Here is a 113,552-nt window from a genome sequence, read left to right as displayed (position 1 = left end):
CATCGACGTGCTCGTGAACAACGCCGGAGCGTGGCTCGCCTCACCGCTCGACGACGACGCGAACTGGACCCGCGGCTGGGAGCAGAACCTGCAACTGAACCTGCAAGCGCCCGCCGACCTCTGCCGCTCCGCCATCCGCCACTACCAGGAACGCGGCGGCGGCATCATCATCAACCTCGCGAGCCGGTCCTCACACCGCGGCGACGACGCCGAGCACCTCGCCTACGGCGCCGCCAAGGGCGGCCTGCTCGCCCTCACCAAGGGCATCGCGCGCGGCTACGCGAAGGACGGCGTCCTCGCCTACGCGATCGCGCCCGGCTGGGTCGCCACCGACATCGCCGCCTCCGACCCCGCGAACGCCGGCATCGCCGCGACCCTGCCGCTCGGCGAGATCACCCCGGCATCGGATGTTGCGGAGATGATCGCGTTCCTCGCCTCGGGCCGATCGCGCCACACCACGGGCGCGACGATCGACATCACCGGCGCCGACTACGTGCGCTGAACGAGGACGCTTCATGCTGAGACGGGCCACCACCGTGTTCGGTGCGATCGCGCACCCCGTCCGGCGCGACCTGCTCGAGGCGATGCGCGAGGCGGCCCGCCCACTGTCGATCACCGAACTCGGCGCGAGGTGCGAGGTGTCGCGTTCGACCGCGTCCAGGCATCTCGACATCCTGCGTGGTGCCGGAATGGTCGTGGCGCGATCAGCGCAGCCGGCCGTTCTGCACGAACTCGATCCGACCGCATTCGCGGCCATAGAAAGTTGGCTCTGGCCGTTCGTCGAGTCACCGGTAGGAGCGGGTACCTAGTCGACGACCGCGGCGCCCTAAGCGACGGCGTCGAAGGGGCGGCTCGAAGAATTGCATGGGGATCGAGGCGATCGGTCATGCTCGGTCTGGCATGGGTCATGCTCCGCTGACGACGCGGAAGAACACGACGTCGGTCTCGCCGGGATTGACGTAGGAATACGGCTGGTCGCTGAAGATCACCGTTGTATCGCCGGCGACGAGCGTTCTCGATGCCTCCCGTGTGACGAGCGCGAGTTCGCCCGCGATGACGTGGTGGATCTCCTGGGCACCGGCTTTGTCGGGCTGTGCGTCATAGCGTGCGCCTGGGGCCAGCGTCCACCGCCACAGCTCGGTGTCTGCCGGCGTCGTCGCCGCGAGCAGTAGCGCCTCGCTGCTCCCCTCACCGCGCCATACCTGTACGGATGCCGGTGCATCTCCGGGAGACTCCGGTAGGGCGAGCCCGGCGAAGTCCGTTCCGAGCGCTGCGGCGATCCGGTCGATCGTCACGAGGCTCGGATTGGCCTGCCCGAGTTCGATCTGGGTGAGCATCCGCCGACTCAGGTCAGCCTGATCAGCCAACTGCTGGACAGTCCAGTTGCGTTGCCGACGCAACGATCGCACCCGCTGCCCCACGCGCAGAATGAACTCCGGGGTAGTACGGCCCGACCCGCCGCCAGATTGCACTTTCATCAATGAGCAGTATAGTGCACATCATGTTGCAGATCGAGACTCCTCGCGTCGAAGCTCGCCAGGTCGTCGCCGCCGTGCGTCAGGCGTTCGCCGGCGTCGCCTCGGGCTCGTCCATCGCGCCCGGGCAGTTCGTCGTCGATATCGCCGGTGGGGGCGACGTCATCCACTATCCAGGGATTCTTGGAGAGGCCGACGTGTACGCGGTGAAAGTGTCGCCGTATCTCCCGCAGCCATCGGGCAAGGCGATCGTCACGGCTTGGACGATGCTGATCAGCACCCGGACGGGAGATCCTCTTGCGCTGATCAACGCCGAGAACCTCACCACGGAGCGCACGGCGGCGACGAGTGTACTGGCGGCGGACCTGCTGCTCGCTCCGGATGCCACGTCCGCGGCCGTGATCGGGTGGGGAAAGCTCGGTCAAGCGCACGCGCGCTACCTGCGAGCGATCCGACCCGAGATGTCGATCCGCGTCTACGCTCGAACCGCCCATGAAGCGACACCCGACGGCATCCGATTCGACGCGACGGTGGCCGAGGCCGTCGAGGACGTCGACTTGGTCATGCTCTGCACGTCGGCTGCCGAGGACGTCGTCGACCCACGCGAGTTGCCGCCCCGAACGGTCGTGACCTCGATCTCCACGAACGCCCGTGGGGCTCGTGAGATCCCCGTCGCCGCCGTCGCGGAGCTCGAGGTGTACGTCGACGCGCGGACCACGGTGGATGTCGCGAGCGAGTTGCGCGATGCGGCATCGGGCGGCTGGGACCCGAAGACCGTGCACGGCACGCTCGCCGAGCTCGTCGCCGGTACTGCGACCATGCCCCGCGACGATCGAGTCGTCTACTTCCGATCGGTCGGTCTCGGGATCGAGGATGCCGCCGTGGCATGGGCCGCCTTTCAAGCGCATCAGGAGGTGCACCCATGAAGATCGACGAGTTCCAGGTCGAGATCTGGATGAACGCGTATGAGAACGATTGCGGATACAACCTCGCCGAGACATGCGTCCGCTCACTGACGACTGGTGAGCTCCTCGAGTTGTCAGGCCGACGTGACGAGATCCTGGCGGAAATGGAGGCGACGCCGCTGACCTACGGGCCCATCCCCGGCAGCGATCGCCTACGTGCTCTGATCGCCGGCTTGTACGAGCACCAGTCGCCCGAGAACGTCACGGTAACGCATGGCGCGATCGGCGCGAATGCGCTCATTCACCAAACGCTCATCGAGCCTGGCGACCACGTGATCAGCGTGCTGCCCACGTACCAGCAGCACTACGCCATCCCCGCGAGTTTCGGGGCGGACGTCGACGTGCTGCTCCTCCGCGAGCGTGACGGGTGGCTCCCGGACCTCGACGAACTCAGGGCGATGCTGCGGCCGACGACGAAGCTGATCGCGGTCAACAACCCGAACAATCCCACTGGCAGCCTCATGAGCGAGTCGATGCTGGAGGAGATCGCGGCGATGGCCGGTTCGGTGGGGGCATGGGTGCTCTCGGACGAGGTGTACCGCGGGATAGACCAGGAAGGCGATGGCTTCACCGCCTCCATGGCCGACCTCTACGACCGCGGCATCTCCACGGGCAGCATGTCGAAACCGTTCTCGCTCGCTGGTCTGCGTCTCGGATGGATCGTCGGACCGCGCGAGATCATCGACGCGGTCAGTATTCATCGCGACTACAACACCATCAGTGTCGGCCGGATCGACGACCTGCTGGCAAGCGTCGCTCTCGAGCAGCGTGACGCGATCCTCGCCCGAGCTCGCGATATCACACGCCGCAACCTCGCCCTCGTCGATGGCTGGGTGAACGGGCGGAACGACGTCTCCTACATCAGGCCGGCGAGCGGCACGACCGCCCTCATCCGCTACACCGCCCCCATACCGTCGTACGAATTCTGTATCCGGCTGCTCGAGCAAACCGGCGTCATGCTCACCCCCGGCGCGGCGTTCGACATCGAAGGCACCTTCCGGATCGGCTTCGCCGACGACACCGAGGCGCTTCGCGAGGGACTGTCGCTCGTCGGGGAATTCCTGGATGCGCTGCGGGGCGGTACCCACCGACAACGGCTCGCATAGGCATCAAGCGATGAGGGCCGTCTCTTCGCTCATGATCGTCGACGTCGTTCGGTCGATGCGTTCGAGCGCGTCGTTCCGGCACGCGGCCCGACGACATTCGAGGGACGAAACAAGGACGCCGATTCACCCGGCTAGCCTGCCTCGTTGAACCGGCGCCGTATCAGTGCGCACAGCTTCCCCGTGGCAAGCGAGTGGTCCGCCGCCCGGCTCGCCAAGGATTCCAGTCGGACGAGGCCGAATGGCTCCGTGATTCGATGCGCGTGGACCCCGGCTCTGCTGCTCACCGCGCTGGAGGGCACCAGGGCCACGCCGAGCCCAGCTGCCACGAGATCGAGGATCAGGTCGTAGTTGTCGACGCGGGCGACGATCTCGGGGGTGAAACCCGACCGAGCTGCAGCCAGTTCGGTGATGGCTTGGAAGCCCTGCTCGGGGCGGCCGCTGATCCACTGCGCCTTCGCGAATTCCCGAAGAGAAGCTGTTTGCGAGCGCGTGGCAAGTCGCGTCGGGGCGACGAGGACGAACGGATCTTCTCCCAGGTCGACGACCTCGATCCCGTTGACGCGGGGCACCTTCATCCCCAGGTAGCTGCTGACGAGCGCCACGTCCGCGGTTCCTTCCGCCACGGCTGTCATTCCGTCCTCGGGCTCCAACTCTTCGAAGCTCACGCGGACGCGCGGGTGCTCGCGAGCGAAAGAGGCGATCGCGGGTATCACGAATCGTGCGGCCGCTGTCTGGTACGCGGCGACGCGCACCCGCCCGGCTGTGACGCCCGCGACGTCCTTCGCCGCCCGCTCAGCCAGCTCGGCTTGGGCGAGGAGGGCGCGGCCGTGCTCGGCGAGTTCCGATCCTGCGTGGGTCAGCCGGACGCTGCGCGGACTTCGTTCCAGGAGGGCCAATCCGAGCTCGGACTCGAGCTTCGAAAGCTGTTCGGATGCGGATGACGGCGTGCATCCAGCGTCCGCGGCGGCTGCGGCGATGGATCCGAAGCGCTGAACGGCGACAAGGAGGGAAATACGACGAAGATCGAGCATCGGAGAATCCGGCGTGAAGAATCGGTTCCAGACAGTGGTTCCGATCCTACCCGGATGGTTCGATGAAGTCCTCGGGCTCAGGGCCGCGCGCCCAGATGCTCAACGCGCGGTGCGCACGGTGTGCGCATGTCGAACGGAAGGGTGACTCATGGAGGACCTCGGCAACGTGGGGCAGCGAGACGAGAGCGATCTTCCCCGCTTCGGCGGCATCGCCACGTTCGCGCTGCTACCGCGAGCCGACCAGGTCGAGCGCGCTGACGTGGCGGTGGTGGGCATCCCCTTCGACTCCGGGACGAGCTTCCGCCCCGGTGCACGATTCGGGCCCACCCACGTACGAGAGCATTCGCGGCAACTGCATCCGTACCACGCGATCCACGACACGTTCCCCTTCAGGAACCAGCAGGTCGTCGACGCGGGCGACTTCGGCGTCGGCCCGTATGACATCGGGGCAGCCGTCGACGCGATCCACGCCCAAGCCCGTCGGCTGACGTTGGAGGGAACCAGGATCCTGGCGCTCGGCGGCGATCACACGATCGCCCTGCCCCTGCTCCGCGCTGCCGCGGAGGTGCACGGGCCACTCGCGGTACTGCATTTCGACGCTCACCTGGACACGTGGGACGTGTTGCATGGTGCCTCGATCTGGCATGGGTCGCCGTTCCGTCGCGCTGCCGACGAGGGCCTGCTCGACCTCGAGCACTGTCAGCACGTCGGCATCCGGGGTGGCATCTACGATCCGAGCGAGCTCGAGGACGACCGTCGCGCCGGATTCCGTATCATCCGGGCCGAAGCGTTCCAGGACCACTCCATGCAGGACCTCGCCGACCGGATCCTCCAGCGCCTCGGAAGCGGCCCGGTCTACGTCTCGATCGACATCGATGTGCTCGACCCTGCGCAGGCCCCTGGAACCGGAACGCCGGAGGTCGGAGGCATCACCACCCGCGAGTTCTTCGCCGTCCTGCGAAAGCTCGCGGGGCTGAACATCGTCGGTGGCGACGTGGTCGAGGTCGCACCCGCGTACGACCACGCAGGTGTGACGGGTCTCGCGGCTGCGCACACGGCGTGGGAACTCCTCACGCTCATGGGCCTCACCCCGGCGAACCGTTCCTCCACGTCCGAGTCCGCGGTAGGTCCATGAGTGCCTGTGGCCAGATGCTGAACCCCGACTCCCGGGGCTCGATTCACCGGTTCTGATCTCCGTGGTCGATGACTCGAGCCACGGCCCCCGCGATGTCGAAGGAGTCGGACTGCTCGTCGTCGAGCGCGCGATGGAGCGTCAGGCCCTCGACCAGCGCATCCAGGAGCCGAGCGGTCTCCGGATCGAAGTACCGCTCCAGCGCGGCACGACTGCGTGCCATCCACTCCGCGGTGAGGCGACGGTAGCCGCGCTCGCGGGCCGCGAGCGTGTACAGCTCGTGGGTGAGAACGAGTTCCCGACTGCTTCCGAACACGTCGTCACGGACGATCGCGACCACGGCGTCGAGTGCGGACGCGGGATCGTGGGCGGACGCCATCCGCTGCTCGAAGCGTTCGCTGATCGTGGCGGTGAATCGCGCGAACGCCTGACGGAGGAGGTCGTCGATCCCATCGAAGTAATAGGTCATCGATCCCAGTGGGACGCCCGCGTGTTCCGCGACCTTGCGGTGGGATGCAGCGGCGACTCCCGATTCGGCGATGACGTCGAGGCATGCGTCGATGATCCGGTCGCGCCGGTCGGGGTCGTTGCGGCGGCCGCGGCGGCTCCCGGCGTTCGCTTCAGTTCCTTGCATCCTGGGCGCCGATCGCGCGGATGACCCGCGCGGGGTTGCCGACCGCGATCACGCCGTCGGGGATGTCCTTGGTGACCACCGAGCCCGCGCCGATGACCGAGTCGTCGCCGATGGTGACCCCGGGGCAGACGATGACGCCGCCTCCGAGCCAGACGTTGTCGCCGATGGTGATCGGCTGGGCTGCCTCGAGCTTGTCGCGGCGCGGCTCGGGGTCGATCGGGTGCGTCGGAGTGAGCAACTGGACATTCGGGCCGATCTGGCAGTCCTTGCCGATCGTGATCGCTGCGACATCGAGCGCGGTGAGGTTGTAGTTCACGAACGTGCGCTCGCCGATCGAGATGTTCTCGCCGTAGTCCACGAACAGCGGCGGCTTGACGAACGCGCCCTCGCCGAGGTGCCCGACGAGCGCCTCGAGCAGAGGACGAGCCGCGGATTCGTCCGCCACGGCGGCGCGGTGGTAGGCGTCGGCGAGCTGGACGGCGCGCTGCGCGATGCGGCCGCTCTCTGGGTCGTCGGCGATGTAGAGGTCTCCGGCGAGCATGCGCTCCCGATTCGTGCGTGGGTCGCCCGCGAAGTAGTCGGTCATGGCTTCACCGTAGCACGAGTGTGTACATGTGTACGCATATCACCCCTGGGCGGCGGCCTGACCGAGTGCCGACCTCGATGTTCGTTGGGGAAGCGTCTGGATCCGGAGGCTCCGTGTTTGCGCCATGCGCCAGAGCGGGCAACTGAGCGGTCTCGTCCAGTGATCGCAAGGATCAAACCTCGGACCGCGGTCAATCCGATCCACTAACTTGGATTGGGCGCAAGTTACCCGATTGGACCTGATCGCCGATGAGTCGACCTGAACGCCGCCGGAGGGATGGCGCCCCGATCGGTCGGGCTTGCATCGCCGCGAGCCGCGGGGAGGTGCAGCCATGAACGGGCGGACCCGCCGTCGTGGCGCAGCGCTCGATGATGCGATCCTCGAGGCCGCCGCCGCCGAACTCGAGGAACGTGGCTGGGCCGGATTCGGCATCGACGGCGTCAGTCGACGATGCGGCACGGCCAAGGCGGTCGTCTACCGGCGGTGGGCGAACCGCGTCGAGCTCGCCCAGGCGGTGTTGGCGCGCATGACGGCTGAGTCCCACGTCGAGAACGAGCCGAGCGGCGACCTTCGGACGGACCTGGTCGCGTTCCTCGAAGGCACGGCGCATTTCCTCGGCGGACCGTTCGGCGAGGCGGTTCGAGGGACCCTGTACGAGGCGAGTCCCGCGCATCGAGCCAGCATGCTGGGGGATCGCGTGATCGTCTCGGATGTCGCGCGGATCATCGACGACGCCGTCGCTCGGGGGGAGTTGGAGCATCCGCCCTCGCCGGCCGCGATGAATCTCGGGCACGCCGTCGCCATGTCGGAGTTCCTCCACACCGGGCTCCCGCCGATCGGGACGGCGATCGCCGTCCTCGTCGATGAGCTTTGGGTGCCGGCGTTGACGCGCACCGGCCCTCGCATGGTCGACCCGATCGGCGGAGACCGGACGGTGTCCGCGGAATGACGAGTGGCCCGCGCTCGAACTCGAGCGCGGGCCACTCGGCCGCTGCGTCCGCTACCGACCGGCCTTCTTCGGGAGCACGACGTCGCGGTAGGGCGTGAGTACGATCGGGCCGCGGAGGCCGGCGTGCTGCCAGTCCACCAGCTGGTAGTTGCTGTCGCCCGTCGCGCGCACCGCGTTGAACATCGTGGTGGCGACTTGAACCGTCAGCGTGTTCTCGCCGGCCTGAAGCGCGGTGCCCAGGTCGATACGACTGCGATCGGACTGGTTGACCGTCACCTGCACGCCGTTCACCGTGACCTGAGCCGTGTCCAGCACATCGCCGAGGTCGAGGTAGGCGCCATCCGGTTCCGTCCAGGCGCTCGGGAGGTCGAACGTGGTCGTGTACGTCCCGATGCCGGAGGCCCGACTGAGATCGACCGGAGCGGTGATCGACCGCCACGAGGCGAGCCGGCCGTCGCCGTCGGTGGTCAGGTCGAACGCCGCCTGGTCGACCTTGGCGGTCGTGTACGCATTCGCGCCGGGTCCCCAGGTCTGCGCCAGGAGGTTCCAGTCATCGAGTCGCACGGCGTCGGTCAGTCCCTCCACGACGGTGACGCGGCGCGTCCCGTCGCTGAGTTCGGTCTCGAACTCGCCGTTCTGCGACGCTCGAAGCACCAGTCGCTTTCCGGCGCCGGTCGCCGACACGTCGCCGTCGCTCCGCACCGCGTGCAGTGCCGGCGCCTGGACGGGGTCGCCGCCCTTCCCGGAGATGGCGCCCGTCGTCGAGAGCGCGACGATCACCTTGTCGTACGGTGCGATCCGCACGGGCACCGTGACGATGCCGTCGCCCGCGGAGTACTCGGCGATCGGGGAGATCGCGCCGGTCCACGTGTCGAGGAGGAACGGTCGCCCGTTGCCCGCCAGGGTGAGGTTCTCCACGATCTCCTCGCCGGAGCGGTTGTAGGCGAAGTCGTAGGTGATCCCTCTGGCCTCGCGACGCACCAGTCCCAATGCGGATGTCGCGTGCTCCGGCGTCGCGGTCGGGCGGATGCCTGCCGCATCCAGCGCGTCCGGAAGCGAGGCCTCGTCGGCGACCTCGACCACGGTCGGCTCGGCGAGCAGTGCCGCGACCACGTCGGCGAGGCGGTCCGCCTCCGGCTCTGCGCCTGTCGTCGCGGTCGGCTGGTCACCCACGACGAAGATCCGCAGCCCCTGCTCGGCCAGGGTAAGGAGCCGCTCCGCGCTGCCGAGCCCGATCGTCGCCTGGTCGTTGAGCACGATCGCTTCGAAGTCGGATCGATCGCCGAACAGTCCGCCATCCCCGTCGGCTTCGAGCGTCGGGTCCTCGAGCAGATCCGGTGCCACGTACTCGTACGTGTAGCCCGCGCTCGAGGTCGCCGAATCGGTGCCGAGCATGTGCTGGCGGGGCTGCTGGTCGCTGACCGACGAGCCGATCAGCCCGAGATCCTCGTAATAGACGCCGAGGTCGACGGTGGCGCGGCCCTGACGGAGCACGAGCTGGGTACGGGCGAGGCTGTCGTTGATCTCGGCATAGTCGGCCCAGCTCGCCTGGCGCTGGCCGAACACGTCGTTGACGCTGATGACGCCGAAGATGTCCCACGGCTGGTATCCGGGCCAGGTGCCGCCGTCGCGCCCGCTCGTGCCGACGCCCTTCGGAGCGTCACGGTACGCATACCCGTGCCAGACGACCTGGTTCACCCCGCCGGCGTAGGCCTTGTTGATGCTGTCGAGCAGGCCCTGCGAGTACCGACCGCCGACCTGGGTGCCATCGCCGCCCTCGCCGAACTGGCCGCCCACGTTCGGGCCCGCCGCGCTGGAGCGGTAGCCGCCCTGGAAGACCGCGCAGCACTCCGTCGAGACGAGGTCCTTGCCGGACAGGTGCGCGCCGCCGCTCAGGACCCGGTAGTCCTGCTCGGCGCCGAGCGCGTTGGGGCTGCCGAAGTTCAGCGACTCGCCCTCAGCGATGCCGGCCGCGGCCGCGGCCGCGGCCGAAGAGATCGGGATGCCGTAGGGCTGGACCCGGAAGTCGAGGCCGTGCCCGGCCGCCCACTCCTGCATCGGCGTGACGTACTCGTCGACGAAGAGATCGCTCATGGTCTGGCGGTAGTCCTCACGCACCTGCTCGCCGATCTCCGCGAACTCGAATGCCGGAGCCCCTGTGCCCTGGATGCCGGCGCCGGCGAGCGCCGGCAGCACGAGGGTGGGGTCGTACCCACGGCGTTCCTCGAACTCGTCGAGGAAGTCCCAGGTCCACTTCTGCGCCGTCCCGAGCTCGAGCGAGTCCTCGAACACCGCACCCCGGCCGATCCGAGCGAGGTTCGCGCGGACCGCGTCGGTGAGGATGTGCTCGTCCCAGAAGTCCGCCTGGATCTCCACGCCGCCGCGGCTCAGGTGATCCACGACGTAGTTCGGCTGAGTCGGGGTGTAGCCGCCGCGCTGGGCGATCAGGGCCGATGGCGCCTGGACGAAATCGATCAGCACCCAGGGGTTGCCGTTACCCGCGGCGAACGCATACGCGAGTTCACCGTCGACCACGTCATCGGTGACATCGACCACCGAGCCCGGGTCGAGGAGGACCGAGCCGGCGCCGCCGGTCGCGCATGCGTCGGCGCACTGGGCGACGAGCGTGCGCAGGCGCGTTGTGTGCGCCACGTTGCGCACCGTCTCGTCGATCGCGTGCGCGCTCGAGAGCTCGGAGACGCCGAGGTCGGCGCACTCGGCGAGGCGGTCGCCGATCGACGAGACCGTGACCTGCTCGGCCGTTGCACCCGCTCCGACCGTGATGACGTCGCCGGTCGCGAATCCGCCGACAGTGCGGACGCGGAGGAGTTGGTCGCCCGCGGTGGCGGGCCCGCACAGCTGGGTCGACACCGAGGGAATCGTCGTGGTCGGAGCAGGCAGGGCGCCCGACCGGGAGTCGCCCGGCTCGTGGAATTCGCGTCCGAAGACGAGCTGCTGCTCGACCTCGGGCTGGTTGAAGCTGTTCAGCGACGGAACGGTCGGCGGGTACTGCGGGCCGAGGCTCTGGTCGACCGAGAGGCCGAGCTTCGCGGCCTCGTCGGTGATGACCTCGATCTTGTGCGCCCATGCAGGGGTACCCCAGCCGTACTCGGCGAGGAAGGCGTTGGTCTGGTTGCCTGCGCCGGGTACCACGAACGGCGCGATCTCGACACCACCGGCGCCGGCCGCGGCCATGTCGCGCAACTCCTCTCGGAGCACTTCGTCCTCGGTGTATGCGAGCGGCATCCAGTAGCGGTACATGGGGCGCACGGCGGTCGGGGGGTCGGCGAACGTCGCGGGTGTGAGGAGCGGCGCCGGGGGAGTCGCGGAGCCACCAGCGTCTCCGGGGCTCGCCGTGGCGGGCGCGGTGAGCGCCGGGATCAGGCTCAGTGAGAGTGCGAAGACGGCAGCTGTCGCGAGTGCGGCTGGGCGCCGGCGGAATGCACGGGGTGCGTGGGGCATGGGTATTCCTCTCGGCTTTGAAAGGTTTCACACGCACGCTAGCCCGCTGCGCACGATGCGTCAATAAGAAACTCGACGTGTCGTAACCGATCCGGCAAAGCGGAACACCGTGAGCCGGGAGCGTCGCCCTGCGGCGTCGCGCCGGGGCGCATGAACGTCTCGAGCAAGAGGAGCGTCACGTCGATTCTGGCTGGGAGTTGTCCTCGGCATCCTGCGCAGGCAGTTCACCGACGGTGCGTCCGCGTTTCAGCAGCGGGCTTCCGTCGGGACACCGACCGAATTCCGTCGATTCCGGGGGGGGGTCAGGCGGAGGGCGGCGCGATGGGCGTGTCGTGACGGTCGTCGTCGGTGGTGATGAGCCGCACGAGCGTCTCGAGCAGGGGGAGCGTGTCACGCGACGGGTCCATCAGGGCCTGGATGCGCAATCCGTCGATCATCGCCATCAGCATGGTGACCTTGTCGTCCGCGGTGAGCTCTTCGCTGTCGTGTGCGGTCGTGAGGCGGCCGCTCGAGAAGTGCACGCGCATACGTTCGCGGCGGGCGATGAAGAAGTCGTGTGCAGGATGCTCCGGGTTGGTCGCCGCGACCGTGATGGCGAGCCAATTGCGCTGGTGGTCCGGGTGGGCGAACTCCTCCGCGAGGACGCTCGAGAGCACCCGGTCGGCTGGCACCTCCGCCTGCATGATGCGGCGCGCCATTTCCTCGTCGTCGTCGTCTCGTTGGGCGAGCGCGGCGAGCAGCAGGTCGTCCTTGCTCGCGAAGTGTCGGAGGAGGGCGGCGTGCGTCAGGTTGGCCCGGGCGGCGATGTCGCGGAGTGATGCGCGCTCGTAGCCGTGCTCGGCGAAGCTCGCCAGCGCTGCGCGGACGATCTCGGCGCGGCGGGCGGGGGTGCTCGCGTACGGGCCCCGTCGGCCCCGACTCGTCGCCTCCGGGGCGACGGGAGCGTCGGAGTCCGGCGTCTGCGCCGCGATCAGCGTGGTCGAACGGTTCATGTCTTCTCCCTGTCGGACCATTCCCCGAGTCTGGCAGACCAGGTTTTCACCGCCGACTTGCCAATAGTAACCGCAGTGGTTACTCTTGGCCAGCAAGGTAACCAATCTGGTTACTTTTGGGTGTTCTCCCGTCCGACCCGCGTAGGATCGCGTGGCCGGCTTCACCGATGAAGGAGTCAATGGTGACCAAGCACGAGCCGAGCGCAGAACTCGCCGTCGGCCTCGCCGTGTCCGAGGCGAATGTCCCGCCGATGGTGGACAGCTCGGCGGCCGAGCCGCAGCAGCCGATGAGCCGGAGCTACATCTTCTGGCTGATGCTCGCGAGCTTCGGGGTCTCGATGGCCATGATGGTGCCGCTGGCCTACGGCATCGCCGTCCGCATCAGTGAGCTGGCGCCCGGGCATGAGGAGGTGCTCGGATACATCACGGGCACGGCGCAGGCGGTGTACCTGATCATCAGCCCGATGATCGGCATCTGGAGCGACCGGACACGGTCGCGATTCGGTCGACGAACGCCCTTCATCTACCTCGGGATCGTGATCGGCCTCCTCGGCCTGATCGTGATCTCCCTGGCGCCGAACCTGCTGGTCGTCGGCGCAGGTTGGGTGCTCGGAATGTCCGGGTGGTCGATCGCCGGGGCGCCGTTGCAGCTGCTCATGGCCGACAAGCTCCCCGAATCGCAGCGCGGCAAGGTGTCGGCGCTGACCGGCCTGATGACCCAGATCGCCCCGGTGCTCGGCATCGGCGTCGCCTACGCGGTCTCCTCCAACACGACGCTCGTGTTCCTCGTCCCCGGCGTCATCGGCGCCGTGATGCTCGGCATCTTCCCGCTCATCAAGCCCGAGGGCAGCTCGAAGGACCTGCCGCGCACCGGTCACGTCACCGTCCGGTCGGTCGTGACGAGCTACGGCTTCAACGTGCGCAAGTACCCCGACTTCGCATGGAACTGGCTCGGACGGTTCGTCTTCTTCGTCGGCCTCTACTTCAACACCACGTTCGGCACGTTCTTCTACGCCCAGCGCCTCGACCTGCCCGTCCGCGAGGTCGCCGGCATCGTCGCCACCGTCGGGATGATCGGCGTGCTCGCTGCGGCTGCGGGCGCACTGATCGGAGGGTTCCTCTCCGACAAGCTCCAGCGTCGTCGCCTCTTCGTGATGATCGCCGCCGTGCTGTTCGTGGGCGGAGCTGTCGCAGAGGCGACCGCCTGGAACCTTCCGCAGATCATCTTCGGCGCCGTGCTCATGCAGCTCGCGATCGCCGTGTTCGCCACCGTCGACCAGGCGATCGTCTTCGCGATCATCCCGGAACGGGACCAGGTCGGCCGGTACATGGCGGTCGTCCAGTTCGCGCAGAAGATCCCGAGCGCGCTCGCGCCGCTCATCGCCGGCGTCGTCATCACGATCGGCGCGGTCGGCGACGTGAAGAACTACACGCTGCTGTACCTCACCGGTGCGGTCTTCGCCCTCGTCGGCGGCCTCATCATCCTGCTCAAGGTCAAGTCGATCCGCTGAGCGGAGCGACCCGCCCGACCTGAACCGCGTTCCAACGGAAGCGAACCACCATGCGCACTGCACCCTACGACCTCGTCGTGGACGGCGGCGGTGACGGATTCCCCGTCACCGGCGCCGCCCCCCGGCTCTCGTGGAAGGACCCGGTCGACCGTGGGCCTCGCACGGCCTACCTCGTGGAAGCGGTGATCGACGGGGCGTCGCCCGTCGTCGCCGCCGTCACCTCGCGCCGCCTGGCGACGTGGCCCTTCGCGGCGCTCCGCAGCGGGCAGCGGGCGCGGTGGCGCGTGACCGCAGACCCCCAGGAGACCGGGGCGGATGCCGCGTGGTCGGACTGGGCCGAGTTCGAAGCGGGTCTCCTCGACGGGGACTGGACCGCGCACTGGATCTCACCGGTCGAACCCGCCGTCGGTTCCGACGGCGACCCCGGATACGGGAAGCGCGCGGCCCACGTGCTCGCGGGCAGGTTCACCCTCGCCGGCGCGATGGTGTCGGCGCGGCTCTACACGACTGCGCTCGGCGTCTACACGGCGACCGTGAACGGCGAGCGCGTCGGCACGATCGAGCTCGCACCGGGTTCGACGTCGTACGACCGCACGCTCTACGCGCAGGCGGCGGATGTCACGGCCCTCCTCCGCGACGGCGACAACGCGATCGAGCTCGAACTCTCCGACGGCTGGTTCCGCGGCCAGGTCGGCGCCTTCCGGCTCCCCGCCGGGTGGGGTACGACGCTCGGCGCCCGAGCGGAACTGCACCAGGAACTCGCCGACGGCACCCGCCGGGTCGTCCGTAGCGACGAGACCTGGACGAGCCGCCCGTCGGCGATCACCCGCGCCGACCTCATGGACGGGCAGACGCTCGACCTCTCGGCGGACGCCCAGCCCGAGACATCCGTGCTCCTCGACGTCGTCGACGCGCCGCCCGCGATCGACTGGTCGCCCGCGCCTCCGGTCCGCGTCGTCGAGACCCGGGCCCCCGTCGAGCTGCGCCGCCTCGCCGACGGCGCGGTGATCGCCGACTTCGGCCAGAACGCGTCCGGATGGATCCGGCTCACCGACCTCGGCGAGCCGGGCACCCGCACGGTCGTCGACTACGGCGAGGCGCTCGGCCGCGACGGCGACCTCGACACCTCCCACCTCGACTCCGAGCGGCCGGAGGGGCGCAAGGCCTTCGTGCAGCGCGACGAGGTCGTCGCTGGGGAACAGGGCGGCCAGTTCGAGCCCCGCCATACCGTGCACGGCTTCCGCTACGCCCGGATCGCCCGGTCCGACGGCGGCGCACTCGCCCCGGCATCCCTGCAGATGCGCATCGTGCAGACCGACCTCGCCCGCACCGGCACGTTCGCGTGCAGCGACGAAGGCCTCAACCGCCTGCACGAGATCGCGGACTGGAGCTTCCGCGGAAACGCGGTCGACATTCCCACCGATTGCCCGACCCGCGAGCGCCTCGCGTGGACGGGCGACTACCAGGTCTTCGCCCCGACGGCCACGCGCCTGTACGACGTTCACGGCTTCAGCCGCAAGTGGCTTCGCTCGGTGCGCGACGACCAGCTCGACGACGGCCGGATCGCGAACTTCTCGCCAGATGGGCGCCGCATCAAGCACCACCTCGACGACCAGTTCGCCATGATGACCGGCTCGTCGGGCTGGGGCGATGCGATCGTCGCCGTCCCGTGGGAGCTCTATCTCTCCTACGGCGACGAGCAAGTGCTCGCCGAGAACGCCGACGCGATGGTTCGCTGGGTCGAGTGGGCGCTCGAGCAGGCGCGCACCACCCGGCACCACGCCCGCACGCAGGCATCGCCCGAGCCGGCGCCCTTCGAGCAGTACCTCTGGGACGGCACGTTCCACTGGGGCGAGTGGACGGAGCCCCGCGAGCGGGACGCCGACGGCAACCGCATCGACCCCATCAAGCACAACCCGATGGCCTGGTTCATGGCCGACAAGGGCGAGGTGGGCACCGCCTACCTGCACCGATCGACCGCGACCCTCGCCCGCATCGCGGGCACCTTGGGCCGCGATGAGGATGCCGCCCGCTACACGGCGACCGCCGAGCGCATCGCCGACGCCTGGCGGCAGGCCTACCTCCGCCCCGACGGCACCACCACGACCGACACCCAGGCCGCCTACGTGCGCGCCCTCGCGTTCGGCCTCGTCCCCGACGAGCTCCGCGAGCGCGCGGTCGACCGACTCGTCGAGCTGGTGCGGGCGGCCGGTACCCATGTCGGCACCGGCTTCCTCGCGACCGGCGACCTGCTCCCGGTGCTCGCCGACCATGGGCGGGCGGAGGTCGCGTACGAGCTCCTGCAGCAGCGCACCGCGCCGTCGTGGCGGTACATGCTCGACCGCGGCGCGACCACGATCTGGGAGGACTGGGAGGGCATCGACGAGCACGGCGACGCCCACGAATCCCTGAACCACTACAGCAAGGGGGCAGCCATGCGCTTCCTGCACACGCACACGCTCGGGCTCCGGCAGGACGCCGACTCGATCGCGTGGGAGCACGTCGTGATCGAGCCCGTTCCGGGCGGCGGGATCACCTGGGCGCGCGGCACCCACGAGAGCCCGCAGGGCACCATCTCGGTCGAGTGGCGCATCGAGGGCGAGCGGATGGCGCTGACCGCCGAGATCCCGTCCGGCACCGCCGCGCGTGTCGTCCTCCCCGACGGCAGCGAGCACCGGATCGGACCCGGCGCCTTCGAGGCATCCGCCCTGCTGCCCTCGGCCGAGCCCGTGCCGGCCGCCATCTGAACCGCCCGACCGTCCCCGACGCATCCGACCCAGACACAACCCGCTCAACGAACGAGAGGAACGAACCCATGACGACCTTCCCCGACGGATTCCTGTGGGGCGCCGCGACCGCGGGCCACCAGATCGAGGGCAACAACGTGAACAGCGACTGGTGGGCGCGCGAGCAGACGATGCCCGGCATGGAGCTCTCAGGCGACGCCGTCGACAGCTACCACCGCTACGCCGAGGACATCCGCCTGCTCGCCGAGTCCGGACTCACCTCCTACCGCTTCAGCCTCGAGTGGTCGCGCATCGAGCCCGTGCGCGGGCACTTCTCGAAGGCCGAGCTCGCGCACTACCGCCGCATGATCGACGCCTGCCTCGAGCACGGCGTGACCCCGGTCGTGACGCTCCAGCACTTCACCACGCCGCAGTGGTTCGCCGCGCTCGGCGGGTGGGACAGCCCCGACGCCGAGGCGCTGTTCTGCGCGTTCGTCGAGCAGGCGTGCACGATCCTCGACGGCGTCGAGTGGGTCGTGACCATGAACGAGCCGAACATGCAGGCCGCCATCATGACCGCGATGCGACACCTCGCGGCGTCCGGCGGCGATTGGACCAGCCCCACGGTCGAGGCCGAGGGCGACGACGAGAAAAAGCAGCAGCACGGCCAATTCCTGACCTACGCCGATCCCGAGATCGGCCGCATGTTCACCCGCATCCACCACGCCGCGCGCGCGATCGTGCGTGAGCGCACCAACGCGAAGGTCGGCTGGACCATCGCGGCCGGCGCCCTGACCGCCGCACCCGGCGGCGAGGAGAAGCTCCTGCAGATCCGGTACGGCAAGGAGGACGTCTACTGGGAGGGCAGCCGGGGCGACGACTTCGTCGGCGTGCAGGCCTACTCGAGCCAGCAGGTCGACGCGAACGGCCTCGTGCCGCACCCGCCGCACCCCGACAACACGCTCGTCGGCACCGCGTTCCGCCCCGACTCCCTCGCGATGGCCGTGCGCCACGCATGGGAGGTCAGCGAGCACACCCCGATCCTCATCACCGAGAACGGCATCGCGACCGCCGACGACGTCCAGCGCATCCGGTACACGACCGCGGCACTCGAGGGCCTCGCGGGCACCATCGCCGACGGCATCGACGTGCGCGGCTACCTGCACTGGTCGCTGCTCGACAACTTCGAGTGGGGCCACTGGGAGCCGACCTTCGGCCTGATCTCGGTCGACCGCGACACGTTCGCGCGCACCCCGAAGCCGAGCCTCGCGTGGCTCGGCAAGGTCGCCGCCCGCAACGGCTTCGAGGCGACGGAGTTCGCAGCATGAGCTTCCCGTTCGCCGACGTCTCGAGCCGCCCGCTGACCGACCTGCTCTCGCTTGCCGGTCGTCGCGCCGTGGTCACCGGCGCAGCCCAGGGCCTGGGCAAGGCCATCGCGGCCCGCTTGGCCGAGGCCGGTGCCGACCTCCTGCTGATCGACCTCAACGAGGAAGCTGCGCAGGCTGCCGCGTTGGACCTCGCCGACCGATACGGCGTGCGCGTCGCGAGCACGCGCGCCGACGTCTCCGATGCGGCTTCGGTCGCGGCCGCCGCCGACCTCGCGGTCGCCGAGCTCGGCGGCATCGACGTCTGGGTCAACAACGCCGGGATCTTCCCGAACGCGCCCGTCACGATGATGCCCGACGAGATGTGGGACGCGACGTTCGCGGTGAACGCGCGCGGCGTCTTCCTCGGCTCGCGCGAGGCAGCGCGCCGCATGTCGGCTGACGGCACCGGCGGCGTCATCGTCAACATCATCTCGACCGCCGGCGTGCAGGTGGCGTTCCCTGGCATGGCCGCCTACGTCGGCTCGAAGCACGCCGCGCTCGGCATGACCAAGTCGCTCGCGGTCGACCTCGCCCCGCTCGGCATCCGCGTGCTCGGCGTCGCGCCGAGCTTCGTGCCGACCGAAGGCAACCTCGCGGCCGCGAAGGCGGGCGCCGAGGCCGCGGCCGCAGCCGGCATCGAGATGCCGCCGCTGGACGTGATGAACACGAGCATGATCGGCCGCATGGGCACCCCCGACGACATCGCGCGCGTCGTGCTCTTCGCCGCAAGCGACCTCTCGATGATCATGACCGGCAGCACGCTGCTCGCCGACGCGGGCGAGACGGTCTGACGTTCATGTTCCGTCCCGGCCGCCGCCCGCTGCGAGCGATCCAGCAGATCCAGATCGGCCGGGTCACGTCGACGGAGGACCAGGCGCGCGACACGCTCGCGCGCCTGGTCGCCGCCGGGTTCGAGGCGATCGAACTCAACGGCTTCATGACCCGCCTCACGCCGCTCGTCGTGCGCGCCCTCACCCGGGTCGCAGGGATGCCGGTGGGCGGCGGCGGCCGACTCGACTGGCGGCGCCTCGTCGCAGAGTCCGGCCTGTCGGTCGCGGCACTGCACGAGGACCTCGGCACCATCGAATCCGACCCCGAGGCGGTGGCCGCGCGAGCCGCAGGCTTCGGCACCCGCAACGTCGTCGTCACCGGCATGCACCGGTTCGACTACGGCGACGACGTCGCGGTGCGACGGCTCGCGCAGCGTCTCGATGCCGCCGGCCGGAACCTCGCATCCGACGGCGTTCGCCTCCTGTACCACAACCACACCGCCGAGTTCCGACGTGTGGGCTCCGGCGGTACCGCGTTCGCCGCGCTCGTCGACCTGACCGACGCGGACGCCGTCGGCTTCGAACTCGACTGCTTCTGGGCCGCTACCGCCGGCGCCGACCCGCTCGCACTGCTCGATGCGCTCGGCGAGCGCGTGCGCCTGATCCACCTCACCGATCGCGGATCACGCACGACGGGGCCGACGATGACGCCCATCGCCAAGGTCGACAGCGTCGAGCTTGGCACCGGGAACCTCGCCATCGACGCGATCGTCGAGCGCGCGGCATCCCTGCGCGTGGAAGCCGTGATCCTCGAGACCCACAAGAACTGGATCGGCGGGTCGCCGCTCCGCAGCGCCGAGATGAGCGCCGAGGTACTCCGCCGGCTGCTGCCGGGCTGATCGGCGCGACCCGCACCATACCCCCGACTCTGAAGGACCCATCGTGAACTCCCGTATCGTCTGCAACCCCCTCGACCTCTCGTACCGCTATCAGGACATCCGGACGCCGTTCGTCGGTCGGAGCGTGCACCGGGAGGCGGCCGACCCGACGGTCGTCTTCTACCGGGGCCGCTACCTGATGTTCGCGTCGATGACGCGTGGGTTCTGGCATTCCGAGGACCTCGTCGAGTGGACGCTGCAGCCGAGCGAGAAGATCCCGGCGATCGACTACGCGCCCGACGTGCGCGAGGTCGACGGTGCACTGCTGTTCACGGCATCCCGCAAGACGAAGGGACGCTTCTTCCGCAGCGTCGACCCGTTCGCGGACGACTTCGAGGAGATCGCCCCGAGCGACGTCGCGTTCTGGGACCCGGACACGTTCCAGGACGACGATGGGCGCCTCTACCTGTACTGGGGGTGCTCGCACAACCGTCCCGTGAGCGGTGTCGAGCTGGACCGCTCGACGTTCCGGAGCCTCGGCGAGCCGGTGCCGCTGATCTCGGCGGACACGGCGAACCGGGGCTGGGAGCGTACGGGCGACGACTACGTGGCCGAGGTGCGTCGCGGGTTCGCGGGCAAGGTCATGGACGCCTACATCGGCGACGCGCCCTTCATCGAGGGCGCGTACATGAACCGGGTGGGCGACCGCTACTACCTGCAGTACGCCGGCCCCGGCACGCAGTTCAACACCTACGCCGACGGCGTCTACGTCGGCACCGGCCCGCTGGGCCCGTTCGAGTACGACCCGCACAGCCCGTTCTCGTCGAAGCCCGGTGGGTTCATCACGGGTGCCGGGCACGGCAGCACGTTCCAGGACAGGCACGGCAACTGGTGGCACGTCGCGACCATGCGCGTCTCGGTGAACGCGGACTTCGAGCGGCGGATCGGGTTGTTCCCGGCCGGGTTCGACGAGGACGGCGTGCTCTTCTGCAACCAGAACTTCGCCGACTACCCCATGCAGGTGCCCGACCGTGCGTTCGACCCGTGGACCGAGGCGTTCCCGGGCTGGATGCTCCTGTCGCACCGTGCCGCGGCGACCGCCTCGTCGTCGGCCGACGGGCACGATCCGGCGCTCGCGACGGACGAATCCGTGCGCACCTGGTGGGTCGCCGACTCCGACCGACCGGGGGAGTGGCTACAGCTCGACCTCGGCGCGGAGGTGACCATCAATGCGCTGCAGGTCAACCTCGCCGACCACGAGCTCGCGCAGCGCGCGCCCAAGCGTCGCGACCTCGCGAAGGCGACGTTCGGCAAGCGCGCGGTCTTCCCGGACTCGCAGCCCACCGAGATGCGCGTCGAGCTCTCGCACGACGGCGTGGAGTGGACGGTCGTGCACGACACGATCGGCACCCGCGAGGACGCCCCGCACGCGTTCGTCGCGTTGCCCGAGTCGCGGCGAGCCCGGTACGTCCGGGTCACCGCCGGCGCGATGCCGTTCGGCGGCGTCTTCGCCGTGAGCGGGTTGCGCGTCTTCGGTCTCGCCGACGTGCCGCTTCCCGACGCGGTCGGGGTCAGCGGCGAACGCCACGACCCGCGCACGGCGTCGCTGCGTTGGGATGCCGCACCCGGCGCCGTGGGCTACAACGTGCGCTACGGGCTCTCGCCCGACAAGCTCTACCACTCGTGGCTCGTCTACGACCGGACCGAACTCGAGGTCGGGTCGCTGAACGCCGGTCACGCGTACTGGTTCGCAGTCGACGCCTTCAACGGCGCCGGCATCACTCCGGGCGCCCCGGCCCGGATCGGCTGACCCCTTCCCTCGACATCCGCACGAACAGGACACCAACATGGACATCGCACACAAGGTCTTCGTCGTCACCGGCGCAGGCAACGGCATCGGACGCGAGACGACGCTCCGCCTCCTCGCCGACCGCGCTTCGGTCGCCGGGGTCGATCTCAACGCCGACGGGCTTGCGGAGACCGCACGGCTTGCCGGAGCAGGCGACCGCTTCTCGCAGCACGTCGTGAACATCACCGACCGAGAGGCCGTCGCCGACCTCCCGGCTGCCGTCGAGGCGGTGCACGGCCAGGTCGACGGCATCGTGAACATCGCTGGCGTGATCCAGCAGTTCGTCAAGGTGGTCGACCTGCCGTTCTCCGAGATCGACAAGGTCATGAACGTGAACTTCGGCGGCGTCATGAACATGTGCAAGGCATTCCTGCCCACCCTGCTCGCGCGCCCCGAGGCCGCGATCCTCAACGTGGCGAGCATGGGCTCGTACGCTCCAGTGCCGGGCCAGGCGGTGTACGGCGCGTCGAAGGCTGCGGTGAAGCTCCTGACCGAGGCGCTCTACGCGGAGCTCCTCGACACGAACGTGCAGGTGAGCGTCGTGTTCCCCGGTGCGATCGGAACTGACATCGCGGCGAACTCCGGCGTCAGCCTCGCGGGCGACGCCACAACCGAGACCGCCGCGTACAAGACGACCAGTCCGGTCCAAGCGGGCAAGGTCATCGTCGCGGCGATCGAGAAGGCTCGATTCCGCGCGACGATCGGGTCCGATGCTGCTGCGATGGACCGGCTGGCCCGCCTCAACCCACGGTTCGCGACGACGCTCATCGCGAAGCAGATGGGCGAGCTCCTCCAGGCGTGACGGGCGGGTTCCCGTCGATGAGGGCCGGAGTGCAGTCGTGCATTCCGGCCCTCGTCCGTCGCCGGGGCAGCGGCTCCACACTTGGCGCCGATTTCCTTCTACACCCGCTCGTCACCTTCTACTCGGCGGGTCTCCCCGCTTCCTACTGTTGCCTTCAGCTCATGAAGCGACCGTCGGAACGACCCGTCGGCCGGCCGAGCGGATTCTCGAAGGAGCGAACACGCAATGGCGCGTAACCCGAAGCAGACGGCCAGCGAGGCGGATGGCGTCACGTACCGTCGCGCGAAGACCTGGGAGATCGCCCTCTCCCAGATGAACAACGGCTCGGCGATGATCTTCTACGTCCTCGTCGGCCTCATGAGCTACCTGCAGAACGCCGGCTATGGCATCGCGGTCGCCGCGGCCGGACTCATCCTCACGTTCACCCGCGTGTTCGACGGCCTGATCGACCCGCTGCTGGCGCTCATCATCGAGAAGGTGAACTTCCGGTTCGGCAAGCTGCGGTTCTTCATGCTGGGCGGATGGCTCATCCGATCGCTCGCGATCCTCATGCTCTTCGTCTGGGCGGCCGACACCGGACTCGGCGCGGGCTTCTTCATCGCGATGTACGTCGTGTACATCATCGGCTCCTCGATGAACGACATCGCCGGGCAGATGACCGGGCCCGTACTCACCAACGACCCTCGGCAGCGCCCGACCGTGCAGGTGTGGTCGACGGTCTACGCGTACTTCGTGCCGGCGATCTTCACGATCCTGTCGACGGTGGTGTTCCTGCCCCGCCACGGCAACGAGTTCACGGTCGAGATGCTGAGTGAGACTGCGCTCACGTACGTCGCATGCTCGCTGGTCTTCCAGATCCTCGCCTGCATCGGCGTGTCGAGGATCGACAAGCCCGAGAACTTCGCCCACCTCTCGGTGGACCGGGCCAAGGCCGAGGTCTCGATGCGCGACATGTGGAACCTGCTCACGAAGAACGGGCCGTTCCAGCGGTACCTGATCAGCGGCGCGTCCGACAAGCTCGCCCAGGTGGTGAGATCGCAGGCTGTGATCGCCACGCTCATGTGGGGCATCCTGCTCGGCAACATGCAGCTCGGCTCGGTCCTCGGCCTCATCGCGATCCTCCCGGGCATCGTGTTCGCGATCTTCGGTGCCCGCTACACCGGCAAGCACGGCTCGAAGGCCGCGACCGTCACCTGGACATGGATCTGCCTGATCCTCGCCGCGCTGCTCACGGTCTTCTGCCTGGTGGTCGACATGGGCTCCATCCTTGGCAACCTGGCCCTCACGATCGGGTTCTTCCTCGTGTACCTGCTCCTGAACGGCGCCTCGATGGTCGTGACCGTCGCGTCGGGTGCCATGCGGGCCGATGTCATCGACTACGAGCTGGACCGCTCGGGCAAGTTCCTGCCCGCCACGGTCACCGCGACGTACAACATCGTGGACCAGATCATCTCGTCGCTCGGCGCGACGCTCGCGCTCGGCGCGGTCGCCCTGATCGGCTTCACCACCGTGATGCCCCAACCCACGGACAGCCCGTCCACGCCGATCCTGCTGATGAGCCTGCTGCTCTTCTTCGGCCTGCCGATCCTCGGCTGGGTGTGCACGCTCATCGCCATGCGCGGCTACAAGCTCGACCGCGCAGAGATGATCGAGGTGCAGAAGCGCGTCGGCGAGCGCAAGGCCGCGCTGGAGGCGGCCGAGCACGAGGCCGAGGGCGTCCTCGCCTGATCTCGCGCCGGCCCCGGGGGCCGCGGATCCGATGCGATCCGCGGCCCTCGCATACGTCAGGTCGTGTGGGCCTCGCGGTACGCGGTCGGCGTCATGCCGTGCGCCTCGCGGAAGACCTTCACGAAGTAGTTCGCGTCGTCGTAGCCCACGAACAGGGCGATGTCGCGAACGCTCTGCGAGGTGGTGGCGAGCAGTCGGGCCGCACGCTCGGCCCGCTGCCTGGCCGTGTAGGCCGCGATGGTCAGGCCGGTCGCGGCCTTGAACCTGCGTGCGAGCGTCGACGCCGAGACGCCGAGCCGCTCCGCCAGTTCCGTGGTCGAGACCTGGCTGCTGAGGTGCAGGTCGATCTCATCGGCGACCTGACGGACCAGCTGCGGGTAGCTGCGCTGCTGATGGCGGCGCACGTGGCGGCAGAAGTCCGTGACCATCTGCGCGGTGAACGAGACGGCGCGACGCTTGTCGGAGGTGTGTCCGATGCGGTGCAGTCGCTGCGCGTACTCCTGCGAGATCGCGTCGATCGTCACCGGAGGCAGCCCGCCGCGCTGGGCCGCGACCCGCGCCATGATCCGCAGGATCGTCGTGCCGAGGAACGGCGTGTTCAGGTAGCTGATCGTCTGCGGCATCCGCCCCATCCGGTGCAGGGCCGCCAGTGCCCGCTCGGAGGACCCGTCCGCGACCGCATCCATGAACTCCCGCTCGAGCCGGTATCGCTCCTCGATCACCGTGAAGGCCGCAGACTGCGGGGCCTCGCCGAATCCCGGCGTGATCGCGCCGCCCTCGGCGACGACCTCGCGAAGGCTCCCGAGGAGTTCCTCGCTCCCGGCCGCCTGCAGCATCGCCGCGGCGCCCCGGTAGACGTATTCGGCGTCCACGATCGGATAGCGGGTCCGGTACAGCTTGTAGACCGGCAGGTGAGCGCTGGGGATGCCGAGTCGGCTCAGGACCTCTTCGGCCACTCCGGGGTGCATCGGCTCGTGCGTGTAGGGGCCGATGACGAGCAGACGGTCGCCCCAACGTGCCAGAGCGATCGCCATGCCGAGGGGCTCAACGATCTCGTGCACGACCTGTGGTTCCATCTCCCGCACGAACCCGCGCAGCACGGCGGCGGTGAACGCGGGCTGGATGCGGGGATCGAGGCAGTGCGCGGCCTCGAACGCGTCGAGAGCCGCCGCGACGTCGGGCGCGAGCTCCACCGGGCAGCTCAGCACCTGGGCCACGGCGGCCACGACCGCTTCGAGCGTCGCGGAACTCGGTGCGGGTGACGTCGTCGCCATGAGGGCCTCGGTTCGTCGCTTCCGGAAATGGTGCCGAATCAGTGCTGATCGTGCATGACCAGTTCTATCATCTCGTCGCGTCGGCTTCGTACGGTGGGCGAAGCCGCACCGGCGCGCGCCGGTGCATCCACGTCGAAGGAGACACCCATGACGCCCGCTGCCACCCACACCCGACGAGTCGTGACGATCCACGACGGTTGGGCGTTCGCGCCCGTCGAGCTGTCGACGGCCTCGAGCTGGGAGGATGTCGCTACGGCGGGCGAGCAGGTCGTGCTGCCCCACACGTGGAACGCCTTCGACGGACAGGCGGGCGGCGAGTACCGTCGCGGCCGGTCGACGTACGCACGTGTCATCGAGCCCGACGCAGCCGACGACGAGACCTGGATCGAGTTCGCGGGCGTGAACTCATCGGCCGAGGTGCACTTCGGCGGAAGACTGCTCGCCCGCCACGACGGCGGCTATTCGACGTTCCGCGTCGACCTGACCGAGGGCCTCGCCGCCGGCGCGCGCACCCTGCTCGTCGTCGTCGACAACGCGGCGAACGAGCGCGTCTACCCGCAGCAGGCCGACTTCACCTTCTACGGCGGCATCTACCGCGAAGTTCGCCGCATCACGGTCGGCCGCGAGCACTTCGACCTCGGAGACCACGGCGGCCCCGGCCTCACGGTCACCCCGACGCTCGAGGGAGACCGCGCCGAGGTGGCACTGCTCGCCCGAGCGATGGTCCGGGATGCCGCGACCGGTGTGCGCTTCACCGTCGAGGGCGAAGCCGCCGCGACCGTGCCCCTCGTCGACGGCGAGGCCCACGCGACGCTGGCGATCGAGCGCGTGCGCCGTTGGCACGGCCTGCGCGACCCGCACCTCTACACCGCGCGCGCCGAGCTGCTCTCGGGCGACACGGTGCTCGACACCGTCGACCTGCGGTTCGGCTGCCGCGAGTTCGCCGTTGACCCCGAGCGCGGGTTCCTCCTGAACGGCGAGGAGTACCCCCTGCGGGGCGTCTCCCGCCACCAGGACCGCGAGGGCGTCGGTAACGCGATCACCGAGGAGATGAAGCTGCAGGACCTCGCCCTACTCCAGGAACTCGGCGTCACCACGGTGCGGCTCGCGCATTACCAGCACGACCAGCGCTTCTACGACCTCTGCGACGAGGCGGGCATCGTCGTGTGGGCGGAGATCCCGCAGATCACCGTCTTCCTGCCGGGCGCGACCGGGAACGCGGGCGACCAGCTCACCGAACTCATCGTGCAGAATCGCCACCACGCGAGCATCGTCTGCTGGGGCCTGTCGAACGAGATCACCCTCGCCGGCTCGGGCGACGAGGTGGTCGCGGCGCACCGCGAACTGAACGACCTCGCCCACGAGCTCGACCCCACCCGCCTGACCGCCATGGCGAACCTCTTCCTGCTCGAGACCGACCACCCGCTCGTCGGCCTGCCCGACGTCATGTCGTACAACCTCTACTTCGGCTGGTACGTGGGCGAGGCCGCCGACAACGACACCTGGCTCGACGACTTCCACGCCGCGTACCCCGAGATCGCGATCGGCCTCGCCGAATACGGCGCGGACGCAAACGCGCAGTTCCAGTCCGCCGCACCCGAGAAGGGCGACTACACCGAGGGCTACCAGGCCCTGTACCACGAGCACATGCTCGCCATGATCGAGCAGCGCCCGTGGCTGTGGGCGACCCACGTGTGGAACCTCGCCGACTTCGGATCGGCCGGGCGTGACGAGGGCGGCGCGGCCGGCCGCAACCAGAAGGGGCTCGTGTCGTTCGACCGCACCCTGAAGAAGGACGCGTTCTACCTCTACAAGGCGGCCTGGTCCAGCGAGCCGTTCGTGCATGTCGCCGGGCGTCGCCGCGCCGAGCGGGCGGAGGAGGTCACCGAGGTGATCGTCTACTCCAACCAGGACCACGTGGTGCTCACGGTCGACGGCGTCGAGATCGGCGCCGTCGAGAGCCGCCGGGCATTCCGGTTCCGCGTGCCGCTCACGGGCGAGCACGAGATCACCGCCCGCGCGGGCGCGCTCACCGACACCATCACGCTCCGCAAGGTCGACGAGGTGCCGGCCGCGAGCGTGATGCCCACCACGACCATCGCGAACTGGTTCGACGATGCCGAACTGCCGAGCCCCGACGGGTTCTACTCCGTGCGAGACTCGCTCGGCGACATCAAGCAGTCGGAAGACGGCGCCCGCGTCATCGCCTCGGTGATGGAGGCCGTCGCGACCAGCCGCGGCGAGGTCGGCCACGGCGTCGAGATCCCGCCCGCGATGCAGGCCATCGTCGACCGCATGAGTGTCGAGAAGCTCATCAAGCAGGCGGGCGGCGTATCCATCGAGACCGTCGCGGCGCTGAACGCCCGGCTCAACCTCATAGCCAAGTGACCATGCCGCCACGAGATCCCGCCCGCCTGCTACCGGCCGACCCGTCGACCAGGTCGGTCGCGCTCGACCTGTACGCACGCGTGGCCGGCAGCCCGATCATCTCGCCGCACGGCCACGTGCCCCCGTCCTTGCTGCTGCGCGACGAGCCGTACGCCGACCCCGTGTCGCTGTTGGTCACAGGCGATCACTACGTGACCCGGCTGCTGCACGCCGCGGGGGTCGACCTCGCCGACCTGGTCGTCGACGAGCGGGCCGGGCGCGACGCGCGCACGGTGTGGCGCACGCTCGCCGCGCACTGGCACCGGTTCGCCGGAACCGCCTCCGGCTACTGGATCGAGGAGGAGCTCGACGGGGTCTTCGGCATCACGACTCCGCTCGGCCCCGACACCGCGGATGCGATCTACGACGAGATCGCCGCCGCACTGGCCCGTCCGGAGTTCCGGCCGCGCGCGCTGTTCGAGCGGTTCGGGATCGAGTTCCTCGCCACCACCGACGACCCGCTCGACGATCTATCGGAGCATGCCGCGCTCGCGGCATCCGCTCTCGGCGGTCGAGTGGTGCCGACGTTCCGTCCCGACCGATACCTCGACCCCGACGCGGCCGGATTCACCGACCACGTCGATCGGCTGCTCGGCGCGACTGGACACACCGGCGACTTCGACGGCTACCTCGGTGCGTTGGAGGACCGGAGGGCGCACTTCATCCGGCACGGCGCGGTCTCGACCGACAACGGGGTCGAGGAGCTGTTCACGGTCGATCTCGATCCGGGCGAGGGCGAGCGGCTGTTCCAAGCGGTGCTCGCCGGCACTGCGAGCGCGGGGGACCGGCGCGCATTCCGCGGCCACATGCTCGTGCAGATGGCGCGGATGAGCGTCGACGACGGGCTCGTCATGACGATCCACCCGGGCGTGCTCCGCAACCACTCCACGGCCACGCACACCGCCTTCGGGCCCGACACCGGGCACGACATCCCCATCGCGACCGAGTTCACGCGCGGCATCCGCCCGCTGCTGGAGCGCTACGGCCTCGAACGCGACTTCCACCTCGTGCTGTTCGCGGTCGACGAGACGACGTACTCGCGCGAGCTCGCGCCGCTCGCCGGGTTCTACCCGAGCGTCTATGTCGGCGCGCCGTGGTGGTTCCTCGACGCACCCGACGCGATCGCCCGCCACCGGGCCGCGGTGACCGAGACCGCGGGCTTCTACCGCAGCAGCGGGTTCATCGACGACACACGTGCGTTCCTGTCGATCCCGGCACGTCACGACACCGCCCGACGGGTCGACGCCGGATTCCTCGCGCGCCTCGTCGTCGAAGGCCGGGTGCGGATGGACGCCGCGGAGCGCATCATCGACGACCTGGTCGACGCCATCCCCCGAGAGGTGTTCAAGCTGTGACCGCCGACACTGCGATCCGGCTCGCTCGTGCGACGACCGGTGTGCCGACCCCGCCGGAGCGGATCGTGCACCTCGGACTCGGCGCCTTCCACCGCGCCCATCAGGCCTGGTACACCGCACACGCATTGGACGCTGCTGAGTGGGGGATCGTCGCGTTCTCTGGCCGCAGCCGCGACCTCGTCGACCGGCTCACCCCGCAGGACGGCCTGTACACGCTCGTCGAGCGGGCCGCGGAGGGCGACCGGTTCGAGCTGATCCCGTCGATCGTGCGCGTCGAGGCCGGCGATGACGTGGCCGCGTTCGTCGCGGCCGTCGCCGACCCGAGGATCGCGATCCTCACGCTCACGATCACCGAGGCCGGCTACCGGCTCGACGCAGACGGTTCGCCGAACCTCGAGGATGCCGCAATGGCATCCGATGTCGAGCTGCTCGCCGCCGCGTTCGCGAACGCCGGCGAACTCCGGTCAGCGCAGCCCGCGACGGCGCTCGGCCGGGTGCTGCTCGCCCTCGACGCTCGCCGCCGCGCCGGATCCGGCGCGATCGCGATCGTGCCCTGCGACAACCTGCCCGACAACGGCGGGCTCCTGCGGCGCGCGCTGGCCGGTCTCGCACGCCGCACGTCGGCCGAACTGGCGGTCTGGTTGGGTATCTCGGTCTCGGTCGTTTCGACGTCGATCGACCGCATCACGCCTGCCATCGACCTCGACACCGAGCCACGCGCGGTGCGCGACGCGACCGGATGGCTCGACGCCGCGCCGGTCGTGACCGAGCCGTTCGCCGACTGGGTGCTCGAGGGCGACTTCCCCGCCGGTCGACCCGACTGGGAGTCCGCAGGCGCCCGGTTCGTCGACGAGATCGCGCCGTGGGAGAACCGCAAGCTCTGGATGCTGAACGGCGCCCACACCGTGCTCGCCGCGTTCGGACCGACCCGCGGCCACGCGGTCGTGTCGGACGCGATCGACGACCCCGTGTGCCTCCGCCTCGTCGAGGCGCTCTGGGACGACGACGCCCGCCAGCTCCCGACCTTCGACCTCGCCGACTACCGCGCGGCGCTCCTCGAACGCTTCCGCAACCCCCGCATCGAGCACCGGCTCGCCCAGATCGCGCAGGACTCGACCACCAAGGCGCGCCTGCGCATCGTGCCGGTCGCGCTCGGCGAGCTCGCCGTCGGCCGACCCGCGACCGGGTGCGCCGCCGCGATCGCCGCGTGGATGCTCGGCGTGCGGGCGGGCACAGCGCCCGCACCGCACGGCATCGATCCTGCGGCGATCGCCGAGCTCGACGCATCCGCCCGACACGCCCTGCTGACCGCGCTCGATGCGCGGCTCGCCGCCGACGCCGGCTTCGCGACCCGCGTCTCGGACGCGATCGCCGTGCTCGAGACATCCTGACCCCGAACCGCTCACCCACGATCCACGGAGCACCGAATGAGCACGAGCATCGACAAGGCTGAGGTCATCGTCACCAGCCCCGACCGCAACTTCGTCACCCTCAAGATCACGACCGCCGACGGCCTCACCGGCCTCGGCGACGCGACCCTGAACGGCCGCGAACTCGCCGTCGTCGCCTACCTGCAGGAGCATGTCGTGCCGCTGCTCATCGGCAGCGACGCGAGCCGCATCGAGGACACCTGGCAGTTCCTCTACCGTTCGGCGTACTGGCGCCGCGGCCCGGTCACGATGGCCTCGATCGCCGCCGTCGACATGGCCCTCTGGGACATCAAGGGCAAGGAGGCCGGGATGCCCGTCTACCAGCTCCTCGGCGGGGCGTCGCGCAACGGGCTCATGGCGTACGGGCACGCGTCGGGCAAGGAGCTGCCCGAACTCTTCGACTCGATCCGCGCCCACCAGGAGCAGGGCTACCGGGCGATCCGCGTGCAGACCGGCGTGCCGACGCTCAAGGCGATCTACGGCATCGCGGCGCAGGGCGCCGACGTCGGCGACGCATCCGTCCGGTACGACCACGAGCCCGCGCGCCGCGGCGCGAAGCCGGTCGAGGAGGACTGGGACACGCGCGCGTACCTGAACCACCTGCCCGGCGTGTTCGAGGCCGTGCGGAACGAGTTCGGCCCAGACGTGCCGCTGCTGCACGACGGGCACCACCGGATGACCCCGATCCAGGCCGCCCGCCTCGGCAAGGACCTCGAACCGTACGACCTGTTCTGGCTCGAGGACTGCACGCCCGCCGAGAACCAGGAGGCGCTGCGCCTCGTGCGCCAGCACACCACCACCCCGCTCGCGATCGGCGAGATCTTCAACACGATCTGGGACTTCAAGGACCTCATCCGCGACCAGCAGATCGACTACGTGCGCGGCGCGGTCACCCACATGGGCGGCATCAGCCCGCTGAAGAAGACGCTCGACTACGCGGCGATGTACCAGGTGAAGTCGGGCATGCACGGCCCGACCGACATCAGCCCGGTCGGCATGGCCGCCGCGATGCACCTCGGCCTGTCGATCCACAACTTCGGCATCCAGGAGTACATGCGCCACGGCGCGAAGACCGACCGGGTGTTCGAGCAGTCCTTCACCTGGACCGACGGCTACCTGCACCCGGGGGAGAAGCCCGGCCTGGGCGTCGAACTGAACGTCGACGAGGCCGGGAAGTACCCGTACGAGCAGGCCTACCTGCCCTACAACCGACTCCTCGACGGCACCGTCCACGATTGGTGACCGCGATGACCGAGCAGGCCGCGTCAGCCGGCGTGGGCGCGGATGCCTCTGCGACGGCCGCAGCGGTCGTTGTGATGGGGGTGGCAGGGGCCGGGAAATCGACCCTCGCCGCCGCCGTTGCGGACCGGCTCGGCGGGGTATTCGTGGAGGCCGACGATCTGCACTCGGCTGAGGCAAAGGTCCAGATGGCCGGCGGGATCCCGCTCACCGACGACGACCGGTGGCCGTGGCTCGCCCGGGTCGCCTCACGCGTCCGGGACGAACTCGCGGCGGGGCGTCCGGTCGTCGTCTCGTGCTCGGCGTTGCGCCGCGCGTACCGTGACGCGCTGATGCGGGACAGCGGCGCCGAGCTCGCATTCGTGCACGTGCACGGCAGCGCGGCGCAGCTCGCCGAGCGGATCGGGCAGCGCACCGGGCACTTCATGCCCGCGACGATGCTCCCGTCGCAGCTCGCAACCCTCGAACCGCTCGGTGACGACGAGCACGGAGTGGTGGTGCCGCTGGATCTTCCCGTCGAAACGGCCGCCGCGCAGGCGGTCGCGTTCCTCGACGCGGATGCCGCGTGCCGCGACCGGACTCCTGAACGCCCGGTCTCCTGAACAAGAAGGACGCCGATGTCTTTTCACCGATCCCGCAGGGATCCCAGCGGCGAACGACGAAGGGATGACTCCATGACCGCAGCTTCCGCACCATCGATCCGCTGGGCCATGCTCGGCACGGGGATGATCTCCCACCAGTTCGCGCCCGATCTGCAGGCCGTCTTCGGCGCGGGCAGCGTTACCGCGGCCTGGGGCCGTGACGAGCAGCGGACCGCCGCATTCGCCGAGAGGCACGGCATTCCGGCGTGGTCGAACGACGTCGCAGAGGTGCTCCGACGCGACGATGTCGACGCCGTGTACATCGCGACGCCGATTGCGACCCACCTGTCGATCGCGCTCGACGCGATCGCCGCCGGGAAGCACGTGCTCATCGAGAAGCCGATGGCCGCCAGCGCCGCAGAGGTCGCGCAGATCTTCGACGCCGCCGATGCCGCCGGGGTCTTCGCGATGGAGGCGATGTGGATGAAGTTCAACCCGCTCCACGTCGACCTCATCCAACGGCTCGAGGCCGGTCTCGCCGGCGAGCCTCGGAACGTCTCGGCGACGTTCGGCATGCCGTCGCAGGCGACGGGCCGCTCCTGGACGGCCGAGCGCGGCGACAGCGCGGTGCTCGACCGCGGCATCTACGGCGCCACGCTCGCGCAGTGGGTGCTCGGCGAGCCGGTCTCGGTCGAGGCATCCGGCGTCACGGTCGACGGTACCGACGTGGAGGCGCGGGCGACGTTGACCTTCGCGAACGGAGCCCGCGCCGACGTGGCGTGCTCCGCGATCGGTTTCCTCGACCAGGCCGCGACGATCAGCGGCACGCTCGGATGGATCACGATCGACCCGATGTTCTGGGCGGGCACCACGGCACGCGTCCACGCCGGATCGCGCGAGGCGATCCTCCACTCGCCCGAGCGGGTCGAGCACCCCCGCGACGGTTCGGGGTTCCGGCCGATGCTGCGTGCCGTCGCCGACGCACTCGCGGCAGGTGAGCAGCAGGTCTCCCGACACGACTGCGCGGCGACGCTCGCGGTCGCACAGACCCTCGACGAGATCCGAGCCCGGGTCTTCGCCTCTGATCGCACGCTCGCCGGCTGAGCCGTTCACCATCGCCAGGCCACCCACCTTCATTCCCGTCACCATGAGCACCCCGGCCGAGGAGATCGCATGACCCGCAATCCCACCGAACCCACAGGAGTCACCGGGCCCATCTGGACCCTCGGATTCGCTCCGTGGCAGGCCCACTCGCTCACCGGCCCGGCCGGCGCACGCGTCATCATCGACAATGACTTCGCCGGCGATCCCGACGACCTCGTGCAGCTCGTCCACCACCTGCTGTCGCCCGTGGTCGAGATCCCTCTCATCATCAGCTCCCATCTGCGGCCCGGCGACCGCTGGGATCCGACTGGCCGCTCGGCGGAGAACGGCGCCGGGATCGTCAGGGACGTCTTCACACGGATGGGCTTGACCTCGTCCGAGGTGATCGTGCAGGGCACCGAGCTGCAGCTGACCGATCTCGCCACGCCGCAACCCTCGCCCGCGGTCGACGCCATCATCCGCGAAGCGATGCGCGACGATGTGAGCACGCCACTCTTCTACGCCGCCGGCGGCGGCCTCACGGACCTGGCGTCGGCGCTGCTGACCGAGCCCCGGGTCGCCGAACGGATGACGCTGATCTGGATCGGCGGCGCCGAGCACGCCGACCTCGCGAGCCCGCCGCCTGGGGCGATGCCGATCGAGTACAACCTCCTCATCGATGTCGTCGCCGGCCAGGTCGTGTTCAACGAGTCGGCCATTCCGATCTGGCAGGTCCCCCGCGACGTCTACCGGCAGTGCCTGATGTCCGAGACCGAACTTCGGGTTCGTGTCGCGTCGACCGGTCCGATCGGCGGCTACCTGTTCGACAAGCTCCGGTTCGTGTTCGACGGCGTGGCCGGGCACGGTCGCGGCCGAGCTGGTGCATACGCGCTCGGCGACTCGCCGCTGGTGCTGCTGACCGCCCTCACCACGCTCTTCGAACCCGACAGCGCCTCGAGCCGACACATCGTGTGCCCGACGCCGGAGCTGCGCACCGACGGAGGGTATGAGCCCCGCCCTGATGCGCGTCCGATGCGGATCTACACCCAGGTCGACAACCGGCTCATGTTCGAGGACTTCATCCTCAAGCTCGAGGAGTTCGAGGGCTGGCGCGCGGCCGGGGAGTGAGGCTCGCGCGACCCAAGGGGGATCCCGACTTTCACGGAGCGGGTCCGATCTCTGTGGCCTTTTTGCGGCTCTTTTGGTCCCCAGACACCGGCGTGCGACGGCATCAATCGGCGATTCCCGCTCGGGCCGCTTGCTCCGCTCTTCCTTATACTTGCTGGCATCCACAACCAACACGTGCGCGCCCGCCAGGGTGCATCCCGTCAGGGGGTCAGGGGTTCGAGTCCCCTCAGATCCACCAAAAACCCCTGATGAATCGCAAGATTCTCAGGGGTTTTCTCGTTGCTGAGGGGCCTGTGAAGGGCCGTTGAGGCCTTTTTGGGGCTCTTCTCGTTTCGGTGGACGGATTCGATGGGCGTTCCTTGTATCCGGCGGCAGGCGGATCCGCCCGGTCGTCGTCGCGAACAGGCGACGAGCCGGATAGCCCCCGCCGCGGAGGCCACGCGTATCCCGAGGCTGTGCCAGAGTGTGGGAGTGTTCACGCGAGGGCCCGGCGAGTTCGAGATCTCGGACGCAGCGCGGGAGCTGCACTTCTCGACGCTGACGAGATACGAGCAGGGGTACATCACGGTCGCATGTCTGACGTGGCGTGGGCGACCGATCCCGTTCGAATATGTGCGGGACGAGCGCCGTCATGATGGCGCGGTCTTCTTCGAGGCAGTCATCCGCAACTTCGGCTACAGCGTCGTCGCCGAAGTCGTGTCGGCCATGGGGCGAGCGGACTTCGCGGATGCCGACGATGCAGATCAGGCATTCCGCTATGCCGTCGAGGCCGTTCTCGCGTACGAACCCGGTGGCGAGGGCCTGAACCGGCGCGATGGCTACAACCGGCTGTCGTACGACGGCCGGCTGTGGACCCTCGGCGACTTCGGTGACTACTTCACCGCGGCCGACATCGCCGGCGGAGACGCGGAGTGATCGTCCCGCCCGGGATTCGAGGCCGCACCGCGGTCGGGACGGCTGCCGACCGAGCCGCGATCACCGCCGCAGCAGTCGGTCGTTCCTTCGGCGAGGAGCGCCCTCGATCAGTTGGCCGTCACGGTCGGCGTCGTCGTCAGGCCTCCGGAATCGGGAACAGCATCCGCTCGCCGAACTCCCGGTCCGGGTCGGGCCCGCTGCCCTCGGCCGTGTCGAGCGCGTCGATGCGCGCCAGCTCGTCCGGCGAGAGTTCGAAGTCGAAGACGTCGAAGTTCTCCGCGATGCGTCCCGGGTTCGTCGATTTCGGGATCGCAGACCGGCCCTGCTGGAGGTGCCAGCGCAGCATGACCTGCGCAGGCGACTTGCCGTGCGCGGCGGCGATCGCTGCGATCGTCTCGTCCTGCATCACGTTGCGCCGCTCATCGCCCCACGGGCCCGGGTAGAAGGTGATGCCGCCGATCGGCGACCACGCCTGGGTCAGGATGCCCCGGGCCGCGTGGGCCTCCTGCAGTGCACCTTGCGAGTGGTACGGATGCAGCTCGACCTGGTTGACCGCGGGCACGACTTCGACTTCCGCCATGAGCCGGTCGATGGCGGAAGCGGTGAAGTTGCTCACGCCGATCGCACGCACGCGACCGTCGGCGAGGAGGGTCTCCAGGGCTCGGTAGGCAGCGATGGTGCGGTCGAACAGGTTGGCGGCCTGCTGGTGCAGGATCAGCAGGTCGAGCCGGTCCACGCCGAGCTTGCGGGTCGACTTCTCCCACGCGTGCAGCGTCTCGTCGTACCCGTAGTCGCTCGGCCACACCTTGGTCTCGATGATGACGTCGTCGCGGTCGAGGCCCGAGCGGCGGATGCCCTCGCCGACCTGTCGCTCGTTGCCGTAGGCGGCGGCGGTGTCGATGTGCCGGTAGCCGACGCGCAGCGCCGTCTCCACCGCGGCGGCGGTCTCGTCGGGCGGGCTCTGGAAAACGCCGAGGCCGATGGCCGGGATGCGGACGCCGTTGTTCAGGTTCAGGACTTCGCTCACCCGGCTCACCGTACGTGGCGCGAGGCCGGACAGGGAGGCCCTCTCGGTACCCCGCTTCAGGCGGCGTGCGTGGCGTGCGACCGCCGTGCGCGGATGATCGACTCGGGCGCCGCGGTGAAGCGGCCCTGTCGCCCGTCTTCGGTGAGGTACTGCACGCGGATGCCGCGGCCCACTCGCGCGACCTTGGTGATCTCGTACGAGCCGCCCGTCGCGCTGACGAGGATGTCGCCCACGGCGAGCTCCCTGGCCTGCATCAGTTCGACGATTCCCATGTCGAGAGGTTCTCACGACCCACCGACATTCCGCCGCGAGACGATCCGGCGCGCTTGCTTGACCCCCTCACCGGCCCGGCCCACAATTGGGGGACACGCCAACACTGGGGGATTGCGCGACATGAGCGACACGACCACGCGGCCCGTCGACCACACGGGCGGCGACGGCGCCTACGGCGACACGATCGTCTTCCAGCCCGAACCGGAGACCGCCGACACGCAGGCCGACGCCTCGGCGAAGCGGGGTTCGTGGAGCCGCGACCTCCGCTTCATGCTCGTCGTGCTCGTCGCGATCGCGGCGCTCTTCCTCGCGTTCGCGCTCGTCGTCGCGTTCAGCCCCGACGCCTCCGGCATCGCCGCACTGGCGATCGTCGCGGCCCCGATCGCGACGATGGTCGCCGCCTACTACGGCATCTCGCTGGCGCTGCGCCAGGTCGCGGAGGCGCGACGTTCCGCGGATGCGGCCGAGGCCCGCGCCCGGGCGGCCGAGACGAGCGCACGGGAGTCCGACGCCTGGGCCGCGCAGATGGAGTCAGGGCTCCGGGTCGCGGTGGCGAAGCTCGAGGCCGCCCGCATCGAGACCCGCGACGTCCAGCGCGCCGCCGGCACTCCCGACGACTTCTTCTAGACCGGCCGGAGCCCGGAAACGGCGAAGGCGCATCCGCCAGGATGCGCCTTCGCCATGTCCTCGCCTGCCTCGGCGTGCTCGGCCGGACCTAGAGGTCGGCGAGCAGCGAGATCGGGCGCTCGATGCAGCCGGCGACGAACGTGAGGAACGCGGCCGCTTCGGCACCGTCGCAGACGCGGTGGTCGAACGAGATCGTGAGCTCCGTGACCGTTCGCACGGCGATCGCGCCGTCGACCACCCACGGCCGTTCGACGAGTCGTCCGATGCCGAGCATCGCGGCCTCGGGGTGGTTGATGATCGCGGCCGAGCCGTCGACGCCGAGCGTGCCGTAGTTGTTCAGCGTGAAGGTTCCGCCGGTGAGCGCGTCGGGCGGGAACGCGCCGGTCGACGCCTGGTCGGTGCGGGCCTGGATGGCGTCGCGCAGGTCTCGGAGCGACATCCGCTCTACCCCATGCACGACGGGCACGAGCAGGCCCCGCGGGGTCTGCGCGGCGAGCCCGAGGTTGATCCCCGAGTGCAGCACGAGCTCGTTCCGGTCGGCGTCGAAGCTCGCGTTCAGCGACGGATGCCGCCGGAGCCCCGCGATCACGAACCGGGCGACGAGCGCCGTGATCCCGAACTTCTCGCCCGTGGCGGCGTTCAGCTGACGGCGGGCGGCCAGGAGCTCGGTCGCGTCGACGTCCATCCAGACCGTCGCCTCGGGGATCTCGCGGCGCGACCGCGTGAAGTGCGCTGCGGCGGCGCGCTGCATGCGGTCGAGGGGGACACGCTGCTCGCCCGCGCGCGGCGCGGCGGGCGCGGTCGGGGCGCTCGGCGCGACGGGCATCGCGGGCGGTGCGCCGCGGCCGGCGCGGGCCTCGTCGAGCTCGGCGATGAAGGCCTCGACGTCGGCCCGGACCACGAGGCCGTCCGGCCCGCTGCCGAGCAGCTCGCTCGCGTCGAAGCCGTGCTCGCGTGCGAGTCGTCGGACGATCGGCGAGATCACGGGGGAGTGGCGGCCGTGCTCGAGGGTGTGCGCGGCGTGCGCCTCGGCGAGTGCGCGCTCCTCATCGTCGTCCCGGAGGCCCTCGGCCTCCGCGGTGGGCTCCACGGGTCCGCCGGCGCCGGGGCCGGGATCGCCGGCCGGAGAGTCAGGACCTGCAGCGGTCTCGTTCGGATCGGCTCCTGCAGGCGCCTCGACGTCGTTGCGACGCCGACCGAACCGTGAGGGAGCCGAGGCCGACCGGGCGGTCGCCGCGCTCGTGCGGGTTCCGTAGCCGATGAGCACGGCGCCGGACTCCTCGGTGGCCGCCTCGGTCGGCACGGCGATGCCGGGTTCCGCGGCGACCGGTTCGGCGTGCGCGGGTGCGACGCCACCCTGGGCGGCCGGCGCAGCGGCATCCGTCGTCTCATCGGCCCTCGGCGCCTCGAGCTCGGTGCCGACCGGAGTGAGCCGCATCAGCACCTGGCCCGCGTGCAGCACCTGGCCGACCTCGCCGCCGAGCGACTCGACGACCCCGGCGAACGGCGTCGGCAGCTGCACGACGGACTTCGCCGATTCGAGCTCGACGACGGGCTGGTCGACCGCGACCTCGTCGCCGGGGGAGACGAGCCACGCGACGACCTCGGCCTCGGTCAGGCCCTCGCCGAGGTCGGGCAGGATGAACTCGCGCGCGCTCATGCGAGGTCCCATTCCCAGGAGGCGAGCGCGTCGAGCACCCGGTCGGGCGTGGGCAGGTAGTGCTCCTCGAGCTTCGGCGACGGGTACGGGATGTCGTAGCCCGTGATCCGGAGGATCGGCGCGGCGAGGTGGAAGAAGTTCCGCTCGGTCAGGCGCGCGGCGACCTCCGCCCCGTACCCGCCGAACTGCGCGGCCTCGTGGATGACGGCCGCACGAGTGGTCTTGCGGAGCGATGCGCCGACGGTCTCGTCGTCGAACGGGGAGATGCTCCGGAGGTCGACCACCTCGATCGAGAGGCCCTCCGCCTCGGCGGCGGCCGCGGCATCCAGCGCGGTGCGCACGGTCGGGCCGTAGCCGATGAGGGTCACGTCGGAGCCCTCGCGGACGACCTGGGCGCGATTCATCGGCGCGGTGCGCACCGGGAGGGTCAGCTCGGCCTTCGACCAGTAGCGGCTCTTCGGCTCCATGAACACGACCGGGTCGTCGCTGTCGATGGCCTCGCGGAGCATCGAGTACGCGTCGGCCGGGTTCGACGGCATGACGACCGTGAGGCCGGGCGTCGCGGCCCAGTAGGCCTCCGAGGAGTCGGAGTGGTGCTCGACGCCGCCGATCGCGCCCGCGCACGGGATGCGGATCACCATCGGCAGGCTCACTCGGCCCTTGGTGCGGTTCCGCATCTTCGCGACGTGCGAGACGATCTGCTCGAAGGCCGGGTAGCTGAACGCATCGAACTGCATCTCGACGACCGGTCGCAGGCCGTACATCGCCATGCCGACCGCGGTGCCGACGATGCCCGCCTCGGCGAGCGGGGAATCCCACACGCGATCCTCGCCGAAGGCCGCCTGGAGGCCGTCGGTCACGCGGAAGACGCCGCCGAGCGGGCCGACGTCCTCGCCGTAGACGACCACGCGGTCGTCCTCGGCCATCGCGTCGCGGAGGGCGGCGTTCAGTGCGCCCGCCATGGTCAGGGGCTGGGGGGCGGATGCCGCGGCATCCGTCGCGGGCTCGGTGACGGGCGTGCTCATCGGGCGGCCACCTCCTCGCGGGCCTGTCCGGCGTGGGCGGCGAGCTCGGCCTCGAGCGCGGCGCGCTGCTCGGCGAGCGCGGGTCGCGGGGTCGCGTAGACGTGGTCGAAGAGCTCGAGCGGGTCGAGCTCGGGGGTCTCGCTCATCGCGTCGCGGGTGCGGCCGGCGAGCGCCTCGCCGGCCTCGGTGATGTCGGCGCGGATGTCGTCGGTGAGCGCACCCTCGGAGACGAGGTACTTCTCGAGCCGCTCGATCGGGTCGCGCCGCTTCCAGTGCTCGACGTCGCGGGCCGCGCGGTAGCGCGTGGGGTCGTCGGAGTTCGTGTGGGACTCGATGCGGTAGGTCAGCCCCTCGATGAGGGTGGGGCCGCCGCCCGAGCGTGCACGGTCGACCGCGGCGGTCGCGACGGCGAACATCGCCGCGACGTCGTTGCCGTCGACGTGGTAGCCGGGCATGCCGTAGCCGACGGCCTTGTCGGCGAGCGTCGTGGCGTGCGTCTGGCGGGCGATCGGCGTGCTGATCGCGAACTGGTTGTTCTGCACGAGGAACACGGTCGGCGTCTGCCACACGGCGGCGAAGTTGAACGCCTCGTGCGAGTCGCCCTCGCTCGTGGCACCGTCGCCGAGGTAGGTGAGCGTCACGATCGGGTCGTTGCGCAGGCGCGCGGCGTGCGCGAGGCCGACGGCGTGCAGCGCCTGCGTCGCGAGCGGCGTCGCCATCGCGGCGGTGCGGTGCGCGTGCTGGTCCCAGCCGTTGTGCCAGTCGCCGCGGAAGGACTGGAGGATCTCGCCGGGCTCGAGTCCGCGCGTGAGCAGCGCGATGCTGTCGCGGTAGGTCGGGAACAGCCAGTCGTCGGCCGTGATCGCCGACACGACGCCGATCTCGCAGGCCTCCTGGCCGAACGCCGACGGATAGGTCGCGAGGCGTCCCTGCTTGGTGAGCGCGGTCACCTGCACGTCGAATCGGCGCGCGATCACCATGCGGCGGTAGAGGTCGAGCAGGCGCTCGACGGGCGGCAGTTCGAACCCGCCGGTCTCGCGACCGCGCAGTGCGTGGCCCGCGTTGTCGAGGAGTCGGATCGGCTTCTCGGAGGGGAGGACGCGTGGCTCGTGATGCTCGACGTTGAGGCTCATGTGGCCATGGTGCGACAGTCTGCATCGACCTCGCTCGGAGTGCGGGACAACCGTGAACGATCGGCACGCGAACGGCCGAAGTCGAACCGTTCGTCCCGTCGGAGGCCCGTCAGGGACGCCAGATGTCCAGCGACTGCGCGGGCGGTCGACCGTCGATCTCCTCCAGGATCAGGTGCGACCGCGTGGAGACCACTCCCGGCATGTCGTGGATGTCGCGCAGGATCGCCTGGCTGAGCTGCTCGTGGTCGGGCGCGCTCACCGTGAGGATGATGTCGATGTCGCCCGAGACCGCCTGCACCTTCTCGACGAACGGCAGGGTGGCGAGCTTCGCGGCGATCGACTCCCACGACACGTCGCCGATCCGGACGACGACGAGCGCCGAGATGTTCAGCCCGATCGACTTGCGGTCGATCTGCGCGCCGAAGCCGGTGATCACCCCGCGCTGCTGCAGTGCGAGCACCCGATTGTGGGCGGCGGTCCGGGAGATGTGCACGCGTTCCGCGAGGGTCCGCACCGACAGCCGGCCGTCACGGCTGAGCTCCGCGACGATCCGCCGGTCGATCGCGTCGAGCGGCTCGTCGTGGTGCGGTGCGTGCTGGGTCATCCTCGTCCTCGCAGGTCACCCACAGCGTACCGGCTGCGGCGTCGCAGCCGTCGGAGCGATGCCCGCGTCGGGATGGCCCTGACCTCCGCCGGCACGATGCGCCGGAGCACCGCGATGGCGGTGAGCCATCCGACTGCGGCGCGCTCGGTGCGCGGCGTCCAGTTGAGGCCGTACGCGGCGCGCAGCGTCGGGGGCAGGAGGCCCGCCGTGACCAACCGGACGGGCACCATCAGCGGGAGGAGCACCGGCGGCAGTCCGGTCCCAGCGAGCAGGTCGCGCGCCACCGAGCGCGCATCGTGCCCGACCCGGAGGTCCGCCAGGCGGACATCCCACCACGCCTCGAACTCGGCCCGCGTGACGGGCCAGCCGGCCGGAGCGCCCTGCAGGCGTGCGGCGATCGGCGCGTAGCCGCGCACGAGCGCGTCGGCGGTGTCGGTGTCGAGCCGCGAACCTCTCAGGCGCTCCTCGAGGTCGAGCGCGACGGCCAGGAGCGTCGCCGCCACCCAGCGCTGCGCGTCGGCGTCGCGTGCGTCGTACGCGGGGCGATGCGGGTGCTCGCCGTCGCCGCGGACGCTCGCGTGCCGGGCGTCGACGATCCGCGCGACGTGACGGATGTCGCGTTCGTCGCCGAACACGAGCGCCGTGAGGTACGCGTGGGTGCCGACGAGCCGGTCGAGGGGGCGGTCGCGGAACCGGCTGTGGCGCGCGACGCCGGCCGCGACACGGGGGTCCGCGAGCTGCAGCAGGATGGCCGCGGCGCCGCCCGCCATCAGGGTGGCATCCGCCGCATGTCGTCGGAGGACGGCCGAATCGGGATCGGGACCGCGCTCGTCGCTCATCCCACCAGTCTCCACCGGACGACGGCGGGATGCGCTCAGCCGTGCCGCGTAGACTCCCCGGGTGCGTCGGAGTGCTGGTTCGCTGTCGATCGCCGCGGTCGTGCTCGGCGCCGCGGTGCTCGCCGGCTGCGCGAGCCCGGGCGCTTCGGCCCCGCCGCCGACGAGCGAGGCCGCCCCCACCCCGTCGGCCACGCCGACGCCGACTCCGCCGACCCCCGCCGAGTGGGCGGCCGAGCGCGTCGCCGCGATGAGCGACCAGGAGCGTGCCGCCTCGCTGCTGATGCTGCACGCGCCCGGCACCGACCCGGCCGCGATGCGCGCGCTCATCGACCAGGGCATCGCGGGAGTCATCCTCATGGGTGACAACGTGCCGGGGTCGGAAGCCGAACTGGCCGCACTGACCGGCGACCTCCAGGGCGACCCCGAAGCGGCGACCCTCATCGGCATCGACCAGGAGGGCGGCATCGTCAGCCGCATCGCCTGGGATCCGGCGCCGGGTCCGTACGAACTCCGCGACCAGCCCGCCGCGGCGACGCGCGACGCGTTCGCCGCCCGGGCGGCGGTGCTCGAGGCATCCGGCGTGAACGTCAACTTCGGCATCGTGGCGGATGTCACGGACGATCCGGCCTCGTTCATCTACGACCGCATCCTCGGAACCTCTCCGCAGGCCTCCGCGGAGCACGTCGCCGCTGCCGTCGGCGGCGAGCGGGGGGTCGTCGCGAGCACCGTCAAGCACTTCCCGGGGCACGGCGCCGCACCGGGGGACTCGCACGTCTCGGTGCCGTCGGCGCCGCTGTCGCTCGAGGAGTGGCGGGCCGGACCCGCCGTGCCGTTCGAGGCGGCGATCGACGCCGACGTCGAACTCGTCATGACCGGGCACCTCAGCTACCCGGCCGTGGACGCCGCCCCGGCCTCGCTCTCGCCGGAGTGGCACCGGATCCTCCGGGACGAGCTCGGCTTCGACGGCGTGCTCGTGACGGACGACATGCTGATGCTGCAGCACAACGGGCTCGCCGAGTTCGCCGACCCGGGCGAGAACGCGATCCGGGCCGTCGCCGCGGGCAGCGACCTGCTGCTCTACGTGCTGCCCGCCGACCCGTCGGAGTTCGGAATCAGCGTCGACGGGCTGGCCGCGTCGATCGCCGGGGCGGTGGCCGACGGCCGCATCCCGTCGGATCGACTGGAGGAGGCGGCGATCCGCGTCTTGGAACTTCGTCGGGAACTCGCGTCGGGGAGCGGGGAATAGATCGCGACGGTCCATGCGTTTGCATTCACCGTGGCCATCCGGCCCGGAACGCAACGACTGGGAGAGAGACCCGAATGACGACGACCGCGACGACCCTCGAGATCCCCGGCTACCGCGCCGGCACCTGGAAGATCGACCCCACGCACAGCGAGGTGGGCTTCAGCATCCGCCACCTCATGATCAGCAAGGTCAAGGGCAAGTTCGAGCGCTTCGACGCCACGTTCATCACCGCCGAGGACCCGCTGGAGTCGCGCGTGACCGCGTCGGCCGAGGTCGCCTCGATCACCACCAACGAGCCCAACCGCGACGCGCACCTGCGCACCGGCGACTTCTTCGAGGCCGAGCAGCACCCGACCATCGACTTCGTCTCGACCGGCGTCCGCGTCGAGGGCGGCGAGTTCAAGGTCGACGGCGAGCTCACGATGCGCGGCGTCACCAAGCCCGTCACGTTCGACTTCGACTTCGGCGGCTTCGGCGGGGACCCCTACGGCAACTACAAGGGCGGCGCGACCGCGAAGGCCGTCGTGAACCGCGAGGACTTCGGCCTCACCTACAACGCGGCCCTCGAGACCGGCGGCGTGCTCCTCGGCGAGCAGGTCACCATCACGCTCGAGCTCCAGGCGGCGCTCGTCCAGGACTGAGCGCGTTCCCGTCCGGCCGCGTCGCTCGGTCGGACGGATGAGGTGCGAGGGGTCGTGCCGGCGGATGCCGGTGCGGCCCCTCGTGCTCCTCCGGCGCCCGAGTCAGGGAGCTGAGGATTCGATGCCCTGCAGCTCGAGGCCCTGGAACCTCGCCCAGGCCCCGACCGGTCGCTCGAAGCGGGATGCCGCCGCAGCGTGCTTCGCCTCGAACCACCGCAGCTCGACGCGCGGCTTCGCCGCGGTGCCCGAGCGCTTCCACGTGCCGACCACGCGTCCGTCGAGCACGAGCGTCGGCTGGAACACCCCGTTGCCGCCGGGGACCACGCGGTCGCCGAATCGCGGATCGCACACGGGGGAGCGGTCGGCGTAGCCGAGGTAGTACTCGTCGAACCCGGCGAGCGCGAGCGCGCCGCTCGGACGTGACGCCGCGGCATCCGTCGCGCCGGCCGCGACGTACCGGTCGGGCCCGTCGTCGGCAGGGCCATCGACGAACCGCTCGACCAGGTCGCCGGCTCCCTCGAGCGCGGTGCGGGTGTCGCGCATCGTCAGGCCGCTCCACCACGCGAAGTCGGCGAGCGTGACCGGGCCGTGCCCGCGAACGTAGGCCGTGAGGAGTTCAGCGAGCGTCGCCTCGGCGGAGGCGGGCTCATCGGCGCCCGCCGGCGCCCACTCGTCGAGCAGTGCGAAGTGCTGGAGGCGCCCGTCCACAGGACCGCCGCACAGCACGCCGTCGAGCGCGAGCCACCAGATCAGGTGGTAGGTGCGCGGCCGGTTCGCCTCGATCCCGGCCGCGCTCCAGAACGCTGCGAGCTCGTCGCGCGTGGCCGTGCCGCCGCCGGCCAGCTCACGCTCGACCGTGTCACGCGCGACGCGGTACTCGGCCTCGCCGAGCTCGAGCGCCTCGTGGCGACGCCGCGCGTTCGCGAGCACCCGCGGCGAGGTGAGCCGGAGCGTCGGCCGCAGCAGCCGCGCCGGGAGGATGTGCAGGGTGCCGCGCATCGGCCACGAGCGCACGACCCGACGCTCGGCCAGTGCCGCATCGATCGCGTCGGGCGTCGGCCGCGACATCCGCGACCCGATGACCCACTTCGCGGCGCCCAGGTCTTGCGCCTGGATCGCCCCGAGACGCTCGACGACGCCCACGGCGTCGTCGGCCGGCGAGCGGAACCCGTGCGAGTGCAGGCGCACCGCGCGCGCGAGTTGGGACGAACCGGTCGGCATACCGCCAGTCTGCCGCGCACCGCCGACACGCGGCATCCGTGGCCCGAGGCTAGACTGGAGGGCTGTGCCGCTCGGCACGCCCACCCACCCAGCTCCCGGCCCCGGAGGTCACCGTGCTCGCCGTCCACGATCTCGAGATCCGCGTCGGCGCGCGCCTGCTCATGGAGGACGTGAGCTTCCGCGTCTCCTCGGGCGACAAGATCGGCCTCGTCGGGCGCAACGGCGCCGGCAAGACGACGCTCACCAAGACGCTCGCGGGGGAGACCCTGCCCACCGGCGGCCGCATCGACCGCTCAGGTGAGATCGGGTACCTGCCGCAGGACCCGCGCTCGGGCGACCCGGAGATGCTGGCGCGCACGCGCATCCTCGACGCTCGGGGCCTCGGCTCGCTGGTCGTCGGCATGCGCGAGGCGTCCGAGAAGATGGGCTCGACCGACCCGGTCGTCGCCGAGAAGGCGATGAAGCGCTTCGGCACGCTCACCGACCGGTTCACGGCGCTCGGCGGGTACGCCGCGGAGGCCGAGGCCGCGTCGATCGCGTCGAACCTGAACCTGCCCGACCGGATCCTCGACCAGCCGCTGAAGACCCTCTCCGGCGGACAGCGACGACGCATCGAGCTCGCACGCATCCTGTTCTCCGACGCCGACACGATGATCCTCGACGAGCCGACGAACCACCTCGACGCCGACTCCGTCGTGTGGCTCCGCGAGTTCCTGAAGAACTACAGGGGCGGCGTCATCGTCATCAGCCACGACGTCGAGCTCGTCGGCGAGGTCGTGAACCGCGTGTTCTACCTCGATGCGAACCGGTCGATCATCGACGTCTACAACATGGGCTGGAAGCACTACCTCCGCCAGCGCGCCGCCGACGAGGAGCGCCGCAAGAAGGAACGCGCGAACGCCGAGAAGAAGGCATCCGCCCTGCAGCAGCAGGCCGCGCGCTTCGGCGCGAAGGCCTCGAAGGCCGCCGCCGCGCACCAGATGGTCGCCCGAGCCGAGAAGCTCCTCTCCGGGCTCGAGGAGGTGCGCACCGTCGACCGCGTCGCGAAGCTGCGGTTCCCGACCCCCGCGCCCTGCGGCCGCACTCCGCTGACCGCCGCCGACCTGTCGAAGAGCTACGGCTCGCTCGAGATCTTCACCGCCGTCGACCTCGCGATCGACCGCGGCTCGAAGGTCGTCATCATCGGCCTGAACGGCGCCGGCAAGACCACGCTGCTCCGCATCCTTGCGGGGGTCGACCGACCCGACACGGGCGTCGTCGACGCCGGCCACGGGCTGCGGATCGGCTACTACGCGCAGGAGCACGAGACGCTCGACGTCTCGCGGACCGTGCTGCAGAACATGGTCAGCGCCTCGCCGAACCTCACCGAGACCGAGGCGCGCAAGGTCCTCGGCTCGTTCCTGTTCACCGGCGACGACGTGCACAAGCCGGCGGGCGTGCTCTCCGGCGGCGAGAAGACCCGCCTCGCGCTCGCGACGATCGTGGTCTCGGGCGCGAACGTGCTGCTCCTCGACGAGCCCACGAACAACCTCGACCCAGCCAGCCGCGAGGAGATCCTCGACGCGCTCGCGCACTACGAGGGCGCCGTCGTGCTCGTCTCGCACGACCCCGGCGCGGTCGAATCGCTCAACCCCGAGCGCGTGCTCATCATGCCCGACGGCGTCGAGGACCACTGGAGCCGCGAGTACCAGGAGCTCATCGAGCTCGCGTAGCGCGAGGGCGCGGGCTCTGCTCGCTCCCCTCGGGTGATGCGTTTGCGGGGCGGTCAGTGCGATTGCCAGAGGGCGGGGCTGTTCCGACGGGCCCCGAGCGGATGCCGCGTCGCATGCGGCGCACCCACGTCGGTCGGTGGGCCACCGACTGTCGGGCGGCGGTCGTCATTCCGGGGTGTCGTCACGATTGGCGGGTGCGAAGCCCGTTTCACCTGCAGAAACCGACGACAACCGCCGCCGCCCATCCATCGTTCCTTGCTCCGCGACCCGTTCGCCGGGATCGGCAAGCCCGAGCCGCTCGAGCACATCCTCTCGGGCGCCTGGTCCCGCCGCATCGACGAGACGAACCGGCTCGTCTACTCCGTCACGGACGACCACATCGTCATCCTGCAAGCCCGCGACCACTACTGAGAGGTCGATTCCGCTCGCGGAGAGCCGGATCGACCAGACACGATCCCTCAGCGAGAACCCGAGCTTGTAGCAGCCGCCGTGCGCTTCAGGATCAAGCCACGCACCCAACCGAGCAGGAGAACCAGCAGCCCACAGGCGAGAGTCAACGCGCCGAGGGTGAGTAGCCAGCGTTCTCCCGAAGTCGCAGCGCTGAGCTCGACCATGAGGTCGTGATACTCGGTGCCGGCGAGGTGGTCCACTGCGAGTACGCGGCTCGAGTGCGAGAACAGCGCCGCGAAGATGAGGCCGAAGCCGACGAGCGCCAGACCGGCGCCCAGAATCAGCCGCACAACATGAGGCTTCAACGCGCGCCCTTCTCGGAAATGGAGTGAACTGAGCCTCCCACATGTCCGCCCACTGAGCCGAGCACTCACGATCGTCTTGCGGCAGCATCACGCGTCCGCGTTCGACTGCGCAGTTGCAGACATCAACGGAGTTGCGGAAGGTCCAGGTCGTCGTCCTCGTCGAGCTCTCGGTATCCGTTCTGCACCGCGAGTGCAAGCGTGGCCGCAGGCTGCGCCCAGGCGTCTTGGTCGGCGAGCGCCTGGTCGACGTTGTGACCGGCCTGGTAGTGCTCGAGGATGAGCGCGGCAGTCGACTCCAGCACGGCGAGTTGCGCGACGCCGAAGGCGCGCGAAACCGTCCGTCCGTGGCCGGGGACGATGATGTCGTCCTCGCCGATCTCGTCGAGAACGTCTGCGAGCGTTCGTGGCCACCGCATCGGGAAGCAGCCCGATCCGTACATCGGCGGCCCGGGCTCTTCGATCACGTCCCCGACGATCCAAGCGCCGGTCGAGTCGTCGATTGCAGGCACGTGGATGACGAGGTCGCTGTCGGTGTGGCCGCGGTCCAGCGGGATCAGTTCGACGCGGCGGTCCCCGAGATCGAGCCAGGAGCGTTCGTGGACGAGGCGTGTCGGCGGGGTGATGATGACGTCGTGCCAATCGCGAGGCGGTTCCGAACCGGTGCCCGCCCGCCACGCGGCCAATCGCGGACGCTCGTAGTCGTTCAGGTGCGCGGGCAGCAGGTGATGACCGTAGATCGGCACCGCTCTCGAGGCCGCCGCGAAATGCTGATTGCCGAATGTGTGGTCGTAGTGAGCGTGCGTGTTCACGACCCACTTGACCTCGCCGAGCTGCTTCACGTCAGCATCGATCAGAGCAGCGTCGGTCGGCGAGCTGCCGGTATCGACGAGTAGCAGCCCGCGCGTCCCGCGAACGACCGTGACCGTGATGTCGTCCTGCGGGTAGCGCCGTGAGAACACGTCCGGGACGATCTCGTTCCAGCTCACCCTGCCGATCCTCCCATGCGGGAACCATCGGGCTCGGTGAGGGACCGGGAATGGTGCGCCGATCAACGTCCGCGGTACTCTCGGGGCCGTGATCATCGCGATCTTTCGTCGCCGCCTGCGCGACGGCGCGACCTTCGACGACTTCATCAGCGCGTGGGAGGCCGACACAGGCTTCGGCGTCCCGGCTCGGGTGTTCAACGCCGTCTCCGTCGACGACTCCCGCGAGATCCTCTCGGTCGGTTTCGTCGACATCCCCGCGAACGACCTCGAGGCAGACGTCGCGCATGTCAGCCTCCAGGAGGCGGTTCGGCACTCTCGGATCGACGAGGTGATCGAGAGCACATTGCTGCACGCCTACTACGACCTCCACACCGAACACGACTTCACTGCGGATCCGCGTACCGTCGAGATCGGTTCGCTGACGAGCATGCTGTCCGCACTCGCGCCGAAATCATCGGCCAGCGACTGATCAGTGGACGGTCCCACTCCGGGGGAACCGAAGACGCTGTCAGCGGCAGCCGGACGCGCCGTTGGAGCGACCGGCTTGCGGGCGGATCTGAGACTGAAGGATCGGGACTGACTCATCAGGCGGGATCAGCTGGCACTGCATTCGCTGAGGGAGCGCAGGGTGATGCGAGCCTGGGCTGTGTCGCCTCGGGCGATGATGTCGACCACGAGCAGGTCGCGGCCGACGACGCGAATCTCGAGGTTCTCCCGAGTTTCAAGCGCCTTGGTGCGAACCGCCCACCCGTCCGACTCGGCGAACTCATCCGCCAGCGTCCGCGCCCAGGTCACTCGATCGAACTCAGGGTCGACGTCGAACACTCGCAGCATCCGTGCCTGTTCCCCTCGCCCCTGAAGCGGACACGCTTCTACTTTCACCGTCTCCGAACGGTCGAGCACGGATCCTTCGGGGAGGGTTCCTTCGATCCGGTCCAGCCGAGCCGCCACCTCTGCAACTGCCGCATCAACGGTCATCGGCTGAGGGCTCGGGGTGAGAAGCGTGGCAACCCAAACGCCGATCACGAGGAGCGCGACGCCCACCGCGAGCGCACTGGTGGTCTTGACAGAGCTCCATTCGGGGCGGGGCGCCATCTCGGCAGACTATGGCTTCCGGGCGCACTGATCTCGACGCCCCTCCAACGCACGCCGGCGAACGTCGCACGGAGGGGGGCGTCGTAGCGTCGCCCGCGCACGCCAGACGGATGCCGCGACGGCGTTGGCGGGGGTCGCCAGCTCGGCCGGCGCTCGGCCGGGTCATGACCGGCCTCACGAAGTCAACGACTTCTCGTAGCAGCGCACATCCGGGTCGTCCTTCCAGTAGCCGTAGCAGGGGATGGGTGAATAGCCCGATCGGCTGTACAGGGCCATCGCCTCAGGCTGAGCCAGTCCGGTCTCCAGTCGCAGGACGAACGCGCCGCGTGCCGCAGCGATCACTTCCGCTCGCTCGAGGAGCAACCGGCTGAGCCCGCGGCCGCGCGAAGCCGGAGCGACGTACATCCGCTTGATCTCCGCGAAGTCCCGATGGAACGACACCAGAACGCACCCCACTGGACGGTCGTCGGCCATGGCCACGACGGCGGGGCTGTCGGGCGACGCGCCCGGTCCGGGATCGGTCTCGTGGTAGCGGGCCATCACCTCGGCCTCCTGCTCGGCCACGAGACCACGCACGCGCGGATCAGACGCCACGGTCTCCTCGAGCACGATCTCGGATTCCATGTCGGAATCGTATCCAGCCATCGGGGCGGGGAATCGCGCGGGTGGGTGGAGACGCGTGAGTTCGCGCTGGATCGATCGATCGCCTGTGGCCATGCGGGCGATCCAGGTCGACGAACGCGATTCGCCGATGAAGACCGCCGCCACGAACCGTTCGGATCCGGCGGGTTCGTGCGAGGGTGGTGAGGTGCCGATCGAGAGCAGCCACCGGTCGTCCGACTCGCCGTACATCGCGCGGGTCTGGCAGGGGCGCACGTCGGGCGTCGAGCGGATGACGTCGATCGCGACGTCGAACTGGGAGCTCGTGTTCTGGGAGGACCGCGGAGTCGTCCACGCCGCGGTGCGCGGGCCCGAGACATCCGCCTCGATCGCCGAGGTCACGGACGACTCGCGCTCGTTGGGGATAACGTTCGCGCACGGCGCGTCGATGCCGCACCTGCCGATCGGGGAGCTCGTCGACGGCGGCGTGGAGAGTCCGCACGTCACCGGGCGAGCGTTCGTGCTGCGGGGCGAGGAATGGGAGATCCCGGACTTCGACAACGCGGAGCAGTTCGTGGAACGGCTCGTCCGATCCGGCGTGCTCGTGCGGGATCCGCTGGTCGACGAGGTCGTCTGGGGCGGGATCGCCAGGGTCGGGTCCCGCTCCGTGCAGCGCCGCGTGGCCGCGACGACGGGACTCACCCAGGGCGCCATCCGCCAGATCGAACGGGCGCGCGAGGCCGCCGTGCTGCTCGGCGAGGGGGTCGCGCCGCTCGACGTCGTGCACCGGCTCGGATACTACGACCAACCTCACCTGGCGCGAGCCCTGCAGCGGTTCATCGGGCGCACGGCCACGCAGCTCCGGCCGACGACCGCGACGACCGATCCACTGTCGCTTCTGTACAAGCCCGAGGCCCCGGGACGGACCTAGCGTGAAGCCATCGCGGTGATCACCCGCGAACCGACGAGAGAGGCTCACGACCTTGTCCGAGAACACGACCGTCACGTCCGCCGACGGAACCACCATCGCGTACTCCGCCTGGGGCGACGGCGACCCGATCATCATCATCGACGGCGCGACCGCGTACCGCGCCACGACCCCCGAGAACGCGGCGACCGCCGAACTGCTCGCCGATCGGTTCCGCGTCGTGAACTACGACCGGCGCGGGCGCGGCGACAGCGGCGACACGGCCCCCTATGCGGTCGAGCGCGAGTTCGACGACCTCGCCGCGATCATCGCGGAGGTCGCGGACGGACGTCCGGTGACCGTCTTCGGATGGTCCTCCGGGGCGCTCCTGGCCCTGAACGCCGCGCAGGCCGGCGTTCCGATCGCACGGCTCGCACTGTTCGAACCGCCCGTCGTCGCGAACGGCTCCCGCGCGCCGCTGCCGGCCGACTACGTCGAGCAGCTCGACGCCGCGGTCGTCGAGGGTCGCCCGGGCGATGCCGTCGCCCTCTTCATGACCGAGGCCGCCGGGATGCCGGGCGAGATGGTCGACGGAATGCGCGGGACCGAGTTCTGGCCGATGCTCGAGGCGATCGCCCCGACCATCGCCTACGACGGCCGTCAGGTCGGCGACACGATGTCCGGTCGGCCGCTGCGCGAGAACCTCTGGGATCGCATCGACATCCCGGTGCTGGTCATGCACGGCACCGAGACCTGGCCGCACCTGGCCGCCGGTGCACAGGCGGTCGCCGAGCACCTGCCGACCGCGACCCTGATGCCGGTCCCCGGTGAGAACCACAGCACGACCGCCGACGTGCTCGCGCCGGCGCTGCGCGGCTTCATCGAGGAGGACTGACATGGGACGCATCGTGCTCACCGAGTTCATCTCGCTCGACGGCGTCGTGGAGGCACCCGGCGGCGAGGACTTCAAGTACCCGAACTGGAGCTTCGAGTTCGACCGCGGCGACGACGGCGAGAAGTTCAAGGAGGACGAGGCACTCGGATCCTCGGCGCTGCTGCTCGGGCGCACGACCTACGAAGGGTTCGCGTCCGCGTGGCCGCACTACGACGGCGAGCTCGCCGAGAAGTACAACGGCATGCCCAAGTTCGTCGTGTCGAGCACGCTCAGCGAGCCGGAGTGGAACAACACGACGGTGCTCTCCGGCGACCTCGTCGACGAGGTGGCGCAGCTCAGGCGGAGCGTCGACGGGGACATCTCGGTCGCGGGGAGCATCCGGCTCGCGCAGGGCCTGCTCTAGGCCGACCTGGTCGACGAGATCCACCTCATGTCGTTCCCGGTGCTCCTCGGCCACGGGCGCAGGCTCTGGACGGAGATGCCCGACCGCACGGTGTGGAAGCTCACCGAGGCCACGACGTACGGCGACGGCGTGCTCCTCACCATCCTGGAGCGTGCCCGATGAGGGAGGTCACGGTGCCCATGACGCGCCACGACGACTGGACGTGGCGACGATCGCACGGCACAATGCGTGAATGTCCGTCGCAGGCGTCTCCGACCGCACCGTGCCGAACCTCCCGTCGCGGGATCTCGATGCCACCGAGGGGTTCTACGCGCGCTTCGGGTTCGCGAGACGCTTCCGCGACGACGGGTGGATGATCCTGCGACGCGGTCGGCTCCAGCTCGAGTTCTTCCCCGCGCCCGACCTCGACCCGGCGACGAGCGCGAGTCGCTGCACCATCCGCGTCGCCGACGTCGACGAGCTGGCGGCGAGCATCGTCGCCGCGGGCGTGCCGATCGCCGACCACGGGTTCCCCCGTCTCCACGAGGTGCGACCGCAGAGCTGGGGGTTGCGGGCCGGGCATCTCGTGGACCCCGACGGCAACCTGCTCACCCTGATCGAGGAGCGCTGAGGCGCCGCGGCGTCCGTCGACGACGGGCGTCCCGGCGGCGCTTCAGCTCAGGGGTGCAGCCGACGCGTCGATGCAGACGACTCCCGTGTTGCCGTCCTGGTCGGCGATCACGGTGAGGGATGGGGCGTCGCTGTCGTCGACGACCGTCCCACCTGCGGCGACGGCGGCGGCGATGCGCTGCTCGGCCACTTCGGGCGCCACGTAGACCTCGACGTGGAACCGCTGACGCGGCGTCCGGCCTTCGTCGCCCTCCTCGGCGTCGCCGAACCACAGGTTCGGCACCCGACCGGTGGCGTCCCGGATCTCGTCGCTGGGGGAGCCGTGGCCCTGGGCCTCGGCGGTCCCCGTCAGCAGCGCCGCCCACACCGGGGCGATGGTCGCGGAGCGTGCCGTGTCGAGGCCCAGCTCGATGACGCTGACCGCGGTCGGGTCCGCGACGAGCCCGTGGTCGGCGGCGATCCCGGTGATCCGTCGCGCGAGGTCGACGTCCAGCCGGGTCACCCACTCGACGACGTGTTCGGTGCCCTCGTCGTCGCGGTAGACGGCGTCGTCGCTGACCAGCTCGAGATCGACGCAGCCGTCGCCGATCGACACGGTCGGGTGGTGACCGATCGAGTCACCCGCCTCGCCCACCGCGACCACGAACCGTGCGCCGGCGCCGAAGTCGTCGACCAGGTAGCGGGCGTGGAGTCCCTGCGCCAGCTTGCGCCAGTCGGTGAGGTCGGCCGCGGCGATCTCCTTCCCCCTGAGCATGTCCATACCCGCCGACCCTAGCCGCGAACGGTGCCTGGGGGGAGGGGCCACGTAGGCTGGAATCCACGAGGACGATCCATTTCGACCAGAGGAGACGCACGTGGCCGGACACCGGATCTACGGGATGAGCTTCGGCAGCATCTACCCGCTGTACGTGCAGAAGGTCGAGCGGAAGGACCACACCAGGGCCGAGCTCGACCAGGTCATCACGTGGCTCACGGGCTACGACGACGCCGGACTCGACGAGGCGATCGCCGACGGGCGCACCCTCGAGGCGTTCTTCGCCGACGCCCCGCAGATGAATCCGAACGCCTCGCTCATCACGGGCGTGATCTGCGGCATGCGCGTCGAGGAGATCGAGGACCCGCTCATGCAGAAGATCCGCTACATGGACAAGCTCGTCGACGAGGTCGCGCGCGGCAAGAAGATGTCGTCGATCCTGCGCGGCACGGCGACCGCGAAGGCCTAGCGGCGGTCGAGGATCTCGTCCTCGACGTCCGCGTCCGACCGGTTGCGATCCGCCTTCGCCGGGCGCCGTGGGGTGGTCGGCCGGCGCGCTTCCGCCCGGTTCCCCTCGTGAGCGGATGGCGCGGCCCCGCGCGGGGCGTGTGCGTCCGCCGCGCCGTCGCCCGCGGCATCCGTCTCGAGCACCTTTCGCTCCTGGTTCGCGAACCAGGCCAGCGCGATGAACGCGAGCAGCGCGAACACGAACCACTGCAGCGCGTAGGAGAGGTGCGGACCCTCGTCGCGCACCGGCCTGGGGAGCGCGACGGGCGGTTCGCTCGCGGTGGCGCCCGACTGGATCAGGATGCCGTAGGCGCCCGTATAGGCGGGCGCGTCGACGCGCTCGGCGAACTCGTCGAGGTCGATCGTCGCGAGTTCCGCGCCCGAGGACGTGCGGCCGGCGATCCGCCCTTCGCCCGCCTTGAGGCGCGCCGTGATCTCGACCTCGCCGGCGGGCGGCGCCGCGACCTCCGACGGACGGCCATCCGAGTCCTGCGGGATCCAGCCGCGATCGACCATGAACACCGTGCCGTCGGCGAGGCGGAACGGCGTGATGACCTCGAAGCCCGTGCTGCCTCCGTACGGTCGGTTGCGCACGACGACCTCCTCCGACGCGAGGTACTCGCCCGTGGCGGAGACCACCTGCCAGCGCTGGTCGATGTCGAATCCGTCCGGGTCGGGGAGGGCCTCGGCGAGCGGCACCGGGACGGCGTCGTAGTTCGCGTCGATGCGGGCGACCTCGGCGAGCGCCTCGGCGCGGCGGTTGAGCTGCCAGGTGCCGAGCGCCGAGCAGGCGATCGCGAAGACGATGACGAGCGCGAGGTAGCCCGCCCAGCGGGGCGACGCGAGGAACCGCCAGCGGTTCATGCGCCCTCACCACCCGAGCGCGCGTCACGGCCGAGCGGCGCCGCGGGCGCGGCATCCGTCGCCTCGAACGGCGCCACCCGGACCGGGAACGAGCGCGAGGCGAGGAAGTCGCGCAGGTACTCGACGTGATCGTCGCACGCGAGCCAGGTCTTCACGCGGTCCTCCGAGTGGATCTTCGGGTTCCGCCAGTCGATGCGCCACGCCGCGCCCTCGCGGCATCCCGCGCGGGAGCAGCCGCCCTGCGGGGCGGCGGAGGAGAGGCCGATCACCGGTCGTCCTCCCGGTCGTCGGTCGTGCGGTCGTCCGCCGGGGCGTCGGGCTCACGCGCAGCGCCGGGCCCCTCGGTCGAGCCGGCGTCCGCGGATGTCGACGGCTCGGTGCCGCCCGCGGCGTCGGCCGTCGTCCAGTCCGTCCCGCCGTCCGCGCGGCGCAGCGGCACGATCCCTCCGGGGCTCTCGACCTCGGACCGGCGCGTGGTCGCCACGTTCGCGACGACGACGGCGAAGTAGGGCAGGAACACCGCGCCGAGCGCGAACACCAGCAGCCACCAGCCCTGCACGAACAGCAGTGCGACGATGCAGGCGACACGGATCGACATCATGACCGTGTACTTGATCATGCGTGCACGGCGTTCCGCCTCGGGCGACGGCGGCAGCGACGTGATCGACTGCAGGGGTTGGTGCTTCATGGTGGTCGCCGTGGACTGCGGCGCACTCCTCCCCTCAAGCCTACGTCCGCTGGGGGCGACGGATGCCGCGAACTCGGCAACCTCTATGCTGGGACGGGCCGCGCGCTCTCGTCGCGCACCCTTCGAGCCGAGCACGCCGGAATCCGCGGGCCGGCCGGCACAGCCCCCGAGAGAGACGGAGTCCCGCCATGACCACGAGCCGCACGGTGCTGGTGACCGGAGGCAACCGGGGGATCGGCTACGCGATCGCCGAGGAGTTCGTCGCGCAGGGCCACCGGGTGGCCGTGACCGCGCGCTCGGGCGACGGGCCCGCGGGCACGCTCACCGTGCGCGCCGACGTCACCGACGCCGAGTCGATCGACCGGGCGTTCTCCGAGATCGAGGCCGAACTCGGCCCGGTCGAGGTCCTCGTGGCGAACGCGGGCATCACGCGCGACACGCTCCTCATGCGCATGAGCGAGGAGGAGTTCACGAGCGTCGTCGACACCAACCTCACCGGCGCGTTCCGCGTCGTGAAGCGCGCCTCGAAGGGCATGCTGAAGGCCCGCTTCGGCCGCATCGTGCTCATCTCGAGCGTCGTCGGCCTGTACGGCGGCGCCGGCCAGGTCAACTACTCGTCGTCGAAGGCCGCCCTCGTCGGCATGGCCCGTTCGATCACGCGAGAGCTCGGCGCCCGCAACATCACCGCCAACGTCATCGCGCCGGGCTTCATCGAGACCGACATGACCGACGCGCTCCCGGAGGCCCAGCAGGCCGAGTACCGGAAGAGCATCCCGGCGGGCCGGTTCGCGACGCCGTCGGAGGTCGCGAAGGTCGTCGCGTGGGTCGCCGGCGACGACGCGGGCTACATCTCGGGCGCCGTCATCCCGGTCGACGGCGGCCTCGGCATGGGGCACTGAACCCGGAGCGGATGCCGCGAGCGGGCTCCGCACGTCAGCGATCGATGCGGACCGCCGTGTACGGCGTCGTCGGCGTCGCCGGAGTCCCGAATCGCGCGTTCGGCAGGTACAGCCCGTCGCCGAACGAGTCGACGGTCGTCGGCACGTCGAAGTCCGGGTCGGTCAGGACGTCGACGACCTCGCCCGTCGTGCCGGACGGGTCGAGCCGGATCTCGGCGACCTGGTTCAGCTGGTTCTGGACCACGTAGAGCGTGCGTCCGATGACGAGCATCCCGTCGCCGTTCGGCAGGCTCGCGCCGCCGAGGTCGACCGCGGTCGCATCGCCCGACGCCGGATCGACGCGGTAGAGCGTCTGGGTCGAGCTCTGGATGACGAGCAGCGCCTGACGGTCGGGTGTGGCCACGATGCCGTTCGCGTTGAAGAACCCCTGCTGCACCCACTCGCCGCCGAGCGGCACCGTCTCGACGTCGTCGGCGTCGGGCAGCGCTCCGCCCGGGCCGAGCGGGAGCCGGTAGAGCTCCGCCGCGAAGCTGTTGGTGAACCACGCGGCATCCCGGGTCACGATGACGTCGTTGATGAACCCGGACGCGTCGGTGAGCTGGTAGGACGCCAGGACCTCGCCCGTCGCCGTGTCGATGACCCGCGCATCGCCCGCGTCACCACCCGCGACGAAGAGACGCCCCTTCGGGTCGAGGTCCAGGCCCACCGATGGCGTTCCCGGGCCTTCGCTGACGACCTCGCTCTCGCCGCTCCGCAGGTCGGCGGCGTAGATGTCGCCGTCGGCGAGCGAGCCGAAGTACGCGGTGCCGCCCGGCGCGATCGCGACCCCCTCCGGCTGGAAACCGTCGGGCAGGTGGATCACCGATTCGACCGCACCACCGCCGGCCGACGAGTGCGGTCCCGCCACGGCCGGCGAGGCGACCGAGACGAGCAGGAGCGCGGCGAACGCGCCGACGGCGGACAAGCGTGCGACGTTGCGGCTGGTCATGGGTTCAGGCTAAGCACGACCAGCGGGTGCCGCGTGGGGTTCGGATGCGACTCCCAGCCCGCACCGGGGATACGAGCTCAGCCGCGCAGTCCCGCGAGCGCGAGCACCCCGCTGAGGTCGACGCGGTCGATCGCGACATCCGCCTGCGCCCGCACGACGGGCTTCGCGCAGAACGCGACGCCGAGCGCCGCCCGATCCAGCATGCGCAGGTCGTTGGCGCCGTCGCCGACCGCGATCGTCCGGGAGAGCGGGGTGCCGGATGCCGCGGCCCACTCCTCGAGCGAGCGCCGCTTGGCCTCCGCGTCGACGATGTCGCCGAGCACGCGGCCGGTGAGCCGATCGCCGTCGACCTCGAGCCGGTTCGCCCGGCAGTGGTCGAGCCCGAGGCGCTCGGCGAGCGGATCGAGCAGCTCGTGGAAGCCGCCGGACACGACGCCGACGCGCCCGCCCGCAGAATGCACGCCGTCGATCAGTTCCTGCACGCCGGGCGTGGGCGTGAGACGCTCGCGCGCGGCGAGCACCTCGGCGACCGGGAGCCCGGCGAGCGTCGCGACGCGTTCGCGCAGGCTCGCGGCGAAGTCGAGCTCGCCCCGCATCGCGCGCTCGGTCACCGCGGCGACGTGCTCGAGGCTGCCCGCAGCCTCGGCGAGCAACTCGATCGCCTCCTCGCGGATCAGGGTCGAGTCGGCGTCGAGCACGACGAGGAGGCCGCCCTCACGGCCGGTGGTGCCGCGACTCACGCGTGCTTCCGCACGTGGGACCCCTTGCCCACGACGGTGATGCCGCTGTCGGTGACGACGAAGCCGCGCGCGCGGTCCTCCGCACGGTCGACGCCGATGTGCGCGCCCGCCTCGACCACGACCTCCTTGTCGAGGATGGCGCGCCGCACCGTGGCGCCCGCCTCGATGCGGGCGCGGTCGAACAGGATCGAGTCGGACACGTTCGCACCCGAGCCGACGATCGCCCACGGACCGAGCACGCTGCGCTCGACGTGCGCGCCCGAGATCACCGAGCCGAGCGAGACGATCGAGTCGATGACGGTGCCGAGCGAACCGCGCGCGTCGCGCGTGAACTTCGCGGGCGGCGAGTTGACCTGCTGGCTGAAGATCGGCCACTCCTGGTTGTACAGGTTGAACACGGGCAGCACCGAGATGAGGTCCTGGTGGGCCTCGAAGAACGAGTCGATCGTTCCCACGTCGCGCCAGTAGTAGCGGTCGCGGTCGGTGGAGCCGGGGACGTCGTTGCCCTTGAGGTCGTAGACGCCGGCGTTGCCCTGCGACACGAACGCGGGGATGATGTCGCCGCCCATGTCGTGGCTGGAGTCGGTGCGCTCGCCGTCGCGCAGCACGGCGTCGATCAGCGCGTCGGCGTTGAAGACGTAGTTGCCCATCGAGGCGAGCACCTCGCCGGGGGAGTCGGGCAGGCCCTCGGGGTCGCTCGGCTTCTCGAGGAAGCGGTGGATGCGGTCGGGCGACTTCGGGTCGATCTCGATGACGCCGAACTGGTTCGCGAGCGAGATCGGCTGGCGGATGGCGGCGACCGTCGCATCGGCGCCGGAATCGATGTGCGCCTGGATCATCTGGCTGAAGTCCATGCGGTAGACGTGGTCGGCGCCGACCACGACGATGATGTCGGGCTGCTCGTCGTAGATGAGATTGAGGCTCTGCAGGATCGCGTCGGCCGAACCCGAGAACCAGCGCTTGCCGAGGCGCTGCTGGGCCGGCACGGATGCCACGTACGAGCCGAGCATGCCGTCGAGGCGCCAGGTCTGGGACACGTGCCGGTCGAGGCTGTGCGACTTGTACTGGGTCAGGACGACGATCTGCTGGAGACCCGAGTTGATGAGGTTCGACAGCGCGAAGTCGATCAGGCGGTACTGACCCCCGAACGGCACCGCCGGCTTGGCCCGGTCCTCGGTCAGGGGCATGAGGCGCTTGCCCTCGCCGCCCGCGAGCACGATTCCGAAGATCTTCCGCGTAGCCATGTGCCCAGCGTAGTCAGCCGGACGCCGCCGACGACAGGTGGTTGACGGCCCGTGACCGACTGGGGCTAACGTTGCCGCATGCGAGTCGACCTGCTCACGCGCGAATACCCGCCCGAGATCTACGGAGGCGCCGGCGTGCACGTCGCCGAGCTCGTCCGCGCGCTGCGTCGCGACATCGACGTGCAGGTGCGCTGCTTCGGCGCCCCGCGCGAGGAGGCGGGCACGACCGCGTACGCGACGCCGGCCGAGTTCGCGGGCGCCAACGCGGCGCTGTCGACGATGGGCGTCGACCTGCTGATGGCGCAGGATGCCGCGGGGGCCGACCTCGTGCACTCGCACACCTGGTACGCGAACTTCGCCGGCTTCACCGCCAAGGCGCTGCACGGCACGCCGCACGTCGTCACCGCGCACAGCCTCGAGCCGCTCCGGCCGTGGAAGGCCGAGCAGCTCGGCGGCGGCTACCGCGTGTCGAGCTGGGTCGAGCGCACGGCGTTCGAGGACGCCGACGCGGTGATCGCGGTGAGCGACGGGATGCGACGCGACATCCTCCGTTCCTATCCGGACATCGACCCGGCGAAGGTCTCGGTCGTCTACAACGGCATCGACCTGACCGACTGGCATGCGAACGACGACGCCGACCTCGCGCGGTCCCTCGGCCTCGACCCCGACCGCCCGTCGATCGTCTTCGTCGGCCGGATCACGCGGCAGAAGGGCCTGCCGTACCTGCTGCGCGCGGCGCGCTCCCTGCCCGACGACGTGCAGCTCGTCCTCTGCGCGGGGGCGCCCGACACCCCGGAGATCATGGCCGAGGTCTCGGGCCTCGTCGACGAGCTCGCGGCGACCCGCCAGGGCGTCGTGTGGATCGATCGGCACCTGCCGCGGAGCGAGCTCACGGCCCTGCTCACCGCGGCGACCTGCTTCGTCTGCCCGTCGGTGTACGAACCGCTCGGCATCGTGAACCTCGAGGCGATGGCGTGCGGCGCGGCGGTCGTGGGCACGGCGACCGGCGGCATCCCGGAGGTCGTCGACGACGGCGTCACGGGCGTGCTCGTGCCGATCGAGCAGCACGACGACGGCACCGGCACCCCCCTGGATCCCGACCGCTTCGTGGCCGACCTCGCCGCGGCGCTCGAGCGCGTCGTGGCCGACCCCGAGCGGGCCCGGGAGATGGGCGCGGCGGGCCGTCGGCGTGCCGAGGAGCACTTCGCGTGGGGGGCGATCGCGGCCGACACGCGCGCGCTCTACGAGCGCGTGCTCGCCGGTCGGTGACGGGCGCCGCGTGCGCGGGCCGGTCTCCCGAGTCCCACTAGGCTGGAGACCATGGCGTCTACGGTCCTGCAGTTCCAGAATGTCTCGGTGGTTCGCGATGCGAACACGATCCTCGACGGCATCGACTGGAACGTGGACTCCGACGAGCGGTGGGTGATCCTCGGCCCCAACGGGGCGGGCAAGACGACGCTGCTGCAGATCGCCGCGGCCGCGATGCACCCCACCAGGGGCTCCGTCGAGGTGCTGCAGGAGGCGCTCGGCAAGGTCGACGTCTTCGAGCTGCGCCCGATGATCGGCTTCGCCTCGACGGCGATGGCCCGGCTCATCCCGCGGAACGAGAGCGTGCTGAACACGGTGCTCACCGCGGCCTACTCGGTCACCGGCCGGTGGAACGAGGAGTACGAGTCGATCGACGACCGGCGCGCGCAGCGCGTGCTGAAGGAGTGGGGCCTCGACGGCTTCGCCGAGCGCCGGTTCGGCAGCCTCTCCGACGGCGAGCAGAAGCGCGTGCAGATCGCGCGGTCGGTCATGACCGACCCCGAGCTGCTGCTGCTCGACGAGCCGGCCGCGAGCCTCGACCTCGGGGCGCGGGAGGAGCTCGTGGCGCTCCTCGGCGGCTACGCCTCGTCGAAGTCGTCGCCGGCGATCGTCATGGTGACCCACCACGTGGAGGAGATCCCCGAGGGCTTCACGCACGCGCTGCTCCTCGCCGACGGCGCGATCCGCGCGGCGGGGCCGATCGCCGAGGCGCTCACCTCCGAGACGCTGAGCGACACCTTCGCCATGCCGATCGAGCTCACCGAGCGCGACGGCCGCTACACGGCACGCGCCGCCCGGTGACGCACCGAGGCGATCGCCTCTGCTAGAATCGTGTTTTGGCCAAAGGCCGACACGCTTCCCTGCCCTCGAGGCGGGGCGACCCCACATCCGATCAAGCAAGGATTCTCATGAAGACCGACATCCACCCCGAGTACAACGCCGTCGTCTTCCGCGACCTCGCCTCGGGCGAGACGTTCCTCACCCGCTCGACGGTGACCAGCGACAAGACCATCGAGCTCGACGGCGAGACCTACCCGGTGATCGACGTCGAGATCTCGTCGGCCTCGCACCCGTTCTACACGGGCAAGCAGCGCATCATGGACTCGGCCGGCCGCGTCGAGAAGTTCAACAAGCGCTTCAAGGGCTTCGGCGCGTAAGACGCTCCACGACAGGGGCGGGCGACTTCGGTCGTCCGCCCCTTCGTCGTGCCCGGGTCATTCCCATGTCAGGCCCGGGTGAGCCCCGCCGCCCAGTCCAGCGCATCGAGCTGCGCCTGGTGCGCCGTGATGCGGCCGGCGTCGAGGGCCTCGCCCGCGGCGAGGAGCACCGCCGCCTCGTCGGGCGTCTCCGCGCCCTCGTCGATCACGGAGCGTGCCCGGTCGACGAGTTCGCGGATCGAGATGCGCTCGTGGAGGAACTGCGCGGCGAGCTCGCGGAGCGCGAGCAGGAGCGTGGCGGGCTCCCGCGGGTCGGGCACGCCCGCGCCGAGTTCGACGAGCGCACGGCCGAGCGCCTCCCGGAGATCCCACGGCGAATCCGCGTCGGACATGCCGGCGAGCTCGTGCAGTGCGGGGGAGTCGAGCCCCGCGACGGTCGCCTCGACGGCCGCATCGACGAGGAAGCCGGGCGGGCTGTCGCCGAGGATCCAGAGCGCGCTCGCCTCGATGAGCGCGTCGGTCGCTGAGCGGACGGGCGGTCGATCCGACATGGCTCAAGACTCCCACGTCGCACGCGACGGCGCGACGGACTTCCGGCCCGCGCTCAGCGGAGCGGCCAGGCTCCCGAGGTCGTGAACCCGGGCTCGCCGTTCATGCGGCGCCACTCCTGGTAGCTCTCGGCCTGCTCGCGCGACCAGTCGACCTGGCTGGCGTGCAGTTCGGCGATCGCGGTCGCGGCGAGCTCGGGGAACGAGCGGGCGATGGCCTGCGCCACCCGACCGGCGGCGATCGCGTCGGCACCGGCGTCGTGCGCCGCGGTGAGCTCGACCCCGTAGTGCTCGCACGCCGCCGTGAGCGTGCGCTTGCCGCGCCGGAAGCGGTCGACGGCCTTGTCGATCACCAGCGGGTCGATCACGAACCCGGGGCCGCGGAAGGCCTCGTGCGCGTAGCGCTCGGCCTCACGGTGGAGCACCGAGAGGTCGTAGGCGGCGTTGTACGCGACGATCGGGAAGCCGCGCGCCGCGGCATCCCGCAGCGCGTCGATGATCTCGGCGACCGCCTGTGCCGCCGGTCGCCCCTCGAGGCGCGCGCGCTCGGTCGACACGCCGTGGATCAGGGTCGCCGCCGTCGGGATCTCGACGCCGGGATCGACGAGCCACTCGCGTTGCTCGAGCACCGCGCCATCCGACCCGATCACGCCGACGTGGGCGGTCACGATGCGGCACGTGTCGATGTCGATGCCGGTGGTCTCGAGGTCGAACACCGCGAGGGTGTCGGCCCAGGATGCGACGGGGGAGGGCTCCATGCCGGTCACGGTATCGGCGGCCTCCGACAGCGCTCAGGTGGCGCGCCGTAGGATGCTGGGGATGATCGCCTCACCGTACGCCGCCGACCTCGAGCGGATCCCCGTCCGCGAGCACCGCGCCCCCGTGCTGGGCAGCGAGACCGCCTGGTGGGAGTACGGCCCGGAGGACGCCCCCGTCATCGTCGCCGTGCACGGCTTCCGCGGCGACCACCACGGCCTCGAGCCGATCGTGGCGAAGCTCCCCGGCTACCGCGTGCTCATCCCCGACCTGCCCGGATTCGGCGCCTCGGCCGCGTTCGCGGGCCGCCCGCACGACATCGACGCGTACGCCGACTGGCTCGTCGCCTTCATCGACGCCGCGGGGGTGACGGATGCCGCGGCGCGAACCGGCGGATGGACCCTGCTCGGCCACTCCTTCGGTTCGATCGTCACGAGCGCCGCGGTGGCATCCGGCCTCGCACCCGACCGGCTCATCCTGCTCAACCCGATCGGCGCGCCCGCCCTCGAGGGCCCGCGTGCGATCATGACGAGGCTCGCGGTCGCCTACTACCGCGCCGCGGCGGCGCTCCCCGAGCGGGCGGGCTTCGCGCTGCTCCGCAACGGCGCCATCGTGCGCGTCATGAGCGTCACCATGGCGAAGACCCGCGACCCCGAGCTGCGCCGGTTCATCCACGACCAGCACGACCGGTACTTCTCCGCGTTCGACGACCGCGACGCCGTGCTGCAGGCGTTCGAGGCATCCGTCGGGCACGACGTCCGCGAGTACGCGCCCGGCATCGCCACCCCGACGCTGCTCGTCGTCGCGGAGGACGACGACGTCACGCCGATCGAGGCGCAGTACCGACTGCGGCCACTCTTCGAGGACGCGACGCTCGCCGTCATCCCCGACGTCGGCCACCTGATCCACTACGAGACGCCCGGCGAGGCGGCGGGCCACATCCGCGTGTTCGTCGAGGGTGAGCGGGCGTGAGGCTCGTCGTCGACTGCCGGTACGTCCGCATCGACCACCACGACGGCATCAGCCGGTTCACCGCGGGCATCGTCGCGGAGCTCGCGAAGCGGCATCCGCTCACCATGCTCATCAGCGACCATCGACAGCTCGACAAGCTGCCCGCGCTGCCGTGGGAGATGGTCAGCGGGCCGACGAGCGTGCGCGAGCCGTGGGTCGCCCGGCAGGTCCGCAAGCTCCGGCCCGACGTGGTCTTCTCGCCCATGCAGACCATGGGCTCGTGGGGCCGCGACTACGGCCTCGTCCTCACGCTGCACGATCTCATCTACTACGAGAACCGCACCCCGCCGCGCGACCTGCCCGCGTTCGTGCGCGTGCTGTGGCGGCTGTACCACCTCATGTGGTGGCCGCAGCGGATGCTGCTGAACCGGGCCGACGCGGTCGTCACCGTGTCCGAGACGAGCGCCGGCCTCATCCGGAAGCACCACCTCACGAAGCGGCCCCTGACGGTCGTCCGGAACGCCGCCGACGAGATCGGCGCACCCGACCTGCCGCGTGCGCGTCCCGAGGGGGGCCGGCTCGTCTACATGGGCTCGTTCATGTCGTACAAGGGCGTCGAGACGCTCGTGCGCGCGGTCGCGCAGCTGCCCGACCACGAGCTGCACCTGATGAGCCGCGTCAGCGACGAGCAGCGGCGGCGCCTCACGCGCATCGCACCCGAGGCGCGCCTCGTCTTCCACGACGGGGCGACCGACGAGGAGTACGCGGCGGTGCTCGCCCGGGCGACCGCACTCGTCACCGCGTCTAAGGCCGAGGGCTTCGGGATCCCGCTCGTCGAGGCCATGCGCCTCGGCACGCCGGTCGTCGTGAGCGACATCCCGATCTTCCGCGAGATCGGCGGCGAGGCGGCGACCTACTTCGCGGTCGACGACGCGGATGCCGCGGCTCGCGCGATCGCCGCGCTCGACGAGCCCGGGGAGTGGGAACGGCGGTCCGCGGCATCCGTCGACGTCGCGCGGCGCTTCACCTGGAGCGCGTCGGCGGAGCGACTGCTCGAGGTGCTCACCGAGGTCGGCGGGACCAACCGCCGCGCGGCCCACTCGCGCGGGCGGCGCTGAGCCGACTCGCGCCGGCCGACTCGCGCTGGCCGACTCACCCCGCGTTCGGGCTCGCCTCAGGCGAGCGCTGCTGCCATCGCCGTGAGCGTCTCGGTCGCTCCCGCGTCGAGCTTCACCGTCGCGCGGCTGTCGCCCTTCGTGATCCCCCGGTTCACGACCACGATCGGCACCCGTCGACGCCGGGCGATCTCGAGCAGGCGCACCCCGGAGTTCACGACGAGCGACGAACCGGCCACGAGCAGCACGTCCGCGCGCTGCACGAGCGCCGCCGCCTGCCGGTACACCGGCGTCGGAACGAACTCGCCGAAGAACACCACGTCGGGCTTCAGCGTGCCGCCGCACACCGTGCAGGCCGGGATCACCATCGACTCCACGTCGTCGACCTCGACGTCGCCGTCGGGCGCCGGCCGGATCGCCACGTCGAGGTCGATGTGCGGGTTCAGCTCGGCCAGGCGGTCCGCGACGGACTGCCGGGCGAACACCTGGCCGCACGACAGGCACACCACGCGGTCGGACGCGCCGTGCAGCTCGACGACGTGGGAGCTGCCCGCCCGGCGGTGCAGGCCGTCGACGTTCTGCGTGACGACCCCGGACACGACGCCCGACTCCTCGAGCCGCGCGAGCGCGCGGTGCCCGTCGTTCGGCTGCGCCGTGCCGAAGGTCCGCCAGCCGAGGTGGCTGCCCGCCCAGTAGCGCTTCCGCGCCGCCGCCGACGCGACGAACGTCTGCATCTTCATGGGCGTGCGCACCGGCGCACCCTGTCCGCGGTAGTCGGGGATGCCCGAGTCGGTGCTCACACCGGCGCCCGTCAGCACGGCCACGCGCGACCCGCGCATGAGGCCGATCGCCTCGTCGAGCAGCACGTCGGACGGCGCCGGTGCCTCGAGCCCTGTGACCACGCGCGTCTCCCTTCGACGGTGCTGCGATTCTAGACATGCGGCTTTTCCGGGATGTTTCCGGAGGGCGCGCCGACCCGGGAGGACCCATGCGCATCGAACACGTCACGGACGCGACATCCGACGCCGTCGCGGACTACGCCAGGCTCACGGACGTCGCGCTCCGCAGCATCACCGAGCCCGAGCGGGGCGTCTTCATCGCCGAGTCGGCCAAGGTCATCCGTCGCGCGATCGCGGCCGGCTGCACGCCGCGCTCGGTGCTCATGGAGGAGAAGTGGCTCGCCGACCTCGAGCCGCACCTGGCGCCGTTCGACATCCCCGTGCACCTCGCCGACCCCGCCGGTCTCGAGGCCATCACCGGGTACCGCGTGCACCGCGGCGCGCTCGCCGCGTTCGAACGGCCGGAGCTGCCCGACCCCGCCGCCCTCCTCGCGGATGCCCGGCGCGTCGTCATCCTCGAGGACATCGTCGACCACACGAACGTCGGCGCGATCCTGCGGTCGGTCGCGGCGCTCGGCGCGGACGCCGTACTGGTGACGCCGCGATGCGCCGACCCGCTCTACCGGCGGAGCGTCCGCGTGAGCATGGGCACGGTGTTCCAGGTGCCGTGGACCCGCCTGCCCGAATGGACCGAGGCGCGCGAGTTGCTCACCGCGCACGGCTTCCGGGTCGCGGCCCTCGCACTCGCCGACGACGCCGTCACGCTGCGGGAGCTCGCCGCCGACCCGCCCGAGCGGCTCGCGCTCGTGCTCGGCGCCGAGGGCGACGGCCTCTCCCGGCAGGCGCTCGCCGCCGCCGACGCCATCGTGACGATCCCGATGGCGCACGGCGTCGACTCGCTGAACGTCGCAGCGGCCGCCGCCGTGGCGCTGTACGCGCTCGCATAGGTCGGCTGGGTATCCTGCAACGGATGTCTCGCACGCTCGACCCGGCCCCGCCCGCCCCGACGCGACCCTCGAAACCGTCGGCCGCGGTGTACCGGCGGCGACGGATCGTCGCGGTCGCCATCCTCACGGTCCTGCTCGGCCTGCTCGTCGGCGGCGGGATCTACACGTCGTCGGCGCTCGGCGCGCCGATCCCGGTCGCCGAGCCCGCGATCGACGACCCGGCGCCCCTCGTCGCCGAGGCGCAGGCCGTCGACCAGCCGGGCTTCGGCACCTGGGCGGTCGGTGCGGTCGGCTTCGACGGCCTCATGGCCGCGGGCGGCGAGGACACGCCGATGCCGATGGCCAGCATCGCGAAGGTCGTCACCGCGCTCGTCGTGCTCGAGGAGCACCCCATCCCCGAGGGCGAGGGGGGCCCGCAGATCGCGTACACGGACGCCGACATCGACATCTACTGGGACATGATCGCGCAGAACGGGTCGGTCGCGCCGGTCGTCGCGGGCTCCGAGCTCTCGCTGAAGGAGAGCCTCGAGGCGATGATGCTGCCCTCGGGCAACAACTACAGCATCTCGATCGCGAACTGGGCGTTCGGCTCGGTCGACGCCTACCTCGCGCGGGCGACCGACTGGCTCGCCGCGCACGAACTCACCGAGACCCGCGTGGTCGACACGAGCGGGCTCTCGCTCGACGACGTCAGCACGGCCGCCGATCTCGTCCGACTCGGCGAGATCGCCCTCGAGAACCCGACGCTGGCCGAGATCGTCGCCACGCAGTCGGTCGCCATCCCGGAACTCGGCACGATCAAGAACTCGAACCGCCTGCTGGGCACGCACGGGATCGACGGCATCAAGACGGGGACGACGGATGACGCGGCGAACCTGCTGTTCTCCGCCGACGTCGCGGTGGGCGAGGCATCCGTCACCCTGGTCGGCGTCGTGCTCGGCGGCGACACGCACGCGGTCGTGCGCGAGGCCGTGGCCGGACTGGTCGACTCGATCGGACCGGGGTTCCACGAGGTCGTCGCGCTCGAGGCCGGGCGGCCCCTCGCCGCGTACGCGACGCCGTGGGGCGACGCCGCCGAGGCGAGGGCGACCGAGGGGGCGACGGTCGTGGTCTGGTCGGACACGCCCGTCGACGTCGCCGTCCGGGCCGACGCCCTCCGCCTCGTCGCCGACGGTGCGGAGGTCGGGACCGCGACGGTCACGGCCGGCTCGCAGGTGATCGAGGTCCCGCTCGTGGTCGACGGCGCGCTCGAGGACCCCGGCGCGTGGTGGCGCCTGTCGAACCCGGGCGCGCTCGACGAGGGCGTCGTCGCCGAACCGCCCGCCGGCTGAGCGGCGCGGTGGGCTCGGCGGGTCGCCGGGCTCGGTCGGGGCGCCGGGTCAGCCGCCTGGCGTCGACTCCGGGCGCGACGAGTACGGCCCGGCCGCCGGCCGCTTCGGCGTGACGAGGTCGCCCGACGACTGGTGCCGGATGCGGCGGATCACCCACGGAACGAGGTACTCGCGCGCCCACGAGAGGTCCTCGGTGCGGGCCTCGCGCCACGAGCGCTCGGGCAGCGGCTCGGGCTTCATCGGCTCGAGGTCGTTCTCCACGTTGAGCGCCTGCAGCACCATCCGGGCCACGGTGTGGTGGCCGAGCGAGTTCAGGTGGAGGCGGTCGCGGTCCCACATGCGCTCGTCCTGGATCTCGGCGAGCGCCCACTGGTCGGCCACGAGGCAGTCGTGCTTCTGCGCGATCGCGCGGAGGTTCTCGTTGTAGATCGCGACCTTGCCGCGGATGCCGCGGAACACGGGGGAGAAGCCGACGTCGACGCCGGTGAAGATGACGATCGTCGCCCGGTCGCGTGCGAGGCGCTCGATCGCGTACTCGAACCGCGCCGAGATCTCGTCGGGGTCGGTGCGCGGACGGATGACGTCGTTGCCGCCCGCCGAGATCGTGATGAGGTCCGGTCGCAGCTCGACGGCGGGCTCGACCTGCTCGTCGATGATCTGCTGGATGAGCCGGCCGCGGATCGCGAGGTTCGCGTACGCGAAGTCGTCGGCGCCCTGCGAGAGCACCTCCGCGACGCGGTCGGCCCAGCCGCGGTGGCCGCCCGGTACGCCGGGCTCGGGGTCCCCGATGCCCTCCGTGAACGAGTCGCCGATCGCGACATATCTCGACCAGGGATGCTGCTGGGTGACCATGCCTCCATTCTGCACGTGCGCCCGCCGGCGATCGCCAGGGCACCTCATCCACGCGCGCGCCGCTCGGGCGTCGCGCCGTCGACCGTCGGCCGTGCGGGCGTGCGCCGCGATCGGTCGAGCGCGTAGAGGACCGGCCTCGGCGCGACTCGGTGGTCGGCGAACGTGCGCAGCACGAAGGTCCGGAAACTGCGCCGGGTGACGAGCGCGGGAACGATGTCCCGGTAGTGGTCCCACCGGCAGTGGTTCACGACCGTGAAGCTCGCCCCGTCGAGCGGCTCCAGGACGGTCGAGTTGTCGAGGGCGGTCTCGTCCTGGAACCAGCCCGCGGTGTACTGCCAGGCGTGCAGGTTGCCGGCGACGTCGTCGGCGGTGAAGTAGTTGAACAGGAACACGCCGGGGCGCTCGTGGTCCACCGGGCCGATCCGGCGCACGTTCCTCGCGGCGAACGTCAACCGGGTCGGGAACTCCTCCCCGAGCGCGGTCACGGCGGGGTGGGCGGCCAGCGCAGCGGCGTCGTCCACCGAGCCGGTCTCCACCAACAGCACGGCGTCGTACACGGCCCGATCGGCGTACTGCCCCTCGAACCCGCGACTGGTGCCGGGCGGCACCAGCGTCGCGCGGAACACGTCGGCGCGTCGCACGCCATCGACGGTGGCGAACAGCGCCCGCAGCCGGTGCAACCGGCCCAGGGCGGCGCGACGTCGCTTGGACGGCACGGCAGGCGGAATCGGCCATCGGCCGGAGCTGATCCCGACGAACAGGAAGCCGTTCGTGGACGGCTCGACCAGGCGAGCAGTCGTCCAGGATGTGTGAATCTCAGCGTTCATCGTGGGCACCTCTCCATCGTCGTAGGACTCAAGGGTGGATCCGAGCGAGCACGGGTGGCAATATCGTTGAATTCATGGACCGGGCGAGGCCGAGCATTGCGGACGATGCGAGCGCACAACACGGGGCGCTGATGAATAAACGGCGAGGGCGCCCGGCACGAGGCGGCCCGAGTCGTCGCGAGCGCATCCTGAGTGAAGCGCGCGCCGCGTTCGTCGAACGCGGGTATCGCGGGGCGACGATGCGGGCGATCGCCTCCACATCCGATGTCGACGTCGCGCTCGTCAGCTACTACTTCGGTTCCAAGGGCGATCTCTTCGCCGCGGCGTTCGCGCTCGAACTCCGACCTGCGCGCGTCGCACGAGGTGCGGTCGGCGGCGACCCGGCGCGGGTCGCCGATCGCCTCCTCCGAGCGGTGCTGCTGACCTGGGAGGATCCCGCGTCGAGTTCGTCCATGCGGGCGTTCATCGAATCCGCGATGACGGATCCGGAGCTCCTGCGCTCGTTCCGCGAGTACATCGAGCACGAGGTCGTGGATGCCCTGGCCGAACAGCTTCCGGACCCTCGAGCCCGCGCTCGAGCCCACGCCGCGGTGCAGGTCATCATCGGGCTGATCTTCAGCCGATACATCCTGAGGCTCGAACCCTTCGCGCGCGTCCCACCTCGCGAGGCGTATCGGATCCTGCGCCCGGTCGTGGCGGCCGCGTTCGCGTGACGGCCCGCGGACGAGTCATCCGTGTCGGTCGGCTGCACTACAGTGCTGCAGAGTGAGCAACGCGACCCCCACCGGCAGTCACCTGCCCGGCACCTCGGCCGCCGAACACCTCTCGCCCTCGTTCCCGGCCCGCGCGCCGTGGGGAACCGCGTCGAAGCTCCGCGCCTGGCAGGCCGAGGCGCTCGAGCGGTACTTCGCCTCCGAGCCGCGCGACTTCCTCGCGGCCGCGACGCCCGGTGCCGGCAAGACGACCTTCGCGCTGCGACTCGCCGCCGAGCTCCGCGCCAGGCGCACGATCGACCGCATCACGGTCGTCGCGCCCACCGACCACCTGAAGCGGCAGTGGGCGGATGCTGCTGCGCGCGTCGGCATCCGGCTCGATCCCGGGTTCCGGAACGCCCACGGCCGGTCCGCCCGGCACTTCCACGGCGTCGCCGTGACGTACGCGCAGGTCGCCGTCCGGCCCGCGCTGCACCGCGAGCTGACGCTCTCGGGCCGCTCGCTCGTGATCCTCGACGAAGTCCACCACGGGGGCGACACGCTCTCGTGGGGCGACGCGATCCGCGAGGCGTTCGAGCCCGCGACCCGGCGGCTCTCGCTCACCGGCACGCCCTTCCGCAGCGACACCGCACCCATCCCGTTCGTCGACTACGCCCCGGACGAGCAGGGCGTCCGCGTCTCCCGGACCGACTACGACTACGGCTACGGCCGGGCGCTGCAGGACGGCGTCGTGCGCCCCGTGCTCTTCATGGTCTACGCCGGCAGCATGCGCTGGCGCACGAAGGCGGGCGACGAGATGGAGGCGTGCCTCGGCGAGGACGCGACGAAGGACATCCACTCGGCCGCGTGGCGCACCGCGCTCGAGCCGACGGGGGAGTGGATCCCGTCCGTGCTTCAGGCCGCCGACCGGCGGCTCAGCGAGGTGCGGCACGCGATCCCCGACGCAGGTGGCCTCGTGATCGCGACCGACCAGTCGACTGCTCGCGCCTACGCCGAGATCCTCGAGCGCGTGTGCGGCGAGAAGGTCACCGTGGTGCTCTCCGACGAGAAGGAGGCGTCCGCCCGGATCGAGGAGTTCTCGGAGGGCACGAGCCGGTGGATGGTCGCAGTGCGCATGGTGTCCGAGGGCGTCGACGTGCCGCGCCTCGCGGTGGGCGTGTACGCGACGAGCTCGTCGACCCCGCTGTTCTTCGCGCAGGCGATCGGCCGGTTCGTGCGCGCGCGCCGCCGCGGCGAGACGGCATCGGTGTTCCTCCCGAACGTGCCCGTGCTCATGGCGCTCGCCGGCGAGCTCGAGCGCCAGCGCGACCACGCCCTCGACCGGCGCAGCGGCGACGGCGACGACGAGCCCGGTCTCGACGACGGTCTGCTCGAGGCCGCCAACCGCGAGGAGACGGGGTCGGACGAGCTCCAGGACGAGTTCACCTGGCAGGCGCTCGGGTCCGACGCGACGTTCGACCGCGTCGTCTTCGACGGCACCGACTTCGGCACGTTCGCCGAGCCGGGCAGCGACGAGGAGCTCGACTTCATCGGCATCCCCGGCATCCTCGAGCCCGAGCAGGTCCACGAGCTCCTGCGCCACCGCCAGGCACGCCAGGCGCGTCGCGCGTCGGACCGGCGCAGGCACGCACTGGCCGCGGACGAGTCCGACGGCGGCGACGGCGCCGAGGAACGGGCCGAGCCGGTCGCGCTGTACCGCACGTTGAAGGAGCAGCGCTCGCTGCTGAACAGCCTCGTCGGGCTGTACGCCCGCCAGACGGGGCAGGCGCACTCGCTCGTGCACGCCGAGCTGCGACGCGCGTGCGGCGGGCCCGAGGTCGCCCAGGCGACCGTGACGCAGCTCCAGTCGCGCATCGAGATGCTGCGGAAGCGGCTCTCCGGACGCTGATCGGCGTCGGGCCACCGGGCCGCCGACGCCGGCGGAGGCCCGGCGTAGCATGGCGCGCATGGACCGCCGGACGCGTGTGCTCGTCGTCGCGATCGTCGTGGCGTTCATCGCGTTCCTCGACGGCGCGGTCATCAACATCGCCCTGCCGGCGATCGAGTCCGAGCTCGGGGGCGGCCTGACGCTCCAGCAGTGGGCGGTCGACGCCTACCTGCTGACGCTCGGGTCGCTGATCCTCCTCGCCGGGTCGCTCTCCGACTCGTTCGGCCGGCTCAGGATCCTGCGCATCGGACTGGTCGGCTTCGGCATCACCTCGATCGCGTGCGCGATCGCCCTCGACGGCGCGGTGCTGGTCGTGGCGCGCGCCTTCCAGGGCGCGGCAGGGGCGCTGCTCGTGCCGAGCTCACTCGCGCTCATCATCGCGAACTTCCCGCGGGCCGAGCAGGCGCGCGCGATCGGACGGTGGACGGCGTGGACCACGAGCGCCTTCCTCATCGGGCCGATCCTCGGCGGGGCGTTCGTCGATCTCGTGTCGTGGCGGCTCGTGTTCGCGATCAACGTGCTGCCCATCGCGATGGCGCTCGTCATGCTGCATCCGCTCGGCCGCGACGACCCGAACCCCGACCGCGCCCGGGTCGACTGGCTCGGCGCCGCGCTCGGCGTCGTGGGGCTCGGCGGCACGGTGTTCGCGCTCATCGAGCAGGGCCGGCTCGGCTGGGCCGATCCGCTCGTCTTCCTCCCGGCGGCCGTCGGAGTCGTCTCGCTCGTCGCCTTCGTGATGTGGGAGCGGCGGGCGCCGACGCCGATGCTGCCCCTGTCGTTGTTCCGCGCGCGCAACTTCGCCGCGGGCAACCTCGCGACCTGGTTCATCTACGCCGCGTTCATGCTCGGCCTCTTCGCGCTGCCGATCTTCCTCCAGGAGGTCGGCGGATTCCCGGCGACCATCGCCGGCCTCGCCACGCTGCCGCCGACGGCGATGCTCGTCATCCTCGGCTCCTGGTTCGGCACGCTCGGCGGGAAGTTCGGGCCGCGGCTCTTCATGACCGCCGGGCCGATCGTCGTCGGCGTCGGCTACCTGATGACGGTCGTCGTCGACGTCCCGGTCCAGTACTGGTGGCAGGTGTTCCCGGGCATGGTCGTGGTCGGGCTCGGGATGGCGATGACGGTCGCCCCGCTGACCTCGGCGATCCTCGGCGCCGTCGACCCGTCGCGCGCGGGCATCGGCTCCGCCGTGAACAACGCCGTCGCCCGCATCGCGGGGCTCGTGTCGGTGGCCTCGATCGGCGCGATCGTCGCGGGCACCCTCGACGTCGAGGGCTACCGCCGCGTGGCCGTCGTGACGGCCGCGCTCCTCCTCGTCGGCGGCGTCGTGTCCTGGATCGGCATCCGGAACCCGACCCCGTCGGGTCAGCCCAGCGCGTCCGCGGGCGCGGCGAGCTCCGACGAGCGACCGAGGTCCTGAGCGTCCGCCGCGGCGTCGAGCGCGGCCATGAGGTCGGCCGTGAGGTCGTCGACGTGCTCCAGCCCGATCGAGAGGCGCACGACGCCGGCGTCGGGCTTGGCGTTCGCCGCGACGGGCCGGTGCGTGAGCGACGCGGGGTGCTGCACGAGCGAGTCGACACCGCCGAGCGAGACCGCGTGGGTCACGAGCCGGCATGCCTCGGTGAACCGGCAGGCCGCGTCGTACCCGCCCGCCAGTTCGATCGCGATGATCGAGCCGGGCCCGGCGAGCTGGCGGCCGAGGAGGCCCTGCGGGTCCTGGCCGGGCAGGCCGGGGTAGCGCACGCGCGCGACCGCGGGGTGCGCCTCGAGGCGACGTGCGAGCTCGCCGGCGGTCTCCTGCTGCGCGCGTACGCGCACGGGCAGGGTGCGGATGCCGCGGTGGAGCAGGTACGCACCCATCGGGTGCAGCAGGCCGCCGGTCAGGGCGCGCACCCGGCGCAGGCGCTCGATCCATTCGATCGGGCCGGCGACGACGCCGCCCATGGCGTCGCCGTGTCCGCCGAGGTACTTGGTCGCGCTGTGCAGCACGAGGGTCGCGCCGTGCTCGATCGGACGCTGGAGCACGGGGGTCGCGAAGGTGTTGTCGACGAGGAGCGGCACACTGCCCGCGGCATCCGCCACCCGCCGCAGGTCGAGGAGCTCGAGCGTCGGGTTCGCGGGCGTCTCGACGATCACGAGACCGGTGTCGGGGCGGATGGCCGCGGGGATGCCGTCGACGTCGGTCCAGGTGACGCTCGTGCCGAGCAGGCCGCTCTCGAGCACGTGGTCGCTGCCGCCGTACAGCGGGCGCACCGCGACGACGTGCGGCGTGCCCGCGGTCGTGGCGGCGATGAGCGTCGCGGCGAGCGCGGCCATTCCGCTCGCGAAGGCGACCGAGCCGTCGGCGCCCTCGAGGTCGGCGAGCGCGGTCTCGAACCGCGCGACGCCCGGGTGCCAGAGACGCTGGTACACCGCCGAGCGACCCTCGGTGAGGCAGCCGCCCGTCGCGAGCTCCTCGTAGGACATTCCGCCGTTCTCGACGTCGCCGAGCGGGTTCGTCGTGGAAAGATCGATGGTGGGAACGTGGGAGCCCTGCTCGCGCACCCCCTCCATTCCAGCGTGGACGGCACGGGTCTCGAGATTCGACGACGATGTCAGCATGCGAGCAGGTTACAGAATCTGTCACCAGTATGGGTGTCTTGCGAAGATGCTTGCGATTCGGTGAGAATTGGCGCAGAACCTGCATCGCTCATCGGAAGGATCTCGACCATGGCGCAGAAAGCGGAACTCGACCGCGTCGATCGGGCCCTCCTCACCGCCCTCTCGAAGAACGCTCGGGCCTCGGGCGCGGCGCTCGCGGCCGAGGTGGGCGTGGCGGAGTCCACGGTGTCGCTTCGGCTTCGTCGTCTGCAGAGCCTCGGGACGGTCCGCGGCTACCGCGTCGACGTCGACCTCGTCTCGCTCGGCGTCTCGCTGCAGGCGCTCATCGCGATCCGGCTGGTCAAGCACGACCGCAGCGAGATCGACGCCTTCCGCAACGCCGTGCCGCACCTGCCTGGGGTCATCGGCGTGTTCCACATGGCGGGCGCAGAGGACTACCTGCTCCACGTCGCCGCCCGCGACGCGGAGGAACTGCGCGAATTCGTGCTCGCCCACCTCACCGGCCACCCGGCCGTCGCCCACACCGAGACGAACCTCATCTTCGAGCACGCCGAGGGCGACGGCTGGCAGAAGCTCGTCGGCTGAGCGACCCGGGCCGGGTGCGCCGCACCGTTCGGCGATCCGAAATGCTGCCAATCCGGCCGCACGGCATGACGCTGCGGCATCCGCGCCGCTAGCCTTTCGGACGGCCCGACCGGGCCGACACTCGCGACGACGCAGGCGCCCGACACCGCCGACGCACCGCGGCACGGGGCCTGCGCACCGATGGAGCAGACACCATGACCGCCGACGACGCGACGCGCCAGCCCGACGGGCAGCAGCGGGGCACCGCAGCCGACCGCGACCGGTGGCGACGCTACCTCGCCGACGAACGCGCCGAGGCCGCCGTCTACCGGGAGCTCGCCGCGCGACGCGACGGCGAGGAGCGCGAGATCCTGCTCGCCCTCGCCGCCGCCGAGGGACGCCACGAGGCGCACTGGCTGCGGCTCCTCGGCGGCGACGAGTCGGGCATCCCGCGGGCGGACGTCCGCACCCGGATGCTGGGCGCGCTCGCACGCCGGTTCGGCTCGATCTTCGTGCTCGCGCTCGCGCAACGCGCGGAGGCCCGCTCGCCCTACTCGACCGACCCGCACGCGACCGCGGCGATGGCCGCCGACGAGCGCATCCACGGCGAAGTCGTCCGGGGCCTCGCCGCCCGGGGACGGCGCCGCCTGGCCGGCACGTTCCGCGCCGCCGTCTTCGGGGCGAACGACGGGCTCGTCTCCAACCTCGCCCTCGTGCTCGGCATCGGCGCGACCGGGGTCCCCGCCCCGGTCGTGCTCTTCACGGGCATCGCGGGACTCCTCGCGGGCGCCCTGTCGATGGGCGCGGGGGAGTACGTCTCGGTCCGTTCGCAGCGCGAACTGCTCGAGGCATCCGCCCCCGACCCCGGTGCGCGCGACGCGCTCGGCGACCTCGACCTCGACGCCAACGAGCTCGCACTCGTCTACCGCGCGCGGGGGATGGCCCAGGACGAGGCGGTCGACCAGGCGGCGCTCGTGCTCGCGCGCGTGCAGGCCGCCGAACGGCAGCCGGCGCCCACCGACGCGATCGGCACGCTCGAACACGACGACGAGGCCGTCGGCACCGGCATGAGCGCGGCGATCTCGAGCTTCCTTTTCTTCGCGTCGGGCGCGCTGATCCCGGTCCTGCCGTGGGTGTTCGGGATGTCGGGACTCGCCGCCATCGTCACGGCGACCGTCCTCGTCGGCATCGCCCTGCTCCTGACCGGTGCGACCGTCGGCCTGCTCTCCGGGGCGCCGCCGCTGAAGCGCGCGATGCGCCAGCTCGCGATCGGCCTGGGCGCCGCGGCCGTCACGTACGTACTCGGCCTCGCGTTCGGGGCGACCATCGCGTAGCCGGTAGCCGGTAGCCGGTAGCCGGTAGCCCGCATCCGGCGGCGGGCATCCGGCGGCGGGTCAACCCTCCGGAGCGGTGACGAAGTCGATGAGCTCCTCGACCCGGCCGAGGAGCGCGGGCTCCAGGTCGCCGTAGCCGCGCACCTGACCGAGGATGCGCTGCCAGGCGCGGGCGATGTCGGCTTGGTCGGCGTGCGGCCAGCCGAACGCCGCGCACACGCCGTGCTTCCACGACGTTCCGCGGGGGATCACCGGCCACGCCTCACGTCCGACGCGGGCGGGCTTCACGCCCTGCCAGACGTCGATGAACGGATGGCCCACCACGAGCACGTGACCGCGATGGCGCCCGCGCATGACGGCGTCGGCGATGCGCTGCTCCTTCGACCCTGCGACGAGGTGGTCGACGAGCACGCCGACTCGCCGACCCGGTCCCGGCCCGAACTCGTCGAGGATCCCGGCAAGGTCGTCGACGCCCTCGAGGTACTCGACGACGACGCCCTCGACCCGCAGGTCGGCGCCCCAGATCTTCTCGACGAGCTCGGCGTCGTGCCGGCCCTCGACGAAGATGCGGCTCGGCAGGGCGACCTTCGCCGGACGACCGGGCTCGACCGCGTACGACCCGGACGCGGTGCGGACTCGCCCCTGCGGCGCGGTCGCCCTCGGCGCGACGAGGCGCACGGGCTCGCCCTCGACGAGGAAGCCGTGGCCGAGCGGGAACATCCGCGTGCGCCCGTGGCGGTCTTCGAGGATCACGGTCTGCTTCTCGACGGCGACCACGGCGCCGCAGTATCCGTCGGCCGCGAGCTCGACCACCAGGTCGCGGGTCGCCGGGACCTCCGGGATCGCGCGTCGGCCGGCGGCGCGCCAGTCGCCGGAGAGCACGTCCTGGCCGTAGCGGTCGGGGCCGAATCGGTCATTCGAGGCTGGGGGCACCCGGCGAGGCTAGCGAATCGATCGCGGCGGCCCGCGCCGACACGGCGGCGGACGGGGACTCACGTGCGTGCCGGGGCCCGTCGCACCAGGCCGGCGGTCCACGCCGCGCCGGCGAAGGCGATGCCGGCGGCGAGCGCGAACGCCCAGGGGATGCCGAACGGCGCCGCGACGAGCCCGAGCGCGATCGGTCCGATGCCGAGCCCCAGGTCGAGCGCGGCGCTCGCGGTGCCCGAGGCGACACCGCGCTCGGACGGTGAGGCGGTCGCGAAGACGGCGGCGAAGAAGGCGGGGGTCGTGAAGGTGATGCCCACGCCCATGACGACGACGCCGACGAGCAGCCCGACCCAGTCCTGCCACGCGGCGGCGATGACCAGGCCGATCCCGATGACCACGAGCGACGCCGCGGCCAGGGGCAGCGACGGAAGCCGGTCGGGGACCCGCGCGAAGGCGATGCGGCACACGACCACGACGGTGCCGTACGCGAAGAGGGCGATGCTCGGCGAGGGGAGGTCGATGCGTTCGGCCCAGAGCGTCGCGAACGCGATGAAGCCGCCGACGGCCGCGAGCGAGCTCAGGAAGCCGATCGACACCGGGATCGCCGGGCGGTGGATGATCCGGATGCGGCCGCCGACCTCGGGCCGGGCGGTCCTCGTCTCGCCGACGAGGAGCGCGAGCCCCACGGCGAGCACGGCGAGCGCGGTGCCGCCGAGCCAGACCGCGCGGAAGCCGGCCGCCTCGAGCAGGGCCTGCCCGACGAGGGGTCCGAAGGCGATGCCGAGGTAGAGCCCGAGCGAGTTGTACGACAGCGCCTCGCCCATGCGCGAGGCGGGAGCGAGGTCGGCCAGGGCGGCGAAGCCTGCCACGAAGAAGGCGGCCTCCGCGACGCCCGCGAGCAGTCGCAGTGCGACGATCACGACGAGCTGGTCCGTCACCGTGAGCAGGAGGAGCGAGGCGGCTGCGATCAGGGCTCCGCCGACGAGCATCGGTCGACGGCCGAACCGGTCGGATGCGCGCCCGGCGAACGGTCTGAGCACGAGGGCCGAGACCGCGAACACGCCGACGGCGAGGCCGGCCGACGCCTCGTCGCCGCCGACCGGCCCGGTGACGTACAGGGGCAGCGCGAAGAGCGCGAGTCCGACCGCCGTGAAGTACGCCAGTTCGGCGATCGAGAGCGCGATGAACGCGCGCGTGAACAGCGGTTCCCGTGCCGATCCGGTCACATGGGCCACCCCCTCGCGCGGCGTCCGCGTCGCGTGTCCGGGCCATCGCCAGCGTATCGCCGGCTCGCCACCGCCGCAGCGGGCGCGTGGCGATCGACGGTCAGCGAAAGTCGCGCGAGCGGTTCGTCGTCGACACGGTGAGCGGCTCGAACCGGTCGGCCACGAGGTTCACGACCCCCTCGCGCGAGCGTTCGAGGATGCCGCGCACGACCATCGCGGGCGCTTCCCTGGCGATGCGGCGGTACCTCGTCCAGACGCCGACGCTCGCGATCACGTTGAGCGTGCCCGATTCGTCTTCGAGGTTCATGAACGTGATGCCGCTCGCGGTCGCCGGTCGCTGCCGGTGCGTGACGACCCCGCCGACCTCGATGCGGCGGCCCGATTCCGCCCCGTGCAGCAGGTCGATGCGCACCACGCCGCGTGCGTCCAGGAGCTCCCGCACGTGCCGGATCGGGTGGTCGTCGGGCGAGATGCCCGTCGCCCACAGGTCGTAGACGACCTGCTCGGCGTCGTTCAGCATCGGCAGCAGCGGAGGCTGCACCACGACGACCGCTCCCGGCAGGTAGTCGGCGCGGTCCTGCGCCGCCTCGCCCGCGAGCCAGAGCGCCTGCCGCGGCTGCAGGTCGAAGCACTCGAACGCGCCCGCCGCGGCGAGCGCCTCGAGCTGGGTCGCGTCGAGGTCGGCGCGACGGGACAGGTCGGCCATGTCGCGGTACGGGCCGTGCGCGTCGCGTTCGGCGATGATCCGCTCGGCGACCTTCGCGCCGATCGAGGTGACGTCGGCGAGCCCGAGGCGCACCGCGAACGCGCCGTCGCGGCGGTGCTCCGCCGAGCGGTCGGGTGCCTCGCGGTCGAACGGCCCGACGGGCGGCTGGGCGCCATCGGCGCAGGCCGGCCTGCCGGTGGGGCGACGGATGCCGCGCGCCCCCGCCGCGGCATCCGTCGCCGTCTCATCGGCGCCCCTCGCATCGGCGGCCGGCGCCTCGAGCCCGGCGTGCACACCCGAGCGCGCGAGGTCGGGCCGGAGCAGCTCGACCCCGTGCCGGCGCGCGTCGGCCGTGAGCGTGTGCGGCGAGTAGAAGCCCATGGGCTGGGCGCGCAGCAGCGCCGCGAGGAACGCCGCCGGGTAGTGCAGCTTCAGCCACGAACTCGCGTAGACGAGCAGGCCGAAGCTGATGGCGTGGCTCTCGGCGAAGCCGAAGTTCGCGAACGCCTCGATCTTGGCGTAGATCGCGTCGGCGGTCTCGGGGTCGATGCCGTTGCGCTCCATGCCGGCGTAGAGCTTCGCGCGCAGCCGCTCGATCTTCTCGACGCCGCGCTTGGAGCCCATCGCACGGCGCAGCAGGTCGGCGTCGGCCGCGTCGCAGTCGCCGACCGCGACCGCCATCTGCATGAGCTGCTCCTGGAAGAGCGGCACGCCGAGCGTGCGCCGCAGCACGGGCTCGAGCTTCGGGTGCAGGTAGGCGACCTGCTCCTCGCCGGTGCGGCGGCGGATGTACGGGTGCACCGCTCCGCCCTGCACCGGACCCGGGCGGATGAGCGCGATCTCGACGACGAGGTCGTAGAAGCAGCGCGGCTGCAGCCGGGGGAGCGTGCCCATCTGCGCGCGCGACTCGACCTGGAACACCCCGATCGAGTCGGCCCGGCACAGCATGTCGTAGACGGCGGGCTCCTCCTTCGGGATCGTCGCGAGCTCCCACTCCTCGCCCGTGTGCTCGCGCACGAGGTCGAAGGTGTACTGCAGCGCCGCGAGCATGCCGAGGCCGAGCAGGTCGAACTTCACGAGGCCCATCCAGGCGCAGTCGTCCTTGTCCCACTGCAGCACGGTGCGGTGCTCCATGCGGGCGTGCTCGATGGGGCACACCTCGCCGACGGGCCGGTCGGTGAGCACCATGCCGCCCGAGTGGATGCCGAGGTGCCGAGGGAAGGTCAGTAGCTGCTCCGCGAGCTCGATCACGGAGTCGGGGATGTCGTGGTCGTCGGTCTCGACGACCGACCCCCAGCGCTCGACCTGGCGCGACCAGGCGTCCTGCTGCCCGGTCGAGTAGCCGAGCGCCTTCGCCATGTCGCGCACCGCGCCCTTCGGCCGGTAGCTGATCACGTTCGCGACCTGCGCGGCGTTGTGGCGGCCGTACTTCCCGTAGACGTACTGGATGATCTCCTCGCGCCGGTCGGAGTCGAAGTCGACGTCGATGTCGGGCTCCTCGTCGCGCAGCGACGACAGGAATCGCTCGAACGGCAGCTCGTAGTAGATCGAGTCGACCCCGGTGATGTCGAGCACGTAGCAGACCGCCGAGTTCGCCGCCGACCCCCGACCCTGGCAGAGGATGCCGCGGCGCCGCGCCTCCTGCACGAGGTCGTGCACGATCAGGAAGTACCCGGGGAAGTCCTTCTGCTCGATCACGCCGAGCTCCTTCGCGAGGCGCTCGCGCACGTGCTCGGGCAGGCCCGGGTAGCGTCGCTCGGCGCCCTGCCAGGCGAGCTCGCGCAGCCACGACATGGGCGTGTGCCCGTCGGGCACCTCCTGCCGGGGCAGGCGCGGGCGAGCGCTGCGCAGCCGGAACGACAGGTCGCGCGCGAGCACCACCGAGTGCTCGACGGCCCCGGGGTACCGGTCGAACCGCGCGAGCATCTCGGCGCCCGATCGCAGGTGCAGCCCGTCGGTCGCCGGCAGCCAGCCGTCGAGCTCGTCGAGGCTGCGCCGCGCCCGCACCGCGGCGAGCGCGGAGGCGAGCCGGTGCTCGCCGGGCGTCGCGTAGTGCACGGCGTTCGTCGCGAGCACGGGGACGCGCGCGCGGGCCGCGAGCTCCGCGAGCGCGTCGTTGCGCACCTGGTCGAGCGGGTCGCCGTGGTCGGTGAGCTCGACGACCACGTGGTCGCGGCCGAACAGCGCGACGAGCCGGTCGAGCTCGCGCCACGCGGCATCCGCCCCGCCCTCGCCCGCGAGCGCCCGGCGCACCGCGCCCTTGCGGCACCCCGTCGAGACGACCCAGTGTCCCTCGGCGCGCGCCGCCAGGTCCTCGAGGTCGTAGACCGGACGGCCCTTCTCGCCGCCCGCGAGCTGGCCCGCGGTGATCGCCGACGCCAGCCGGTGGTAGCCCTCCTCGCGCGCGGCGAGCACGAGCAGGTGGTCGCCCTCGGGGTCGGCCGCGCCCATCTGCGGCTCGGTGAGCCCGAACGACAGCTCGGCGCCGTACACGGTCTCGAGCTCGGGGTACGCCTCGGCGGCCTCGGCGAAGCGCACGATGCCGTAGAAGCCGTCGTGGTCGGTGATCGCGAGCCCGGTGAGCCCCAGCCGGTGCGCCTCCTCCACGAGCTTCTCGGGCCCCGACGCGCCGTCGAGGAAGCTGAACGTCGAGTGCGCGTGCAGCTCGGCGTACGGCACGACGGGTCCGGCCTGCGAGCCGGCCGGCGGGTCGTCCGCCTCGGGCGGTCGGTACGGATGCCGCTTCCGGCTCCAGGCGGGACTGTCGCCGCCGTCGCCCAGCACCGTCGAGCGCCCGGTCGTCGCTCCGGGTCCGCTGCCCGGCCGCTGCCGGTCGGAGAGCCGCCGCTCGAGCTCGGACCACGGGATCTCGGGGTTGTTCCAGCCCATCAGTCGTACCTCGCCTCGGCCCACCAGCCCTCGCCGTCGCGCACGAGCAGCCACGCGCAGCCGTCGTGGTCGACCACCTGGAAACGGTGCACGCGGCGGGCGCGTTCGGCGTCCCACCAGCGCTCCACCACGGGCCACGGGCCCGCCCAGGCGCGCACGGCCGCCGGATGCCTGCCGCCGACCGCGAACGAGGCCGGCGGCGCCGAGATCGCGCCGCGCGCGTCGACCGCCACGGATGCGGCCTCGGCGTCGACGAGCGCGACCGGCAGTCGCTCGCGGAACACGCTCGCGGGCGCGAGCGCGGGCAGGCTCCCCGGCCAGGGCGCCTCGGCCGCGACGCGCTCCGGCGCCCGGTCGCCCCACGGCACGAGCACCTGCCGGTCGGCGAGCATGCGCCCCCCGCCGATCGCCGCCGTGACCACGCCCTCGTGGCCGAGCATGCTCTGCACGCGCGTGAGCCCGTGATGCACGCGTTCGTCGCGGCCGCCGCCCCAGAGGCCCTCCTCGTGGTTCCCGGTCGAGTCGACGCGTTCGGGCACGATCCGCAGGCGCACGATCGCGGATTCGAGCCCCGCGTCGGCCGTGTCCGACCCCTGCAGCTGCCACCGCACGCGGTCGACCACATCCGCCGGCGTGAACCAGTGCGGGTGCAGCCAGCTGCGGCTCGAGTGGCCGCCGCGCTCGTCGTCGAGTTCGACGCGGATGCCCGTGCACACGAGCCGCACGGCGCGCATCCGCTCGATGAACTCCTCGGCCCGCACGCGGAACGCGAACGCGAGCTGGTCGATGCGATCGAGCGGCGGCTCGAAGTGCTGCAGGGCCTCGAAGTCGGGCGGGGGAGTCCGCGGCGCCACGCGCGACCGCTCGCGCCCGGCGGCCCGGTCGTGCGCGAACGCGCCGGCCGCACCGAAGCGCCGCCGCACGTCGTCGTCGGGCAGCGCCGCGAACTCGCCGAGGCTGCGGACGCCCAGCCGGTGCAGCAGGGTCGTCGTGCGCGCATCGGTCACCAGCGAGACCGGCAGCGGCGCGAGGAAGCCGGCCGACTCGCCCGGCGGGACCGCGAACACCGCGCCCGGCGCTCCCGTGGCGCCCGCCGCGCCCGCCGCGCCCGCCGCGCGCGCGGCGCCCGCAGCCCGAGCCGCCTGCTCGGCGGCGAACGGCCCGTCGGCGATGCCCACGCGCGCACCCGCGACGCCGAGCCCCGCGGCCGCCTCGAGGAGCGCCCGCGCCGCGGCATCCTCACCGCCGTAGTACCGGACCGGGCCGCGCGCCCGCATCGCCAGCGCGCCGGGCCGCAGCACCTGCACGCCCGGGACGATCGCCTCGACCCCTTTCACGACCGGCTCGAACGCGCGGTGGTCGAGTGCGGCGTCGTACTCCAGGACCGCGAGCGCGGTCGAGCGGTACTGCGCCTCGCGCAGCCGCAGCCCGCGCGTCACGCCGTCGCGCCGGGCCGCGGGCGAGCACGAGTGCACGATCCCCTTCTCGGTGAGCGCGACCGGCAGCGCGGGATCGATGCCGTGCTCGCGGCACGCGGCGAGCACCGGCCAGTCGGGGCACCAGAGCACGATGGTGCGCACGCCCGTGCTCACGAGGCCCTCGCCGCGAAGTCGGGCCGGTGCACGATGCCGGGTGCGGATGCCGCGGCCGCGCCCGTCTCGTCGACCGCGGCGAACCCGAGGTCGCCCGCCGGGAGCCGCAGGCGCCGCCGGGCCCCCCGGCCGACCTCCCCGCGTCCCGTGACCCGCACGACGACCTCGCGCTCCGCGAGGTGCCCGTGCCCGTGCCCGAGGCCGGTCCAGTCGCTCCGCTCGAGCTCGAGCCGGGCATCGCTGCCCGGCCAGTCGCCGTCGACGAGCAGCAGCGCGCCGCGCTGCCGCAGCCGGGCCGCGAACCGCGACGCCTCGGCCGGCGCGAGCCGTCCCGCAGGCCGGACCGCGACCACGGGGATCACGTCGGCGAGAGCCGCGGCGACCGTCAGCCACTGCCGACCGGGATCGGGTACGAGCACGAGGCGCTCCAGGTCGACGCCGAATCGCGCCGCCGCTTCGACGCCGAACTCGGGGATGCCCGCGACCGCGACCCAGCGACCGCTCCGCGACGGCCCGGCGAGCGCGGCCATGAGCAGTGTGATCGAGCCCTCGACCTGCACGATCGCACCCTCGCGGAGCGCTCCGCCCGGCAGCACGCTCGCGAGCGCCGGGTGCGTGGGCACGGCTCGCGTGTCGAGCCTCGCGGCCTGCATGCCGCGGATGCGCGCCTGCAGCTCCTCGACCCGCTCGAGCCGCGCGGCCGGCGCCGGATCGGGGGCGATCGCGCCGTCGGTCGCGGCTCGGGGAGCGGTCATCGTCACCCCTCAATGTTCGAACACATGTTCGAATGAGGCAAGTCGCGGATGCCACGCGTCCACACCCCCGAGCGGGGGTCGCGTCAGCCCCCGCCGATCCCGACCCATCCCGCAGGGCCGTGCGTTAAACGCGAGAAGGCCGGATCCGAAGATCCGGCCTTCTCGACAACGCGTGCGCGAGGGGGGACTTGAACCCCCACGCCCTATCCGGGCACTAGCACCTCAAGCTAGCGCGTCTGCCAATTCCGCCACCCGCGCGTTGCCTCGGCCTCCGATCGCTCAGCGGCCGTAGAAGACACTAGCACGGTTTCCGGGGCCCGCTGACCACACGGAGGCCGCCTGGACCGGTCGGCGAGCGGCGGCGCCGGTCACGCCCGGGAAGCCGTCCCGCGGCATCCGTCGCGGCTCACCCGTCGAACCCTCGCGATAGCGTGGACCGCATGGCCGAGACGCTCCCGACGACCCCCGAGCCCGTGCCCGCGCCCGGGCGCGAGCCCGCGCCCGAACTCGACGAGACCGCGATCATCGCGCGCGATCTCATCCGGTTCGACACGACGAACCACGGCGAGGGCCGCTCGAACGGCGAGCGCGAGGCCGCCGAGTACGTCGAGGCGCGCCTGCGCGCGATGGGACTCGACCCGGTGATGCACGAGTCGGCCCCGCGCCGTGCGAACGTCGTCGCCCGCGTCCCGGGTGCGAACCCCGACAAGCCCGCGCTGGTGCTCCACGGCCACCTCGACGTCGTGCCGGCCGATCCCCGGAACTGGAGCGTCGACCCGTTCGCCGGCGAGATCCGCGACGGCATGCTGTGGGGCCGCGGCGCGGTGGACATGAAGGACATGGACGCCATGATCCTCACGGCCGTCGGCGACATCCTCGCCGACGGGCGCCTTCCGGAGCGCGAGCTGGTCCTCGGCTTCTTCGCCGACGAGGAGGCCGGCGGTCTCTACGGCGCGAGCTGGCTCGTCGACCAGCACCCCGAGCTCTTCGCCGGCGCGACCGAGGCGATCAGCGAGGTCGGCGGGTACTCGATCACCGTCGGCGGGCAGCGCGCCTACCTGCTCCAGACGGGGGAGAAGTCGCTGATCTGGGTGCGGCTCGTCGCGCACGGCACGGCCGCGCACGGCTCTCGGCTCGTCCGCGACAACGCCGTCACGAAGCTCGCCGAGGCGATCGCGCGGATCGGCCGGCGCGAGTGGCCGATCCGGCTGACGGGGACGACGCGCGAACTGCTCGCGGCGATCGCCGGCGCCCTCGGCGTCGACCCGGAGCAGGTCTCGCCCGACGAGCTGGCCCTCGCGACCGGATCGGCGTCGGGGTTCATCACCGCGACCCTCCGCACGACGTCGAACCCGACGCTGCTGCAGGCGGGCTACAAGCACAACGTCATCCCCGACCGTGCGGAGGCGCTCGTCGACATCCGCACGCTGCCGGGGGAGGAGGACGCGGTCCTCGCCGAGGTCGCCGAGCTGATCGGCCCCGACATCGAGATCCAGATCGTGCACCAGGACGTCGGCCTCGAGGCGCCGACCCGCGGGCCGCTCGTGGACGCCGTCACGACCGCCCTGCACGAGCACGATCCCGAGGCGACGGTGTTCCCGTACCTGCTGAGCGGCGGCACCGACAACAAGTCGCTGTCGCGCCTCGGCATCGACGGGTACGGCTTCGCGCCGCTCCGGCTGCCCGACGGCCTCGACTTCCCTGCGATGTTCCACGGCGTGGACGAGCGCGTGCCGCTCGACGCACTAGTCTTCGGTAGGCGGGTCCTGAGGGACCTGCTCCTGGCGTACTGATCGCGCCCATTCGTTCCCGACCACGACGGTCCCGTGCCCTTCGCGTCGAGGGGCGGAAGGCGATGCCCACTTGTTCGAAGCCCTGATCCTCGGCCTGGTGCAGGGACTCACCGAGTTCCTGCCGATCTCCTCGAGCGCGCACCTGCGCATCCTCGGGGAGTTCCTGCCCAACGCGGCGGACCCGGGTGCGGCGTTCACCGCGATCACGCAGCTCGGCACCGAGGCCGCGGTCGTCGTCTTCTTCTGGCGCGACATCGTGCGGATCATCCGCCAGTGGTTCGGCGCCCTGTTCGGCCGCGTGCCGCGGAACGACCCCGACGCGCGCATGGGGTGGCTCATCATCCTCGGCTCGATCCCGATCGTCGTGCTCGGGCTGCTCTTCCAGGACCAGATCGAGACGGTCTTCCGCTCGCTCTACGTCGTCGCGACGATGCTCATCGTGTTCGGCATCGTGCTCGGCCTCGCCGACTGGGCGGGCGCGAAGCGCCGCAAGCTCGAGGACCTGACCTACCCTCACGGCGTCTACTTCGGGCTCGCGCAGTCGCTCGCGCTCATCCCGGGCGTCTCGCGCTCGGGCGGCACGATCACCATGGGACTGCTGCTCGGCTACGAGCGCGCCGCCGCCGCGCGGTACGCGTTCCTCCTCGCGATCCCGGCGGTGTTCGGCTCGGGCTTCTACCAGCTCTTCAAGAGCTGGGGCGAGCCGGCGGTCTACGGTCCGCTCGAGACCGCCGCGGCGACCGTCGTGGCCTTCGTGGTCGCGATCCTCGTGATCGCCTTCTTCATGAGGTGGATCTCACGGCACAGCTTCCTGCCGTTCGTGATCTACCGCATCGCGCTCGGCACGACCGTGTTCGTGCTGCTCGGCGCGGGCGTCCTCGAGCCGTTCTGATCGGCGGGCGGTCGAGCCCGCGATCGGTCGGGCGGATGCCTCGTCAGCCGCCGTCGCGCGGACGCCAGGGGCCCCCGCCGGGCTGGTCCCCGCGCCGGCGCAGGTAGCGCTCGAACTCCTGGGCGATGGCCTCGCCGGATGCCTCGGGCGCGTCGACCGCGTCGCGGGCCTGCTCCAGCTGGGTGATGTACCCGGCCATCTCCTCGTCGTCGGCGGCGAGCGCGTCGACGCTCGACTCCCAGGCCTTCGCCTCGTCCTCGAGCGAGCCGCGGGGGATGCTGAGGCCGGTGAGCTCCTCGACCTTGCCGAGCAGCGCGAGCACGGCCTTCGGCGAGGGCGCGTTGTGCACGTAGTGCGGCACCGACGCCCAGAGCGACACCGTGGGGATGCCGACCCGCTCGGCCTGGTCGGCGATGACGCTGAGGATGCCGACCGGCCCTTCGTAGGACGAGCGGTCGACGCCGAGCGCGGCACGGACCTCGGGGTTCTCGCTCGACGCGAAGACGGAGAGGGGCCGGGTGTGGGGGGCGTCGGCGAGCATCGCGCCGAGGAGCACGATGCCCTCGATGTCGGCGGTGAGCGCCGCGTCGATGAGCTCGGCGGCGAAGCCCTTCCAGGTGCGCGCGGGTTCCGCGCCGAGGAGCACGTGCAGCCGGTCGGCGCCGGGGCCGGTGACGACCTCGTCGTCGTCGGGACGCGGTTCGCCGCTCGGGCCGAGGATCGCGGCGCCGGGCCAGCTGAGGCGTCGCGTGCCGTCGGGCGCGGACTCGATCGTCGGCCGCGTGAACTGGTAGTCGAAGTAGAGCTCGGGATCCACGGCGGCGATCTCGACGAGCCCCAGCCGTTCCGCCAGGAGCCGGGCGGCTCCGGTGGCCGCCTCACCGGCGTCGTTCCATCCCTCGAATGCCACGACGAGGAGTCGTCCGCCCTCGAACCCGGTCGGCTGATGCACTCGGTCCGCCCCGCTTCCCGGGCCCGGAACCTCCGGACCCATCTCAACAATAGGCCGTGCCGATAGAATCGCCCGTTGTGACCAAGCGCCTTCCCGCCGCCGTCCTCTGGGACATGGACGGCACCCTCGTCGATACCGAGCCGTACTGGATGCGGGCCGAGATCGAGCTCGTCGAAGAGTTCGGCCGGACCTGGACCCACGACGATGCGCTGCAGATGGTCGGCATGGGTCTCTGGGACGCCGCGGAGGTGTTCCGCCGCGCCGGCGTCGAGCTCCCCGCCGACGCGATCGTCGAGCGGCTCACCGAGCGCGTGCGCGAGCAGCTCGCCCAGCACGGCGTGCCGTGGCAGCCCGGGGCGCAGGCGCTCCTGAAGCAGCTCCGCGACGCGGGCGTGCCCACCGCGCTCGTGACGATGTCGATCCGGTCGATGGCCGAGGACGTCGTCGGCGCCATCCCGTTCGCCGCGTTCGACGAGCTCGTCACCGGCGACGAGGTCGCCGCCCCGAAGCCGCACCCCGAGCCCTACCTCGCCGCCGCCGGCCGCCTCGGCGTCGACATCGCCGACTGCGTCGCGATCGAGGACTCGCCGACCGGTCTCGCGTCGGCGACCGCGGCCGGCGCCGTGGTGATCGGCGTCCCGCATATGCTCTCGCTCGACGAGGCGCCGTCCGACGTCGTCTGGGAGAGCCTCGACGGCCGCACGCTCGACGACCTCGTCGAGGTCGCGACGACCAAGTGGGCGAGCGCGTGAGCCGCGGCGAGGCGAGCGGGCCGTTCCGCGTCGGCGACCGCGTCCAGCTCACGGGCCCGAAGGGGCGGATGCACACCATCACGCTCGAACCGGGCAAGGTCTTCCACTCCCACAAGGGAGCGATCGGGCACGACGAGATCATCGGCCTGCCCGACGGCTCGGTCGTCGCGAACGCGGTCGGCGTCGAGTACCTGGCGCTCCGCCCGCTGCTCGGCGACTTCGTGATGTCGATGCCGCGCGGCGCGGCGATCGTGTACCCGAAGGACGCGGTGCAGATCCTCGCGCAGGCCGACGTCTTCCCCGGCGCGACCGTCGTCGAGGCGGGCGTGGGCTCGGGCGCGCTCTCGCTCTGGCTGCTCCGCGCGATCGGCCCGGCCGGCCGCCTCATGTCGTTCGAGCGGCGCGAGGAGTTCGCCGACGTCGCCCGCGGCAACGTCGCGACCTTCCACGGCGACGACCCGGCGAACTGGTCGATCACGCTCGGCGACCTCGCCGATGCGCTCCCGGAGCAGGCCGAGCCGGCATCCGTCGACCGCGTCGTGCTCGACATGCTCGCCCCGTGGGAGTGCATCGACGTCGTCTCGACGGCGCTGAAGCCCGGCGGCGTGCTGCTCTGCTACGTCGCGACCGTGACGCAGCTCTCCCGCGTCGCGGAGGCGATCCGCGCGACCGGCTGGTACACCGAGCCCGTGGCGAACGAGACGATGGTGCGCGGATGGCACGTGCAGGGCCTCGCGGTCCGGCCCGACCACCGCATGATCGCGCACACGGGCTTCCTGCTCACGGCCCGCCGGCTCGCGCCCGACACGATCCTCCCCGAACTCAAGCGCCGCCCGTCGAAGACCGAGTTCAGCGACGAGGACGTCGAGGCGTGGACGCCCGGCGCGCTCGGCGAACGCAACGTCAGCGACAAGGTCCTCCGCAAGCGCGCCAGGGCAGCGGATGCCGCTGCTCGGAGTTCGCGCGGCGACGGCGGCGCCGAGCCCACCACCGACCCCGCCGACGCCGACTAGGCTGTCTGCGCCCGTTCCACCCGAGACGAAACGAGGATCCGTGCGCCTCCCGCTCGCACTCACCGCCACCGCGACCGCCGTCGCCCTCGCCCTGACGGGCTGCGCCTCGGCGCCCGAGCCGCAGGCGGAGCCCGGCGCCTCGTCCGACCTCGTCGAGGTCCGCGGCGACTTCGGCGAGACGCCGCGCGTCGACTTCCCGACTCCGCTCGTGCCCGACGCCACGCAGTGCACCGAGCTCGTCGAGGGCGAGGGCGACTACCTCGTCGACGGCCAGCAGGCGCTCGTGGGGCTCGCCGTCTACAACGGGACGACGGGCGAGGAGATCCAGGAGCCGCAGGGCTTCGGCGACCAGGACCCGCTCCCGGTCGTGCTCGGGGCGAACACCCTGACCGGTCTCCGCACCGGGCTGAGCTGTGCGCGTGAGGGTTCGCGCGTCGTGGTCGTCATCCCGCCGGAGGACGGCTTCGGCGATGCGGGCAACGCCGGGCTCGGCATCGGCGCCGACGACAGCCTCGTCGTGGTCTTCGACGTGCAGGAGGCGTTCCTCCCGAAGGCGAACGGCTCCCCGCGCATCACGCGCGACGGCTTCCCGGCCGTCGTCACCGCGCCCGACGGGCGCCCCGGCATCACGGTGCCCGACCGCGAGCCGTTCGAGACGACCGAGGTCGAGGTCCTGAAGCAGGGCTCCGGCGAGACGGTCGAGGACGGCGACCGGGTCGTCGTGCACTACACGGGCGTGCTCTGGGACGACAACACCGTGTTCGACTCGAGCTGGGAGAGCGGCGCGCCCGCATCGTTCATCGTGAGCGAGGGCTCCGGCTCGCAGGTGATCCCGGGCTTCGCCGAGGCCCTCATCGGCCAGCAGGTCGGCTCGCAGGTCGGCGTCGTGATCGCTCCGGAGGACGGCTACGGCGATGCCGAGCAGGCCGGCATCCCGGCCGGATCGACGCTCTTCTTCGTGATCGACATCCTCGGCGTCGTGTGAGGCGGGGCGGCCGCCATGCCGCCCCGGGCGCTTCAGTATGATCGCTGACGTGGCGTCATCCAAGCCCGCGGGGGAGTCTCGGATCCCGGTCGAGGACCGGCTGTTCAGCCTCGTCCTCGCACTGCTCGCGACCGAGGCCGGACTGCTGAAGTCCGACATCCTCTCGACCGTCCGCGGCTACGCCGAGCGGTACGACCCGCGCGGCGGCAACGCCAACCTCGAGCGGCAGTTCGAGCGCGACAAGGACGACATCCGCGACCTCGGCATCCCGCTCGAGACGGTCGAATCCCCGGACCGGCCGGGCGACAACCAGGCGCTCCGGTACCGCATCCCGAAGGGCGAGTACGACCTTCCCGTCGACGTGCGGTTCACGCCCGACGAGCTCGCGCTCCTCGGCCTCGCGGCCGAGGTGTGGCGCGAGGCCTCGCTCTCGTCCGACTCGCAGCGCGCGCTCACGAAGCTCCGGTCGCTCGGCATCGAGCCGCGCGAGCCGGTGATCGGCTACGCGCCGCGGCTCCGGGTGCGGGATGCCGCGTTCGAACCGCTCCGCCAGGCGCTCGACAAGCGGCAGCGGGTCCGGTTCCACTACCTCAAGCCGGGCGAGCAGGCGCCGCGCCTGCGCACGGTCGAGCCGTACGCGGTGGTCCTCCACGAGGGCCGCTGGCACCTGCACGGGCGCGACGTCGACGCGGCGGGACCGCGAACGTTCCTCCTCTCCCGAATCGTGGGCGACGTGAAGGCGCTGGCCGGTGCCCCGTTCGACGCACCGCCCTCGGACGTGCAGGACCGCGTGCTCGCCGACCTCCAGGCGCTCCGGCTCGCGAACACGGCCGATCTCGTCGTGAGCGCCGGGTCCGACGCGGAGGTGCGGCTGGGCAAGCGCGCCGTGCAGGCCGACGACGACGCCGGCGTCATCCGCCTGCACTACACCGACGAGGTCGTCTTCGCCGACGAGCTCGCCTCGTACGGACCCGAGGTTCGCGTGCTCGCACCCGCATCGCTGCGCGACGCCGTGCGGGCGCGGCTCGCGACGGTGGCCGCGGCGCACCGCACGGGAGGCGCGGCATGAGCGCTCGCCCGCCGCGGCGGCCGGCAGGACTCCGCGCGCCCGACAAGCTCGTCTTCCTGCTCTCGCTCGTGCCCTACCTGCTCGAGCAGCGGGTCGTCGACGTCGCCGATGCGGCCGCCCACTTCGGCGTGGGCGAGCAGGAGATCCGCGACGCGGTGATGCTCATCGCGACCTCCGGGCTGCCCGGCGCGACCGGCACGTACCAGCCGAACGACCTGTTCGACATCGACTGGGACGCCTTCGAGGACGACGACGTCATCGTCATCGTCCACCACGTCGCGATCGACGACGCCCCGAAGCTCTCCGCCCGCGAGGCGGCCGCGCTCATCGCGGGCCTCCGGTACCTCTCCGCAGCGCCCGAGAACGCCGACAGCGCATCGCTCGCCGCACTCACCGAGAAGCTCCGCGCCGGCGCCTCGGGCGAGCCGAGCCGAATCGCGGTGGCCGAGGAGGCCGTCGACGAGACCCTCGCCGAGGTGCGCCGGGCGGTGGCATCCGGTCGCCGGCTCGAGTTCGACTACCTCAATGCGCGCGGAGAGCACCGGCGACGTCGCGTCGACCCCCTGCGGATCGCCTCCCTCGGGGCCGACTGGTACCTGCAGGCGTACGACCAGCACCGCGAGGACGTGCGCAACTTCCGCATCGACCGGATGAGCGGGCTGAGCATCACGGACGAGCCGATCGCCGACCACACCGGCCGGGTGATCCCGGAGACGCTCTTCCAGGCCTCGCCCGACGACCTCGAGATCGTGGTCGACGTCGCGCCGGAGAGCCTGCCCCTGCTCGCCGACTACCTGGCCGACTCCACGTCGACCGAGGTCGGCGGGCGGCTGCGGGTGACCCTGCGCCTCGCGCACGTGCACGGCCTCAAGCGCCTCGTCACCGGCCTGCCCGGACTCGTGACCGTGGTCGCCCCGAAGGAGGCGCGCGAGGTCGTCGCCGCGTGGGCGGAGGCGGGCCTCGCGGCGTACCCGGACGACCTGTCCGATCGTGATCCGATCGAAGCGGAGGTGTGAGGGCGACCCCTCACGCGAGCAGGTAGACTGGCCGCACCATCCCGCCAGAATGGACGAACACCTATGTTTGGAAACGCCTTCACCGGTTGGCACGCGCTGATCATCCTCCTGGTGATCCTGCTGCTGTTCGGTGCGCCGAAGCTTCCCGCACTCGCGCGGAGCCTGGGCCAGTCGATGAAGATCCTCAAGAGCGAGGTCCGCTCCGACGGAGACGACGCCGACGCCAAGGACGGCGCAGCGGCGAGCACCGAGGCACCCGCCTCGTCGACCACGTCGGCGCCCGCGTCGACGACGCCCGCCCAGGTCGAGCAGCCGAAGCGCGCGGACTCCGGCCCGAGCGCCTGAGCCGCATGACCGCGGTGAAGGATCGCGGGGAGAAGAACCGCGAGAAGCGGATGTCGCTCGGCGCGCACCTCGTCGAGTTGCGCAAGCGCCTCTTCCGGTCCGCGATCGCCATCGTCGTCGGCATGGCCGTCGGCTGGTGGCTGACCGACGCGTTCGTGTGGCAGGCGATCCAGGAGCCGGTCAACCTCGTCGTCGAGGCGCAGCAGGGCGCTGACGCCGCGTCCACGGGCATCATCTTCCCGACGATCTCCAGCGCGTTCGACCTGCGCCTGCAGATCGCGTTCACGCTCGGCATCGTCATCTCGGCGCCGGTCTGGCTCTACCAGATCTTCGCGTTCCTGGTGCCCGGCCTGAACACGCGCGAGCGCAAGTACACGTTCGCGTTCTTCGCGACCGCGATCCCGCTCTTCTTCGCGGGCTGCGCCGCCGGCTGGTTCGTGCTCCCCAACATCGTGAAGCTGATGACCGGGTTCGTGCCCGAGGGCGCGGAGACGCTGCTGACCGCGAAGGAGTACATCGACTTCGTCCTGAAGCTCGTCGTCGCCATCGGCATCGCGTTCGTCGTGCCCGTCTTCATCGTCCTGCTGAACTTCGCGGGCATCCTGAGTGCGGCGGGGATCATCAAGTCGTGGCGGATCGCGGTCCTCGTGATCGTGCTGTTCACCGCGTTCGCCACCCCGTCGGCCGACGTGGTCTCGATGTTCATGCTCGCCATCCCCATGATCGGGCTGTACTTCGCCGCCTACGGGATCGCGTACCTGCACGACCGTCGCGTCGCCAAGCGCAATCAGTTGGAGTTCGGCGACGCTGTCTAGGCTGGAGGGGTGATGAGCCTCTCGCCGGCGGAACGCTACGCACTGTCCCGGCAGCAGCGCCGGCAACCCCGGCTGCAGGAGTTCGCAGCGAACCTCTCGTTCGACCTCGACCCGTTCCAGCGGGCGGCCTGCGCCTCGCTCGACGAGGGGCGGAGCGTGCTCGTCGCAGCGCCGACCGGCGCCGGCAAGACCGCCGTCGCCGAGTTCGCGGTGCACCTCGCGATGCACGGTGCCGACGAGAAGGTCTTCTACACGACGCCCATCAAGGCGCTGTCGAACCAGAAGTACCAGGAGTTCGTGGAGGCCTGGGGCTCGAAGAACGTGGGCCTGCTGACCGGCGACACGAACATCAACGCCGGCGCCCGGATCGTGGTGATGACCACCGAGGTCCTCCGCAACATGCTCTACGCCGACTCGCCGCTCCTGGAGCGGCTCTCGTTCGTGGTCATGGACGAGGTCCACTACCTCGCCGACCGGTTCCGGGGCGCGGTCTGGGAGGAGGTCATCATCCACCTCCCGGAGCACGTCCGACTCGTCTCGCTGAGCGCGACCGTGTCGAACGCCGAGGAGTTCGGGGACTGGCTGCAGGCGGTGCGCGGCGACACCGACGTCATCGTCTCGGAGCAGCGGCCCGTGCCGCTCGAGCAGCACGTGCTCGTGGGGTCGAAGCTCATCGACCTGTTCGACTCGTCGGGCCAGGCGGCGACGCATCGCGTGAACTCGGAGCTGCAGCGGCTCGCCCGCGCCGGCGGCCGGTCGATCGGCGGCCGCTCGCAGCGCGGTCGTCGCGGCAGCGACCGCGGCCGCTACCACAAGCCGGCGCCCGGGGGAGGGCGAGCGGAGCGCTCGGCGGTCGTGGAGCTCCTGAGCGGCAAGCACCTGCTGCCGGCCATCTTCTTCATCTTCTCGCGCGCCGGGTGTGACCAGGCGGTGCGACAGGTGCTGCGCAGCGGCATCCGCCTCACCGACGCCGAGGAGCGAGCGGAGATCCGCGCGATCGTCGAGGAGCGCGCGCGTATGCTGCGCGACGACGACCTCGCGGTGCTCGGCTACTGGGAGTGGATCGAAGGATTGCAGCGCGGCGTCGCCGCGCACCACGCGGGCATGCTCCCGACGTTCAAGGAGATCGTCGAGGACCTCTTCCAGCGCAAGCTCCTGAAGGTCGTGTTCGCGACCGAGACGCTCGCCCTCGGCGTGAACATGCCCGCGCGCTCGGTCGTGCTGGAGAAGCTCGAGAAGTTCAACGGCGAGGCGCGCGTCCCGATCACGCCGGGGGAGTACACCCAGCTCACCGGACGTGCGGGACGCCGGGGGATCGACATCGAGGGGCACTCGGTGATCCAGTGGGTCGACGGCCTCGACCCCGAGGCGGTGGCCTCGCTCGCCTCACGACGGAGCTATCCGCTGAACTCGAGCTTCACGCCGACCTACAATATGGCCGTCAACCTCGTCGACCAGTTCGGCCGTGAGCGCACCCGGCAGATCCTCGAGCTCTCGTTCGCGCAGTTCCAGGCGGACCGCGCAGTGGTCGACCTCGCCCGAACGCTCCGCAAGCAGGAGGAGTCGATGGCCGGGTACGAGGAAGCCATGCGCTGCCACCTCGGCGACTTCGGCGAGTACGCTGCCATCCGGCGACGCATCGGCGACCTCGAGCGGCAGTCCTCGAAGGGCAACCCCACGCACGCGCAGCGCGAGCGGCTGCAACGCGAGCTCGGCGCCGAACGCAAGCGCCTGCGCGCACACGCGTGCCACGGATGCGCGGAGCGCGAGCAGCACGCGCGGTGGGCCGAGCGGTGGTGGCGCCTGAAGCGCGAACACGACGACCTCTCCCGGCAGATCCGATCCCGCACCGGGCAGGTCGCGAAGCGGTTCGACCGCGTCGCCGAGGTGCTCGAGGAACTCGGCTACCTGGAGCGCGACGGCACGGGGGGCCTCGCCTCAACGGCGGCGGGTCGCACGCTCAAGCGCATCTACGGCGAACGCGACCTGCTCGTCGCGGAGGCGCTCCGGCGCGGGCTGTGGGACGGCCTCGACGTGCCGTCCGTCGCCGCGATGGCGGCCGCGCTCGTGTACGAACCGCGTCGCGACGACCGCGGCGTGCAGTACCGGCTTCCGAAGGGCGGGTTCCGCGAGGCGTTCGAGCGCACGCTCAACGCCTGGAGCGAACTCGACGACGTCGAGCGCGACCACCGGCTGCCCGGCAGCGAGCAGCCCTCGCCCGCGCTCGCGACGGCGATGCACGCGTGGGCCCGCGGCGCCGGGCTCGCCCAGGTGCTGGCCGACACCGAGCTCGCCGCCGGCGACTTCGTGCGGTTGTCGAAGCAGGTCGTCGACCTGCTCGACCAGGTCTCGATCGTGGCCGATGCCGAACTCGGCGCCGCGGCGCGTGCGGCGATCGACGCCGTCCGGCGCGGGGTCGTCGCGTACGGGGCGGCCGCGTGAGCGCGGAGTCCGCGGCCACCGCGGCGCAGGACCGATCGGCCGGCGACGCGAAGGCGGACGCGTCGGGTCGGACGAGCGAGCCGGGCGCCCCGTCCCCGGACGGTCGTGGACCGCGCCCGGTCCTGCCGCTGTGGGCCGCCCTCATCGTGTCCGCGCTGGGCGGATTCGTCTACGACCTCGGCTTCCCGGGCGCCGGCGTCTGGCCGCTCGCGTTCGCCGGCATCGCCATGGCGCTCGTCCCGCTCATCGGCCGTTCGCTGCTCTCGGCGTTCCACGTCGGGCTCGCCTTCGGCCTCGCGTTCTACCTCTCCCACGTCTCGTGGACCTCGCTCTACCTCGGTCCGATCCCGTGGCTGGCGTTGTCCATCCTCGAGGCGCTCTTCGTCGCCGGCGGCGCCGTCCTCATCACGCTGGCGTACCGATGGGTCCCGCAGGCGGGCCGCTCCCGCTGGCTGCGACTCATCGCGCTCCCGGCGCTGGTGGCCGGCCTCTGGGTCCTGCGGGAGACCGTGACCGGCACGTTCCCGTACGGCGGGTTCCCGTGGGGGCGCGCCGCGCTCAGCCAGTCGGAGAGTCCGTTCGCACCGGTCGTGTCGTGGATCGGGTCGTCCGGCCTCGGGTTCGTGATGGTCGCGCTGACGGCCGGGCTCATCGAGTGGCTCAGGGTGCGCGGATGGCGCGACCTCCGCAGCGCGATCCCCGTCGCCGCACTGCTCGTCGTGGCCGTCGCGATGCCCGCGTTCCCGACGAGGCCGTCCGGCGACCTCCGCGTCGCCAGCGTGCAGGGGAACGGGCCGGCGGGGTACTTCGACCGGCGCGAGCAGGGCGACGTGCTCCGTTCCCAGCTCGAGGCGACCGAACCGGTGCTCGACGAGGAGGTCGACGTGCTGCTCTGGCCCGAGGGCGGGTCCGACATCGACCCGACGCGCAGTCCGTCGGTCGCGCGCGTCTTCGACGAGCTGTCCGAGGAACTCGACGCGCCCGTCATCCTGAACACGGTCACCGTCGACGGCGCGGAGGGTGACGAGCGCTTCTACAACACCTCGCTGCTGTGGGAGGCCCGTGAGGGCGCCGTCGACCGCTTCGCCAAGCGCAACCCGGTGCCGTTCGGCGAGTACATCCCCGACCGGTGGTTCTACGACGCGCTCGTGCCGGAGCTCACCGGCCTCGTCCAGCGAGGGTACTCGCCGGGAACCGAGCCGCCGGTGTTCGACCTCGGCGACACGATCACGGGGCTCGCCATCTGCTTCGACGTGATCTACGACGAGCTGATCTGGGAGGGTGCGCGCGACGGCGCGGAGCTCTACATGCTCCAGACGAACAACGCCGACTTCCGCGGCACCGACGAGAACCAGCAGCAACTCGCGATCGCGCGCCTGCGGGCGATCGAGACCGGTCGCTCGGTGGTGAACATCTCGACGGTCGGCACGAGCCAGGTGATCGACCCCTCCGGGCAGACCATCGATGCGCTGCCGGCCTACGAGTCCGGCGCGATGGTCACCGACGTCGAACTGCGCACCGGGCTCACGCCGTCGGTCGTCCTCGGGGGCGTCGTGCCGCTCCTGATCGCGCTCGGCTCGATCGCGGGCCTCGCCTGGTCGGGGATCGCGGCACAGCGGAACGCCCGGCGCCGGACGAGGTCCGGGGCCGGGCGGGAGGCTGCGCTGGAGGTCTAGGCGCCGATCTTCTGCTGGCCGCGACGGGCCCGCAGGTACTGCAGTCGCTCCTCGAGGATCTCCTCGAGCTCGGCGCGCGTGCGGCGCTCGAGCAGCATGTCCCAGTGGGTACGGGCGACCTTCTCACCCGAGCGATCGATCTCGACGGGCTTCGAGTCGACGAGGAGCACGGCGGAGTTGCCGCAGTGGCGGCACTCCCACTCCTCCGGAAGCTCGGCCTCGGTCGAGAAGGTCATCACGGTGTCGCGACCGCACGTCTCGCAGCGGTAGGTGTAGTCCGCGCGGTCGGCGAAGATCACGCCGTCCTCGCTCTGCAGGCTCTGGGCGCCGATACGCATGCCTCGAAGGCTCCGGTCCGCCATGGCGTACTCCTCTCGATCGTCAATCAGGTATAGACGATCAAGCTGGGCATCTTCTTCCCGCCGCCTGAGGTTTTGCCGGGGAACGCTCAGGTTCCCGCGACGACCCGCAGCGCCAGGTCGGCACGATCGGTCACGAGTCCGTCGACGCCGAGGGCGAGGAGGCGCCGCATGTCCTCCTCGTCGTTGACGGTCCACACGTGCACCTCGAGCCCGGCCGCGTGCGCCGTCTCGAGGAGCGCGCTCGAGAGGATCCGGAGCCGCCCGACGCGCTCGGGGATCTGCAGGGCGCGCGCTCCCGCCACGCCGCGACGCATCGCGCTCGCACTCCGGCTGCGGGATGCCGCGAGGGCGCGCAGCACGGAGGCGCGACCGGCCGACGTGACCGAGTCGGGCACCGCCGCGGCGAGTCGTCGTCGCCGCGCGTCCGAGAAGGCGGTGAGGAGGACCCGTCCGGCCGCGCCCGCTCGCCGGACCGACTCGATGGTCGGCGCGGCCGCGGCATCCGTCTTGACGTCGATGTTCAGGCGGGCTTCGGGGAACGCGTGGAGCAACTCATCGAGCGTGCCGAACCCGTGACCGCCGCCGAGGTCGACGGCTCGGAGTTCGTCGATCGACAGGTCGGAGACCGCCTCGGGTCGACCGGCGACTCGCCGCAGCGTCGGGTCGTGCGCCAGCACCGCTGCACCGTCGGCGCTCGGGTGGATGTCGGTCTCCAGGTACCGCGCGCCCGCCCGGATGGCGGCCTCGAACGCGGCGAGCGTGTTCTCGGGCGCCTCCAGCGCGAGCCCGCGGTGCGCGAGGACACGCGGCGCTGGCGGATCGAACCAGCCGGCGGCCAACCGGGTCAGCCGGGGAAGCCGGGGCGCGAGGTCGTGCCGCCGGGTGAGGCGGGGCCGGAACCGCCGGTTCCGTCGGCGGCGCCGTTCGGGGTGAACGCGCGCCCGATTCCCTTCAGCGCCTCGGTGAGCTCGCTCGGGACGATCCAGAGCTTGTTCGAGGCGCCCTCCGCGAGCTGCGGGAGCATCTGGAGGTACTGGTAGCCGAGCAGCTTCGGGTCGGGATCGCCCTTGTGGATGGCGTCGAACACCGTGAGGATCGCCTCGGCCTCACCCTGTGCGCGGAGCACGGCGGCCTTCGCGTCACCCTCCGCCTTGAGGATGGCGGCCTGCCTCGAACCCTCGGCCTCGAGGATCGCGGACTGCTTCGTGCCCTCGGCGGTGAGGATCGCCGCACGGCGGTCGCGCTCGGCGCGCATCTGCTTCTCCATCGAGTCCTGGATGGAGAGGGGCGGGTCGATCGCCTTGAGCTCGACGCGGGAGACGCGGATGCCCCACTTGCCGGTCGCCTCGTCGAGGACGATGCGGAGCTGGCCGTTGATGTTGTCGCGGCTCGTGAGCGCCTCTTCGAGGTTCAGTCCGCCGACGACGTTCCTGAGCGTCGTCGTCGTCAGCTGCTCGACCGCGCCGAGGTAGTTGTTGATCTCGTACGTCGCGGCACGTGCGTCGGTGACCTGGAAGTAGACGACCGTGTCGATCGAGACCACCAGGTTGTCCTCGGTGATGACCGGCTGCGGCGGGAACGAGACGACCTGCTCGCGCATGTCGACGAGCGGGAGCAGGCGGTCGATGAACGGGATGAGGAGGTTGAGTCCCGGCGTGAGGGTCTTGTGGTAGCGCCCCAGCCGCTCGACGACGCCGGCGTAGGCCTGCGGGATGATCCGGATCGACTTCGCGATCACCACGATCGCGAAGATCGCGATCGCGACGACGACGATCAGGGCGATGATGGGTCCGACGTCGTTCACGCCTGGGTGCTCCTCTCCATCGGGACGACGACCGCCGTCGCCCCGTCGATGCCGGTGACGAGCACGTGCTCGCCCACGGCGACATCCGCCTGCTCCGTCACCGGTGAGAGCCGTGCCGTCCAGACGTCCCCGTTCTCGAGGCGGACCTGGCCGCCCGCGGGCCCGACCGTGCGCACGACCGTGCCGGAGGCGCCGATGAGTGCGTCGACGTTGCTCCGCGCCGGATCGGCGCCCCGGCGCAGCATCCGCAGGAGCGATGGTCGCAACGTCAGGATGAGCGCGACCGCGACGACGGCCGCCACGATGAACTGAGCCCACCAGGGGATGCCGGTGAGCCCCGAGAGCAGGCCCGCGACGCTTCCGAGGGCCAGCATGAGGAAGGTCATCTCGAGGGTGAACACCTCGATGGTGGCGAAGACGAGGATCAGGACGAGCCAGGCGATCCACGCGTACTGGGTCAGAACATCCAACTTGGTCTCCTTCGGGCCCCCGCTTTTCAACCTATCAGCGCTCGGGGCGCCGGTGGGGGAGTTGGTAGTCTCGGTGCGGCGTGCAGCGCGCGCCCGCGACATCCGCACCACTCGAGGAGCCCAAACGTGACCAACCCGCTCGCCCCCGGATCGCTCGACGGCCGCGTCGCCCTCGTCACGGGATCGTCCCGCGGCATCGGCGCGGACACCGCCCGCTACCTCGCCGAGGCCGGCGCCGCGGTCGTCGTCAACTACCGCAGCAAGGCGCCGCGCGCGGAGAAGATCGTGAACGAGATCACCGCGGCCGGCGGCCGGGCGATCGCGGTCGGCGCCGACCTGACGGATGCGTCGTCGGTGCAGGCCATGTTCGAGCGCGCCGTCGCCGAGCTCGGCCCGGTCGACGTGCTCGTGCTCAACGCATCGGGCGGCATGGAGACCGGGATGGGCGAGGACTATGCGATGCGGCTGAACCGCGACGCGCAGGTCAACGTCGTCGACAACGCGCTCCCGCACCTGGCGGACGGCGCCCGCATCGTGTTCGTGACGAGCCACCAGGCGCACTTCATCCGCACCACGCCGACGATGCCGGAGTACGAGCCCGTCGCCCTCTCGAAGCGCGCCGGCGAGGACGCCCTCCGTGCGAAGCTGCCGGAGTTCGACGCGAAGGGCGTCGAGTTCGTCGTCGTGTCCGGCGACATGATCGAGGGCACCATCACGGCGACGCTCCTCGAGCGCGCGAACCCCGGTGCGATCGCCGCCCGCAAGGAGGACGCCGGCAAGCTCTACAACGTCGCGGAGTTCGCCGCCGAGGTCGCGTCGGCCGCCGTCGACCCGATCCCGGCCGAGCACACGCGCTACGTGGGAGACGTCTCGGGGTTCGCGCCGGAGGGCTGATCCGCGACGCGCGTCCTGCTCGCGGACGCGCACGACGAGGGCGGGACCGGTCGGACCGGTCCCGCCCTCGCGGCGTGTCGGGGGGATCAGCGCGTCACGACGACAACTGCATGCCGCGGCCGAACGTGAACGCCCGGACGATCTGCACGATGCCGAGCACGATGAGCGCGATGCCCGTCACCCAGAACAGGATGACGATGCCCCAGAGCGGCGAGAACAGCAGCACGATGCCCGCAAGGATGCTCAGGATGCCGAAGAAGATGCTCCACGCCCTCGACGACGAGTTGCCGGACTGCGCGAGCGCGACCACGCCCTCGACGATCCAGAGGACGCCGACGAGGATCCCGAGGAAGATGCCGATGACGACGGCGCTCTCGGTCGGGTTGGCGAACATGACGACCGCCCCGAAGAGGAACAGGACGCCGAGGATGATGTCGAGGGCCCTGGCGCCGCCCGAGATCGACCTCGAGAAGATGCCGATGCCGACGTAGGCGAGCCCGGCGATCAGGAAGTAGATCGCGAGCATCACCGTCAGCACGACGGCCGAGTCCTTCGGCCAGAACGTGATGAAGACGCCGATGATCAGGGCGATGACCCCGGAGACGCCGAGGGCGATCCGGATCGAGTTCACCGCCGACTTCGTGAGTTCGGCCGAGTCGAAGGCGAACGCCGCGAACATGCTGTTGGACTGCGGGGAGGACATGGCAACTCCTTCCGGCGCACCCGGAGCGGCGCGCGCTCGCGTTCAGGCTATTCCCAGCGGCGGGCCGGACGGGGGAGCCGTTGGTCCCGCTCCCGGCGTGTCGCGCATGTCCGGGCGTGTCCGGCATCTCCGGGGCGGGTCAGGCGCGGCGGGCCTCGATCCATCCGTCGATCCGCTCCCACTGGCCCATGAGCCAGTCCGTGCGGTCGTCGTGGTCGTCGGGGATGTCGGCGCGCCGCACGTTCCAGATCTGCATCGTGATCGTCTTGTCGGTGGGCAGTTCGCGCCAGACGTCGCCGACCGTGCGGATGCGGTCCAGGCCGGTGTGCGCGACGAGGAAGACGTCGGCGTGCGGCGCCGCGTCGAGCGCCGCGAACAGCCCGGCCGGCCGCGGCGCCATGACGTTCATGAGGCGCGCGGCGCGTTCGGCCGCGGACGTGAGCCCGGCCGCCCGCAACCGGTCGATGGCCCGTGCCCGTCGTTCCGGGGTGAAGTTGCCGCCCTCGGGGAAGATCACGAGCGCGTCGCGCTCGCCCATGTCGCTCGCGAGTTCGCTGATGCGCTCGGTCAGGGGGACCGTCGGAGCGGTCCGCGAGCCGCGTGTCCCGTGCCCGTCGCCCGCACCGGTCCGAGCCGCTCGTCCGGCCCTGCCCGCGACGGGCGGCGGGGCGATGAAGCGGTTCGGCAGTCGATTGAGCACCACGTCGACGGCCGGGTCCCACTGCATGGTGTCCTTCAGCACGATGCGCGGCGACCGGTCGAACCAGTTGAGCACGGCGTGGATCAGGATGAACGAGTCGCCGGGGCCCGCGTGCCGGCTCGCGATCACGCGGGGTTGGTCGTCGTCGTGGAATCCCTCCGGGACGCGGACGTCGATGTCGAGGCGCAGCACCCAGTGCGCGTTCCAGAACAGGAACCCGAGCATCCGCGCGACGAACCGGTAGTGGGCGTGCTGGAAGCCGGGCGAGCGGATGCGCCATCCGAACCCCGAGGCGATCCAGAGCACGAAGAGCACCACGATCGCCGCGGCGTCCCAGAGCAGGTAGACCGCGACCATGACGAGCAGCCGAGGGGTCCGCAGCCGCGGTTCCACGAAGATCGAGACGATCAGCGCGATCGTCAGCCAGGCGGGGAGCAGCGCGACGACGACGAGCGCGAGCACGATGACGAGCGGCGCGAGGATGCCGCGGCGCACCCACTTCGGCGGGAGCCGCATCAGTCCGCGGCCCGGTCCGGCGCGCCGCCGCGGTGCTCGTCCTCGCGGTCCAGGTAGGCGGATGCGGCGCCGTGCGCGGTCGCCATCCGGCGCCGGAGGGCGGCGGGGGAGAGGTTGCGCGAGATCCGGTTCTCCTTGGCCGATGAGGTCCCGGTCGGGAGCACGTGCAGGCGAGTGCCCTCGGTGAGTGCGGCGCGGTCGCGGGCGAAGCGGTGCCGGCGGGAGATCTCGAACGCGACACGGGCGTTGTCGAACTGGTTGCGCGGCGGGGTCAGCGCGTGCTCGATCCGTCCGACCTGCATCACGTAGATGTCCGTCGCGCCGGCGTCGGCGGCCTGCCCGACCGGGATCGAGTTCACGATGCCGCCGTCGATGAAGTGCTCCTCGCCGATCCGCACCGCCGGGAAGAGGCCGGGCAGCGCCGCGGATGCGAGCACGGCCGGCACGAGCGGGCCGGAATCGAACCAGTGCTCGGCCGCTCGCTCGACGCTGGCGGCGCAGCACCGGAACGCCACGTCCAGGTCCTCGAACTCGGTGGCCCCGCCGAGCCCGTGGACGAGCATCCGGCGCAGCGGCTCGGTCGACATCACGTGTGCGCGACCGAGCCGGAGGCCGACGCCGCTGGTGATCGCGCGCGCCTCCTTCGAGCTCCAGGCCGCCTCGAGCCGCTCCAGGCTCCGATCGACGTCGGCGGCGATGATCGCCCCGTTGATCGCGCCGATCGACGTGCCGACCACGAGGTCGGGGCGGATGCCGCGTTCGAGCACCGCGCGGAGCATGCCGACCTGCACGGCGCCGAGCACCCCGCCGCCCCCGAGGACGAACGCGACCTTGCCCGAGTCCATGGCGCCATTCTGGCACCGCACCACGAGGCCGGAGGGGAACCAAGGACCCTCCGGCAGCGGACCGCTGGACTTGTCCGCCATGAGGTGGGAGCATCGCGCTCGTGAGCAGCCGAACCGCCGACCCGGACGCCGTCCGCGACCTCGTGGTGCTGCGCCGGGTGCGCGATCGCATCGATCGCGAGTACGCGCGGCCGCTCGACGTCGAGGCGCTCGCGCGAGGGGCGAACATGTCGTCGGGGCACCTGAGCCGGCGGTTCCGCGCGGCGTTCGGCGAGTCGCCGTACTCCTACCTCATGACGCGTCGCATCGAGCGCGCGATGGCGCTGCTCCGCCGGGGCGACCTCACGGTGACCGAGGTGTGCTTCGAGGTCGGGTGCTCGTCGCTCGGCACGTTCAGCACGCGCTTCGCCGAGCTCGTCGGCGTGCCGCCGAGCGTCTACCGGGAGCGGTACGCCGGCGAGACGCTCGGGATGCTGCCGTGCGTGGCGAAGCAGGTGACGAAGCCGGTCAGGAATCGAGAAGCGGGCGTCGGCGGCCGGGGATAGCGTGACCTCCATGAGCCTCACCATCCACTCCAGCTTCCTCCCGCACCTCGACCCCGACGCGTCGCTCGCCTTCTACCGCGACGTGCTCGGGTTCGAGGTCCGCAACGACGTCGGGTACGAGGGCATGCGGTGGATCACCGTCGGTCCCGCCGACCAGCCCGACACGGCGATCGTGCTGCACCCGCCGGGTGTCGGCCCGGGCATGACCGACGACGATCGGAACGCGCTCCTCGAGATCATCGCGAAGGGCAGCTACTTCGGCGTGAACCTCGCGGCGACCGACCTCGACGCGACGTTCGCGACCCTCGAGGCCGCCGGCGCCGAGGTGGTGCAGGAGCCCGTCGACCAGCCGTACGGCCTGCGCGACTGCGCCTTCCGGGACCCGGCGGGCAACATGATCCGGATCCAGCAGGTCGGCTGACGATGACCACGACCCCGAACGTCGCCCCCGCGGCATCCGCCCTGCCGGCCGCGGACGCCCACGACCGCATCCGGGTGCAGGGCGCCCGGGAGAACAACCTGAAGGACGTCTCGGTCGAGCTGCCCAAGCGCCGCCTGACCGTGTTCACGGGCGTCTCGGGCTCCGGCAAGAGCTCGCTCGTGTTCGACACCATCGCCGCCGAGTCGCGCCGGTTGATCGACGAGACCTACAGCGCGTTCGTGCAGGGGTTCATGCCCTCCGTGCCCCGCCCCGACGTCGACGTGCTCGAGGGGCTCACGACCGCGATCATCGTCGACCAGGAGCGGCTCGGTGCGAACCCGCGATCGACGGTGGGCACCGTCACCGACGCGAACGCGATGCTGCGGATCCTCTTCAGCCGGCTCGGCGAGCCGCACATCGGCGGCCCGACGGCGTTCTCGTTCAACATCCCGACGCAGAAGGCCAGCGGCGTGATGACCTCGGCGACCGGCGAGAAGACCATCGTGCGCGACGTCGTGTACCTCGGCGGCATGTGCCCGCGTTGCGAGGGTCGCGGTTCGGTGTCCGACCTCGACCTCGCGCAGGTGATCGACGAGAGCCGCTCGCTGAACGAGGGCGCGATCATGGTGCCCGGCTACACCGCCGACGGGTGGATGGTGCGCGGGTTCTCGGAGTCCGGGTTCTACGACCCCGACAAGCCGATCGCCGAGTTCACGGAGAAGGAACGGCACGCCCTGCTCTACAGCGAGCAGAAGAAGGTCCGGATCCAGAACATCAACATGACCTACGAGGGGCTGATCCCCAAGATCACGAAGTCGATGCTGTCCAAGGACATCGACGCGCTCCAGCCGCACATCCGTGCGTTCGTCGAGCGCGTGGCGACCTTCGCCCGGTGCCCCGAGTGCGACGGCACGCGCCTCACCGAAGCGGCCCGCTCCTCGAAGATCGAGGGTGTCAGCATCGCCGACGCCTGCCGCATGCAGGTCACCGACCTGGCCGCGTGGGTCCGCGGTCTCGATCGGCCCGATGCCGGGCCGCTGCTCGAGGCGCTCGGCGCGAACCTCGACGCCTTCGTCACGCTCGGGCTCGGCTACCTGAGCCTCGAACGGCCGTCGGGGACGCTCTCCGGCGGCGAGGCGCAGCGCATCAAGATGCTCAGGCACCTCGGCTCGTCGCTGACGGATGTCACGTACGTCTTCGACGAGCCCACCATCGGGCTGCACCCGCACGACATCCAGCGCATGAACACGCTGCTCCTGCAGTTGCGCGACAAGGGCAACACGGTGCTCGTCGTCGAGCACAAGCCCGAGACGATCGCCATCGCCGATCACGTCGTCGACCTCGGCCCGGGGGCCGGGCGCGACGGCGGCGAGATCGGCTTCGAGGGCTCGGTCGACGAGCTGAAGGCGAGTGGCACGATCACCGGCCGTCACCTCGACGACCGGGCGTCGATCAAGCCCGAGGTGCGCCGCGGGTCCGGCGCGATCGAGGTGCGCGGTGCCGACGAGAACAACCTGGAGGACGTCGACGTCGACATCCCGCTCGGCGTGCTCACGGTCGTCACCGGTGTCGCGGGCTCGGGCAAGAGCTCGCTCATCCACGGGTCCGTCTCGCCGCGCGAGGGCATCGTCTCGATCGACCAGGGCGCGATCAAGGGCTCCCGCCGCAGCAGCCCGGCGACCTACACCGGCCTCCTGGAGCCGATCCGCAAGGCGTTCGCGAAGGCGAACGGCGTGAAGCCGGCGTTCTTCAGCGCGAATTCCGAGGGCGCCTGCCCGACGTGCAAGGGCGCCGGCGTCATCGTGACCGAGCTCGGCTTCATGGACACGATCGAGACGCCGTGCGAGGACTGCGGCGGCAAGCGGTTCCAGTCCGGCGTGCTGCAGTACACGCTCGGGGGGCTCGACATCACCGAGGTACTCGACCTGCCGGTCGCGAAGGCGCGCGAGTTCTTCTCGGCGGGCGAGGCGAAGATCCCGGCCGCGGCGGCGATCCTGGGGCGGCTGGAAGACGTCGGGCTCGGCTACCTGAGCCTCGGGCAGCCGTTGTCGACGCTGTCGGGCGGGGAGCGGCAGCGTGTGAAGCTCGCGATCGCGATGGGGGAGACGGGCGACGTGTACGTCCTCGACGAGCCGACGACCGGACTCCACCTCGCCGATGTCGACAACCTGCTGCGGTTGCTCGACCGCCTGGTCGACTCCGGCAAGACCGTGATCGTCATCGAGCACCACCAGGCGGTCATGGCGCACGCCGACTGGATCATCGACCTCGGGCCGGGCGCCGGCCACGACGGCGGGCGAATCGTCTTCGAGGGGACGCCCGCCGACCTCATCGCCAGCCGCGCGACGCTCACGGGGGAGCACCTGGCCGACTACGTCGGCGCGTGATACCCCCACCCCTATCCAGTCCGGAGGAACGACATGTGCCTGCATTCGGCTTACGAAGCCGGCGGAGCGGTCTACGCGCGCGATCTCGCGACCGCGGAGGCATCCGCTCGATCGGCCTCATCGAACGAAGCCGCATCGGCCGAGCCGACGTCGTACGCGGTGGCGGAGCCGTCGCCGAACGCGATCCGGCGGCCTCCAGCTGACGGTCGACCGGCGCGCGAGACCGTGGAGTGCGCGACTGACCGATACCGGCGGGTGGCCGACGGCTCCCTGCGTACGGCCCCGATCGATGTGCGCCGATAATGCACATTATGTCGGTTCACGCCCGAGCCGTGAAGCGACTTCACGTTCCACCCGGTTCATCATGAGCCGAGCGCGCAGGCATGGCCGCCCGCCGGCATGACTCCCCCGTGGGAGTGATCGTTCAGGCGCGTTCGTTCCGCCTGAGCTTCTCCACGCGTTCCTCGCTCGCGGGCATGCCGAACTCGTTCAGCGGCCCGCTGGCGGCGGGCTCCGGGAGTCGGACGTCGGTCGGGCATTCGAGCAGGACATTCGGTGTCGACTCGTCGATGCGGTGCTCGAACATCGGGTGTCCGCAGAGCGGACACGGCTTCTCCCCCGACTGACTGCGGTCGTCGGGTTCCTCCGGGGCCATCCGCGGCGACTCGAACGCTGGGGTCATGACCCGGTCCACCCGGTCGAAGAACCTGGTGAACGCGTTCCCCTCGCCGTGGCCCGCCTCTTCGCGTGCCATGGCGCCGATGGTACTCCGGGCGTTGCGGTCCGTGCGAGCGCAATATGGAGAGTGCTGCTATCCAATTCGGTTCCAGGCAGATCGGCAGTCGGGATGCGGGCGCCGCCGCCGCGCCCGCATCCCTCCGTCGTCAGTGCTCGCCGAATCCGCTCGAGGCGAGGTCCGCGATCGCGTCGACCGCGCCGGCGCCGGCGGCGTCGTCGGTCGCGATCTCGACCTCGTCTCCCTTCACGAGTCCGAGCGCCATGATCGCGAGCAGGCTCTTGGCATCGATCCCGTTCACGGTCACGCGCTGGGAGAAGGTGCTCGCCAGTTTCACGAGCTCGGCGGCCGGTCGCGCGTGGAGCCCGTCTGAGTTCGTCAGCGTGATCCGGCGGCTGATCCGCCCTGAGGTGCCGACGTCGGCCGGTCCCTCGCCGAGTCCGCCCGCAGGCGCTCCGGGCGCCGCCCCTCCCCCGCCGGCGGACTCCGCCGCGCGAACGACGGTCTCCAGCGGGTCGCCCGACTCCGCAGCGACGGATGCCGCGACCGCTCCCTCCACCAGCGGCGCGTCCGCGATGCGCACCCGCTCCCGCTGGTCCTCGTCGAGGAAGTCCATCGCCGTCTCGGCGGTGAGGATGGCGGACCCGAGATCGCACAGGACGACCACGCCGGTACCGGCATCCGCCGCACCGATGGCAGCCGTCACGAGCTCGAAGCTCGTTCCGATGCGGCCGTCGTCCGTGCCGCCCGCGGGTTCGATGCGCACGTTCGGCGCCATCTGGTGCGCGAGCTCCACGACGCCCGCGGCCAGCTGCTCGGAGTGCGAGACGACGACGATCCCGATGCGCCCTCCATCCGCCATCTCAGGCACTGGTCCCGTTGGATGCGGCCGCGGCCGCCGCCTCGAGGAGGTACGCCGTCGATTGCGCGCCGGGGTCGCGATGACCGGCCGAGCGTTCGCCGAGGTAGCTCGCACGGCCCTTGCGGGCGACGAGCGGGATCGTCGCGTCGGAGCCGGCGGCCGCGGCATCCGCCGCGACCCGAAGCGTCTCAGCAGCGCTCGCTCCTCCATCGGCCGCTGCGCGCGCCGCATCGACCGCCGGCGTCCACGCGTCGACCATCGTCTTGTCGCCGGACTCGGCCTTCCCCCTCGCCACGATGCCGTCGCGCGACGCCTCGAGCAGCGACACGACGCCGGCGGCGTCGATCGACGACTCGCCGGCGATCGCTGCGGATCCCTTGAGGAACGCCGTGCCGTACAGCGGTCCGGCCGCGCCGCCGACCGTCGAGATCAGGGTCGTCGCGACGAGCTTCAGCACGTCGGCCGGGGTCGATCCCGCGGGGAGGTCGTCGAGCTTCGGCAGGACCGCCTGGAAGCCGCGATCCATGTTCTCGCCGTGGTCGCCGTCGCCGATCTCGCGGTCGAGCGTGATCAGCTCGACCCGGTGCTCCGAGAGCGTCTCGGCTCCGCGCCTGACCCAGTCCACCGCCCAGGTGATGTCCAATCCCACCTCGGCCGCCCCTAACGGCCCCACCGGAGCGCCGCCGTGTGCACGGGGGCGTCCCAGAGCCGGACCATCTCGTCGTCGAGCTTCAGGAGCGTGATCGAGAATCCCTGCATCTCGAGCGAGGTGATGTAGTTGCCCACGAGCGAGCGCTCGATCGTGATGCCCTTCTCGGCGAGCACCTCTGCCGCACGACGGTATGCGATGTAGAGCTCGATCTGCGGAGTCCCGCCCATGCCGTTCACGAACAGGAGCACGCGGTCGCCCGACGAGTACGGAAGGTCGTCGATGATCGGCGTGATCAGCCGATCGACGATCGCGTCGGCGGGTTCGAGCTTGATGCGCTCGCGCCCGGGCTCGCCGTGGATGCCGATGCCGATCTCGACCTCGTCCTCCGCGAGGGTGAAGCTCGGTTCGCCCGCGTGCGGGACGATGCACGGCGTCAGCGCCATGCCCATCGAGCGGACGTTCGCGTTCACGCGTTCGGCGATCTCCGCGACCTGGTCGAGGTCGTCGCCGCGATCGGCCGCAGCACCCGCGATCTTCTCGACGAGCACGGTCCCGCCGACACCGCGACGGCCGGCCGTGTAGAGCGAGTCCTTGACCGCGACGTCGTCGTTCGTCACGACGGCCCGGACCTCGATGCCGTCGGCGGCCGCGAGATCGGCGGCGGTCTCGAAGTTCAGGACGTCGCCGGTGTAGTTCTTCACGATGTGGAGGACGCCCTTGCCGCCGTCGACGGCCTTCGTGGCCGCGAGGATGGGATCGGGCGTCGGCGAGGTGAAGACGGCGCCGGGGACCGCGGCGTCCAGCATGCCGGGTCCGACGAATCCGGCGTGCAGCGGCTCGTGTCCGCTCCCGCCGCCGGACACCAGGCCGACCTTGCCGGCGACCGGCGCGTCGGCGCGCACGACGTGGATCGGATCCGTCTCGACCTTGACGAGGTCGGCGTGCGCAAGTCCGAAGCCCGCGACCGACTCGTCGACCACACGCTTGGGATCGTTGATGATCTTCTTCACGGAAACGTCCCTTCCCCTCGGCCGCGCGCGTCCGGCACGTCGCCTGTCGACGTCGACGCGGCACTCCCCACGCAAAACTACTCCGGCGCGGCCCGCCGATGAAAGGGCTGTCCGATGATTCCCGCGCGCCCTTCCGCGCATCTCCGCCACGCGAGTAGGGTGGGCGCTGATCCGCCCTGGGGCGCGGCCCCTCGGGCACGGCGAAAAGGATGGAAGGTCAACGTGGACAATCTCGGAGTGTTGTTCCTCTCCGAACTCGTCGGCACGGCGATGCTCGTGCTGCTCGGTTGCGGAGTCGTCGCGAACGTCGCCCTCGTCAAGACGAAGGGCTACAACGGCGGGTTCCTGTTGGTGAACATCGGCTGGGGCCTCGCGGTCTTCTCCGGTGTCGTCGTGGCCTATGCGTCCGGTGCGCACATCAACCCCGCCGTCACCCTGGGGCTCGTCGCCAACGGGGCCACCGAGTTCGGCAACGCCGCGCTCGGCACCACCGTCCCGGTCGACGCGCTGTCGGTGCTCACGTACATCGGTGCGCAGCTGATCGGCGCGATCCTCGGTGCGATCATCGTGTGGCTGGCCTACAAGCAGCACTTCGACGAGGAGCCGCAGGCGGCCAACAAGCTCGGCGTCTTCTCGACCGGTCCCGCCATCCGCTCGTACGGGTGGAACCTCGTGACCGAGATCATCGGCACC

General features: G+C 71.1%; 110 protein-coding genes, 1 tRNA gene and 1 pseudogene (1 of these 112 running past the window's edge). 62 read left to right on the top strand and 50 right to left on the bottom strand.

From position 1 onward, the window contains the following. Together GLX25_RS14200 and GLX25_RS14195 are read left to right on the top strand one after the other, a co-directional pair. A protein-coding gene (locus GLX25_RS14200) for an SDR family NAD(P)-dependent oxidoreductase (protein WP_155843129.1) crosses the window boundary here: on the top strand, positions 1-502 show its 3' portion. 272 nt of this gene lie to the left of the window's left edge; 502 of the gene's 774 nt are visible here — the last part of the coding sequence; its start codon lies off the left edge, out of view; its stop codon occupies positions 500-502. A gap of 13 nt (positions 503-515) precedes the next feature. Next, on the top strand, positions 516-809 hold the full coding sequence (locus tag GLX25_RS14195) for an ArsR/SmtB family transcription factor (protein WP_155843127.1): 294 nt from the start codon (positions 516-518) through the stop codon (positions 807-809). A gap of 96 nt (positions 810-905) precedes the next feature. Here the strand turns inward: GLX25_RS14195 and GLX25_RS14190 are convergent, their stop codons facing one another. After that, positions 906-1,478, bottom strand: coding sequence for a helix-turn-helix domain-containing protein (locus GLX25_RS14190; protein WP_155843125.1), 573 nt, complete (start codon positions 1,476-1,478; stop codon positions 906-908). A 23-nt stretch (positions 1,479-1,501) separates the two neighbouring features. On the opposite strand from GLX25_RS14190, the gene GLX25_RS14185 reads away from it, so the two are divergent. Together GLX25_RS14185 and GLX25_RS14180 are read left to right on the top strand one after the other, a co-directional pair. Beyond that, positions 1,502-2,401 (top strand): ornithine cyclodeaminase family protein, encoded by a 900-nt coding sequence (locus tag GLX25_RS14185; protein ID WP_166548833.1) that lies wholly within the window; start codon positions 1,502-1,504, stop codon positions 2,399-2,401. Continuing rightward, on the top strand, positions 2,398-3,546 hold the full coding sequence (locus tag GLX25_RS14180) for an aminotransferase (RefSeq protein ID WP_155843121.1): 1,149 nt from the start codon (positions 2,398-2,400) through the stop codon (positions 3,544-3,546). The genes GLX25_RS14185 and GLX25_RS14180 overlap by 4 nt, the downstream gene beginning before the upstream one ends. 131 nt (positions 3,547-3,677) lie before the next feature. Here the strand turns inward: GLX25_RS14180 and GLX25_RS14175 are convergent, their stop codons facing one another. Then, positions 3,678-4,577, bottom strand: coding sequence for a LysR family transcriptional regulator (locus GLX25_RS14175; RefSeq protein WP_155843119.1), 900 nt, complete (start codon positions 4,575-4,577; stop codon positions 3,678-3,680). Between the two features lie 148 nt (positions 4,578-4,725). On the opposite strand from GLX25_RS14175, the gene speB reads away from it, so the two are divergent. Further along, a complete protein-coding gene (gene speB, locus GLX25_RS14170) occupies positions 4,726-5,712 on the top strand; it encodes an agmatinase (protein WP_155843117.1) in 987 nt (328 codons plus the stop codon). A gap of 43 nt (positions 5,713-5,755) precedes the next feature. On the opposite strand, the gene GLX25_RS14165 is transcribed toward speB, so the two are convergent. Next, positions 5,756-6,343 carry a TetR/AcrR family transcriptional regulator gene (locus GLX25_RS14165; protein ID WP_155843116.1) on the bottom strand — a complete coding sequence of 196 codons (588 nt, stop codon included), beginning with the start codon at positions 6,341-6,343 and terminating at the stop codon, positions 5,756-5,758. Beyond that, positions 6,330-6,929, bottom strand: a complete 600-nt coding sequence (locus GLX25_RS14160; protein ID WP_155843114.1) for a sugar O-acetyltransferase — start codon at positions 6,927-6,929, stop codon at positions 6,330-6,332. The genes GLX25_RS14165 and GLX25_RS14160 overlap by 14 nt, the downstream gene beginning before the upstream one ends. A gap of 331 nt (positions 6,930-7,260) precedes the next feature. Between GLX25_RS14160 and GLX25_RS14155 the strand changes: the two genes are divergently transcribed. Then, entirely contained in the window at positions 7,261-7,878 is a 618-nt protein-coding gene (locus GLX25_RS14155; protein ID WP_155843112.1) for a TetR family transcriptional regulator, read from the top strand. 51 nt (positions 7,879-7,929) lie between these two features. On the opposite strand, the gene GLX25_RS14150 is transcribed toward GLX25_RS14155, so the two are convergent. Then, the gene (locus GLX25_RS14150) at positions 7,930-11,340 is read right to left on the bottom strand and encodes a glycosyl hydrolase (RefSeq protein ID WP_155843109.1); all 3,411 of its coding nucleotides are present in this window, start codon (positions 11,338-11,340) and stop codon (positions 7,930-7,932) included. Positions 11,341-11,642: 302 nt separating this feature from the next. After that, positions 11,643-12,332 (bottom strand): TetR/AcrR family transcriptional regulator, encoded by a 690-nt coding sequence (locus GLX25_RS14145; protein WP_155843107.1) that lies wholly within the window; start codon positions 12,330-12,332, stop codon positions 11,643-11,645. A gap of 182 nt (positions 12,333-12,514) precedes the next feature. Between GLX25_RS14145 and GLX25_RS14140 the strand changes: the two genes are divergently transcribed. The 8 genes from GLX25_RS14140 (at position 12,515) to GLX25_RS14105 (ending at position 23,963) form a co-directional block, all read left to right on the top strand. After that, positions 12,515-13,843 (top strand): MFS transporter, encoded by a 1,329-nt coding sequence (locus GLX25_RS14140; RefSeq protein WP_420837656.1) that lies wholly within the window; start codon positions 12,515-12,517, stop codon positions 13,841-13,843. Positions 13,844-13,893: 50 nt separating this feature from the next. Beyond that, positions 13,894-16,590: a family 78 glycoside hydrolase catalytic domain gene (locus tag GLX25_RS14135; protein ID WP_155843105.1), complete on the top strand. Its 2,697-nt coding sequence runs from the start codon at positions 13,894-13,896 to the stop codon at positions 16,588-16,590. A 68-nt stretch (positions 16,591-16,658) separates the two neighbouring features. Next, entirely contained in the window at positions 16,659-17,897 is a 1,239-nt protein-coding gene (locus GLX25_RS14130) for a glycoside hydrolase family 1 protein (RefSeq protein ID WP_155843103.1), read from the top strand. Next, positions 17,894-18,727: an SDR family NAD(P)-dependent oxidoreductase gene (locus tag GLX25_RS14125; protein ID WP_155843101.1), complete on the top strand. Its 834-nt coding sequence runs from the start codon at positions 17,894-17,896 to the stop codon at positions 18,725-18,727. The genes GLX25_RS14130 and GLX25_RS14125 overlap by 4 nt, the downstream gene beginning before the upstream one ends. Before the next feature lie 5 nt (positions 18,728-18,732). Next, positions 18,733-19,605: a sugar phosphate isomerase/epimerase family protein gene (locus tag GLX25_RS14120; RefSeq protein ID WP_155843099.1), complete on the top strand. Its 873-nt coding sequence runs from the start codon at positions 18,733-18,735 to the stop codon at positions 19,603-19,605. A 43-nt stretch (positions 19,606-19,648) separates the two neighbouring features. Next, positions 19,649-21,394 carry a family 43 glycosylhydrolase gene (locus tag GLX25_RS19420; protein WP_166548832.1) on the top strand — a complete coding sequence of 582 codons (1,746 nt, stop codon included), beginning with the start codon at positions 19,649-19,651 and terminating at the stop codon, positions 21,392-21,394. Between the two features lie 37 nt (positions 21,395-21,431). After that, complete coding sequence (locus GLX25_RS14110; protein WP_155843097.1) at positions 21,432-22,235, top strand: SDR family NAD(P)-dependent oxidoreductase; 804 nt, start codon at positions 21,432-21,434, stop codon at positions 22,233-22,235. A 225-nt stretch (positions 22,236-22,460) separates the two neighbouring features. Next, entirely contained in the window at positions 22,461-23,963 is a 1,503-nt protein-coding gene (locus GLX25_RS14105; protein ID WP_155843095.1) for an MFS transporter, read from the top strand. A gap of 56 nt (positions 23,964-24,019) precedes the next feature. Here GLX25_RS14105 and GLX25_RS14100 read toward each other — a convergent pair whose 3' ends face one another. Continuing rightward, on the bottom strand, positions 24,020-25,237 hold the full coding sequence (locus tag GLX25_RS14100) for a helix-turn-helix transcriptional regulator (protein ID WP_155843093.1): 1,218 nt from the start codon (positions 25,235-25,237) through the stop codon (positions 24,020-24,022). 147 nt (positions 25,238-25,384) lie between these two features. On the opposite strand from GLX25_RS14100, the gene GLX25_RS14095 reads away from it, so the two are divergent. The 8 genes from GLX25_RS14095 (at position 25,385) to GLX25_RS14060 (ending at position 35,395) form a co-directional block, all read left to right on the top strand. Beyond that, a complete protein-coding gene (locus GLX25_RS14095; protein WP_155843091.1) occupies positions 25,385-27,625 on the top strand; it encodes a glycoside hydrolase family 2 protein in 2,241 nt (746 codons plus the stop codon). Positions 27,626-27,627: 2 nt separating this feature from the next. Beyond that, positions 27,628-29,019 (top strand): glucuronate isomerase, encoded by a 1,392-nt coding sequence (gene uxaC, locus GLX25_RS14090; protein ID WP_155843089.1) that lies wholly within the window; start codon positions 27,628-27,630, stop codon positions 29,017-29,019. Continuing rightward, the gene (locus GLX25_RS19415; RefSeq protein ID WP_271192367.1) at positions 29,016-30,410 is read left to right on the top strand and encodes a mannitol dehydrogenase family protein; all 1,395 of its coding nucleotides are present in this window, start codon (positions 29,016-29,018) and stop codon (positions 30,408-30,410) included. The genes uxaC and GLX25_RS19415 overlap by 4 nt, the downstream gene beginning before the upstream one ends. A gap of 36 nt (positions 30,411-30,446) precedes the next feature. Further along, complete coding sequence (gene manD / locus GLX25_RS14080) at positions 30,447-31,691, top strand: D-mannonate dehydratase ManD (RefSeq protein WP_155843087.1); 1,245 nt, start codon at positions 30,447-30,449, stop codon at positions 31,689-31,691. A 5-nt stretch (positions 31,692-31,696) separates the two neighbouring features. Beyond that, the gene (locus GLX25_RS14075) at positions 31,697-32,290 is read left to right on the top strand and encodes a gluconokinase (RefSeq protein WP_155843085.1); all 594 of its coding nucleotides are present in this window, start codon (positions 31,697-31,699) and stop codon (positions 32,288-32,290) included. A 72-nt stretch (positions 32,291-32,362) separates the two neighbouring features. Continuing rightward, the gene (locus GLX25_RS14070) at positions 32,363-33,373 is read left to right on the top strand and encodes a Gfo/Idh/MocA family protein (protein ID WP_166548831.1); all 1,011 of its coding nucleotides are present in this window, start codon (positions 32,363-32,365) and stop codon (positions 33,371-33,373) included. Between the two features lie 69 nt (positions 33,374-33,442). After that, positions 33,443-34,480 (top strand): nucleoside hydrolase, encoded by a 1,038-nt coding sequence (locus GLX25_RS14065; protein WP_155843081.1) that lies wholly within the window; start codon positions 33,443-33,445, stop codon positions 34,478-34,480. Positions 34,481-34,951: 471 nt separating this feature from the next. After that, a complete protein-coding gene (locus tag GLX25_RS14060; RefSeq protein WP_155843080.1) occupies positions 34,952-35,395 on the top strand; it encodes a hypothetical protein in 444 nt (147 codons plus the stop codon). A 136-nt stretch (positions 35,396-35,531) separates the two neighbouring features. Here GLX25_RS14060 and GLX25_RS14055 read toward each other — a convergent pair whose 3' ends face one another. Continuing rightward, positions 35,532-36,422, bottom strand: coding sequence for an aldo/keto reductase (locus GLX25_RS14055; RefSeq protein ID WP_271192366.1), 891 nt, complete (start codon positions 36,420-36,422; stop codon positions 35,532-35,534). 56 nt (positions 36,423-36,478) lie between these two features. After that, the gene (locus GLX25_RS14050) at positions 36,479-36,694 is read right to left on the bottom strand and encodes a hypothetical protein (protein WP_155843078.1); all 216 of its coding nucleotides are present in this window, start codon (positions 36,692-36,694) and stop codon (positions 36,479-36,481) included. Positions 36,695-36,815: 121 nt separating this feature from the next. Between GLX25_RS14050 and GLX25_RS14045 the strand changes: the two genes are divergently transcribed. After that, on the top strand, positions 36,816-37,322 hold the full coding sequence (locus GLX25_RS14045) for a hypothetical protein (RefSeq protein WP_155843077.1): 507 nt from the start codon (positions 36,816-36,818) through the stop codon (positions 37,320-37,322). Positions 37,323-37,410: 88 nt separating this feature from the next. Here the strand turns inward: GLX25_RS14045 and GLX25_RS14040 are convergent, their stop codons facing one another. The 5 genes from GLX25_RS14040 to GLX25_RS14020 form a co-directional block, all read right to left on the bottom strand. Then, entirely contained in the window at positions 37,411-38,982 is a 1,572-nt protein-coding gene (locus GLX25_RS14040) for a dihydrolipoamide acetyltransferase family protein (protein WP_205719905.1), read from the bottom strand. Then, entirely contained in the window at positions 38,979-40,007 is a 1,029-nt protein-coding gene (locus GLX25_RS14035) for an alpha-ketoacid dehydrogenase subunit beta (RefSeq protein ID WP_155843075.1), read from the bottom strand. The genes GLX25_RS14040 and GLX25_RS14035 overlap by 4 nt, the downstream gene beginning before the upstream one ends. Continuing rightward, on the bottom strand, positions 40,004-41,140 hold the full coding sequence (gene pdhA / locus GLX25_RS14030) for a pyruvate dehydrogenase (acetyl-transferring) E1 component subunit alpha (protein ID WP_155843074.1): 1,137 nt from the start codon (positions 41,138-41,140) through the stop codon (positions 40,004-40,006). The genes GLX25_RS14035 and pdhA overlap by 4 nt, the downstream gene beginning before the upstream one ends. A gap of 109 nt (positions 41,141-41,249) precedes the next feature. Further along, the gene (locus GLX25_RS14025) at positions 41,250-41,744 is read right to left on the bottom strand and encodes an Lrp/AsnC family transcriptional regulator (RefSeq protein WP_154347478.1); all 495 of its coding nucleotides are present in this window, start codon (positions 41,742-41,744) and stop codon (positions 41,250-41,252) included. Next, positions 41,741-42,583 (bottom strand): oxygenase MpaB family protein, encoded by an 843-nt coding sequence (locus GLX25_RS14020; RefSeq protein ID WP_155843073.1) that lies wholly within the window; start codon positions 42,581-42,583, stop codon positions 41,741-41,743. The genes GLX25_RS14025 and GLX25_RS14020 overlap by 4 nt, the downstream gene beginning before the upstream one ends. Positions 42,584-42,644: 61 nt before the next feature. Here GLX25_RS14020 and GLX25_RS14015 point away from each other — a divergent pair, with 61 nt between their 5' ends. Together GLX25_RS14015 and GLX25_RS14010 are read left to right on the top strand one after the other, a co-directional pair. Beyond that, positions 42,645-43,829 (top strand): glycoside hydrolase family 3 N-terminal domain-containing protein, encoded by a 1,185-nt coding sequence (locus tag GLX25_RS14015; protein ID WP_271192615.1) that lies wholly within the window; start codon positions 42,645-42,647, stop codon positions 43,827-43,829. 74 nt (positions 43,830-43,903) lie between these two features. Then, positions 43,904-44,470 carry a YceI family protein gene (locus tag GLX25_RS14010; protein WP_155843072.1) on the top strand — a complete coding sequence of 189 codons (567 nt, stop codon included), beginning with the start codon at positions 43,904-43,906 and terminating at the stop codon, positions 44,468-44,470. A gap of 102 nt (positions 44,471-44,572) precedes the next feature. Here the strand turns inward: GLX25_RS14010 and GLX25_RS14005 are convergent, their stop codons facing one another. Beyond that, complete coding sequence (locus tag GLX25_RS14005; RefSeq protein WP_166548829.1) at positions 44,573-45,691, bottom strand: winged helix DNA-binding domain-containing protein; 1,119 nt, start codon at positions 45,689-45,691, stop codon at positions 44,573-44,575. Positions 45,692-45,804: 113 nt separating this feature from the next. Between GLX25_RS14005 and GLX25_RS14000 the strand changes: the two genes are divergently transcribed. Together GLX25_RS14000 and GLX25_RS18935 are read left to right on the top strand one after the other, a co-directional pair. Beyond that, positions 45,805-47,403 carry an ABC-F family ATP-binding cassette domain-containing protein gene (locus tag GLX25_RS14000; RefSeq protein ID WP_166548828.1) on the top strand — a complete coding sequence of 533 codons (1,599 nt, stop codon included), beginning with the start codon at positions 45,805-45,807 and terminating at the stop codon, positions 47,401-47,403. A 255-nt stretch (positions 47,404-47,658) separates the two neighbouring features. Next, complete coding sequence (locus GLX25_RS18935) at positions 47,659-47,814, top strand: Txe/YoeB family addiction module toxin (RefSeq protein WP_425543326.1); 156 nt, start codon at positions 47,659-47,661, stop codon at positions 47,812-47,814. A gap of 47 nt (positions 47,815-47,861) precedes the next feature. On the opposite strand, the gene GLX25_RS13990 is transcribed toward GLX25_RS18935, so the two are convergent. Both GLX25_RS13990 and GLX25_RS13985 read right to left on the bottom strand, forming a co-directional pair. Then, on the bottom strand, positions 47,862-48,143 hold the full coding sequence (locus GLX25_RS13990) for a hypothetical protein (RefSeq protein WP_155843069.1): 282 nt from the start codon (positions 48,141-48,143) through the stop codon (positions 47,862-47,864). Between the two features lie 137 nt (positions 48,144-48,280). Then, positions 48,281-49,144: an MBL fold metallo-hydrolase gene (locus GLX25_RS13985; protein ID WP_166548827.1), complete on the bottom strand. Its 864-nt coding sequence runs from the start codon at positions 49,142-49,144 to the stop codon at positions 48,281-48,283. Positions 49,145-49,232: 88 nt separating this feature from the next. Here GLX25_RS13985 and GLX25_RS18425 point away from each other — a divergent pair, with 88 nt between their 5' ends. Continuing rightward, positions 49,233-49,613, top strand: a complete 381-nt coding sequence (locus GLX25_RS18425; protein ID WP_166548826.1) for a hypothetical protein — start codon at positions 49,233-49,235, stop codon at positions 49,611-49,613. A gap of 125 nt (positions 49,614-49,738) precedes the next feature. Here the strand turns inward: GLX25_RS18425 and GLX25_RS13975 are convergent, their stop codons facing one another. Both GLX25_RS13975 and GLX25_RS13970 read right to left on the bottom strand, forming a co-directional pair. Beyond that, a complete protein-coding gene (locus tag GLX25_RS13975) occupies positions 49,739-50,239 on the bottom strand; it encodes a hypothetical protein (RefSeq protein ID WP_155843066.1) in 501 nt (166 codons plus the stop codon). A gap of 174 nt (positions 50,240-50,413) precedes the next feature. Beyond that, complete coding sequence (locus tag GLX25_RS13970; protein ID WP_205719904.1) at positions 50,414-50,863, bottom strand: GNAT family N-acetyltransferase; 450 nt, start codon at positions 50,861-50,863, stop codon at positions 50,414-50,416. Between the two features lie 184 nt (positions 50,864-51,047). Between GLX25_RS13970 and GLX25_RS13965 the strand changes: the two genes are divergently transcribed. From GLX25_RS13965 to GLX25_RS13950, 4 genes and pseudogenes are all read left to right on the top strand, one after another. Then, positions 51,048-51,770: a helix-turn-helix domain-containing protein gene (locus GLX25_RS13965; RefSeq protein WP_166548825.1), complete on the top strand. Its 723-nt coding sequence runs from the start codon at positions 51,048-51,050 to the stop codon at positions 51,768-51,770. 52 nt (positions 51,771-51,822) lie between these two features. Beyond that, positions 51,823-52,641, top strand: coding sequence for an alpha/beta fold hydrolase (locus tag GLX25_RS13960; RefSeq protein WP_155843064.1), 819 nt, complete (start codon positions 51,823-51,825; stop codon positions 52,639-52,641). Between the two features lies 1 nt (position 52,642). Further along, positions 52,643-53,206, top strand: a pseudogene (locus GLX25_RS13955) (dihydrofolate reductase family protein). A gap of 70 nt (positions 53,207-53,276) precedes the next feature. Beyond that, the gene (locus GLX25_RS13950; protein ID WP_155843063.1) at positions 53,277-53,654 is read left to right on the top strand and encodes a bleomycin resistance protein; all 378 of its coding nucleotides are present in this window, start codon (positions 53,277-53,279) and stop codon (positions 53,652-53,654) included. Positions 53,655-53,696: 42 nt separating this feature from the next. Here GLX25_RS13950 and GLX25_RS13945 read toward each other — a convergent pair whose 3' ends face one another. Beyond that, positions 53,697-54,413, bottom strand: a complete 717-nt coding sequence (locus GLX25_RS13945; RefSeq protein ID WP_155843062.1) for a 4a-hydroxytetrahydrobiopterin dehydratase — start codon at positions 54,411-54,413, stop codon at positions 53,697-53,699. Between the two features lie 94 nt (positions 54,414-54,507). Here GLX25_RS13945 and GLX25_RS13940 point away from each other — a divergent pair, with 94 nt between their 5' ends. Then, positions 54,508-54,876, top strand: coding sequence for a DUF2200 domain-containing protein (locus GLX25_RS13940; RefSeq protein ID WP_166548824.1), 369 nt, complete (start codon positions 54,508-54,510; stop codon positions 54,874-54,876). Here the strand turns inward: GLX25_RS13940 and GLX25_RS13935 are convergent. Genes GLX25_RS13935 through GLX25_RS13925 form a run of 3 tightly spaced genes read right to left on the bottom strand, consistent with a single transcriptional unit; the run spans position 54,873 to position 56,466 of the window. After that, complete coding sequence (locus GLX25_RS13935) at positions 54,873-55,778, bottom strand: SURF1 family cytochrome oxidase biogenesis protein (RefSeq protein WP_155843061.1); 906 nt, start codon at positions 55,776-55,778, stop codon at positions 54,873-54,875. The two genes, GLX25_RS13940 and GLX25_RS13935, sit on opposite strands and share 4 nt — an antisense overlap. Beyond that, positions 55,775-56,044, bottom strand: a complete 270-nt coding sequence (locus tag GLX25_RS13930; RefSeq protein WP_271192621.1) for a hypothetical protein — start codon at positions 56,042-56,044, stop codon at positions 55,775-55,777. Before GLX25_RS13930 ends, GLX25_RS13935 begins: the two co-directional genes overlap by 4 nt. Further along, the gene (locus GLX25_RS13925) at positions 56,044-56,466 is read right to left on the bottom strand and encodes a DUF3099 domain-containing protein (protein WP_155843059.1); all 423 of its coding nucleotides are present in this window, start codon (positions 56,464-56,466) and stop codon (positions 56,044-56,046) included. The genes GLX25_RS13930 and GLX25_RS13925 overlap by 1 nt, the downstream gene beginning before the upstream one ends. A gap of 188 nt (positions 56,467-56,654) precedes the next feature. Between GLX25_RS13925 and GLX25_RS13920 the strand changes: the two genes are divergently transcribed. Then, on the top strand, positions 56,655-57,365 hold the full coding sequence (locus GLX25_RS13920; protein ID WP_155843058.1) for a beta-ketoacyl-ACP reductase: 711 nt from the start codon (positions 56,655-56,657) through the stop codon (positions 57,363-57,365). Between the two features lie 34 nt (positions 57,366-57,399). Here GLX25_RS13920 and GLX25_RS13915 read toward each other — a convergent pair whose 3' ends face one another. The 3 genes from GLX25_RS13915 to glgC form a co-directional block, all read right to left on the bottom strand. Beyond that, entirely contained in the window at positions 57,400-58,353 is a 954-nt protein-coding gene (locus GLX25_RS13915) for an SMP-30/gluconolactonase/LRE family protein (RefSeq protein ID WP_155843057.1), read from the bottom strand. A gap of 77 nt (positions 58,354-58,430) precedes the next feature. Then, entirely contained in the window at positions 58,431-59,093 is a 663-nt protein-coding gene (gene serB, locus GLX25_RS13910; protein WP_166548823.1) for a phosphoserine phosphatase SerB, read from the bottom strand. Then, positions 59,090-60,337: a glucose-1-phosphate adenylyltransferase gene (gene glgC, locus GLX25_RS13905; protein ID WP_155843056.1), complete on the bottom strand. Its 1,248-nt coding sequence runs from the start codon at positions 60,335-60,337 to the stop codon at positions 59,090-59,092. Before glgC ends, serB begins: the two co-directional genes overlap by 4 nt. 78 nt (positions 60,338-60,415) lie before the next feature. On the opposite strand from glgC, the gene glgA reads away from it, so the two are divergent. From glgA to GLX25_RS13890, 3 genes are all read left to right on the top strand, one after another. Next, complete coding sequence (gene glgA / locus GLX25_RS13900) at positions 60,416-61,606, top strand: glycogen synthase (protein WP_155843055.1); 1,191 nt, start codon at positions 60,416-60,418, stop codon at positions 61,604-61,606. A gap of 51 nt (positions 61,607-61,657) precedes the next feature. Next, the gene (locus tag GLX25_RS13895; RefSeq protein WP_155843054.1) at positions 61,658-62,446 is read left to right on the top strand and encodes an ABC transporter ATP-binding protein; all 789 of its coding nucleotides are present in this window, start codon (positions 61,658-61,660) and stop codon (positions 62,444-62,446) included. Positions 62,447-62,553: 107 nt separating this feature from the next. Beyond that, entirely contained in the window at positions 62,554-62,802 is a 249-nt protein-coding gene (locus GLX25_RS13890; protein ID WP_129233276.1) for a type B 50S ribosomal protein L31, read from the top strand. 68 nt (positions 62,803-62,870) lie between these two features. Here the strand turns inward: GLX25_RS13890 and GLX25_RS13885 are convergent, their stop codons facing one another. Continuing rightward, complete coding sequence (locus GLX25_RS13885) at positions 62,871-63,353, bottom strand: hypothetical protein (protein ID WP_155843053.1); 483 nt, start codon at positions 63,351-63,353, stop codon at positions 62,871-62,873. A gap of 53 nt (positions 63,354-63,406) precedes the next feature. Continuing rightward, positions 63,407-64,108, bottom strand: coding sequence for an exonuclease domain-containing protein (locus GLX25_RS13880; protein WP_155843052.1), 702 nt, complete (start codon positions 64,106-64,108; stop codon positions 63,407-63,409). Between the two features lie 61 nt (positions 64,109-64,169). Here GLX25_RS13880 and GLX25_RS13875 point away from each other — a divergent pair, with 61 nt between their 5' ends. Further along, positions 64,170-65,078 carry an alpha/beta fold hydrolase gene (locus GLX25_RS13875; RefSeq protein ID WP_155843051.1) on the top strand — a complete coding sequence of 303 codons (909 nt, stop codon included), beginning with the start codon at positions 64,170-64,172 and terminating at the stop codon, positions 65,076-65,078. Further along, positions 65,075-66,175, top strand: a complete 1,101-nt coding sequence (locus GLX25_RS13870; protein WP_166548822.1) for a glycosyltransferase family 4 protein — start codon at positions 65,075-65,077, stop codon at positions 66,173-66,175. The genes GLX25_RS13875 and GLX25_RS13870 overlap by 4 nt, the downstream gene beginning before the upstream one ends. Before the next feature lie 56 nt (positions 66,176-66,231). Here GLX25_RS13870 and GLX25_RS13865 read toward each other — a convergent pair whose 3' ends face one another. Next, a complete protein-coding gene (locus GLX25_RS13865; RefSeq protein ID WP_155843823.1) occupies positions 66,232-67,011 on the bottom strand; it encodes a Sir2 family NAD-dependent protein deacetylase in 780 nt (259 codons plus the stop codon). Between the two features lie 149 nt (positions 67,012-67,160). Here GLX25_RS13865 and GLX25_RS13860 point away from each other — a divergent pair, with 149 nt between their 5' ends. Further along, positions 67,161-67,958, top strand: coding sequence for a TrmH family RNA methyltransferase (locus GLX25_RS13860; RefSeq protein ID WP_155843050.1), 798 nt, complete (start codon positions 67,161-67,163; stop codon positions 67,956-67,958). Between the two features lie 23 nt (positions 67,959-67,981). Continuing rightward, positions 67,982-69,289 carry a D-alanyl-D-alanine carboxypeptidase family protein gene (locus tag GLX25_RS13855; RefSeq protein ID WP_155843049.1) on the top strand — a complete coding sequence of 436 codons (1,308 nt, stop codon included), beginning with the start codon at positions 67,982-67,984 and terminating at the stop codon, positions 69,287-69,289. 48 nt (positions 69,290-69,337) lie between these two features. On the opposite strand, the gene GLX25_RS13850 is transcribed toward GLX25_RS13855, so the two are convergent. Continuing rightward, positions 69,338-70,141 (bottom strand): SGNH/GDSL hydrolase family protein, encoded by an 804-nt coding sequence (locus tag GLX25_RS13850; RefSeq protein ID WP_155843048.1) that lies wholly within the window; start codon positions 70,139-70,141, stop codon positions 69,338-69,340. 44 nt (positions 70,142-70,185) lie between these two features. Then, complete coding sequence (locus GLX25_RS13845) at positions 70,186-70,968, bottom strand: hypothetical protein (RefSeq protein WP_155843047.1); 783 nt, start codon at positions 70,966-70,968, stop codon at positions 70,186-70,188. Between GLX25_RS13845 and GLX25_RS13840 the strand changes: the two genes are divergently transcribed. From GLX25_RS13840 to GLX25_RS13830, 3 genes are read left to right on the top strand one after another with little or no spacing between them, the layout of a single operon-like run. Continuing rightward, positions 70,947-71,681 carry a TetR/AcrR family transcriptional regulator gene (locus tag GLX25_RS13840; RefSeq protein WP_155843046.1) on the top strand — a complete coding sequence of 245 codons (735 nt, stop codon included), beginning with the start codon at positions 70,947-70,949 and terminating at the stop codon, positions 71,679-71,681. The genes GLX25_RS13845 and GLX25_RS13840 overlap by 22 nt on opposite strands. A 52-nt stretch (positions 71,682-71,733) precedes the next feature. Beyond that, the gene (locus GLX25_RS13835; protein WP_166548820.1) at positions 71,734-73,569 is read left to right on the top strand and encodes a DEAD/DEAH box helicase; all 1,836 of its coding nucleotides are present in this window, start codon (positions 71,734-71,736) and stop codon (positions 73,567-73,569) included. Between the two features lie 58 nt (positions 73,570-73,627). Next, positions 73,628-75,028: an MFS transporter gene (locus tag GLX25_RS13830; RefSeq protein ID WP_155843045.1), complete on the top strand. Its 1,401-nt coding sequence runs from the start codon at positions 73,628-73,630 to the stop codon at positions 75,026-75,028. Here GLX25_RS13830 and GLX25_RS13825 read toward each other — a convergent pair. Beyond that, on the bottom strand, positions 74,974-76,209 hold the full coding sequence (locus tag GLX25_RS13825) for a trans-sulfuration enzyme family protein (protein ID WP_155843044.1): 1,236 nt from the start codon (positions 76,207-76,209) through the stop codon (positions 74,974-74,976). The two genes, GLX25_RS13830 and GLX25_RS13825, sit on opposite strands and share 55 nt — an antisense overlap. A 108-nt stretch (positions 76,210-76,317) precedes the next feature. Here GLX25_RS13825 and GLX25_RS13820 point away from each other — a divergent pair, with 108 nt between their 5' ends. After that, the gene (locus GLX25_RS13820; protein ID WP_129233612.1) at positions 76,318-76,794 is read left to right on the top strand and encodes an Lrp/AsnC family transcriptional regulator; all 477 of its coding nucleotides are present in this window, start codon (positions 76,318-76,320) and stop codon (positions 76,792-76,794) included. A 194-nt stretch (positions 76,795-76,988) separates the two neighbouring features. Beyond that, positions 76,989-78,107, top strand: a complete 1,119-nt coding sequence (locus tag GLX25_RS13815) for a VIT1/CCC1 transporter family protein (protein ID WP_155843043.1) — start codon at positions 76,989-76,991, stop codon at positions 78,105-78,107. 60 nt (positions 78,108-78,167) lie between these two features. Here the strand turns inward: GLX25_RS13815 and GLX25_RS13810 are convergent, their stop codons facing one another. The 6 genes from GLX25_RS13810 to GLX25_RS13785 form a co-directional block, all read right to left on the bottom strand. After that, positions 78,168-79,040, bottom strand: a complete 873-nt coding sequence (locus GLX25_RS13810) for a DUF3097 domain-containing protein (RefSeq protein ID WP_166548819.1) — start codon at positions 79,038-79,040, stop codon at positions 78,168-78,170. A 59-nt stretch (positions 79,041-79,099) separates the two neighbouring features. Next, on the bottom strand, positions 79,100-80,260 hold the full coding sequence (locus GLX25_RS13805; RefSeq protein WP_155843042.1) for an MFS transporter: 1,161 nt from the start codon (positions 80,258-80,260) through the stop codon (positions 79,100-79,102). A 100-nt stretch (positions 80,261-80,360) separates the two neighbouring features. Further along, complete coding sequence (locus tag GLX25_RS13800) at positions 80,361-83,855, bottom strand: error-prone DNA polymerase (RefSeq protein WP_155843041.1); 3,495 nt, start codon at positions 83,853-83,855, stop codon at positions 80,361-80,363. Further along, the gene (locus tag GLX25_RS13795) at positions 83,855-85,447 is read right to left on the bottom strand and encodes a Y-family DNA polymerase (RefSeq protein ID WP_166548818.1); all 1,593 of its coding nucleotides are present in this window, start codon (positions 85,445-85,447) and stop codon (positions 83,855-83,857) included. The genes GLX25_RS13800 and GLX25_RS13795 overlap by 1 nt, the downstream gene beginning before the upstream one ends. Further along, on the bottom strand, positions 85,444-86,202 hold the full coding sequence (locus GLX25_RS13790; protein ID WP_155843040.1) for a hypothetical protein: 759 nt from the start codon (positions 86,200-86,202) through the stop codon (positions 85,444-85,446). Before GLX25_RS13790 ends, GLX25_RS13795 begins: the two co-directional genes overlap by 4 nt. A 173-nt stretch (positions 86,203-86,375) precedes the next feature. Then, a tRNA-Leu gene (locus GLX25_RS13785) sits at positions 86,376-86,460 on the bottom strand. A gap of 182 nt (positions 86,461-86,642) precedes the next feature. Between GLX25_RS13785 and GLX25_RS13780 the strand changes: the two genes are divergently transcribed. Together GLX25_RS13780 and GLX25_RS13775 are read left to right on the top strand one after the other, a co-directional pair. Further along, a complete protein-coding gene (locus GLX25_RS13780) occupies positions 86,643-87,995 on the top strand; it encodes a M20/M25/M40 family metallo-hydrolase (RefSeq protein ID WP_155843039.1) in 1,353 nt (450 codons plus the stop codon). A 70-nt stretch (positions 87,996-88,065) separates the two neighbouring features. Next, on the top strand, positions 88,066-88,887 hold the full coding sequence (locus GLX25_RS13775) for an undecaprenyl-diphosphate phosphatase (RefSeq protein ID WP_155843038.1): 822 nt from the start codon (positions 88,066-88,068) through the stop codon (positions 88,885-88,887). Positions 88,888-88,930: 43 nt separating this feature from the next. On the opposite strand, the gene GLX25_RS13770 is transcribed toward GLX25_RS13775, so the two are convergent. Continuing rightward, positions 88,931-89,839, bottom strand: a complete 909-nt coding sequence (locus tag GLX25_RS13770) for a PAC2 family protein (protein WP_271192430.1) — start codon at positions 89,837-89,839, stop codon at positions 88,931-88,933. A gap of 77 nt (positions 89,840-89,916) precedes the next feature. Between GLX25_RS13770 and GLX25_RS13765 the strand changes: the two genes are divergently transcribed. From GLX25_RS13765 to lnt, 9 genes are all read left to right on the top strand, one after another. Beyond that, the gene (locus tag GLX25_RS13765; RefSeq protein ID WP_271192431.1) at positions 89,917-90,591 is read left to right on the top strand and encodes an HAD family hydrolase; all 675 of its coding nucleotides are present in this window, start codon (positions 89,917-89,919) and stop codon (positions 90,589-90,591) included. After that, the gene (locus GLX25_RS13760) at positions 90,588-91,604 is read left to right on the top strand and encodes a tRNA (adenine-N1)-methyltransferase (RefSeq protein ID WP_271192432.1); all 1,017 of its coding nucleotides are present in this window, start codon (positions 90,588-90,590) and stop codon (positions 91,602-91,604) included. The genes GLX25_RS13765 and GLX25_RS13760 overlap by 4 nt, the downstream gene beginning before the upstream one ends. Positions 91,605-91,644: 40 nt before the next feature. Continuing rightward, positions 91,645-92,589, top strand: coding sequence for an FKBP-type peptidyl-prolyl cis-trans isomerase (locus GLX25_RS18930; protein ID WP_155843036.1), 945 nt, complete (start codon positions 91,645-91,647; stop codon positions 92,587-92,589). A gap of 49 nt (positions 92,590-92,638) precedes the next feature. Then, the gene (locus GLX25_RS13750) at positions 92,639-93,658 is read left to right on the top strand and encodes a helix-turn-helix transcriptional regulator (protein ID WP_271192433.1); all 1,020 of its coding nucleotides are present in this window, start codon (positions 92,639-92,641) and stop codon (positions 93,656-93,658) included. Next, a complete protein-coding gene (locus GLX25_RS13745; protein WP_155843034.1) occupies positions 93,655-94,674 on the top strand; it encodes a helix-turn-helix transcriptional regulator in 1,020 nt (339 codons plus the stop codon). Before GLX25_RS13750 ends, GLX25_RS13745 begins: the two co-directional genes overlap by 4 nt. 63 nt (positions 94,675-94,737) lie before the next feature. Further along, a complete protein-coding gene (tatA, locus tag GLX25_RS13740; protein ID WP_155050002.1) occupies positions 94,738-95,019 on the top strand; it encodes a Sec-independent protein translocase subunit TatA in 282 nt (93 codons plus the stop codon). Positions 95,020-95,069: 50 nt separating this feature from the next. After that, on the top strand, positions 95,070-95,834 hold the full coding sequence (tatC, locus tag GLX25_RS13735) for a twin-arginine translocase subunit TatC (RefSeq protein WP_155843819.1): 765 nt from the start codon (positions 95,070-95,072) through the stop codon (positions 95,832-95,834). A 12-nt stretch (positions 95,835-95,846) separates the two neighbouring features. Further along, a complete protein-coding gene (locus tag GLX25_RS13730) occupies positions 95,847-98,276 on the top strand; it encodes a DEAD/DEAH box helicase (RefSeq protein WP_155843033.1) in 2,430 nt (809 codons plus the stop codon). Then, the gene (gene lnt, locus GLX25_RS13725; RefSeq protein ID WP_271192434.1) at positions 98,273-99,952 is read left to right on the top strand and encodes an apolipoprotein N-acyltransferase; all 1,680 of its coding nucleotides are present in this window, start codon (positions 98,273-98,275) and stop codon (positions 99,950-99,952) included. Before GLX25_RS13730 ends, lnt begins: the two co-directional genes overlap by 4 nt. On the opposite strand, the gene GLX25_RS13720 is transcribed toward lnt, so the two are convergent. From GLX25_RS13720 to GLX25_RS13705, 4 genes are all read right to left on the bottom strand, one after another. Continuing rightward, the gene (locus tag GLX25_RS13720; RefSeq protein ID WP_129234554.1) at positions 99,949-100,314 is read right to left on the bottom strand and encodes an RNA polymerase-binding protein RbpA; all 366 of its coding nucleotides are present in this window, start codon (positions 100,312-100,314) and stop codon (positions 99,949-99,951) included. The genes lnt and GLX25_RS13720 overlap by 4 nt on opposite strands. 86 nt (positions 100,315-100,400) lie before the next feature. Then, entirely contained in the window at positions 100,401-101,153 is a 753-nt protein-coding gene (locus GLX25_RS13715) for a glycerophosphodiester phosphodiesterase family protein (protein WP_309299141.1), read from the bottom strand. Between the two features lie 5 nt (positions 101,154-101,158). Further along, positions 101,159-102,118 (bottom strand): SPFH domain-containing protein, encoded by a 960-nt coding sequence (locus GLX25_RS13710; protein ID WP_166548817.1) that lies wholly within the window; start codon positions 102,116-102,118, stop codon positions 101,159-101,161. Next, on the bottom strand, positions 102,115-102,588 hold the full coding sequence (locus GLX25_RS13705) for an NfeD family protein (RefSeq protein WP_240898379.1): 474 nt from the start codon (positions 102,586-102,588) through the stop codon (positions 102,115-102,117). Before GLX25_RS13705 ends, GLX25_RS13710 begins: the two co-directional genes overlap by 4 nt. 126 nt (positions 102,589-102,714) lie before the next feature. On the opposite strand from GLX25_RS13705, the gene GLX25_RS13700 reads away from it, so the two are divergent. After that, on the top strand, positions 102,715-103,482 hold the full coding sequence (locus GLX25_RS13700) for an SDR family oxidoreductase (protein WP_166548816.1): 768 nt from the start codon (positions 102,715-102,717) through the stop codon (positions 103,480-103,482). A gap of 94 nt (positions 103,483-103,576) precedes the next feature. Here GLX25_RS13700 and GLX25_RS13695 read toward each other — a convergent pair whose 3' ends face one another. The 3 genes from GLX25_RS13695 to GLX25_RS13685 all read right to left on the bottom strand — a co-directional run bounded on the left by GLX25_RS13695 (position 103,577) and on the right by GLX25_RS13685 (position 106,246). Beyond that, the gene (locus GLX25_RS13695; protein WP_155843029.1) at positions 103,577-104,185 is read right to left on the bottom strand and encodes an HdeD family acid-resistance protein; all 609 of its coding nucleotides are present in this window, start codon (positions 104,183-104,185) and stop codon (positions 103,577-103,579) included. 139 nt (positions 104,186-104,324) lie between these two features. Further along, complete coding sequence (locus tag GLX25_RS13690) at positions 104,325-105,401, bottom strand: 1-acyl-sn-glycerol-3-phosphate acyltransferase (RefSeq protein WP_155843028.1); 1,077 nt, start codon at positions 105,399-105,401, stop codon at positions 104,325-104,327. Next, a complete protein-coding gene (locus tag GLX25_RS13685; RefSeq protein WP_155843027.1) occupies positions 105,401-106,246 on the bottom strand; it encodes a patatin-like phospholipase family protein in 846 nt (281 codons plus the stop codon). The genes GLX25_RS13690 and GLX25_RS13685 overlap by 1 nt, the downstream gene beginning before the upstream one ends. 101 nt (positions 106,247-106,347) lie before the next feature. Between GLX25_RS13685 and GLX25_RS13680 the strand changes: the two genes are divergently transcribed. From GLX25_RS13680 to GLX25_RS13670, 3 genes are read left to right on the top strand one after another with little or no spacing between them, the layout of a single operon-like run. Further along, entirely contained in the window at positions 106,348-106,791 is a 444-nt protein-coding gene (locus GLX25_RS13680; protein WP_166548815.1) for a helix-turn-helix transcriptional regulator, read from the top strand. A 10-nt stretch (positions 106,792-106,801) separates the two neighbouring features. After that, positions 106,802-107,212: a VOC family protein gene (locus tag GLX25_RS13675; protein ID WP_155843026.1), complete on the top strand. Its 411-nt coding sequence runs from the start codon at positions 106,802-106,804 to the stop codon at positions 107,210-107,212. A 2-nt stretch (positions 107,213-107,214) separates the two neighbouring features. Continuing rightward, on the top strand, positions 107,215-109,599 hold the full coding sequence (locus GLX25_RS13670; protein WP_155843025.1) for an ATP-binding cassette domain-containing protein: 2,385 nt from the start codon (positions 107,215-107,217) through the stop codon (positions 109,597-109,599). A gap of 424 nt (positions 109,600-110,023) precedes the next feature. On the opposite strand, the gene GLX25_RS13665 is transcribed toward GLX25_RS13670, so the two are convergent. The 4 genes from GLX25_RS13665 to dhaK all read right to left on the bottom strand — a co-directional run bounded on the left by GLX25_RS13665 (position 110,024) and on the right by dhaK (position 112,859). After that, the gene (locus tag GLX25_RS13665) at positions 110,024-110,353 is read right to left on the bottom strand and encodes a hypothetical protein (RefSeq protein WP_155843024.1); all 330 of its coding nucleotides are present in this window, start codon (positions 110,351-110,353) and stop codon (positions 110,024-110,026) included. A 130-nt stretch (positions 110,354-110,483) separates the two neighbouring features. Then, a complete protein-coding gene (dhaM, locus tag GLX25_RS13660) occupies positions 110,484-111,197 on the bottom strand; it encodes a dihydroxyacetone kinase phosphoryl donor subunit DhaM (RefSeq protein WP_155843023.1) in 714 nt (237 codons plus the stop codon). A 1-nt stretch (position 111,198) separates the two neighbouring features. After that, positions 111,199-111,846, bottom strand: coding sequence for a dihydroxyacetone kinase subunit DhaL (gene dhaL / locus GLX25_RS18605; protein WP_271192435.1), 648 nt, complete (start codon positions 111,844-111,846; stop codon positions 111,199-111,201). 11 nt (positions 111,847-111,857) lie between these two features. Beyond that, positions 111,858-112,859 (bottom strand): dihydroxyacetone kinase subunit DhaK, encoded by a 1,002-nt coding sequence (gene dhaK, locus GLX25_RS13650; RefSeq protein ID WP_166548813.1) that lies wholly within the window; start codon positions 112,857-112,859, stop codon positions 111,858-111,860. Positions 112,860-113,081: 222 nt separating this feature from the next. On the opposite strand from dhaK, the gene GLX25_RS13645 reads away from it, so the two are divergent. Beyond that, the coding region (locus tag GLX25_RS13645) for an MIP/aquaporin family protein (protein ID WP_338081369.1) at positions 113,082-113,552 on the top strand (471 nt) is incomplete at its 3' end.

This window comes from Agromyces luteolus, assembly GCF_009729855.1.
Lineage (GTDB): Bacteria > Actinomycetota > Actinomycetes > Actinomycetales > Microbacteriaceae > Agromyces > Agromyces luteolus.
The sequence above is the reverse complement of the archived record's forward strand: the minus strand, read 5'-3'. Positions and strand labels throughout refer to the sequence as shown.

Coding starts and splice junctions, on each gene's coding strand:
- GLX25_RS14155 (WP_155843112.1), top strand. CDS start 7,261: ATGAACGGGCGGACCCGCCGTCGTGGCGCAGCGCTCGATGATGCGATC.
- GLX25_RS13945 (WP_155843062.1), bottom strand. CDS start 54,413: ATGGACATGCTCAGGGGGAAGGAGATCGCCGCGGCCGACCTCACCGAC.
- GLX25_RS14040 (WP_205719905.1), bottom strand. CDS start 38,982: ATGAGCGCGCGCGAGTTCATCCTGCCCGACCTCGGCGAGGGCCTGACC.
- GLX25_RS14100 (WP_155843093.1), bottom strand. CDS start 25,237: ATGGCGACGACGTCACCCGCACCGAGTTCCGCGACGCTCGAAGCGGTC.
- GLX25_RS14020 (WP_155843073.1), bottom strand. CDS start 42,583: ATGAGCGACGAGCGCGGTCCCGATCCCGATTCGGCCGTCCTCCGACGA.
- GLX25_RS13720 (WP_129234554.1), bottom strand. CDS start 100,314: ATGGCGGACCGGAGCCTTCGAGGCATGCGTATCGGCGCCCAGAGCCTG.
- GLX25_RS14150 (WP_155843109.1), bottom strand. CDS start 11,340: ATGCCCCACGCACCCCGTGCATTCCGCCGGCGCCCAGCCGCACTCGCG.
- GLX25_RS13675 (WP_155843026.1), top strand. CDS start 106,802: ATGAGCCTCACCATCCACTCCAGCTTCCTCCCGCACCTCGACCCCGAC.
- glgA (WP_155843055.1), top strand. CDS start 60,416: ATGCGAGTCGACCTGCTCACGCGCGAATACCCGCCCGAGATCTACGGA.
- GLX25_RS14125 (WP_155843101.1), top strand. CDS start 17,894: ATGAGCTTCCCGTTCGCCGACGTCTCGAGCCGCCCGCTGACCGACCTG.
- GLX25_RS13745 (WP_155843034.1), top strand. CDS start 93,655: ATGAGCGCTCGCCCGCCGCGGCGGCCGGCAGGACTCCGCGCGCCCGAC.
- GLX25_RS14160 (WP_155843114.1), bottom strand. CDS start 6,929: ATGACCGACTACTTCGCGGGCGACCCACGCACGAATCGGGAGCGCATG.
- GLX25_RS13840 (WP_155843046.1), top strand. CDS start 70,947: ATGTGTGAATCTCAGCGTTCATCGTGGGCACCTCTCCATCGTCGTAGG.
- GLX25_RS14190 (WP_155843125.1), bottom strand. CDS start 1,478: ATGAAAGTGCAATCTGGCGGCGGGTCGGGCCGTACTACCCCGGAGTTC.
- GLX25_RS13830 (WP_155843045.1), top strand. CDS start 73,628: ATGGACCGCCGGACGCGTGTGCTCGTCGTCGCGATCGTCGTGGCGTTC.
- GLX25_RS13890 (WP_129233276.1), top strand. CDS start 62,554: ATGAAGACCGACATCCACCCCGAGTACAACGCCGTCGTCTTCCGCGAC.
- GLX25_RS14120 (WP_155843099.1), top strand. CDS start 18,733: ATGTTCCGTCCCGGCCGCCGCCCGCTGCGAGCGATCCAGCAGATCCAG.
- GLX25_RS13935 (WP_155843061.1), bottom strand. CDS start 55,778: ATGAACCGCTGGCGGTTCCTCGCGTCGCCCCGCTGGGCGGGCTACCTC.
- GLX25_RS13860 (WP_155843050.1), top strand. CDS start 67,161: ATGCGCATCGAACACGTCACGGACGCGACATCCGACGCCGTCGCGGAC.
- GLX25_RS14185 (WP_166548833.1), top strand. CDS start 1,502: ATGTTGCAGATCGAGACTCCTCGCGTCGAAGCTCGCCAGGTCGTCGCC.
- GLX25_RS14075 (WP_155843085.1), top strand. CDS start 31,697: ATGACCGAGCAGGCCGCGTCAGCCGGCGTGGGCGCGGATGCCTCTGCG.
- GLX25_RS13975 (WP_155843066.1), bottom strand. CDS start 50,239: ATGGCGCCCCGCCCCGAATGGAGCTCTGTCAAGACCACCAGTGCGCTC.
- GLX25_RS13920 (WP_155843058.1), top strand. CDS start 56,655: ATGACCACGAGCCGCACGGTGCTGGTGACCGGAGGCAACCGGGGGATC.
- GLX25_RS13875 (WP_155843051.1), top strand. CDS start 64,170: ATGATCGCCTCACCGTACGCCGCCGACCTCGAGCGGATCCCCGTCCGC.
- tatC (WP_155843819.1), top strand. CDS start 95,070: ATGTCGCTCGGCGCGCACCTCGTCGAGTTGCGCAAGCGCCTCTTCCGG.
- GLX25_RS13800 (WP_155843041.1), bottom strand. CDS start 83,855: ATGGGCTGGAACAACCCCGAGATCCCGTGGTCCGAGCTCGAGCGGCGG.
- GLX25_RS13730 (WP_155843033.1), top strand. CDS start 95,847: ATGAGCCTCTCGCCGGCGGAACGCTACGCACTGTCCCGGCAGCAGCGC.
- GLX25_RS13865 (WP_155843823.1), bottom strand. CDS start 67,011: ATGCGCGGGTCGCGCGTGGCCGTGCTGACGGGCGCCGGTGTGAGCACC.
- GLX25_RS14175 (WP_155843119.1), bottom strand. CDS start 4,577: ATGCTCGATCTTCGTCGTATTTCCCTCCTTGTCGCCGTTCAGCGCTTC.
- GLX25_RS14130 (WP_155843103.1), top strand. CDS start 16,659: ATGACGACCTTCCCCGACGGATTCCTGTGGGGCGCCGCGACCGCGGGC.
- GLX25_RS14035 (WP_155843075.1), bottom strand. CDS start 40,007: ATGAGCACGCCCGTCACCGAGCCCGCGACGGATGCCGCGGCATCCGCC.
- GLX25_RS14145 (WP_155843107.1), bottom strand. CDS start 12,332: ATGAACCGTTCGACCACGCTGATCGCGGCGCAGACGCCGGACTCCGAC.
- GLX25_RS13915 (WP_155843057.1), bottom strand. CDS start 58,353: ATGACCAGCCGCAACGTCGCACGCTTGTCCGCCGTCGGCGCGTTCGCC.
- GLX25_RS13950 (WP_155843063.1), top strand. CDS start 53,277: ATGTCCGTCGCAGGCGTCTCCGACCGCACCGTGCCGAACCTCCCGTCG.
- glgC (WP_155843056.1), bottom strand. CDS start 60,337: ATGGCTACGCGGAAGATCTTCGGAATCGTGCTCGCGGGCGGCGAGGGC.
- GLX25_RS13895 (WP_155843054.1), top strand. CDS start 61,658: ATGGCGTCTACGGTCCTGCAGTTCCAGAATGTCTCGGTGGTTCGCGAT.
- GLX25_RS13665 (WP_155843024.1), bottom strand. CDS start 110,353: ATGGCACGCGAAGAGGCGGGCCACGGCGAGGGGAACGCGTTCACCAGG.
- speB (WP_155843117.1), top strand. CDS start 4,726: ATGGAGGACCTCGGCAACGTGGGGCAGCGAGACGAGAGCGATCTTCCC.
- GLX25_RS14065 (WP_155843081.1), top strand. CDS start 33,443: ATGACCCGCAATCCCACCGAACCCACAGGAGTCACCGGGCCCATCTGG.
- GLX25_RS13845 (WP_155843047.1), bottom strand. CDS start 70,968: ATGAACGCTGAGATTCACACATCCTGGACGACTGCTCGCCTGGTCGAG.
- tatA (WP_155050002.1), top strand. CDS start 94,738: ATGTTTGGAAACGCCTTCACCGGTTGGCACGCGCTGATCATCCTCCTG.
- GLX25_RS13880 (WP_155843052.1), bottom strand. CDS start 64,108: ATGGAGCCCTCCCCCGTCGCATCCTGGGCCGACACCCTCGCGGTGTTC.
- GLX25_RS13780 (WP_155843039.1), top strand. CDS start 86,643: ATGGCCGAGACGCTCCCGACGACCCCCGAGCCCGTGCCCGCGCCCGGG.
- GLX25_RS13855 (WP_155843049.1), top strand. CDS start 67,982: ATGTCTCGCACGCTCGACCCGGCCCCGCCCGCCCCGACGCGACCCTCG.
- GLX25_RS14070 (WP_166548831.1), top strand. CDS start 32,363: ATGACCGCAGCTTCCGCACCATCGATCCGCTGGGCCATGCTCGGCACG.
- GLX25_RS14195 (WP_155843127.1), top strand. CDS start 516: ATGCTGAGACGGGCCACCACCGTGTTCGGTGCGATCGCGCACCCCGTC.
- manD (WP_155843087.1), top strand. CDS start 30,447: ATGAGCACGAGCATCGACAAGGCTGAGGTCATCGTCACCAGCCCCGAC.
- uxaC (WP_155843089.1), top strand. CDS start 27,628: ATGCCGCCACGAGATCCCGCCCGCCTGCTACCGGCCGACCCGTCGACC.
- GLX25_RS13820 (WP_129233612.1), top strand. CDS start 76,318: ATGGCGCAGAAAGCGGAACTCGACCGCGTCGATCGGGCCCTCCTCACC.
- GLX25_RS13695 (WP_155843029.1), bottom strand. CDS start 104,185: ATGTCCTCCCCGCAGTCCAACAGCATGTTCGCGGCGTTCGCCTTCGAC.
- GLX25_RS13850 (WP_155843048.1), bottom strand. CDS start 70,141: ATGGTCACCCAGCAGCATCCCTGGTCGAGATATGTCGCGATCGGCGAC.
- GLX25_RS13885 (WP_155843053.1), bottom strand. CDS start 63,353: ATGTCGGATCGACCGCCCGTCCGCTCAGCGACCGACGCGCTCATCGAG.
- GLX25_RS14135 (WP_155843105.1), top strand. CDS start 13,894: ATGCGCACTGCACCCTACGACCTCGTCGTGGACGGCGGCGGTGACGGA.
- GLX25_RS13825 (WP_155843044.1), bottom strand. CDS start 76,209: ATGCTGACATCGTCGTCGAATCTCGAGACCCGTGCCGTCCACGCTGGA.
- GLX25_RS14110 (WP_155843097.1), top strand. CDS start 21,432: ATGGACATCGCACACAAGGTCTTCGTCGTCACCGGCGCAGGCAACGGC.
- GLX25_RS14045 (WP_155843077.1), top strand. CDS start 36,816: ATGAGCGACACGACCACGCGGCCCGTCGACCACACGGGCGGCGACGGC.
- GLX25_RS13685 (WP_155843027.1), bottom strand. CDS start 106,246: ATGGACTCGGGCAAGGTCGCGTTCGTCCTCGGGGGCGGCGGGGTGCTC.
- dhaM (WP_155843023.1), bottom strand. CDS start 111,197: ATGGCGGATGGAGGGCGCATCGGGATCGTCGTCGTCTCGCACTCCGAG.
- GLX25_RS14010 (WP_155843072.1), top strand. CDS start 43,904: ATGACGACGACCGCGACGACCCTCGAGATCCCCGGCTACCGCGCCGGC.
- GLX25_RS13690 (WP_155843028.1), bottom strand. CDS start 105,401: ATGCGGCTCCCGCCGAAGTGGGTGCGCCGCGGCATCCTCGCGCCGCTC.
- GLX25_RS14050 (WP_155843078.1), bottom strand. CDS start 36,694: ATGGGAATCGTCGAACTGATGCAGGCCAGGGAGCTCGCCGTGGGCGAC.
- GLX25_RS13925 (WP_155843059.1), bottom strand. CDS start 56,466: ATGAAGCACCAACCCCTGCAGTCGATCACGTCGCTGCCGCCGTCGCCC.
- GLX25_RS14180 (WP_155843121.1), top strand. CDS start 2,398: ATGAAGATCGACGAGTTCCAGGTCGAGATCTGGATGAACGCGTATGAG.
- GLX25_RS14105 (WP_155843095.1), top strand. CDS start 22,461: ATGGCGCGTAACCCGAAGCAGACGGCCAGCGAGGCGGATGGCGTCACG.
- GLX25_RS14095 (WP_155843091.1), top strand. CDS start 25,385: ATGACGCCCGCTGCCACCCACACCCGACGAGTCGTGACGATCCACGAC.
- GLX25_RS14025 (WP_154347478.1), bottom strand. CDS start 41,744: ATGACCCAGCACGCACCGCACCACGACGAGCCGCTCGACGCGATCGAC.
- pdhA (WP_155843074.1), bottom strand. CDS start 41,140: ATGAGCCTCAACGTCGAGCATCACGAGCCACGCGTCCTCCCCTCCGAG.
- GLX25_RS13790 (WP_155843040.1), bottom strand. CDS start 86,202: ATGACCGCTCCCCGAGCCGCGACCGACGGCGCGATCGCCCCCGATCCG.
- GLX25_RS13670 (WP_155843025.1), top strand. CDS start 107,215: ATGACCACGACCCCGAACGTCGCCCCCGCGGCATCCGCCCTGCCGGCC.
- GLX25_RS14005 (WP_166548829.1), bottom strand. CDS start 45,691: ATGCCGACCGGTTCGTCCCAACTCGCGCGCGCGGTGCGCCTGCACTCG.
- GLX25_RS13970 (WP_205719904.1), bottom strand. CDS start 50,863: ATGGAATCCGAGATCGTGCTCGAGGAGACCGTGGCGTCTGATCCGCGC.
- GLX25_RS13815 (WP_155843043.1), top strand. CDS start 76,989: ATGACCGCCGACGACGCGACGCGCCAGCCCGACGGGCAGCAGCGGGGC.
- GLX25_RS14165 (WP_155843116.1), bottom strand. CDS start 6,343: ATGCAAGGAACTGAAGCGAACGCCGGGAGCCGCCGCGGCCGCCGCAAC.